Source organism: Streptomyces sp. NPDC047130, from assembly GCF_040643475.1.
Lineage (GTDB): Bacteria > Actinomycetota > Actinomycetes > Streptomycetales > Streptomycetaceae > Streptomyces.
The window spans coordinates 1-113,417 of record NZ_JBEYUK010000012.1 but is presented as its reverse complement, the minus strand read 5'-3'; the positions used below and the strand labels follow the sequence as shown (position 1 = coordinate 113,417).

At 74.3% G+C, this 113,417-nt stretch carries 102 protein-coding genes, 1 tRNA gene and 1 riboswitch (1 of these 104 running past the window's edge); of the genes, 48 read left to right on the top strand and 55 right to left on the bottom strand.

Going from position 1 to position 113,417, the window contains the following annotated elements; all coding sequences use genetic code 11:
- From ABZ836_RS16940 to ABZ836_RS16905, 8 genes are all read right to left on the bottom strand, one after another.
- Positions 1-183, bottom strand: the start of a protein-coding gene (locus tag ABZ836_RS16940; RefSeq protein ID WP_361142850.1) for a winged helix DNA-binding domain-containing protein. 921 nt of this gene lie to the left of the window's left edge; only the first 183 of its 1,104 coding nucleotides appear in the window; the start codon lies at positions 181-183; its stop codon lies beyond the left edge, outside the window.
- A 193-nt stretch (positions 184-376) separates the two neighbouring features.
- A complete protein-coding gene (locus ABZ836_RS16935) occupies positions 377-4,324 on the bottom strand; it encodes an amino acid adenylation domain-containing protein (protein WP_361142847.1) in 3,948 nt (1,315 codons plus the stop codon).
- The gene (locus ABZ836_RS16930) at positions 4,321-5,547 is read right to left on the bottom strand and encodes a cytochrome P450 (protein WP_361142844.1); all 1,227 of its coding nucleotides are present in this window, start codon (positions 5,545-5,547) and stop codon (positions 4,321-4,323) included. Before ABZ836_RS16930 ends, ABZ836_RS16935 begins: the two co-directional genes overlap by 4 nt.
- 1 nt (position 5,548) lies before the next feature.
- Positions 5,549-5,761 (bottom strand): MbtH family protein, encoded by a 213-nt coding sequence (locus tag ABZ836_RS16925; protein WP_361142841.1) that lies wholly within the window; start codon positions 5,759-5,761, stop codon positions 5,549-5,551.
- Between the two features lie 212 nt (positions 5,762-5,973).
- A complete protein-coding gene (locus tag ABZ836_RS16920) occupies positions 5,974-6,723 on the bottom strand; it encodes an alpha/beta fold hydrolase (RefSeq protein WP_361142839.1) in 750 nt (249 codons plus the stop codon).
- A 4-nt stretch (positions 6,724-6,727) separates the two neighbouring features.
- Positions 6,728-8,506 (bottom strand): non-ribosomal peptide synthetase, encoded by a 1,779-nt coding sequence (locus ABZ836_RS16915; RefSeq protein ID WP_361142836.1) that lies wholly within the window; start codon positions 8,504-8,506, stop codon positions 6,728-6,730.
- Entirely contained in the window at positions 8,503-10,077 is a 1,575-nt protein-coding gene (locus tag ABZ836_RS16910; RefSeq protein ID WP_356134536.1) for an aldehyde dehydrogenase family protein, read from the bottom strand. The genes ABZ836_RS16915 and ABZ836_RS16910 overlap by 4 nt, the downstream gene beginning before the upstream one ends.
- 106 nt (positions 10,078-10,183) lie before the next feature.
- Positions 10,184-11,221, bottom strand: a complete 1,038-nt coding sequence (locus ABZ836_RS16905) for a BTAD domain-containing putative transcriptional regulator (RefSeq protein WP_361142832.1) — start codon at positions 11,219-11,221, stop codon at positions 10,184-10,186.
- A 198-nt stretch (positions 11,222-11,419) separates the two neighbouring features.
- Here ABZ836_RS16905 and ABZ836_RS16900 point away from each other — a divergent pair, with 198 nt between their 5' ends.
- From ABZ836_RS16900 to ABZ836_RS16890, 3 genes are all read left to right on the top strand, one after another.
- Positions 11,420-13,018 (top strand): tryptophan halogenase family protein, encoded by a 1,599-nt coding sequence (locus ABZ836_RS16900; protein WP_361142829.1) that lies wholly within the window; start codon positions 11,420-11,422, stop codon positions 13,016-13,018.
- Positions 13,019-13,099: 81 nt separating this feature from the next.
- Positions 13,100-13,741 (top strand): flavin reductase family protein, encoded by a 642-nt coding sequence (locus tag ABZ836_RS16895; protein WP_356134540.1) that lies wholly within the window; start codon positions 13,100-13,102, stop codon positions 13,739-13,741.
- Complete coding sequence (locus ABZ836_RS16890) at positions 13,728-15,014, top strand: cation:proton antiporter (RefSeq protein ID WP_361142826.1); 1,287 nt, start codon at positions 13,728-13,730, stop codon at positions 15,012-15,014. The genes ABZ836_RS16895 and ABZ836_RS16890 overlap by 14 nt, the downstream gene beginning before the upstream one ends.
- Positions 15,015-15,111: 97 nt before the next feature.
- On the opposite strand, the gene ABZ836_RS16885 is transcribed toward ABZ836_RS16890, so the two are convergent.
- From ABZ836_RS16885 to ABZ836_RS16835, 11 genes are all read right to left on the bottom strand, one after another.
- Positions 15,112-15,185, bottom strand: a tRNA-Pro gene (locus tag ABZ836_RS16885).
- A 262-nt stretch (positions 15,186-15,447) separates the two neighbouring features.
- Positions 15,448-15,807, bottom strand: coding sequence for an MmcQ/YjbR family DNA-binding protein (locus ABZ836_RS16880; protein ID WP_356134543.1), 360 nt, complete (start codon positions 15,805-15,807; stop codon positions 15,448-15,450).
- A gap of 40 nt (positions 15,808-15,847) precedes the next feature.
- Entirely contained in the window at positions 15,848-16,759 is a 912-nt protein-coding gene (locus ABZ836_RS16875; RefSeq protein ID WP_356134545.1) for a LysR family transcriptional regulator, read from the bottom strand.
- A 106-nt stretch (positions 16,760-16,865) separates the two neighbouring features.
- On the bottom strand, positions 16,866-18,074 hold the full coding sequence (locus tag ABZ836_RS16870) for a glycine C-acetyltransferase (protein WP_361142822.1): 1,209 nt from the start codon (positions 18,072-18,074) through the stop codon (positions 16,866-16,868).
- Positions 18,075-18,147: 73 nt separating this feature from the next.
- Entirely contained in the window at positions 18,148-19,176 is a 1,029-nt protein-coding gene (gene tdh / locus ABZ836_RS16865; RefSeq protein ID WP_356134548.1) for an L-threonine 3-dehydrogenase, read from the bottom strand.
- Positions 19,177-19,343: 167 nt separating this feature from the next.
- A complete protein-coding gene (locus tag ABZ836_RS16860) occupies positions 19,344-19,721 on the bottom strand; it encodes a DUF742 domain-containing protein (RefSeq protein ID WP_361142819.1) in 378 nt (125 codons plus the stop codon).
- Positions 19,718-20,182, bottom strand: coding sequence for a roadblock/LC7 domain-containing protein (locus ABZ836_RS16855; RefSeq protein ID WP_361142816.1), 465 nt, complete (start codon positions 20,180-20,182; stop codon positions 19,718-19,720). Before ABZ836_RS16855 ends, ABZ836_RS16860 begins: the two co-directional genes overlap by 4 nt.
- Positions 20,183-20,242: 60 nt before the next feature.
- Entirely contained in the window at positions 20,243-22,834 is a 2,592-nt protein-coding gene (locus tag ABZ836_RS16850; protein WP_361142813.1) for an ATP-binding protein, read from the bottom strand.
- Positions 22,835-23,203: 369 nt separating this feature from the next.
- A complete protein-coding gene (locus ABZ836_RS16845) occupies positions 23,204-23,446 on the bottom strand; it encodes an acyl carrier protein (RefSeq protein WP_356134556.1) in 243 nt (80 codons plus the stop codon).
- Positions 23,447-23,508: 62 nt separating this feature from the next.
- Positions 23,509-24,450: an MBL fold metallo-hydrolase gene (locus ABZ836_RS16840; RefSeq protein ID WP_361142810.1), complete on the bottom strand. Its 942-nt coding sequence runs from the start codon at positions 24,448-24,450 to the stop codon at positions 23,509-23,511.
- Between the two features lie 69 nt (positions 24,451-24,519).
- Positions 24,520-25,560 carry a patatin-like phospholipase family protein gene (locus ABZ836_RS16835; RefSeq protein WP_356134560.1) on the bottom strand — a complete coding sequence of 347 codons (1,041 nt, stop codon included), beginning with the start codon at positions 25,558-25,560 and terminating at the stop codon, positions 24,520-24,522.
- A 247-nt stretch (positions 25,561-25,807) separates the two neighbouring features.
- Here ABZ836_RS16835 and ABZ836_RS16830 point away from each other — a divergent pair, with 247 nt between their 5' ends.
- Both ABZ836_RS16830 and ABZ836_RS16825 read left to right on the top strand, forming a co-directional pair.
- Positions 25,808-27,181: an MBL fold metallo-hydrolase gene (locus ABZ836_RS16830; protein WP_361142807.1), complete on the top strand. Its 1,374-nt coding sequence runs from the start codon at positions 25,808-25,810 to the stop codon at positions 27,179-27,181.
- A gap of 160 nt (positions 27,182-27,341) precedes the next feature.
- A complete protein-coding gene (locus ABZ836_RS16825) occupies positions 27,342-28,085 on the top strand; it encodes a sulfite exporter TauE/SafE family protein (RefSeq protein ID WP_361142804.1) in 744 nt (247 codons plus the stop codon).
- A gap of 97 nt (positions 28,086-28,182) precedes the next feature.
- Here ABZ836_RS16825 and ABZ836_RS16820 read toward each other — a convergent pair whose 3' ends face one another.
- Positions 28,183-28,461: a metal-sensitive transcriptional regulator gene (locus tag ABZ836_RS16820; RefSeq protein ID WP_356134566.1), complete on the bottom strand. Its 279-nt coding sequence runs from the start codon at positions 28,459-28,461 to the stop codon at positions 28,183-28,185.
- Positions 28,462-28,532: 71 nt separating this feature from the next.
- Between ABZ836_RS16820 and ABZ836_RS16815 the strand changes: the two genes are divergently transcribed.
- The 7 genes from ABZ836_RS16815 (at position 28,533) to ABZ836_RS16785 (ending at position 33,697) form a co-directional block, all read left to right on the top strand.
- Positions 28,533-29,105 (top strand): rhodanese-like domain-containing protein, encoded by a 573-nt coding sequence (locus tag ABZ836_RS16815; protein ID WP_356134568.1) that lies wholly within the window; start codon positions 28,533-28,535, stop codon positions 29,103-29,105.
- Positions 29,106-29,244: 139 nt separating this feature from the next.
- Entirely contained in the window at positions 29,245-29,970 is a 726-nt protein-coding gene (locus tag ABZ836_RS16810; RefSeq protein WP_361142966.1) for a class E sortase, read from the top strand.
- A 45-nt stretch (positions 29,971-30,015) separates the two neighbouring features.
- On the top strand, positions 30,016-30,558 hold the full coding sequence (locus tag ABZ836_RS16805; RefSeq protein ID WP_361142797.1) for a hypothetical protein: 543 nt from the start codon (positions 30,016-30,018) through the stop codon (positions 30,556-30,558).
- A gap of 6 nt (positions 30,559-30,564) precedes the next feature.
- Positions 30,565-31,302, top strand: a complete 738-nt coding sequence (locus ABZ836_RS16800) for a class I SAM-dependent methyltransferase (RefSeq protein WP_361142794.1) — start codon at positions 30,565-30,567, stop codon at positions 31,300-31,302.
- 61 nt (positions 31,303-31,363) lie between these two features.
- Positions 31,364-31,615, top strand: coding sequence for a hypothetical protein (locus tag ABZ836_RS16795; protein ID WP_356134574.1), 252 nt, complete (start codon positions 31,364-31,366; stop codon positions 31,613-31,615).
- Positions 31,616-31,787: 172 nt separating this feature from the next.
- Complete coding sequence (locus ABZ836_RS16790) at positions 31,788-33,212, top strand: amino acid permease (RefSeq protein WP_361142791.1); 1,425 nt, start codon at positions 31,788-31,790, stop codon at positions 33,210-33,212.
- Between the two features lie 80 nt (positions 33,213-33,292).
- Positions 33,293-33,697 carry a VOC family protein gene (locus ABZ836_RS16785; RefSeq protein ID WP_361142788.1) on the top strand — a complete coding sequence of 135 codons (405 nt, stop codon included), beginning with the start codon at positions 33,293-33,295 and terminating at the stop codon, positions 33,695-33,697.
- Positions 33,698-33,865: 168 nt separating this feature from the next.
- Here the strand turns inward: ABZ836_RS16785 and ABZ836_RS16780 are convergent, their stop codons facing one another.
- Entirely contained in the window at positions 33,866-34,660 is a 795-nt protein-coding gene (locus tag ABZ836_RS16780) for a hypothetical protein (RefSeq protein WP_356134580.1), read from the bottom strand.
- Between the two features lie 311 nt (positions 34,661-34,971).
- Between ABZ836_RS16780 and ABZ836_RS16775 the strand changes: the two genes are divergently transcribed.
- The 5 genes from ABZ836_RS16775 (at position 34,972) to ABZ836_RS16755 (ending at position 40,276) form a co-directional block, all read left to right on the top strand.
- Positions 34,972-35,952, top strand: coding sequence for an arabinan endo-1,5-alpha-L-arabinosidase (locus ABZ836_RS16775; RefSeq protein ID WP_361142785.1), 981 nt, complete (start codon positions 34,972-34,974; stop codon positions 35,950-35,952).
- A 238-nt stretch (positions 35,953-36,190) separates the two neighbouring features.
- Entirely contained in the window at positions 36,191-37,780 is a 1,590-nt protein-coding gene (locus ABZ836_RS16770; protein ID WP_356134584.1) for a pectate lyase, read from the top strand.
- Positions 37,781-38,031: 251 nt separating this feature from the next.
- On the top strand, positions 38,032-38,943 hold the full coding sequence (locus ABZ836_RS16765) for an ADP-ribosylglycohydrolase family protein (protein WP_361142782.1): 912 nt from the start codon (positions 38,032-38,034) through the stop codon (positions 38,941-38,943).
- Positions 38,944-39,112: 169 nt separating this feature from the next.
- The gene (locus ABZ836_RS16760; RefSeq protein ID WP_356134588.1) at positions 39,113-39,679 is read left to right on the top strand and encodes a hypothetical protein; all 567 of its coding nucleotides are present in this window, start codon (positions 39,113-39,115) and stop codon (positions 39,677-39,679) included.
- A 171-nt stretch (positions 39,680-39,850) separates the two neighbouring features.
- Positions 39,851-40,276: a hypothetical protein gene (locus ABZ836_RS16755; protein ID WP_361142779.1), complete on the top strand. Its 426-nt coding sequence runs from the start codon at positions 39,851-39,853 to the stop codon at positions 40,274-40,276.
- Between the two features lie 22 nt (positions 40,277-40,298).
- On the opposite strand, the gene ABZ836_RS16750 is transcribed toward ABZ836_RS16755, so the two are convergent.
- Entirely contained in the window at positions 40,299-41,123 is an 825-nt protein-coding gene (locus tag ABZ836_RS16750; RefSeq protein ID WP_356134592.1) for a helix-turn-helix transcriptional regulator, read from the bottom strand.
- A 219-nt stretch (positions 41,124-41,342) separates the two neighbouring features.
- Between ABZ836_RS16750 and ABZ836_RS16745 the strand changes: the two genes are divergently transcribed.
- Positions 41,343-42,194 (top strand): aminoglycoside phosphotransferase family protein, encoded by an 852-nt coding sequence (locus ABZ836_RS16745; RefSeq protein WP_361142776.1) that lies wholly within the window; start codon positions 41,343-41,345, stop codon positions 42,192-42,194.
- Positions 42,195-42,438: 244 nt separating this feature from the next.
- Here the strand turns inward: ABZ836_RS16745 and ABZ836_RS16740 are convergent, their stop codons facing one another.
- From ABZ836_RS16740 to ABZ836_RS16730, 3 genes are all read right to left on the bottom strand, one after another.
- Positions 42,439-43,590 carry an MBL fold metallo-hydrolase gene (locus tag ABZ836_RS16740; RefSeq protein ID WP_361142963.1) on the bottom strand — a complete coding sequence of 384 codons (1,152 nt, stop codon included), beginning with the start codon at positions 43,588-43,590 and terminating at the stop codon, positions 42,439-42,441.
- A gap of 295 nt (positions 43,591-43,885) precedes the next feature.
- A complete protein-coding gene (locus ABZ836_RS16735) occupies positions 43,886-44,677 on the bottom strand; it encodes an SGNH/GDSL hydrolase family protein (RefSeq protein WP_356134647.1) in 792 nt (263 codons plus the stop codon).
- A 269-nt stretch (positions 44,678-44,946) separates the two neighbouring features.
- On the bottom strand, positions 44,947-45,783 hold the full coding sequence (locus ABZ836_RS16730; protein ID WP_356134596.1) for a LysM peptidoglycan-binding domain-containing M23 family metallopeptidase: 837 nt from the start codon (positions 45,781-45,783) through the stop codon (positions 44,947-44,949).
- A 4-nt stretch (positions 45,784-45,787) separates the two neighbouring features.
- A riboswitch (cyclic di-AMP (ydaO/yuaA leader) is annotated at positions 45,788-45,942 on the bottom strand.
- Positions 45,943-46,396: 454 nt separating this feature from the next.
- Between ABZ836_RS16730 and ABZ836_RS16725 the strand changes: the two genes are divergently transcribed.
- The gene (locus tag ABZ836_RS16725; RefSeq protein WP_361142773.1) at positions 46,397-47,194 is read left to right on the top strand and encodes a tyrosine-protein phosphatase; all 798 of its coding nucleotides are present in this window, start codon (positions 46,397-46,399) and stop codon (positions 47,192-47,194) included.
- Positions 47,195-47,236: 42 nt separating this feature from the next.
- Here the strand turns inward: ABZ836_RS16725 and ABZ836_RS16720 are convergent, their stop codons facing one another.
- The 17 genes from ABZ836_RS16720 to ABZ836_RS16640 form a co-directional block, all read right to left on the bottom strand.
- The gene (locus ABZ836_RS16720; protein WP_356134600.1) at positions 47,237-47,362 is read right to left on the bottom strand and encodes a DUF6126 family protein; all 126 of its coding nucleotides are present in this window, start codon (positions 47,360-47,362) and stop codon (positions 47,237-47,239) included.
- Positions 47,359-48,000 (bottom strand): XRE family transcriptional regulator, encoded by a 642-nt coding sequence (locus ABZ836_RS16715; RefSeq protein ID WP_361142769.1) that lies wholly within the window; start codon positions 47,998-48,000, stop codon positions 47,359-47,361. The genes ABZ836_RS16720 and ABZ836_RS16715 overlap by 4 nt, the downstream gene beginning before the upstream one ends.
- Before the next feature lie 145 nt (positions 48,001-48,145).
- The gene (locus ABZ836_RS16710) at positions 48,146-49,525 is read right to left on the bottom strand and encodes an aspartate aminotransferase family protein (RefSeq protein WP_361142766.1); all 1,380 of its coding nucleotides are present in this window, start codon (positions 49,523-49,525) and stop codon (positions 48,146-48,148) included.
- On the bottom strand, positions 49,522-50,598 hold the full coding sequence (hpnH, locus tag ABZ836_RS16705; RefSeq protein ID WP_356134606.1) for an adenosyl-hopene transferase HpnH: 1,077 nt from the start codon (positions 50,596-50,598) through the stop codon (positions 49,522-49,524). Before hpnH ends, ABZ836_RS16710 begins: the two co-directional genes overlap by 4 nt.
- A 6-nt stretch (positions 50,599-50,604) precedes the next feature.
- Positions 50,605-51,336, bottom strand: a complete 732-nt coding sequence (locus ABZ836_RS16700; RefSeq protein ID WP_361142763.1) for a 1-hydroxy-2-methyl-2-butenyl 4-diphosphate reductase — start codon at positions 51,334-51,336, stop codon at positions 50,605-50,607.
- A complete protein-coding gene (shc, locus tag ABZ836_RS16695) occupies positions 51,336-53,351 on the bottom strand; it encodes a squalene--hopene cyclase (protein ID WP_361142760.1) in 2,016 nt (671 codons plus the stop codon). The genes ABZ836_RS16700 and shc overlap by 1 nt, the downstream gene beginning before the upstream one ends.
- 99 nt (positions 53,352-53,450) lie before the next feature.
- Complete coding sequence (locus tag ABZ836_RS16690) at positions 53,451-54,569, bottom strand: polyprenyl synthetase family protein (protein WP_356134612.1); 1,119 nt, start codon at positions 54,567-54,569, stop codon at positions 53,451-53,453.
- A 20-nt stretch (positions 54,570-54,589) separates the two neighbouring features.
- On the bottom strand, positions 54,590-56,026 hold the full coding sequence (gene hpnE, locus ABZ836_RS16685) for a hydroxysqualene dehydroxylase HpnE (RefSeq protein WP_356134613.1): 1,437 nt from the start codon (positions 56,024-56,026) through the stop codon (positions 54,590-54,592).
- 31 nt (positions 56,027-56,057) lie between these two features.
- Positions 56,058-57,008 carry a presqualene diphosphate synthase HpnD gene (gene hpnD, locus ABZ836_RS16680; RefSeq protein ID WP_356134615.1) on the bottom strand — a complete coding sequence of 317 codons (951 nt, stop codon included), beginning with the start codon at positions 57,006-57,008 and terminating at the stop codon, positions 56,058-56,060.
- On the bottom strand, positions 57,005-57,904 hold the full coding sequence (gene hpnC, locus ABZ836_RS16675; RefSeq protein ID WP_356134616.1) for a squalene synthase HpnC: 900 nt from the start codon (positions 57,902-57,904) through the stop codon (positions 57,005-57,007). The genes hpnD and hpnC overlap by 4 nt, the downstream gene beginning before the upstream one ends.
- Before the next feature lie 367 nt (positions 57,905-58,271).
- A complete protein-coding gene (locus ABZ836_RS16670) occupies positions 58,272-59,051 on the bottom strand; it encodes an ABC transporter ATP-binding protein (protein WP_356134618.1) in 780 nt (259 codons plus the stop codon).
- Complete coding sequence (locus ABZ836_RS16665) at positions 59,044-59,973, bottom strand: ABC transporter permease (protein ID WP_356134620.1); 930 nt, start codon at positions 59,971-59,973, stop codon at positions 59,044-59,046. Before ABZ836_RS16665 ends, ABZ836_RS16670 begins: the two co-directional genes overlap by 8 nt.
- A 156-nt stretch (positions 59,974-60,129) precedes the next feature.
- A complete protein-coding gene (locus tag ABZ836_RS16660) occupies positions 60,130-60,975 on the bottom strand; it encodes a glycosyltransferase (RefSeq protein ID WP_356134649.1) in 846 nt (281 codons plus the stop codon).
- 106 nt (positions 60,976-61,081) lie between these two features.
- Positions 61,082-61,867: a CDP-alcohol phosphatidyltransferase family protein gene (locus tag ABZ836_RS16655; RefSeq protein ID WP_356134622.1), complete on the bottom strand. Its 786-nt coding sequence runs from the start codon at positions 61,865-61,867 to the stop codon at positions 61,082-61,084.
- Positions 61,845-62,906, bottom strand: a complete 1,062-nt coding sequence (locus tag ABZ836_RS16650) for an iron-containing alcohol dehydrogenase family protein (protein WP_356134624.1) — start codon at positions 62,904-62,906, stop codon at positions 61,845-61,847. Before ABZ836_RS16650 ends, ABZ836_RS16655 begins: the two co-directional genes overlap by 23 nt.
- Positions 62,894-63,646 carry a phosphocholine cytidylyltransferase family protein gene (locus ABZ836_RS16645; protein ID WP_361142752.1) on the bottom strand — a complete coding sequence of 251 codons (753 nt, stop codon included), beginning with the start codon at positions 63,644-63,646 and terminating at the stop codon, positions 62,894-62,896. Before ABZ836_RS16645 ends, ABZ836_RS16650 begins: the two co-directional genes overlap by 13 nt.
- Positions 63,643-65,460 carry a DUF5941 domain-containing protein gene (locus ABZ836_RS16640; protein WP_356134628.1) on the bottom strand — a complete coding sequence of 606 codons (1,818 nt, stop codon included), beginning with the start codon at positions 65,458-65,460 and terminating at the stop codon, positions 63,643-63,645. The genes ABZ836_RS16645 and ABZ836_RS16640 overlap by 4 nt, the downstream gene beginning before the upstream one ends.
- A 258-nt stretch (positions 65,461-65,718) precedes the next feature.
- Here ABZ836_RS16640 and ABZ836_RS16635 point away from each other — a divergent pair, with 258 nt between their 5' ends.
- The gene (locus tag ABZ836_RS16635) at positions 65,719-66,663 is read left to right on the top strand and encodes a cation diffusion facilitator family transporter (protein ID WP_361142749.1); all 945 of its coding nucleotides are present in this window, start codon (positions 65,719-65,721) and stop codon (positions 66,661-66,663) included.
- 102 nt (positions 66,664-66,765) lie between these two features.
- A complete protein-coding gene (idi, locus tag ABZ836_RS16630; RefSeq protein ID WP_356134631.1) occupies positions 66,766-67,341 on the top strand; it encodes an isopentenyl-diphosphate Delta-isomerase in 576 nt (191 codons plus the stop codon).
- A gap of 24 nt (positions 67,342-67,365) precedes the next feature.
- Here the strand turns inward: idi and ABZ836_RS16625 are convergent, their stop codons facing one another.
- A complete protein-coding gene (locus ABZ836_RS16625) occupies positions 67,366-67,869 on the bottom strand; it encodes an ATP-binding protein (RefSeq protein ID WP_356134650.1) in 504 nt (167 codons plus the stop codon).
- Positions 67,870-68,058: 189 nt separating this feature from the next.
- The gene (locus ABZ836_RS16620) at positions 68,059-68,775 is read right to left on the bottom strand and encodes a DUF308 domain-containing protein (RefSeq protein ID WP_361142745.1); all 717 of its coding nucleotides are present in this window, start codon (positions 68,773-68,775) and stop codon (positions 68,059-68,061) included.
- A gap of 105 nt (positions 68,776-68,880) precedes the next feature.
- On the opposite strand from ABZ836_RS16620, the gene ABZ836_RS16615 reads away from it, so the two are divergent.
- From ABZ836_RS16615 to ABZ836_RS16605, 3 genes are all read left to right on the top strand, one after another.
- Positions 68,881-69,624 (top strand): enoyl-CoA hydratase/isomerase family protein, encoded by a 744-nt coding sequence (locus tag ABZ836_RS16615; protein WP_356134635.1) that lies wholly within the window; start codon positions 68,881-68,883, stop codon positions 69,622-69,624.
- 221 nt (positions 69,625-69,845) lie between these two features.
- Positions 69,846-69,977 (top strand): LPFR motif small protein, encoded by a 132-nt coding sequence (locus tag ABZ836_RS16610; RefSeq protein WP_356134637.1) that lies wholly within the window; start codon positions 69,846-69,848, stop codon positions 69,975-69,977.
- Positions 69,978-70,119: 142 nt separating this feature from the next.
- Positions 70,120-72,465: a Tex family protein gene (locus tag ABZ836_RS16605; RefSeq protein WP_361142741.1), complete on the top strand. Its 2,346-nt coding sequence runs from the start codon at positions 70,120-70,122 to the stop codon at positions 72,463-72,465.
- A gap of 52 nt (positions 72,466-72,517) precedes the next feature.
- Here ABZ836_RS16605 and ABZ836_RS16600 read toward each other — a convergent pair whose 3' ends face one another.
- The gene (locus ABZ836_RS16600) at positions 72,518-73,558 is read right to left on the bottom strand and encodes an oxidoreductase (RefSeq protein WP_361142738.1); all 1,041 of its coding nucleotides are present in this window, start codon (positions 73,556-73,558) and stop codon (positions 72,518-72,520) included.
- A 66-nt stretch (positions 73,559-73,624) separates the two neighbouring features.
- Between ABZ836_RS16600 and ABZ836_RS16595 the strand changes: the two genes are divergently transcribed.
- Positions 73,625-74,578 (top strand): FAD-dependent oxidoreductase, encoded by a 954-nt coding sequence (locus ABZ836_RS16595; RefSeq protein ID WP_356138780.1) that lies wholly within the window; start codon positions 73,625-73,627, stop codon positions 74,576-74,578.
- A gap of 263 nt (positions 74,579-74,841) precedes the next feature.
- Here ABZ836_RS16595 and ABZ836_RS16590 read toward each other — a convergent pair whose 3' ends face one another.
- Together ABZ836_RS16590 and ABZ836_RS16585 are read right to left on the bottom strand one after the other, a co-directional pair.
- Positions 74,842-76,482, bottom strand: a complete 1,641-nt coding sequence (locus ABZ836_RS16590; protein WP_361142734.1) for an ATP-binding cassette domain-containing protein — start codon at positions 76,480-76,482, stop codon at positions 74,842-74,844.
- A gap of 290 nt (positions 76,483-76,772) precedes the next feature.
- Positions 76,773-77,189: an SsgA family sporulation/cell division regulator gene (locus ABZ836_RS16585; RefSeq protein ID WP_356138776.1), complete on the bottom strand. Its 417-nt coding sequence runs from the start codon at positions 77,187-77,189 to the stop codon at positions 76,773-76,775.
- A gap of 297 nt (positions 77,190-77,486) precedes the next feature.
- On the opposite strand from ABZ836_RS16585, the gene ABZ836_RS16580 reads away from it, so the two are divergent.
- The 5 genes from ABZ836_RS16580 (at position 77,487) to ABZ836_RS16560 (ending at position 83,466) form a co-directional block, all read left to right on the top strand.
- Positions 77,487-77,810 carry a plasmid stabilization protein gene (locus ABZ836_RS16580; protein ID WP_356138774.1) on the top strand — a complete coding sequence of 108 codons (324 nt, stop codon included), beginning with the start codon at positions 77,487-77,489 and terminating at the stop codon, positions 77,808-77,810.
- Positions 77,811-77,873: 63 nt separating this feature from the next.
- Positions 77,874-78,590: an endonuclease V gene (locus ABZ836_RS16575; protein ID WP_361142731.1), complete on the top strand. Its 717-nt coding sequence runs from the start codon at positions 77,874-77,876 to the stop codon at positions 78,588-78,590.
- Between the two features lie 208 nt (positions 78,591-78,798).
- The gene (locus ABZ836_RS16570) at positions 78,799-80,031 is read left to right on the top strand and encodes a CaiB/BaiF CoA-transferase family protein (RefSeq protein WP_361142728.1); all 1,233 of its coding nucleotides are present in this window, start codon (positions 78,799-78,801) and stop codon (positions 80,029-80,031) included.
- Positions 80,028-81,242, top strand: coding sequence for an acetyl-CoA C-acetyltransferase (locus ABZ836_RS16565; protein ID WP_356138769.1), 1,215 nt, complete (start codon positions 80,028-80,030; stop codon positions 81,240-81,242). The genes ABZ836_RS16570 and ABZ836_RS16565 overlap by 4 nt, the downstream gene beginning before the upstream one ends.
- Positions 81,243-81,291: 49 nt before the next feature.
- Positions 81,292-83,466: a 3-hydroxyacyl-CoA dehydrogenase NAD-binding domain-containing protein gene (locus tag ABZ836_RS16560; RefSeq protein ID WP_361142725.1), complete on the top strand. Its 2,175-nt coding sequence runs from the start codon at positions 81,292-81,294 to the stop codon at positions 83,464-83,466.
- 57 nt (positions 83,467-83,523) lie between these two features.
- Here ABZ836_RS16560 and ABZ836_RS16555 read toward each other — a convergent pair whose 3' ends face one another.
- Complete coding sequence (locus ABZ836_RS16555) at positions 83,524-84,234, bottom strand: MerR family transcriptional regulator (protein ID WP_356138765.1); 711 nt, start codon at positions 84,232-84,234, stop codon at positions 83,524-83,526.
- A 241-nt stretch (positions 84,235-84,475) separates the two neighbouring features.
- Here ABZ836_RS16555 and ABZ836_RS16550 point away from each other — a divergent pair, with 241 nt between their 5' ends.
- The 3 genes from ABZ836_RS16550 to ABZ836_RS16540 all read left to right on the top strand — a co-directional run bounded on the left by ABZ836_RS16550 (position 84,476) and on the right by ABZ836_RS16540 (position 88,619).
- A complete protein-coding gene (locus ABZ836_RS16550) occupies positions 84,476-85,912 on the top strand; it encodes an amino acid permease (protein ID WP_361142722.1) in 1,437 nt (478 codons plus the stop codon).
- A gap of 136 nt (positions 85,913-86,048) precedes the next feature.
- A complete protein-coding gene (locus ABZ836_RS16545) occupies positions 86,049-87,785 on the top strand; it encodes a BCCT family transporter (RefSeq protein ID WP_361142719.1) in 1,737 nt (578 codons plus the stop codon).
- A gap of 48 nt (positions 87,786-87,833) precedes the next feature.
- Positions 87,834-88,619: a VOC family protein gene (locus ABZ836_RS16540; RefSeq protein ID WP_361142716.1), complete on the top strand. Its 786-nt coding sequence runs from the start codon at positions 87,834-87,836 to the stop codon at positions 88,617-88,619.
- 7 nt (positions 88,620-88,626) lie between these two features.
- Here ABZ836_RS16540 and ligD read toward each other — a convergent pair whose 3' ends face one another.
- On the bottom strand, positions 88,627-89,637 hold the full coding sequence (gene ligD, locus ABZ836_RS16535) for a non-homologous end-joining DNA ligase (protein ID WP_361142713.1): 1,011 nt from the start codon (positions 89,635-89,637) through the stop codon (positions 88,627-88,629).
- Positions 89,638-89,689: 52 nt separating this feature from the next.
- On the opposite strand from ligD, the gene ABZ836_RS16530 reads away from it, so the two are divergent.
- Positions 89,690-90,757 (top strand): ATP-dependent DNA ligase, encoded by a 1,068-nt coding sequence (locus tag ABZ836_RS16530; protein ID WP_361142710.1) that lies wholly within the window; start codon positions 89,690-89,692, stop codon positions 90,755-90,757.
- Between the two features lie 7 nt (positions 90,758-90,764).
- On the opposite strand, the gene ABZ836_RS16525 is transcribed toward ABZ836_RS16530, so the two are convergent.
- Positions 90,765-91,955: a zinc-dependent alcohol dehydrogenase gene (locus ABZ836_RS16525; protein WP_356138754.1), complete on the bottom strand. Its 1,191-nt coding sequence runs from the start codon at positions 91,953-91,955 to the stop codon at positions 90,765-90,767.
- A gap of 287 nt (positions 91,956-92,242) precedes the next feature.
- On the opposite strand from ABZ836_RS16525, the gene ABZ836_RS16520 reads away from it, so the two are divergent.
- Complete coding sequence (locus tag ABZ836_RS16520; RefSeq protein ID WP_361142707.1) at positions 92,243-93,187, top strand: DUF3048 domain-containing protein; 945 nt, start codon at positions 92,243-92,245, stop codon at positions 93,185-93,187.
- A 213-nt stretch (positions 93,188-93,400) separates the two neighbouring features.
- Here ABZ836_RS16520 and ABZ836_RS16515 read toward each other — a convergent pair whose 3' ends face one another.
- Both ABZ836_RS16515 and ABZ836_RS16510 read right to left on the bottom strand, forming a co-directional pair.
- Entirely contained in the window at positions 93,401-94,702 is a 1,302-nt protein-coding gene (locus ABZ836_RS16515) for an SGNH/GDSL hydrolase family protein (RefSeq protein WP_356138789.1), read from the bottom strand.
- Positions 94,703-95,029: 327 nt separating this feature from the next.
- Positions 95,030-95,479, bottom strand: coding sequence for a MarR family transcriptional regulator (locus ABZ836_RS16510; protein ID WP_356138750.1), 450 nt, complete (start codon positions 95,477-95,479; stop codon positions 95,030-95,032).
- A 319-nt stretch (positions 95,480-95,798) separates the two neighbouring features.
- Here ABZ836_RS16510 and pcaH point away from each other — a divergent pair, with 319 nt between their 5' ends.
- The 4 genes from pcaH to pcaD are packed head-to-tail and all read left to right on the top strand — an operon-like array spanning position 95,799 to position 99,659.
- On the top strand, positions 95,799-96,572 hold the full coding sequence (gene pcaH / locus ABZ836_RS16505; RefSeq protein ID WP_356138748.1) for a protocatechuate 3,4-dioxygenase subunit beta: 774 nt from the start codon (positions 95,799-95,801) through the stop codon (positions 96,570-96,572).
- A gap of 5 nt (positions 96,573-96,577) precedes the next feature.
- Positions 96,578-97,192 (top strand): protocatechuate 3,4-dioxygenase subunit alpha, encoded by a 615-nt coding sequence (pcaG, locus tag ABZ836_RS16500; RefSeq protein ID WP_361142703.1) that lies wholly within the window; start codon positions 96,578-96,580, stop codon positions 97,190-97,192.
- A complete protein-coding gene (gene pcaB / locus ABZ836_RS16495) occupies positions 97,189-98,532 on the top strand; it encodes a 3-carboxy-cis,cis-muconate cycloisomerase (RefSeq protein WP_361142700.1) in 1,344 nt (447 codons plus the stop codon). Before pcaG ends, pcaB begins: the two co-directional genes overlap by 4 nt.
- Positions 98,529-99,659: a 3-oxoadipate enol-lactonase gene (gene pcaD / locus ABZ836_RS16490; protein ID WP_361142697.1), complete on the top strand. Its 1,131-nt coding sequence runs from the start codon at positions 98,529-98,531 to the stop codon at positions 99,657-99,659. The genes pcaB and pcaD overlap by 4 nt, the downstream gene beginning before the upstream one ends.
- A 61-nt stretch (positions 99,660-99,720) precedes the next feature.
- Here pcaD and ABZ836_RS16485 read toward each other — a convergent pair whose 3' ends face one another.
- Complete coding sequence (locus ABZ836_RS16485; RefSeq protein WP_361142694.1) at positions 99,721-102,393, bottom strand: AAA family ATPase; 2,673 nt, start codon at positions 102,391-102,393, stop codon at positions 99,721-99,723.
- Positions 102,394-102,610: 217 nt separating this feature from the next.
- On the opposite strand from ABZ836_RS16485, the gene ABZ836_RS16480 reads away from it, so the two are divergent.
- Positions 102,611-103,603: a DUF2510 domain-containing protein gene (locus ABZ836_RS16480; protein ID WP_356138739.1), complete on the top strand. Its 993-nt coding sequence runs from the start codon at positions 102,611-102,613 to the stop codon at positions 103,601-103,603.
- A 200-nt stretch (positions 103,604-103,803) separates the two neighbouring features.
- Here the strand turns inward: ABZ836_RS16480 and ABZ836_RS16475 are convergent, their stop codons facing one another.
- Positions 103,804-104,520, bottom strand: coding sequence for a hypothetical protein (locus ABZ836_RS16475; RefSeq protein ID WP_361142691.1), 717 nt, complete (start codon positions 104,518-104,520; stop codon positions 103,804-103,806).
- A 208-nt stretch (positions 104,521-104,728) separates the two neighbouring features.
- Here ABZ836_RS16475 and ABZ836_RS16470 point away from each other — a divergent pair, with 208 nt between their 5' ends.
- From ABZ836_RS16470 to ABZ836_RS16450, 5 genes are all read left to right on the top strand, one after another.
- The gene (locus ABZ836_RS16470; protein WP_356138787.1) at positions 104,729-105,430 is read left to right on the top strand and encodes a helix-turn-helix transcriptional regulator; all 702 of its coding nucleotides are present in this window, start codon (positions 104,729-104,731) and stop codon (positions 105,428-105,430) included.
- Positions 105,431-105,468: 38 nt separating this feature from the next.
- Entirely contained in the window at positions 105,469-105,993 is a 525-nt protein-coding gene (locus ABZ836_RS16465) for an ImmA/IrrE family metallo-endopeptidase (RefSeq protein ID WP_356138785.1), read from the top strand.
- Positions 105,990-107,144, top strand: a complete 1,155-nt coding sequence (locus ABZ836_RS16460; RefSeq protein WP_361142688.1) for an MAB_1171c family putative transporter — start codon at positions 105,990-105,992, stop codon at positions 107,142-107,144. The genes ABZ836_RS16465 and ABZ836_RS16460 overlap by 4 nt, the downstream gene beginning before the upstream one ends.
- Before the next feature lie 67 nt (positions 107,145-107,211).
- Entirely contained in the window at positions 107,212-107,418 is a 207-nt protein-coding gene (locus ABZ836_RS16455) for a hypothetical protein (protein ID WP_356138734.1), read from the top strand.
- Positions 107,419-107,645: 227 nt separating this feature from the next.
- Complete coding sequence (locus tag ABZ836_RS16450; protein ID WP_356138733.1) at positions 107,646-108,794, top strand: ATP-grasp domain-containing protein; 1,149 nt, start codon at positions 107,646-107,648, stop codon at positions 108,792-108,794.
- Positions 108,795-108,936: 142 nt separating this feature from the next.
- Here ABZ836_RS16450 and ABZ836_RS16445 read toward each other — a convergent pair whose 3' ends face one another.
- On the bottom strand, positions 108,937-110,274 hold the full coding sequence (locus ABZ836_RS16445; protein ID WP_361142685.1) for a 6-phospho-beta-glucosidase: 1,338 nt from the start codon (positions 110,272-110,274) through the stop codon (positions 108,937-108,939).
- Between the two features lie 208 nt (positions 110,275-110,482).
- Here ABZ836_RS16445 and zwf point away from each other — a divergent pair, with 208 nt between their 5' ends.
- From zwf to ABZ836_RS16430, 3 genes are all read left to right on the top strand, one after another.
- Entirely contained in the window at positions 110,483-112,072 is a 1,590-nt protein-coding gene (gene zwf, locus ABZ836_RS16440) for a glucose-6-phosphate dehydrogenase (RefSeq protein ID WP_356138729.1), read from the top strand.
- Positions 112,069-113,013 (top strand): glucose-6-phosphate dehydrogenase assembly protein OpcA, encoded by a 945-nt coding sequence (gene opcA / locus ABZ836_RS16435; RefSeq protein WP_361142682.1) that lies wholly within the window; start codon positions 112,069-112,071, stop codon positions 113,011-113,013. The genes zwf and opcA overlap by 4 nt, the downstream gene beginning before the upstream one ends.
- A gap of 26 nt (positions 113,014-113,039) precedes the next feature.
- On the top strand, positions 113,040-113,417 hold a 378-nt coding region (locus ABZ836_RS16430), incomplete at its 3' end, for an NAD(P)-binding domain-containing protein (RefSeq protein ID WP_356138783.1).

Genomic DNA, 113,417 nt, shown 5'->3' with positions numbered 1-113,417 from the left:
CCGGACGTCCTCGGCGGTCAGGCCGGCCACCCGGACCCGCAGGCCGAGGGCCGCCGCCGTGAGGTCCTGCGCCTGGACGGCGAGCACCCGGTCCAGGGCGGCGGCGACGGTGGTCTCCCGGACCCCGCCGGCGATGGCCTGTGCGCGCGCCCTGAGCAGCCGGTCGGCAGTTCGTCGGTCCATGGGGTGCAGTCTCGCACCGAGTCGGCGCGGACGACCCCGGAACGGCGCACACGACGATCAGGCCCCGGCGCACACGATGATCAGGCCCCGCCGCCCACGATGATCAGGCCCCGCCGCCCACGACGAGCAGGCCCCGCGCCGGGCCCTTGGGGAGCCCGTGGCGCGGAGCCTGACCGGTCGTGCGGCGCGGCCGTCAGCCCCTGCGGCGCAGGACCGCGTAGTAGCCGGGCAGCAGCAGGGCCTCCGCGTCGGAGCGGGGGTCCAGGGCGTGCAGCTGGATCGCCCGGTCGTCGAGGATCTCCCAGTCGTCCGCCGGGAAGGCGGCGGCCAGTTCGGGCCGGGTGAAGCGCTGGGAGTGCCGCACGCCGGCGGCCTCCAGCGGCCCGACCAGGTCCTCGGCGCGGCCGCGCTTCCCGCCGACGAAGCCGAGGTAGCCGAAGGAGTTGCTCGAGTAGTCGGGCTCGTGGACGATCAGCACCCCCTCGGGGCCGAGCAGCCGGCCGGCCACGGTCGCGAGGCGGGCCCGGGCCGCGCCGTCGAGGACGTGGAAGACGCCGCGGACGAAGATGTTGTACGGGCCCTCGCCGAGGGCGGCGGCCTGCTCGGCGTCGGTCATGTCGACGGCGAGGTACTCGACGTTGGGCACCCCCTCCGCGGCGGCCTCGCGCACGGCGTGCTCGATCGCGCTGGCCGACACGTCGACCCCGACGACCCGCGGGTAGTGGGGCGCCATCTCGCGGCTGTAACGCCCGTTGCCGCAGCCGAGGTCGATGACCGGCAGGTCGTCGCGGAAGTGCTGCCGCGCCTGGCCGAGCAGCCACCGGAACTCCTCGCCGCTGTCGGCGTCCCAGATGACGTCGCCGCCGCGTCCGGTGCGCCGGATCCCGGCCCAGTACCGCTCCCAGGCGTCGCCGGTGTCGCGGGCCTCGGCGGGGCCGCCGTCGGTGTCGCCGCTCTCGCCGGGCGGCGGCGAGTACCGCCCCCAGACGTCCTCGCCGCCGAGTTCCTCGAGCAGCGCGACGAACTGCCGGAACATCGCCTCGATCAGTCCGTCCGGGTACACGGCGGGCAGGTAGTCCCAGTTGAAGGTGAGACCGCCGGCCTTCTCGAAGACCTGGAAGTCCAGGGAGACCTGCGGGGTCTGGGAGATGCCGTAGACCGGCACGCCCAGTTCGTTCTCCTCGTACTGCGGCGGGTGGCCGGCGAGGCTGGTCATCACCACGGGCATGGCGGGCGCGAGGGTGCCGCGGAGCTTGGTCAGCTCCCGCAGGACCTGGACGCCGCTGAAGTAGCGGTGCTCGAGGTCGGCCCACAGGCGGCGCTGCACGGCCTGGGCGCGTCCGGCGAAGGTGGTCTCCTCCTGCTCCACGGCGAGCAGCAGCGTCGTGGTGGTGTCGGCGAGCAGGGAGTTGACCTGCGGGTGGAGCGGGAGCCGGTTGAAGAGGGGGAAGTTGATCGTGAAGCGGGCCTGGCCGGAGGCCGTGCCGAGGACCTCGGCGTAGGCGGCCGCGAGCACCCCGGACGCGGTGACCTTGCGGTCGCCGGCGTGCTCCTGGATCCGGTCCCACAGGGCGGCGGGCACCACGTGGCTGAGCCGCTCGAAGCGGACCGGGCGGGCCGGGGCGTCGGCGGGCCGCTCGGGGAGCTGGGGGGCGGGGGGCAGGGTGGCGAGGCGGTCGCGCCAGTACCACTCGGAGCGCCGGTAGAGCTCGCTGTCGCGCAGGGAGTCGGCGACGGCCAGCACGTAGTCGCGGAACGTCAGTTCCAGCGGCGGGAGTTCGGCGCCGGGCTCGGTGTAGTAGGCGACCAGGTCCGGGACCAGGACCTGGAAGTAGCTCCAGGCGTCGGCGACCAGGAAGTCCAGGCACAGGTGGACGCGCGCCCTCCCGCCGCCGAGCAGGCTGATCCGCACGTCGAACAGCGGCCAGGCGTCGGCGTCGAGCACCTGGTGGGACAGGCGTTCGCGCAGCGCGGCGAGTTCGGCCTCACGGGCGGCGGGGTCGAGGCCGCCGAGGTCGGTCACGGGGATGTCGTACGGGGGGATCTCCTCGAACACCTGCTGGGTGCCGTCGGGGAGGACGCGGGTGCGCAGCGCGTCGTGGCGCTCCACGAGCCGGCGCCAGGCGGCCTCGAAGCGGGGGACGTCGAGCCGCTCGCTCTCCCACTCGAAGTAGCCGTGGCAGCCGACGTTGCCGAGGTCCACCAGTCCCCCGCGGCCGATCCACAGGGCCTGCTGGCTCTCGGTCAGCGGGAACGGCTCGAACCGGGCGTCCGGGTCGGGGACGATCGCCGGCAGGCCGCCGAACTCCCCCCGTCCCCCGGTCCGTTCGGTGACGATCAGGGCGCCGAGTTCGGCCACGGTGGGCCGGGCGGACAGGTCGGAGAGGCTGAGCTCCACGCCGTAGCGGCGGCGGATCTCGTCGATCAGCTGGAAGGCCAGCAGCGAGTGGCCGCCCAGTTCGAAGAAGTTGTCGTGGATGCCGACGCCCTCGGTGCGGAAGGCCTCGGCCCACAGGCGCACCAGCGCGTCCTCGGTCTCGTCGCGGGGCGGCTCGTACCCCGTGGCGACGCCCTGCCGCGGCTCGGGCGGCTCGGGCAGGGCCCGCCGGTCGACCTTGCCGTTGGGCAGCCGCGGCAGGGCGGGCAGCACCACCACGGCGCCGGGCACCATGTAGTAGGGCAGGGTGCGGGCCACGGCGGCGCGGACGGCGCCGGGGTCGCAGGGCCCGGTGCCGTCGGGCGAGACGTAGGCCACCAGGCGCTTGTCGTCGGCGCCGCGTTCCTGGGTGACGACGACCGCCTCGGCGACGGAGTCGACCCGGGCGACATGGGTCTCGACCTCGCCCAGCTCCACACGGAAACCGCGGATCTTCACCTGGGCGTCGGAGCGGCCGAGGAGTTCGACGGCGCCGTCCTCGCGGCGGCGGGCCAGGTCCCCGGTGTCGTAGAGCACCGGGTGGGGGTCGCCGGGGACCACCCCGGTGCGGAATTTGGTCGCGGTCAGCTCGGGCAGGCCGTGGTATCCGGCGGCCACTCCGGCGCCGGAGACGTGGAGCCGTCCGACCTCGCCGTCGGCGACCGGGCGGTCCTCCTCGTCCAGCAGGTGCGCCCGCATGTTGGCGATGGGCACCCCGACGGGCACCTGCCGGGTGGCCCGGATCCCGGCCGGCGTGGCCTGGCTGGTGAAGTCGACGCCGGCCCCGAGGTCGAGGCAGGTCAGCACGTTGGTGGTCTCGGTCGTGCCGTACGTCATCACGACGCGGAAGGGCGTGTCGGTGGGCGGCCAGGAGTGCACCCGCTCGGCGGTGGTCACCAGGACGCGCAGCGCGGTGTCCGGCGCCCAGTCGAGCTGCCAGACGGGCTCGGCGAGGGCGGCGACGAGCATGGTGTGGGTGATCCGTTCGGCGGCGAGCCAGTCCCGGATCTGCTCGGGGGTCTGCGCCCGGCCGGTCTCGGGGATGTGGACCGCCGCGCCCAGCGGCAGGTAGGGCAGCCACTCCATGATCTGCACGGCGAACCCGGGCGTGGACATCCAGGAGGCCCGGTCGCCGGGCCGCACCCCGTAGGCGCGGCCGGTCCAGTGGACCAGGTTGGTGAGGGCGCCGTGGCGCTCGAGGACGGCCTTGGGGGTGCCGGTGGAGCCGGAGGTGTAGATGAGGTGGCTGACGGTGTCGGGGCCCACGAGGACGCCGGTCGGCGTCTCCGGCCGGTCCTGGCCCGCGGTGGCGACCTCGACGCGGGCCATGTCCTCGGGTATCCGCGGGGCGATCTCGGCCGGGGTGAGGACGAGCAGCGGGCGGGCGTCGCCGATCATGGCGGTGAGCCGCTCGTCGGGGTTGACCGGGTCGAGCGCCACGATGGCGGCGCCGGTCTTGAGGATCGCGAGGGAGCCGATGACGTGGTCGGCGCTGCGCGGGTAGCACAGCCCCACCCGCTCGCCCGGGGCCGCGCCGCGCGCGATCAGTGCGTGGGCCAGCCGGTTGGTGGCCGCCTCGAGTTCGGCGAAGGTCCACACCCGGGCGCCCTGGACGAGGGCGGGGGCGTCGGGGGTCCTGGCGGCCTGCCGGGCGAGGAGCTCGGCGTACCCCTCGGCGGGGAAGTCGGTGTCGGTCCGGTTGTAGTCGATCAGTGCGGTGGTCACAGCGCGGCCCTTTCTGCGGGTGGGAGAGCTCGGCTGCGCAGCAGCCGGACCGGGAGGCTGGTGATGCCCCAGGTGAAGTTGGACGAGTTGAACAGCGCCGGGCCGGTGAGCTCGAAGCCGTCCAGGGCGCCGAGCATCTCGGTGAGCAGGGCGCCGAGTTCGAAGCGGGCGAGCCGTGCCCCCAGGCACAGGTGGCGGCCGTGCCCGAAGGCGACGTGGCGGTTGGGGCGGCGGTCGACGCGGAAGGCGTGCGGGTCGGTGAAGACGTCCTCGTCGCGGTTGGCGGAGACGTTCCACAGGGTCACCCGGTCGCCCGCGGCGACGGGTGTCCCGGCGATCTCGGTGTCGCGCAGCGCGGTGCGCAGGGCGTGGACGCCGGGGGTGGTCCAGCGCAGGATCTCCTCGACGGCCGGGGCGACGCCCTCGGGGCCGAGGCGGCGCAGCAGTTCCCACTGCTCCGGCAGCCGGGCGAACATGTGGACCGCGCCGGCGGCGGAGTAGCGGGTGGTCTCGTTGGCCCCGGACAGCACGCCGTTGCAGTTGAAGACGATCTCCTCGTCGCTGAGCGGCCGTTCGGTGCCGTCCCCCTCGTCGACGAGGGTGTCGTGGGCGATCTGGCTGACCAGGTCGGTGCCGGGGCGGGCCCGCCGTTCGGCCAGGAGCTCGATGAAGTAGAGGAAGATCTCGGAGTGGGCGTTGCTGCGGACGGCCTCGTCCGGGGAGTCGAAGGCGTCGGTGGTGAGCGCCCCGATCCACGCCCAGTCGGCGCGCGGGATGCCCATCATGGCGCAGACGACCCGGTTGGGGAGCTGCTTGGCGAGGTCGATGAAGTCCAGTTCGCCCGCCTCGGCGGCCTCGGCGACCAGGTCGGCGACGACGTCGACGACCAGGGCCTCGAGCCGGGGCATCTGCTGCGGCCCGAACGCCTGGTACAGGGCCCGCTTGAGCCGGGTGTGGTGGGGCGCGTCGGAGACGATCAGCATCCGCTGGGTGACGGCGGCGACGGCGGCGGGTTCGCTGCCGAGCCGCATGCCGCGCGCGGAGCTGAAGGTGTCGCTGTCGGCGTACACGTTCACGATGTCGCGGTGCTTGCTGAGCACCCAGAAGCCGTCGCCGCCGGGTTCGGGGTGGCGGTACACGGGCGCGTTGGCGCGCAGCCAGGCGAAGGTGTCCCAGAAGTCGTCGCGGCGGAACGGCTCCGGGTCCAGCAGGTCGATGTGCATCTCAGGCTCCTCGGCCCGCGGGCGCGGCCGCGGCGGCCGCCGCCCGGGCACTGCGGGGGCGGATGTCGGTCCAGTGCGCGTCCACGTGGGCGACGCACGCGTCCTCGGTGCCGCTGAACCCGGCCGGCGTCCAGCCGTCGGGCACCTCGCGCTCCGCGGGGTACAGCGCGTACTGCTCCTCGTGGTTGACGAGGACCTGGTAGGTGGTGGGCACGGCTCCTCCGGCTCGGTTCGCTCGGTCGGCTCGGTTCGCTCGGTTCGCTCGGTCGGCTCGGTTCGCTCGGTCGGCTCGGTCGGCTCGGTCGGCTCGGTCGGCTCGGTCGGCTCGGTCGGTGGCGTCGGCCTGGGCATCGGCCTGGGCATCCGCCTGGGCGCCGGCCTGGCCATCGGCCTGGGCTCCGGCGTCGGCGTCGGCGTGGACGTCGGTCAGCCGACGGGGGCGGCTGCGGGGGTGCCGTCCCGCAGCAGCCCGGTGAGGTGGGCCAGCAGCGGCTCCGGGCGGCGCAGCACGGCGTGGTGGCCGCCCTCGACGTGGTGGAGGCGGAAGCCGCGGCTGGTGACCGCGGCCCAGCCGGCCATGTCGTCGGCGGTGACGGTCTCGTCGCCGCGGGCCCGCCAGGCGTGCACGGGCGCCGGGACGGGGTCGCCGGGGGTGTGGGTGTAGCTCAGCGACAGCACGGCGTCCTTGCGGAGCATGGCGACCATCAGGGCGCGGGTGTCCTCGTCCAGGAAGGCCGGGTCGAGTCCGGCGGTGTCGAAGAGCTTGTCGAGTTCGTCGGCGTCGTCGACGATGCCGCGGCCGGCGCCGTCCCAGTGTCCGGGCGCCCGGCAGCCGCTGACCACCAGGGCGTCGGGGGTGACGCGCCGGGCGAGCTCGTAGCCGAGGAGCCCGCCGAAGCTGTGGCCGAAGACGACCAGCCGGCGGCCCGCGCCGACGATCGGCCGCAGTTCCCCGGCGACGGCGTCGACGGCCTCGCCGAGGGTGTCCGGCATCGGCTCGCGCCAGCGGTTCTCACGGCCGGGGAGCTGGACGCCGTGCACCTGGGCGATCCCGGTCAGCGCGGGGATCCAGGAGCGGAACTGGTGGCAGCCCGCGCCGGCCGGCGGGAGGCAGAGCAGCACCGGCAGTTCGGCGTCCCCGGGGCCGGCCGGCCAGGTGGAGATCCAGGCGCCCACGGCGTCAGGCCCCCTCTGCGGTGAGGAGCCGGTCGTCCGCCGCGTCCGCGAGGCGGTCGAGTTCGGCGGCGACGTCGGCGACGGTGGGGCGGGCGAGCAGCGCCCCGAGGGTGATGGCCAGCCCGGTGGACCGCCGCAGTTCGGCGACGACGCGGGCGGCGGCCAGCGAGTGTCCGCCCAGGGTGAAGAAGTCGGCCTCGGGGCCCGGCACCTCGAGCTCCAGCACCTCGGCCCACAGGGCCATCACCGCCCGCTCGCGGCTGGTGGCGGACGCCGTGGTGGCCTGGCCGGCGGGCGCGGTGAGTTCGCGGGCGAGGGCGGCCCGGTCGGCCTTGCCGGTGCCGAGGGTGGGGATGCGGTCGACGACGCGGACGGTGGTGGGCACGGCCGCCTCGGGGAGGAGCTTGGCGCAGTGCTCGGCGACGGTGGCGGCCAGGTCCCCGGCGGGCCCGGTGCCGGGAGCGGCGACCACGGCGAGGCCCAGCGACTGTCCCGAGGCGAGCGGGCAGCAGGCGGCGGCGACCACCTCCGGGAGCTGGGCGGCGATCCGCTCCACCTCGCCGGGTTCGATGCGGTGGCCGCGGATCTTCAGCTGGTCGTCGCGGCGGCCCCGGTACTCGAGTTCGCCTCCGGGCCGCCGCACCACGACGTCCCCGGTGCGGTACATCCGGGTGCCGCCGCCCTGGAAGGGGTCGGGCAGGAAGCGGGCGGCGGTGAGGCCGGGCCGGTTGCGGTAGCCGCGCGCCACGGCGGGGCCGCCCAGGTAGAGCTCGCCCTCCTCGCCGGGGGGCACCGGCCTCAGCTCGTCGTCGAGGACGTACGCCCGCTGGTCGGGCAGCGGCCGTCCGATGGTGCTCACGTCGTCCCCCCGCTCGCTGTCGGCCCAGGTGGCCGCGACGGTGGCCTCGGTCGGCCCGTACACGTTGAGCAGCCGGCGGCCGTGGGCGAAGCGTTCGGCGAGCGCCGCCGGGCAGGGCTCGCCCGCGACCACCACCACCTCGGCCTCGTCCAGCCCGGCGCCGTGCGCCGCCAGCAGGGACGGGGTGAGGGAGGCGGTGCGCAGTCCGGCGGGGAGCGGTTCGCGCCCCTGGGCGGCGGCGCGGCGCAGCCCGTCCAGGGAGAGGTCCACCAGCGCGACTCCCTGGCCGTGGACGAGGTACAGCAGGGTGCACCACAGCCAGCCGTCGAAGGCCGGCGAGACGGCGTTGAGGCCGAGGCCGCCGGGGGTCAGGCCGAGCCCGCCGAGGGCGGCGGTGAAGGAGTCGAGGCCGCGGTAGGTGACCTCGACGCCCTTGGGCGTGCCGGTGGTTCCGGAGGTGTAGACGACGTAGGCGCAGGTGTCCGGTCCGGGGACGGTCACCCGCGGTGTGCCGGGCGCGCCGGTCACGGGGACGGCCGGGTCGAGCGTCGGGACGTCGCCGAGGCCGGGTCCGTGGGCGGGGCCGGGGGCGACCAGGACGCGGGCGTGGGCGTCGCGGAGGACGGTGGCGCGCCGTTCGGCCGGGTGGCCGGGGTCGAGGGGCACGGCCGTGGCGCCGAGGCTCCACACCGCGAGCAGTGCGGGCACGGCGTCCCGGGAGCGGCCCAGGAGCAGCCCGACGGCCGTCTCGGGTCCGGCGCCCGCCCGTGCCAGCGCGGTCGCCAGCTCGGCGGTGCGGGCGGTGAGGGCGGCGTAGGTGAGGGTGCCGTCCTCGGCGTGGACCGCCTCGGCGTCCGGGCGTTCGGCCGTCCAGCGCCGCAGGGCGGCGAACAACGGCGGGAGGGGTGCCTGTTCGGGGGTCATCCGTCGTTCCTCTCCTGGCGCGCGGCGCCGGCCGGCGGGGTGGCCCGCAGGCGGGGGCCGACGACCTGGCCGCCCTGTTCCTGCGGCAGCTGCATCGACTTGGTCTCCAGGAACGCCTCGAGTCCGGCGTTGCCGCACTCGCGGCCGATGCCGGACTGCTTGAAGCCGCCGAAGGGCGCCGCCGGGTTGAAGGAACCGCCGTTGACGTCGACGAGGCCGGTCCGGAACCGTCGCGCGACACGCTCGGCCCGTGCGTCGTCGGCGGACCAGACCGCTCCGTGCAGCCCGTAGCGGGTGCCGTTGACGATGCGCAGGGCCTGCTCCTCGTCGTCGTACGGCATGACGCAGAGCACCGGGCCGAAGATCTCCTCCTGGCCGATGGTGGACAGCGGGTCGACGTCGGCGAAGACGGTGGGCCGCACGTAGTAGCCGGTGGTCAGGCCCTCGGGCCGGCCGGGGCCGCCGTGCGCCAGGCGGGCGCCGCCCTCCGTGGCGCCGCGGCGTACGTACTCGCCGACGCGGGCGTACGCGGCGGCGGACACCAGCGGCCCGAGGTCGGTCGCGGGGTCGCGGGGGTCGCCGGTGACGTAGCCGTCCATGGCCCGCCGGGCGAGCTCCACGGCCTCGTCCTGTCGGTCGCGGGGCACCAGGAGACGGCTCCACTGCAGGCAGGTCTGGCCGGTGTTGAACAGGGCCTGGTCGACGGTGGCGGCGACGGCGGCGGGCAGGTCGGCGTCGTCCAGAACCAGGCTGGCGTTCTTGCCGCCGAGCTCGAGGTGGATCCGCTTGACGCCGTCCGCGCCCAGCGCCGACACCTGGCGTCCGGCGCGGGTGGAGCCGGTCAGGGAGACGACGTCGACGAGCGGGTGGGAGACCAGGGCGGCGCCCAGGGTGTCGCCGGTTCCGACGACCATGTTGACCACGCCGGGCGGCAGGTCGGCCTCGGCGAACACCTCGGCCAGCAACCGGGCGTGCAGCGGGGTGAGTTCGCTGGGCTTGTGGACGACCGCGCAGCCGGCGGCCAGCGCGGGGAGCATCTTCTGCACGGTGAGCAGCAGCGGCGTGTTCCAGGGCGTGACGCAGGCGGCGACGCCGGCGGCCTCGCGGACCACCAGGGAATGGCCCACCCGCTCCTCGAAGGTGTAGGAGGCGGCGGTCTCCACGCAGTGCGCGGCCATGCCGACGGCGAGGCCGACGTGGGTCCGCAGCGCGATCCGGGAGGGGGCGCCCACCTCGGCGGTGATCAGGCCGGCGAAGCGCTCGGCGTTGCGCTCCAGGCCCTCGACCACGCGGCGCAGCAGGGCGGTGCGCTCCCGGACGGGGGTGGCGGCCCAGCCGGGGAAGGCCTCGGCGGCGGCGCGCACGGCGCGGTCGGCGTCGTGGGCGGTGCCGGCCGGGACGGTGGCCAGCGGCGCCTCGGTGGCCGGGTCGGTGACGACCAGCCGGCTGTCGGCGTCGGACGCCGTCCAGCGGCCGCCGATCCACTGGTCGTCGTAGCGGGGCGGCAGGGGGGCCGCGGCGGGTTCGGCCGCCGGCGCGGCGGCGTCCTGCGGCACGGTCAGCACGGTCACGGTGGGTTCCTCACTGGGTGGTTCGGTCACGGGATGCGTGCGGGCGGTGGGGGTGCGGGGCGGACGCGGCCGTTCCTGGGCGGCGAGCGGTGGCCGCACGGGCCCGTCAGGCGGGCCTGGCGCGGACGGCGTCGCCGGCCTGGGGCAGGTCCGGGCGGGCGGCGGACCGGGCGTCGGGGCGGGCCCGGCGGGCGGCGCGGGCACGGAGCCCGGGCACGGACGCGGGGCCGGCGCCCGGCCCCGCCACGGCGCCCGGTCCGAGGCCGGACACGGTGCCGGCGCCCTGGGCCGTGGGAGAGCCGAGGTTCGGCCAGGCCGGGTACCGCGGGCCGGTGGGGACCGCCCGGGGGCGGGGGGCGGGGAGGATGGCGCTCAGCAGCCGCTGGGTCTCGCGGGAGGGCGCCACGGCCAGGTCGTCCCGCAGCCGGCGCGCGCACAGGTCGTACCAGCGGCGGACGCAGGGGTGTTCGCCGCGCCGGCCGTGGGCCGCCATCAGCGCCCGGTAGGTCTCCTCGTGGTGCCGGTCGACGCCGAGGGTGCTGCGGCAGATCTCGATGAGGTCGGGGAAGTCCTCCCGCTCGTCGGCGTCGGCGCGCAGCACGTCCAGGGCCCGCAGGGCCAGCGACCGCAGGTACTCGCGCTGTTCGACGACCCAGTCGGTGCTCTCCCCGCGCAGGAACTCCCCGCCGTACAGGGCGATCGCGGCCCGCAGCCGGTCCCGGGCGGTCGTGCGGTCCCCGGCGCCGGCGGCGCGCAGCCCGGTGTGCACCAGCTCCTGGAAGCGGTCCACGTCGCTCCAGAGGTCGGTGACGTCCAGGGCGTAGCCGAAGTCGCGGTAGTGGAGCCGGATCCCGGACCCGCCGGGGCTGTCGGGGTGGGCGTCGAGGACCCTGCGGAGCCCGTGGGCGGCGACCTTGAGCGAGCTGTCGCCGGCCGGCCTGCCGGACCCCGGCCAGAGGGCTTCGTAGAGGCTGTCGCGGGTCAGGGTCTGCCCGCGGTGGATCACCAGGTACTGGAAGAGGCCGCGGGCCTTGCCGGCCCGCCACCGCCGCACCGGGACGCCGTTCACGGTCAGTTCGAAGTCGCCGAGGAAGCGGACGCGTACCGCCGCCCCCCGTGCGGTTCCGGTCACCGCGGTGGTCATCGCTTCCTCCCGGGATCCGTGACGTGCCGTTGGCCTGCGGCGAGTGTGTTCGGGCCTTCTACAGGCGGCCTATACCGGCCGGATCCCGACTCTGTAGGGCCGTCATAGAGCGGCTTTCCACACTGGGTCGGCGTTCGGCTCCCCGGCCCACCCGGCCGCCTGCCGCGCTTCCCCGACCGACGAAATGAGGGCTGCTCCATGACCAGCACCGATCCCCGACTGAAGAAGGTCGTCATCCTGGGCGGCGGCACGGCCGGCTGGATGACCGCCGCCTACCTCGGCAAGGCGCTCCAGGGCACGGTCGACATCACGGTGCTGGAGGCGCCGGCGATCCCGCGGATCGGCGTCGGCGAGGCGACGGTGCCCAACCTGCAGCGCGCCTTCTTCGACTACCTCGGGATCGCCGAGGACGAGTGGATGCGCGAGTGCAACGCCAGCTTCAAGATGGCGGTGCGGTTCGTGAACTGGCGCACCGAGGGCGAGGGGCAGTCGACGGCCCGCGAGCTGGCGGACGGCCGCCCCGACCACTTCTACCACCCCTTCGGGCTGCTCCCGGACTACGACCGGACGCCGCTGTCGCACTACTGGTTCAAGCGCAAGTACGAGGGCCAGACCACCGAGCCGTTCGACTACGCCTGCTTCCGCGAGCCGCCGGTGATGGACGCCATGAAGGCGCCGCGCTGGCTCGACGGGCGCTCCGCGACGCGGTACGCGTGGCACTTCGACGCCCAGCTGGTCGCCGACTTCCTGCGCCGGTTCTCCACCGACAAGCAGGGCGTCCACCACGTCGAGGACGAGATGACGGAGGTCGTGCAGGACGCGCGCGGCTACGTCACGGCGCTGCGCACCAAGGGCGGCAAGGTGCTGGACGCCGACCTGTTCGTGGACTGCTCCGGCTTCCGGGGCCTGCTGATCAACCAGGCGATGGCCGAGCCGTTCATCGACATGAGCGACCACCTGCTGTGCGACAGCGCGGTCGCCACCGCCGTGCCGCACGACGACGAGGCCGGCGGCGTGGAGCCGTACACCTCGTCGATCGCGATGTCCTCCGGCTGGGCGTGGAAGATCCCGATGCTGGGCCGCTTCGGCACCGGCTACGTCTACTCCAGCCGCTTCGCCGGCCAGGACGAGGCCACGGCCGAGTTCGCGCGGATGTGGGGGCTCGACCCGGAGAAGACGGCCTTCAACCACATCCGGTTCCGGGTCGGCCGCAACCGCCGCGCCTGGGTGAAGAACGTGGTCAGCATCGGCCTCTCCTCGTGCTTCGTGGAGCCCCTGGAGTCGACCGGCATCTACTTCATCACCGCGGCCGTCTACCAGTTGGCCAAGCACTTCCCCGACAAGAGCTTCAACCAGGGTCTGATCGACGCCTTCAACCGCGAGATCGAGTTGATGTTCGACGACACCCGCGACTTCCTGCAGGCGCACTTCTACTACGCGCCCCGCAACGACACCCCGTTCTGGCGGGCCAACAAGGAGCTGCGGCTCGCCGACAACATCAAGCAGAAGATCGCCGCGTACAAGGCGGGTCTGCCGATCAACTCCCCGATCACCGACGAGTCGACGTACTACGGGAACTTCGAGGCCGAGTTCCGCAACTTCTGGACCAACGGCAGCTACTACTGCATCTTCGCCGGCATGGGCCTGGAGCCGGACGCCCCGCTGCCGGCGCTGGGGTACAAGCCGGAGTCCGTGGCGGGCGCGGAGCCGCTGTTCGCGACGGTCAAGCGCCAGCAGCAGAACCTGCTCGAAACGCTGCCGAGCGCCTACGAGTACCTGAAGCAGCTCCACGGCTAGGGCCTGTCCGCCGTCACGGCCCGGTCCCGGCCCTCGGGCCGGGTGCCGGGCCGTGCCCTTCGTCACCCACAGGAGTCAGACATGCCCCACTCCGGTTCGCTCCAGGACGTACCCGGCGGCGACGACCACGACGGGACGCCGGCCGAACACTCCCCCGTCGTCCTCCGGCAGACCGATCTCCGCCCGTTCATGGCCGCCTTCCCCTCCGGGGTGTCGGTGGTCACCACACTCGACGCCGACGCCCTGCCCCGCGGGCTGACCTGCAGTTCGCTGACGAGCGTCGCGCTGGCCCCGCCCACGCTGATGGTGTGCATACGGACCGCCAGTCCCACGCTGGACGCCCTGCTGGAGCAGGGCCAGTTCGCCCTGAACCTGCTCCACGAGGGGGCCCGGGCGACCGCCGACCTGTTCGCCTCGGGGGCGCCGGACCGCTTCGACCGCGTGGAGTGGCGGCTGCCGCTGGGGGCGAGCGGCCCGCACCTGACCGAGGCCGCCCACGCCGTCGCCGACTGCTCGGTCCTCAGGACCGTCGCGTTCGGCGACCACACGGCGGTGTTCGCGCAGGCCGGCCGGGTGGCGGTCCGCCCGGCGGTGAACCCGCTGCTGTACGGGCTGCGGCGGTACGCGGGCTGGTCGGACGCCGCCTCGGCGCCCCAGCCGCCGGCGGCGGTCCTGCCGTTGCGGTCCGTCGCGTCGGAGGGAGCCGCCGGTGTCCGCGGCTGACCCCATGCCCGCGCTGCTCGTCGCGGTGCCGGTGGTGATCCTCGCCTGCCAGGCGGGCGGGGCGCTGCTCAGGCGCCTGGGCCAGCCCCCGGTGGTGGGGGAGATCGCGGTGGGCATCCTGCTGGGTCCCTCGCTGCTGGGCTGGCTGTGGCCGCAGGGGCAGAGCTGGCTCTTCCCCGAGTCGGTGCTGCCGTTCACCTCGGTCCTGGGGCACCTCGGCCTGCTGGTGTTCATGTTCCTGGTGGGTCTGGAGCTGGACCTGGGCGCGCTGCGCAGCAGGTCGCGCACGGCGGTGGCGGTCAGCCAGGCCGGCATGCTGATCCCGTTGGCGCTCGGCGCGCTGCTCGCCGTGCCGCTGCACCGGTCCCTCGCCCCGGACGGGGTGCCGTTCCTCCCGTTCGCCCTGTTCATCGCGGTGGCCATGAGTGTGACGGCCTTCCCGGTGCTGGCCCGCATCCTGGTCGACCGAGGGCTGTACGGGACGCCGCTGGGCGCGCTGGCGATGGCCTGCGCGGCGGTCGACGACGTGGCCGCCTGGTGCCTGCTGGCCCTGGTGGTGGCGCTGACCTCGGCGGGGTCCCCGCTGGACGCGGTGACGGCGGCCGGGCTCACGCTGGCCTTCGGCGCGCTGATCCTGCTGGTGGTGCGTCCGCTGCTGGCGCGGTGGGCGGCGTGGCGGGCCGGCCGGACGAACGAGGCGGTGATCCTGGTCCTGCTGTTCAGCGGGCTGAGCCTGTCCGCCCTGGCGACGGACCTGATCGGGGTGCACACGCTGTTCGGCGCGTTCCTCTTCGGCGTGGCCACCCCGCGCGGCCACCGCCGCATCGAGGCGTCGGCGGCCCGGTTCCGGGCGGTGGCGGTGCCGGTCCTGCTGCCGCTGTTCTTCGTCCACACGGGGCTGCGCACGGAGGTCGGGGCGCTGGCCGCCGACCCGGTGCAGTGGCTGTGGGCGGGAGCGCTGCTCGGGGTCGCCGTCCTCGGCAAGTGGGGCGGGGCGGCCGGCGCGGCCCGCGCCTGCGGCCGCCCCTGGCGCGAGTCCCTGTCGGTCGGCGCGCTGATGAACTGCCGGGGCCTGACGGAGCTGGTGGTGCTGAACATCGGCCTGGAACTGGGCGTCATCGGGCCGGAGCTGTTCACCATGCTGGTCCTGGTGGCCCTGATCACCACGGCGGTCACCGCCCCCGCCGTCAGCCGCCTCCAGCGGCGGCGGGAGCCCGCGAAGACCCCGGCGCCCGAGCCGGAGCTCGCCGGGACGGGCGGGCCGCGCACCTGAGACGGCCCGGGCGGCTCCCCTCCCGCCGCCGCCCGGGCACACGGAAGGGGCCGTTGCGGATCTTCTCCGCAACGGCCCCTTCCCACGACTCATCGAGTCGGGACGACAGGATTTGAACCTGCGACCCCTTGACCCCCAGTCAAGTGCGCTACCAAGCTGCGCCACGTCCCGTTTGCCGTCTGACCTGGGGTTTCCCCCGGCCGAACGTGCATGGCAACCATACCGTACTCCGCGCGGTGGTCGCGCGTGGGTTTCCCGACGCGTCCCGTCCGCACGTCACCGCCGGCGTCGCGGTCCGCACGTCGCGGTCCGCACGTCGGGCGGCACGGTTCCGGGCCCCCCTCCTGCCCGGAACCGTGCTGCACGACAGGAGCATGTCATGCCCCGCCGACAACGGGTCCGCCCTCCCGCCGGGAGGAGCGGCCCCGCCGCGTCATTCCGCGCCGAGCACCCCGATCCGGGGGTGCGCCTCGCGGAGCTTGGTGGGCGCCGCCTGGCGCCAGGAGTCGGCGAGGATGTCGCGGAGCTCCTCCTCGTCGTCCACGGCGGCGAGCCGGACACGGATCCACGCGAAGGCGGCCTCGTGGTCGGCGACCCAGAACTTCTCCGGTTCGGCGAGCACCAGCTCGTCCCGCTCCTCCTTCGGGCAGCGCACCGCGCAGGAGGTCTCCGCCTCCGGCAGGGTGGCGAACATCTTCCCCGCCACCCGGAAGGTGGGCATGCTCCAGGCCGTCTTCTCGACGGTGTCCGGCAGGGACAGGGCGATTCTGCGTACGTCTTCCGCGTCCGGCATGCCCGCAGGTTAACGGCGGCCACCGACAACGGGCGGCGCGTCAGTCGCGCCGGGCCTCGGCGGCCTCGCCCAACGCCGTCAGCACCGGGCTGATCAGCGGGTGCCGCTCCGAACCGCGGCGCACCGCCGCGAAGACCCGGCGGGTGGGCGCCACGCCGTCCACCGGCCGCACCGTCACGCCCGTCAGGTCCATGCCGGTCAGGGCGGACCGGGGCACCAGGGCCACGCCGGCACCGGCGGAGGCGAGGGCGACGACGGCCCGGAAGTCGTCGGAGGAGTGGTCGAAGTCCGGCTGGAACCCGGCGCTCTCGCAGGCCAGCACGACGACGTCGTGGCACGGGTTGCCCGGGTAGGGGCCGATCCACGGGTCCTTGGCGAGCTCGGCCAGCGGCACCCGGTCGGCCTCGGCGAGGCGGTGGACCGTGGGCACCACCGCGTCGAAGGGCTCCGCGTAGAGCGGCACGTGGGTGAGGCGCGGGTCGCCGGCGGCGGGGGCGCCGCGGTACTCGACGGCGACCGCCACGTCCACCTGGCGGTCGAGCACCATCGGCAGGCTGGCGTCTCCCTCGGCGTCGCGCACCCGCACCCGGATACCGGGGCGGGTGCGGGCGAGGGCGGCCAGCGCGGGGGCCACGACCAGGCCGATGCCGGTGGCGAACGCGGCGACGGTGACCGTGCCGGCCTCGCCGGAGCCGTAGGCGGCCAGTTCGGCCTCGGCCCGCTCCAGCTGGGCCAGCACGGCGTTGGTGTGGGCCAGCAGGATCTCCCCGGCCGGGGTGAGCCGCACGCCGCGCGCGCCGCGGTCCACCAGCCGGTGGCCCGTCTCCTGCTCCAGCGCGGTGAGCTGCTGCGACACGGCGGAGGGGGTGAGGTAGAGGGCGGCCGCGGCGGCGGTCACCGTCCGGTGGTCCGCCACCGCCCGCAGGATGTGCAGCCGCCGCGCCTCGATCATGCCCCGATTCTCTCAGGCCGTGGGGCGTGCGCGGTCCGTCCCGGGCGCCCGCCCGACGCGACTCGCACCGCGTGGCGCGTGGCGCGTGGCGCGGGACCCCGCGAGGTCACGCGACCTTCGTGTCGCCCTCGAGTTCCGTCCGCGCGGAGACGAACGCCGCCACCGCCGTCTCGACGTCCTCGGTGGAGTGCGCCGCGGACAGCTGCACCCGGATCCGCGCCGCCCCCTGCGGGACCACCGGGTACGAGAACCCGATCACGTACACCCCGCGCTCCAGCAGCAGCTCCGCCATCCGGCCCGCCACGCTCGCGTCGCCGAACATGACCGGAGCGATCGCGTGCTCCCCCGGCAGGACGTCGAACGCCTCCTCCGTCATGCGCCGGCGGAACAGCGCCGTGTTCTCGGCCAGCCGTGCCCGCAGGTCCCCCGCGGACTCCAGCAGGTCCAGCACCTTCAGCGACGCCGCGGCGATCACCGGCGCCAGCGTGTTGGAGAACAGGTACGGCCGCGACCGCTGCCGCAGCAGCGCCACGATCTCGGCGCGCGCGGCGACGTAACCGCCGGAGGCGCCGCCGAGCGCCTTGCCCAGAGTGCCGGTGATGACGTCCACGCGGTCCATCACGCCGAACAGCTCCGGCGTGCCCCGCCCGCCGGGGCCCACGAAGCCGACGGCGTGCGAGTCGTCGACCATCACCATGGCGTCGTACCGCTCGGCCAGGTCGCAGATCTCGTCGAGCGGCGCCAGGTAGCCGTCCATGGAGAACACGCCGTCGGTGACGATCAGCTTCCGGCGCGCCCCGGAGGCGGCCTTGAGCTGCGCCTCCAGGTCGGCCATGTCGCGGTTGGCGTAGCGGAAGCGCCGCGCCTTGGAGAGGCGGATGCCGTCGATGATCGAGGCGTGGTTGAGGGCGTCGGAGATCACCGCGTCCTCGGCCCCGAGCAGGGTCTCGAAGACGCCGCCGTTGGCGTCGAAGCAGGAGGAGTAGAGGATGGTGTCCTCCTGGCCGAGGAACGCGGAGACGCGGGCCTCGAGCTCCTTGTGCACCTCCTGGGTGCCGCAGATGAAGCGGACCGACGCCATGCCGTAGCCCCAGCGGTCCAGCGCCGCGTGGCCGGCCGCGACGACCTCGGGGTGGTCGGCGAGACCCAGGTAGTTGTTGGCGCAGAAGTTCAGCACCTCGCCGGGGCGGCCGCCGGCGGTGACGTTGACCTTGGCGGACTGCGGGGTGTCGATGACGCGCTCCGGCTTGTGCAGGCCGGCGGCGCGGATCTCGTCGAGGGTGGCGCGGATGTCGTCGCGCACGGAGTCGAACATCGGTGGCTCCAGGGGGTGTCGCGGAGGGCGGACGGTCCGGGCGGAGGGCGGACGGTCCGGTCGGGCTGTCCGGTCAGACGGTCCAGTCGAGGATGACCTTGCCGCCCTTGCCGGCGGCTGCGTCGGCGAAGGCGGCCTCGAAGTCGCGGTGGTCGTAGCGGCCGGTGATCACCGGGGCGAGGTCGAGGCCGTTCTCCAGGAGGACGGACATCGCGTACCAGGTCTCGAACATCTCGCGGCCGTAGATGCCCTTGATCGTCAGCATGGAGGTGACGATCCGGGACCAGTCGACCGGGAACTCCTCCGAGGGCAGGCCCAGCATGGCGATCCGGCCGCCGTGGGTCATGTTGGCGACCATCTCGCGCAGGGCGGCGGCCTGGCCGGACATCTCCAGGCCGATGTCGAAGCCCTCGCGCAGGCCGAGTTCGCGCTGTCCGTCGGCGACGGTCGTCCGCGCCACGTTCAGGGCGAGGTCGGCGCCGATCTTGCGGGCGAGTTCCAGGCGTTCGTCGCTCACGTCGGTGACCACGACGTTGCGCGCGCCGGCGTGCTTGGCGACGGCGGCGGCCATCAGGCCGATCGGGCCCGCGCCGGTGATCAGCACGTCCTCGTTGACCAGGGGGAAGGACAGCGCGGTGTGCACGGCGTTGCCGAACGGGTCGAAGATGGCGGCGACGTCCAGGTCGACCGGCACGCGGTGCACCCAGACGTTGGCGGCGGGGAGGGCCACGTACTCGGCGAAGGCGCCGTCGCGGCCGACGCCGAGGCCGACGGTGGCGCGGCAGAGGTGGCGGCGGCCGGCCAGGCAGTTGCGGCACTTGCCGCACACCAGGTGGCCCTCGCCGCTGACCCGGTCGCCGGGACGGACGTCGACGACGTCGCGGCCCGTCTCGACGACCTCGCCGACGAACTCGTGGCCGACCACCAACGGGGTCCGGATGGCCTGCTGGGCCCAGCCGTCCCAGGCGCGGATGTGCAGGTCGGTGCCGCAGATGCCGGTGCGCAGCACCTTGATCAGCACGTCACCGGGGCCGATCGCGGGCTCCGGGACGTCCATGAGCCGGAGCCCCGGCTCCGCCTTCTCCTTGACCAGCGCCTTCACCGATGCGGCTCCTGTGCGTGCGTCCCGTTCCCGGGCAGCGCGAAGCCGCCCGGGAACGGGGAAGAGGTTGGGTTGCCTCTAGAACATGCCGCACCGGGGGCGTCCGGGTCCATCGAGGTTTTCTTAAGCGCGACCTCAGGATTCCTTCAGACGCCCGCGCCGCCGGGCTACAGCCGTCGCCGCAGCTCGTCACGGACCTGCCGCAGCACCGCCGGATCGGCCGGGGCGCGCAGGCAGGAGGGCTCCTCCACGTGGACCAGGCCGGCCTCGACGAGGTCGGAGACCACCACCTTGGCGACGGCCACGGGAAGCCGGAGCCGGGCGGCGAGTTCGGCGACGGTCACCGTCGTCCTGGCGAGCCGCAGCGCCCGGGCGTGCTCGGGGCCGGGGTGGCCTGCCGCCGGGTGGGCGGTGGTCGTCACATGGGTGAGCAGGTCGAGGTCGGCGGTGGGCCGGGTGCGGCCGTTGCTGACCGTGTAGGGCCGCACCAGCCGGCCGGCCTGCTCGTCGAGCCAGGGGCCGTCGTCGGCCGCCGTGGTGATCAACGCCGGGTCACCGCGGGCTCGGGCGCCGCGGCCTGCGGCACCGGCGGGTGGACGGCGGCGTGCCGGGGGGCGGTCGCGAGGTAGGGGCGGACGCTCTTGACCAGCATCGCCATCTCGTACCCCAGCACGGCCGCGTCGGTGGCGCGGTCGGCCAGCACGGCGAGGCAGGTGCCGGCGCCCGCGGTGGTGACGAACAGGAGCGACGAGGACAGCTCGACCACCACCTGGCGCACGTCTCCGCCGCCGTCGAAGGTGATCCCGGCGCTGCGGCCGAGGGAGTTCAGGCCGGAGGCGAGCGCGGCCATGTGGTCGGCGCCCTCCGCGTCCAGGCCGTGCGCGCACCGGACCAGGCCGTCGCAGGACAGCAGTACGGCGCTGCGGGCGTGCGGCACGCGCTGCACCAGCCCGGTCAGCAGCCAGTCGAGGTCGGCGGCGCGGTCGGTCTGCGTATCGGTCGCCATGGTGGTTCTGCTCCTCGGAGTGGGGTGACGGGTTCTTGGGGGCGGGAGAGGGGTCGCGGCTCAGGGCCGGTCGGAGAAGGAGTCCGGACCGCCGTCCTCGACGGCGGGCTCCCGCGCGTCCTGGGCCTCGGCCAGGCCGACGCCGCGGCGGAACGCGGCCATCAGGAGGGGGTCGTGACCGGTCTCCTCGTCGGGGCCGGGCTCGGGGCGCGGGAGCGGACCGGGGCGGAGCTGCGGTGCCAGGTGGGACTGGGCGCGGCGCCGGGGCAGCCGGGGGCGGGGCGGCTCGGCCGGCGGCTCCTCCACCGCGCCGGTGCCGGGCAGCGCCCCCGCGGGGGTGGGCCGCGCGATCCGCTCCCGCACCGGGAGCGGCACACCGGGCCCGGTACGGGGGGTCTCGGGCCCGGTACGCGGGGCCTCGGGCCCTGTACGCGGGGCCTCGGGCGAGGCGGCCCGGGGCGACGGCACGACCGGCGACTCCTCCGCGCTCTCCCGGCCACCCTGCCGCCACGCCTGCGGCATGACTCCGGAGATGCCCTCCCGCTGTTCCTCCACGGCGGCGTCCGTCGCGGGGGGCCGGTACGGGACGCCCTCCTCCCGCGCCTCGGACGCCGCCCGGCCGGGACCTCCGGTCACGGGCGGGACCGTCCCGTCGACGGCCGGGGAACCCTGGGACGCCGCCGACGGGCCACCCACCTCGGGGACGACCGGTGCCGCGCTGTCGCGACGGCTCCGCGGCGCGGACGGGTCCTCGGCGGCCCCCGGTCGCGGCGCGGGCGGCACCGCCTCGCCCCGGGGGGCCGCGTGCCCTGCGGCGTACGGGGGCTCCGCGGAGTGGGCGGGGTGCACGGCCGTGGCGGGGAACGCCGCGTTGCCGAGGAACGCCGCGGTGACCGGCCCCACCTCAGCGGCGGGGAACGCGGTGGTGTCGGGCTCGGCGGCCGTGACGGGCTCCCCTGCCGTGGCGGAAAACGCCGCGTCGGCCGGGAACGCCGCGGTACTGGGCTCCCCGGCGGCGACGGGCTCCACTGCCGTGGCGGGGGGCGCCGCGTTGGTCGGAGACGCTGCCCCGGCGGGCTCCGGGTCAGCGGCGGGGAACGCGGTGGCGACGGCCTCCCCGGCGGTGGCGGGCTCCACTGCCGTGGCGGGGAACTCCGCGTTGCCCGGGAACGCCGCCCTGGCGGGCTCCCCGGCGGTGGCGGGGAACACCGCGGCGGCAGGCTCCCCGGCCGTGCCGGGCCCCACTGCGGCGGACTCCCCGGCCGTGGCCGCCTCCACGGCGGCGACGGCAGGGAACCCGGCGGTGGCGGGCTCCACGGCGGCGGGCAACCCGGCGGCGGGGAACGCGGCGGACGGCGGGTCGGCGGTGCCTCCCGGGGGCCACTCCCCCACGTCGGCCGGCGTGTCCGACGCGGCCGGCGACGGTTCCGTCGTGGCCGGGCCCAGCAGGGACTGCGGCAGGACGAGCACCGCCTGCACCCCGCCGTAGATGTTGCCGCCCAGCCGCACCCGCACCCCGTGGCGGCGTGCGAGCTGGGAGACGACGTAGAGCCCGATGCGCCCGTCCGCGAGCAGCCCCCCGACGTCGACCGTGCCGGGGTCGGCCAGCAGCGCGTTCATCCGGTCCTGCTCCTCGGACGGCATGCCCAGCCCGCGGTCCTCGACCTCCACCGCCAGCCCCGCGGCGACGGCCTCCGCGCGGATCGCCACCTGGGTGTGCGGCGGCGAGAACACCGTGGCGTTCTCCACGAGTTCGGCGAGCAGGTGGATCACGTCCGCGACCGCGTGCCCGCGGATCGATCCCTCCACGGGCGGCACGACCCGGACCCGCGCGTACTGCTCGACCTCGGCGACGGCGGACCGCAGTACCTCCTCCACCGGAATCGGCTCGCTCCACTGGCGGCGGGAGACCGCGCCGCCCAGGACGGCGAGGTTCTCCGCGTGCCGCCGGACGCGGGTGGCCAGGTGGTCGACGTGGAACAGGCCCTTGAGGAGGTCGGGGTCCTCGATCTCCCGTTCCAGCTCGTCCAGGACGGCGATCTCACGGTGGGCCAGCGACTGCAGCCGCCGCGCGACGTTGAGGAACACCTCGAGCCGGTGCTCGACGCCCGGGCCGCCCGGCCCGTCCGCCGCCACCTCGTTCTCCCCCTCCTGCGGGGCCGTCTCCGGCGCGCTTCGGGCGAGGGCGGCGAGCGCCGTGCGGTGGGCGCGTTCGAGGTCCTCGGCCAGCAGGACGAACCCGTCGGCGGCGGTGCGCCGCACCTCCGCCCCGCCGTCGGCGGCACCGAGGGTGCCTGGCGCCGCGTGCCGCTCCGGCTCCCCGGCCGCCTCGCGGAGTTCGGCCTCCCCGTGGGCGACCCGGCGCCGCAGTTCCGCGACCCGCACCTCGACCGACTGCGCGGCGTGCCGCGCGGCGACGGCCGCCGCCGTGACGGCCATCACCGCCAGCGCGACCGCCCCGGCGAGGACCGCCCACAGGACGGGTCCCGCGGGGACGCCGGCGGTCAGCACCACGTAGAGCACGGCCGCCCCGCCGCCGAGCGCCACCGCCACCGGCGGCAGCACCGCGATCCGCGTCAACTGCGGCCGTAAGGGTGGGAGTTGCTGCGACCGGGGCGGTCTGCGGTCGGCCGGTGCGCGGAGGTGAGACATCGATGTCCTCGTACTGGGCAGTGCGTCAAGGAGGGGGCGCGCGTACGGCGGGCTGGAGCACCCCCGCGCGACGGACACTCACAGTAGTCACGTCGTCGCGGAGACCGCCGGTCAGTCGGGCAACTCCAGGCCCCGACAACCCCGACACCCCCCTCCCGTAGGACAGTTCGCACGCCTGACCTACCCTCGGACGCTCATCGCGCGGCGTTCCACCGCGAGCCGTCCGTCACGGAGCGTGCGTGCCCGCGGGTGCGGATGCGCGGGCACGCGTCCACCCGCCCCGCGCGCGACGGAGGCGGACGCCCAGGGCGTCCGCCTCGTGGCACATGGACCTCGTGGCACATGGACCTCGTGGTGCGCGGATCCGTCTCAGCCCGCCGCCGGACCCGCGTCAGCGGTACCGGAGAGCTCCTTGAGGAACTCGTGGCACTTGGCCGCCCGCTCGGAGTCCTGCGCCATCACCGTGCGGAAGAACTCGGCGATCTCCGTCTTGCCGTCGTTCTCCGCGTCGCGGACGTACTGGCCGTAGTCGTGCCCGGCCTTGAGGGAGTGGTACTGGACGGAGATCAGGTCGAACATGACATCGCTGAAACCGGTCTCACCCGTGGCCATGGTGTCCTCCCGGGGAAGCGTCGAAGTGCGGACGGGTGGCGAGTAACACCCTGGGACGGCGGTCAAACGGACAGGTCGTCGGCCCGGCCGACGACCGGCGGGCCCCCGTCCGGCGGGACGACCGCCCGCTGTCCGTGGCGGCAGTGCACGATCCGGTCGGCGAGGCCCGCCCGCTCCGCCTCCGCCAGGAAGTCGGACAGCGGGGACCTCATCACCGTGTAGTCCTCGTAGTGCACCGGCAGGACGTGCCGGGGATCGACCAGCCGTGCCAGCTCGGCGCCCTGCTTCCCGTCCATGGTGACCAGCAGCCCGCCCGGGAGCGTGGTGCCGCCCAGGTGCAGGACGGCGAGGTCCGGTCCGGGGAACCGGCGGGCGATCTCGGCGAGCTGCGGGTACATCAGCGTGTCCCCCGAGATGTAGAGCCGCAGCCGGGGCGGGCCGGTGACCGGGCCGAACTCGAGCAGGCTCCCCATCACCGGCGGCAGCAGCCCGCGCAGCACCGGGTGTCCGGCGTGGCGGCCGGGCGCGGCCGTGACGCGGACCTGCACGTCACCGCGCCGCACGGTGTGGTCCTCCCAGGTCCGCAGCCCGACGGCGCGGTGGAAGCCGTGCAGCCCCTGGAGCCGCCGGGAGGCGTGCGGGGTGGTGACCACCGGGACGGACCGGCTCAGGTGGCGGCGGGCCCTCCGGTCCCAGTGGTCACCGTGCAGGTGGGACAGGAGGACGGCGTCCAGCTCGGGAAGCTCCGTGACGTCGAGGGCGGGCTCGGTCAGACGGCGGCTGAGCAGGCCGTACCCGAGGTAGGCGCGCTCACCGCGGTGGAGGAAGTTCGGGTCGGTGAGCAGGGTGAGGCCGCGGTAGCGGAGCAGCAGGGTGGCGTTGCCGACGAAGTGGAGGTCGAGCGAGTCGTCGGAGGACGGGCCGGAGGACGGGCCACGGGGTCGGCGCGGCCGGTCGCTCGGGGAGGACGGATGCGGGCTCGGGGAGGACGGGGACGGGCTCATGCGGGACCACCGTGTTCCTGGACGTCCGGGGCGGTGTGCCCGCCCCCGTACTCCGCCCGGGGTACCCCGTCAGTCGTCCGGGAGACACAGGGCCCGCCGGACCGCCGCCCGGCCCGACTCCAGGGCGGCCCTGAGCAGCCTGCCGTCGCGGGTGAGCCGTCCCACGCGCGGCGGGTCGAGGGCGGGACGGACCGACATCACCGCGGCCCCGTCCGGTCCGGCCGGGCCTCGGTCGTACGCGGACAGCAGGGCGTCGTCCTCGCGCAGCCGGTGCGCACGGGCGTGGTAGCTGTCGTGCAGGGCCTTGGGGTAGCGGCGCAGGGCGGTGGCGGCGACCAACCGGGAGCCGTAGGTGGGCCGGACGGCGCTCCCGGCTGCGGGCGCCGGGAGCAGGTCGCGCGGGGCGGGCCGGGAGCGCAGCACCAGGACGTGGGTCGCGCCCTGGGCCAGGGCGGTGCGGTAGGGGATGGACTCCGCGAGCCCGGCGTCGTAGAAGTGGCGCCCGCCCAGTTCCACCGCCGGTCCGGCGAGGAAGGGCAGCGCCGCGCTGGCGCGCAGCGCGAGCCGCAGTTCGGCGGGGCCGGTCAGCAAGGGCCGCAGGTCGGTGGAGAGGCCGGTGTGTGCGTCGGTGGCGAGCGGGTGGTACTCGACGGGGTGGGCGAGGACGGCGTCGAAGTCCATGCGCGCCACCTCGGCGTAGAGGTGCTCGACCAGGGTCCGGACGTCGACCACGGGGCGGCCTCGCCAGATGTTGGAGAGGCGGATCATGGTGTTGGCGTACTCGGGCTCGGCCCAGCCGTACAGCTGCTCGGGCGTGCCGCTGAGCAGCCAGGCGCCGGTGATGGCGCCGGCCGAGGAGCCGTACACCGCGTCGAAGGCGTCGACCAGGCCGGCCTCGTGCAGGGCAAGGGCCATGCCGGCGGAGAAGGTGCCGCGCATCCCGCCGCCCTCGATCACCAGGGCGATCCGCCGCCCGTCGGCCCGGTCGCCGGGACGGCCGCCGCTCGTGACCCGCTCGTCGAGGGCCTCCAGGACCTCGTGCCGGGCGCGGGGGGAGTCGGGGCGCGGCTCCTCGGGCCGGTCGTCGGCGGTGACGGGCTCTCGGCTCATGCCTGCCTCTCTCTGCGGCTGCGGCCGGCGCACGGCGAACGGCCGGCCGGGGGTGGTTCGGCCGCCATTGTCTCAGGGCGGGGCAGACCGACGAAGCGGGCCCCGCCGGGCCCGCCCGGCCACGGTATTCGCAGGTGAGAGGCGCGCCGACGCCGCGCACCAGCCCCCCAGATATACCCCCCCAGGTATGTTACGGTGAAGTGGACGGATACCCCCGGGGGTACTTATGACGACGGAGGAGCGCGACATGTTCTTTGCCGATGTCCTGGAGACGGAAGGTCTGGGCAACCGCGGTTACCTGGCCGGCGGGCGCCGTGCCGCCGTGGTGGTGGACCCTCCGCGCGACATCGACCGGCTGGTCTCGGCGGCCGCGCGGCGCGGCGTCCGGATCGTCGCCGTGGCGGAGACGCACGTGCACAACGACTACGTGACCGGCGGCCTGCAGCTCGCCCGGCTGACCGGCGCGCGGTACCTGGTGCCGGCCGGCGCCGCGGTCGCCTACGACCGGATACCGGTCGCCGACGGCGACGTGGAGGAGATCGACGAGGGCCTGACCCTGCGCGCCGTCGCCACCCCCGGGCACACCCCGCACCACACGGCGTACGTGCTCGAGGAGGACGGCCGCGCGGTCGCCGCCTTCACCGGCGGCTCGCTGCTGATCGGCAGTGTGGGCCGCCCCGACCTGGTGGAACCCCGACTGACCGAACGCCTCGCCCGCGCCCAGCACTCCTCCGCCCACCGGCTCGCGGCCGAGCTGGGCGACGACGTGGCGGTGATGCCCACGCACGGCTTCGGCAGCTTCTGCTCCTCCACGCAGTCCGACGGCGAGCGCAGCACCATCGGCGCCGAGAAGGCGTCCAACCCGGCCCTCCTCCAGGACGTGGACACCTTCGTCGGGGAGTTGCTGGCCGGCCTGGACGACGTGCCCGCCTACTACGCCCACATGGGTCCGCTCAACGCCTCCGGCCCGGACCCCGTCGACCTGACGCCCCCGCGCCCCGCCGACCCCGAGGAGATCGCGCGCCGGCTCGCCGACGGCGAGTGGGTCGTCGACCTGCGCAACCGGGTGGCGTTCTCCGAGGGGCATGTGGCCGGGACCTACAACTTCGAGCTCGAGGGGCAGCTCGCCACCTACCTGGCCTGGACGATCCCCTGGGGCAAGCCGGTCACCCTGCTGGCGGCGAGCGCCGAGGACCTGGCCCGCGCCCAGCGCGAGCTGGCCCGGGTGGGCATCGACCGTCCCGCCGCGGCCGCCGTGGGCTCGCCCGCCGACTGGGTCCGCCCGGGCGAACGGCCGGCGTCGTTCCCCCGCGGGGTCTTCGCCGACCTGGCGGCGGCCCGGAAGCGGGGCGAACCGCTGGTCGTGCTGGACGTCCGCCGGGACGGCGAGCGGTCCGCGGGCTGGATCGAGGGCAGCACGCACATCCCCGTCCACCAGGTCCACCGGCGGCTCGACGAGATCCCCCCGGGTACGGTCTGGGTGCACTGCGCGGGCGGCATGCGCGCGGCGATCGCCGCCTCCGTGCTCGCCGCGTCCGGACGTGAGGTCGTCGCCGTCGACGACGGCTACGCGGCGGCCGCCGAGGCCGGACTCCCGGTCGTCACCCCGGACGAGAGCTGATCGCCGATCCCCGACCCCGCGGGCCCGCCCACGGCTGGTCGTACGAAGGAACGAGAACCATGGCAAGGCAGCACCAGGGCGGCTCGGGCCGCGTCCCCGCGCAGCGCGTTCCGGGGGCTCCCCCGGGACGCGCTGCGCACGGTGAGGGCGGAACCGTCCTGTGACCGCGCTCCTCCTCGCCCTGCTCGGCGGGGCGGCGGTGGGTCTGACGCTCGGCGCGCTCGGCGCCGGCGGCAGCATCGTCGCCGTCCCCGCGCTCATCTACCTGCTGGGCTTCAGCCCGGTGGACGCCACCACCGCCAGCCTGCTGATCGTCGTCGTCACCTCGCTCACCGCCCTGGTGGCGCACACCCGGGCCGGCACCGTCCGGTGGCGTGAGGGTCTGCTGTTCGCCGGCGCGGGGGTGCTGCCCGCCGCGGCGGCCGGGCTGCTGTCCTCGCGGATTCCCGGGACCGTGCTGACGCTCGCCTTCACGGTGATCGCCGCGGCGGCCGGCCTGCGCATGCTGCGGCCGCGCGCGCCGTCCCGGGAGGGAACGGTGTCGGGCGTGAGGGCCGCCGGGGCCGGGGCCGGACTGGGCGCGGTGACCGGGTTCCTGGGTGTCGGCGGCGGCTTCCTCGCCGTCCCGGCCCTGGTGTCCGTCCTGGCCGTCCCGATCAGGGCGGCGGCCGGGACGAGTCTCCTGGTCGTCATCGCCAACGCCGTGGCCGCCCTGGCGGCCCGGGCCGGCACGGGCCTGGACCTGGACTGGTCGCTCGTCCTGCCCTTCACCGCCGCCGCGGTGCTGGGGGCCTGGGACGGCCGCCGGCTCGCCGCCAAGGTCCGGGCGGCGACGCTCCAGCGCCTCTTCGGCGCGCTGCTGCTCGCCGTGGCCCTGGTCATGGCGGTGGGCACGGCGCTGTAGGGCAGCCACGCGTCACGGCGGCCGCACGACCGTGGGACCCGCGGTACCCGCCCCGGAGCGGGACGGGCACGGCGGGCCCCACGGGTGGCGCGCGCGGTCAGGCCAGCGAGAGGAACAGCTTCTCCAGCCGGGCCCGCATCTGCGCGGAGTCCCGGATCTCGGGGTCGTCACTGGTCATGCATTGCTGCAGGCCCGTGGCGATGATCGAGAAACCGGCCCGGTCCAGCGCCTTGGAGACGGCGGAGAGCTGCGTGACGACGTCCTCGCAGTCCCGGCCCTCCTCCAGCATCTTGATCACGCCGGCCAGCTGGCCCTGCGCCCGACGCAGCCGGTTCAGCGCCGACTTGAGCTCCTCGGCGGTCATGTCGAGTTGCACACATCCTCCTCAAAATACCCCCGTGGGTATCTTACCCTGGAACGACTCCACCACCGAAAGGCATTCCTCCCGTGAGCACCTTCACCTCCCTGACCACGGCCGAGGCGGCCGCCCGCGCGGGCGACCTGACCATCATCGACGTGCGCACTCCCGGGGAGTTCGCCGGCGGCCACCTGCCGGGCGCCCACAACATCCCCCTCGACCGGCTGGACGAGGCGACCGACACCCTCCGTGCCGCAGCCGCCCGCGGACCGCTGCTGGTCGTGTGCGCCTCCGGCGCCCGTTCGGCCACCGCCTGCTCGCGGCTGGCCGCGGCAGGCCTGGAGGCCGCCACGCTCGAGGGCGGCACCGGCGCCTGGGCGGCGGCGGGCCACCCGCTGGAGCGTCCGGCCGGGGCCCGGACCGTCTGGCCCATGGACCGGCAGGTCCGTCTGGTCGCCGGTTCCCTGGTCCTCCTCGGCTTCCTGCTGGGGCTGGTCTGGTCGCCCGCGCACTGGCTGTCCGGGGCGATCGGCGCGGGCCTGCTGTTCTCCGGGGTGACCAACACCTGCGGCATGGCCGTCATGCTGGGCAAGCTCCCCCACAACCGCGGCGCGGCGGGCTGCCCCACCTTCGAGGAGACGCGGCGCCGGCTCGACGCGTGACGCCGGCGGGCCAGCGGACCGGTGCCGGGGAACACCACCTCGGCCGCGGTGGTTGTGGTGGGGAGAACGGTGCCGTCCCGGCCGGGGCGGCACGCACACCGCCCAGGGGCGCCCGACGCCCCGTTGCCCCGTGAGCACCATGGCCCGTTCCCGCACCTCCCTCGCCGTCTCCGCCGCCCTGGCCGGTGTCACCGCCGCGGTCCTGACCGCCGGCTGCGCCACCGGGTCCGGCCCGTCCGCGGCGTCGGCGCCCTCCGCCACGACCGCCTCGACCGCGGCGCCCCCGGCGTCCCCCGCCGGGGGCTCGGCCGTTCCGGCGACCGCCGAGCCGTCGCCTCCCCGCCCGGATCCCCGCACCACGGCGGCACGGCTGAGCATCCCCGGCATCGGCCTCGACGACCTGCGGGTCGTGCCCTACGAGGGCACCACCGACGACCGGCCGGGCACCCACATCCAGAACCGGGGGGACGCGGCCAGTCCGCACGGCCCCGACGGCGGGGTCGGTCCGGGCGAGACCGGCAACTACCTGGTCACCGCCCACCGCCTCTCCGCGGGCGCGCCCGCGCGCGACCTGCCCGCGCTCGACGAGGGGGACAAGGTCGTCGTCACCCTGGGCGGGACCGTGTACGAGTACCGGATCACCGGGACCCGTACGACGTCCTTCCGCTCCGAGCGCTCGCTCGCCGAGCAGCGCGCCGAGGTGCCGGGACGTCCGGGCGAGAAGGCCACCCGGGCCATGATCACGGTCTCCACCTGCGCGACGCCCGAGGACGACGCCGCGGGCAACTTCTGGCGGGACGACAGGGGCAACCCGGAGCACCGCATCGACAAGATCGGCGTCCTGGTCTCCTCCCGTCCGGCGTAGCCCGCCGCCCTTCCCGGTGCGGCGTCTGCGAGGTACCGTCCCCCGATGCCCCAGCCGGTCCCTTACCTCTTCCTCGACGTGGACGGTCCTCTGCTGCCCTTCGGCGGACCGCACCCCGGTCCCGCCCCGGCCGGCGCGGGCAACCCCCTGCTGCCGCGCCTCGACCCGGGGCTCGGCCCCCAACTGCTCTCCCTGGGCTGCGCGCTCGTCCGGGCAACCACCTGGCTCGACGAGGCCAACGAGGTCCTGGCCCCGCTCCTGGGCCTGCCCGCACTGCCGGTGGTGCGGTGGCCGGAGGACGACCCGCACGTGCCCCGCGGCGTGCACTGGAAGACGCCCGCACTGGTGGAGTGGGCCGACGGCCACCCGTTCCTCTGGGTCGACGACGAGATCGGCCCCCTCGACCGGCTCTGGGTGGAGGGCGTGCACCCCGCCCCCGCGCTCCTGCACCGCGTGGACCCCCGCAGGGGCCTGACCGGCTCCGACTTCGCCGCGCTCACCGCCTTCACCGACGCGCTCGGCGGCGCCGGCCGGGCGGCGAACGTGAAAAACCCGGTCGACACTGCCGCCGACCGCCCCGCAGACTGACCGACCATGACCAGCAGCGAACCGTGGAGCAGGGAAACCGCCGAACGCTACGACGCGGGCGAGACGGTGATGACCTCACCCGCCGTCCTCGGCCCCACCGTCGACTTCCTGGCACGGCTGGCGGGGGACGGGCGCGCCCTGGAGTTCGCCGTCGGCACCGGCCGCGTGGGCGTGCCGCTGCGCGAGCGGGGCGTGCCGGTGACCGGGATCGAACTGTCCGAGCACATGGCCGCCGTCCTGCGCCGCAAGGTCGACGAGGAGACCCTGCCCGTGGTCCTCGGCGACATGGCGACCACGGTCGTGCCCGGCGGCTTCAGCCTGGTGTACCTCGTCTACAACACGATCTCCAACCTGCTGACCCAGGACGAGCAGGTCGAGTGCTTCCGCAACGCGGCCCGCCACCTCTCCCCCGGCGGCCGGTTCGTCGTCGAGCTCGGGCTGCTGCCCCTGCGCCGGATGCCGCCGGGGCAGACCGCGGTCCCCTTCGACGTCTCGGACCGGCACCTCGGCTTCGACACCGTCGACCCGGTGACCCAGGTCCTGGTCTCGCACCACTTCGTGCGCGAGGAGGACGGCCGCTACCGCCGCGGGAACTCCCGTCACCGTTACGCCTCGCCTGCGGAGCTGGACCTGATGGCGAGGATCGCGGGCCTGGAGCTGGAGCGGCGGGTCGCGGACTGGGACGGCTCCCCCTTGACCGCGGACTCCGAGAAGCACGTCTCCGTCTGGCGCAAACCCGCCTGAGCGCCCGCCGCGCGGGTACCCGCAGCCGCGCACACAGCGGCGACCGGAGGGACGAGGACGCATGGTGATCGACGAGACACTGGTCAAGGAGTTGCTGGACGCGCGCGGGGACGACTCCGCGCTGGTCCTGCTGGAGGGTACGGCCCAGGTCGTCGACGGCCCCGCGCTGGAGGGCGACGCCTTCCGCGGCGCGGCCGTCGTACTGACCCGGGGGGAGCTCGTGGAGCGGCTGGGCGGATCGTCGCCCGCCGAGGAGGACCTGCGCCGGGTGGCGGCGTCCCTGAGCGACTCGATCGGCAAGCTGGGCGCCTGAGCGGGCAACCGGAATCTTCCGGTCCGCAGACCCCTGAGGAGCAAGACTTTTCGCTCCCTCAGGGGTCCAAGCGGACAAAAACGAGCGATTTGGCGGCGCTTTCTCCCGTGCCCAATCATGGGCGTCGCGTCCGGCGATCCCGGGCGCCCGCACGACGAGAGGCGCACACCCCATGCCCCCCATCGGGACCTCCTCCCCCCATGCCCCGGATCAGGGCCCGGCACCGGCTCCCCGCACCACGGTCTCCTCCCCGGAGTCGGAGTCCGCGCCGCGGGGCCAGGACGGCGACCGGCAGGTCCGCCGGTTCGGGCTTCCGGTGGCGACCGCGCTGGTGATGGGCAACATCATCGGCGGCGGCATCTTCCTGCTGCCCGCCTCGGTGGCCCCGTTCGGCACGGTCAGCCTGCTGGCCTTCGCGGTGCTGACCGTCGGCGCCATCGCGCTGGCCCTCACCTTCGGGCGGCTCGCGCGCCGCGACCCCCGTACCGGCGGCCCGTACGTGTACGCCCGTGAGTCCTTCGGCGACTTCGCCGGGTTCCTCGCCGCGTGGTCCTACTGGATCACCACCTGGGTGTCGAACGCCGCCCTGGCGGTGGCGGCGGTCGGATACCTGACCGTCCTCCTCCCGGCCGTGGGCGAGCACCGCTGGACCGCCTGCGCCGCCGCCCTGGTCCTGCAGTGGCTCCCGGCGCTGGCGAACTTCGCCGGCACCCGCTGGGTGGGCACGGTGCAACTGGTCTCGACGGTGCTGAAGTTCGTGCCGCTGCTGCTGGTCGCCGTCGGCGGCCTGTTCTTCTTCGACGCCGACAACCTCGGCCCGTTCAACGCGAGCGGCCAGAGCACGATCGGCGCGGTCTCGGCGGCGGCCGCCATCCTGCTGTTCTCCTACCTCGGCGTGGAGTCCGCCGCGGTCAGCGCGGGCGAGGTCGCCGACGCCCGCCGCAACGTGGGGCGGGCCACGGTGATCGGCACGGCCGGGGCCGCACTGGTCTACCTGCTGGGCACGCTGGCCGTCTTCGGCACGGTGGCCCACGAGGAGCTGGTGGATTCCACCGCGCCCTTCTCCGACGCGGTGAACGCCATGTTCGGCGGCGCCTGGGGCGGCTGGGCGGTCGCGGTGGCGGCGCTGGTGTCGATGACCGGCTGCCTCAACGGCTGGACGCTGCTCAGCGCCCAGACCCCGTACGCGGCGGCCCGCGACGGTCTGTTCCCGGCCCGCTTCGCCCGCCGCCGGCGGGGTGTGCCGACCTTCGGCGTGGGCGTCACGGTGGTCCTGTCGTCCCTGCTGACCGTCTACAACTACGCCTCGAACTCCGCCCGCGTCTTCGAGGTCCTGGTGCTGATCACCACCTTCACCGCCACCGTCCCCTACCTCCTCGCCACGGCGGCGCAGTTGCGCCATCTGATGGCCGGGCGGCACGACCAGGTGAACCGGGCGCGGCTGGTGCGCGACATGACGGTGGCCCTGGTCGCCGCCGCCTTCTCCCTCTGGCTGGTGGCCGGCTCCGGCTACGCGGCGGTGTACCAGGGCGTGCTGTTCCTCTTCGCCGGTGTCCTGGTGTACGCGGTGAGGCCGGGACGCAAGCACCACGGCTGACCGCCAACTCCCGCACGCGAGGGGTGAGTTCGGCAGCGGAACGGCCGGATGGGCGGCGCGCGGCCGGGCACACGTACGGCATGGCCACTGCGAAGACCAGCGTTCTCGTCCTCGACTGCTCCGCCCCCGAGGAACTCGCCGAGTTCTACGCCGCGCTGCTGGGCGCGTCGGTGCGGCGCGGGGCCGACCCCGACTTCGTCGAGGTCGTCGGACAGGACGGCGTCACCATCGCCGTCCGCCGCGACCACGGTTACGCGCCGCCCAGCTGGCCCCGTCCGGACGACTCGCAACAGGCCCACCTGCACATCCTGGTGGCCGAGGCGGACATGGACGAGGCCGAACGGGAGGCGGTGAGCCTCGGCGCGCGCCCCGTCGAGGCCCGCGACAACTCCGGCCCGCGGGACGTGCGCACGTACGCGGACCCGGCCGGGCACTCCTTCACCCTCGCTGCCCGCGAAGGCCGCGAGGGACGCGAAGTCCACTGACGAGGGCCCTGCCGAGGACCGTCGAGGCCGTCGGCGGGTGCAGGGGCAGGGGTGGTGGGGCGCCCGGCGGGATCCGCCCCGCCGGGCCCGCTCGCCGCCCCGCCACCGCCCGGCCGGCGAGCGGGGCGGCGGCGGGCCCACGGCAGGCGGGCGGGGCGGCGAGGGCCGTCAGCAGCCGACGCGGCGTTCGTCCAGGGCGATGTCGTCCATGCGGACGTCGTAGGCGGACGGGCTCGGGTCGCCCTGGTAGAGCTGCCAGCCGATCTTCACGGTGTCGAAGCGCGGGAAGACGAAGTCGGCGTCGGCGCCGCCGTGGTCACGGGTGGAGACGGTCAGTTCGGGCTTGGCCACGCCGTCGAGCCAGACGGAGATCTCGTTGTCGGTGGCGTCCATCCGCCACTCGACGCACTGCCACACCCCCGCGACGGCCGGGGCGGACTCGCGCCAGGCGGTCCAGTCGCCGGTGGGGCCGCCGTCGGACCCGACGCCCCACAGGTTCTTGTCCACGCCCGGCACGTACTGCCCGCCCAGCGGACGGACGTATCCGGGGCCCTCGCCCGTCGCCTCGACCATGGTCCAGTGGGCCCAGTCCGGGGCCGTGGGGAAGGCGTCCACGCGGAGGCGGACACGGCCCCAGAAGCTGTTGCCGGGCGCCTTCACGCCGTCGACCCGCAGGAACGCCTTGCCGTTGCCCTCGGTGCGGATGCGCAGGTGCTTGCCGTGCCGAGTCGCGTCCCGCTCCACGGTGAGCGTGCCGCCGGCGGTCTCGGCGGTCCAGCCGCGGCCCTCCGCGGCGCCGGGGCGCAGGGCGGCGAAGTCCTCGCAGAACATCAGGCCACGGTGGGCGCAGGTCCGGTCGCCCCCGCGGTGGTCCGCCGCCGGGGCCGGGCCCGCGGACGCGGGCACCGCCGCGGTGGTCGCCAGCATCGCGGCGAGGGCGGTGAGTAAGTGGGCTTTCCTCATGTGCGCGTCCTCCACTGTCGGTGTGCCGTCCGGCTCCCGGCCGGACCGGGGGTGATCCGGGCGATCCGCGTGATCCGCGTGATCCGGGGACATCCTGCTGGGTGGGCGCCCGGATGCCCAGGGTGTCTCGGCGGTAACTTCCGTCCCCCACGGCACCGTCGGCCACGCCCGGACCCGCTCGGGGCCCCGCCCGGCCCCACCCGACCCCGCCCGACCCGCGGGCGCACCGGTGTTCTCACCGATGCGCGGGCGGCGGCGGTGCGGGAGCCTCAGGGCGACGACCCCTGCCCCACACCCCCTGGAGTTGACGCATGAGCCGCACGTTCCGCGTCCGCCGGACGTCAGCCCTGTTCGCCCTCCCCGCCGCGCTGGCGCTCGCCCTGCTGCCGGGGACCGCGCACGCCTACCCCGCCCCGGGCCACGTCACCGGGACGGTCACCGTCCACGACCCCTCCATGATCCGGAAGCCGGACGGCCGTTACCTGCTGTACGCCACGGGCGGCGGCCTCACCCACCGGTCCTCCACCGACCGCATCGCCTTCACCGGCGGAGCGGACGCCTTCACGAGCCGGCCCGGCTGGTGGACGCAGTACGGGAACACCGAGGCCTGGGCTCCCGACATCTCGTTCCACTCGGGCCGCTACCTGATGTACTACTCGGTCTCCACCTTCGGCTCCAACCGTTCCGCCATCGGGCTCGCCACCTCCCCGACCGGCCTGCCGGGGTCCTGGTCGGACGCCGGGGTGGTGTACGCGTCGTCCACCTCGAGCGACCACAACGCCATCGACCCGAACCTGTTCGTCGACGACGACGGCACATGGTGGCTGTCCTTCGGCAGCTGGTGGACGGGGCTGAAGGCGATCCGGATCGACCCGGCCACCGGGAAGCGGTTCTCCGGCGACACCACCCGCCACTCGCTGGCCTCCCGGCCGACCGGCAGCAAGGCCGTCGAGGCGCCGTACCTCGTCAAGCGCAACGGGTACTACTACCTCTTCGCCTCCTACGACACCTGCTGCGCCGGCGTCGACTCCACCTACAAGGTGAAGGTGGGGCGCGCCACCGCCGTCACCGGGCCGTACCGCGACAGGAACGGGGTGCCGATGCTGCTCGGCGGCGGCACGACGGTGCTCGAGTCCCACGGCCGGTACATCGGGCCCGGCGGGCAGTCGATCATGCGGGACGTCGACGGGGACCTGATCGTCTACCACTACTACGACGGCCAGGACGGCGGGACCGCGAAGCTGGGCGTCAACCTCCTGGACTGGAGCAGCGGCTGGCCCGTCGCCCGCTGACCACCCGCCGGTCACCCGGTGGGCACCCCCCGATCACCCGCCGGATCACGCACTCGAGCGCCCTCCCGAGTGGTTCATCGGCATGAACGCTGTACAGCACACTGAACGCACGACCCTTGTCAGCCCTGGGACCCCACCCCTATCGTCGCGAACAGAAAGCGCTTTCTCACCCGCTCGATGACATGATCACGACATGCCGTTGGGTACCCGCACACGACGCAGGATGGAGTGACCGAGGATGAAACGCGCAGTGAGCTCAAGGGTCGGCAAGGCCGTGGCGGTGGGGGCGGTCGCGGCGGCGACCGGGCTGGTGCTGTCGATCCCCCTGGAGTCGACGTCCACCGCCACGACGCCCGTCGCCGCGGCGGCCGCCACCGGTGCCACCGGCTTCGCCTCGCAGAACGGCGGAACCACCGGAGGCGCGGGCGGGCAGACCGTCCGGGCCACCACCGGAACCGCGATCCACGCCGCCCTGTGCAACCGGGCCAGCAGCAGCACCCCGATCGTCATCCAGGTCGAGGGCACGATCAACCACGGCAACACCACCAAGGTGTCGGGCGGCAGTTGCAGCACCGCGAGCGGTGTGATCGAGCTGAAGCAGATCAGCAACGTCACCATCGTCGGCGTGGGCAGCGGCGCGGTCTTCGACCAACTGGGCATCCACATCCGCGAGTCCAGCAACATCATCATCCAGAACGTGACCGTCCGGAACGTCAAGAAGTCCGGCTCACCCACCTCCAACGGCGGCGACGCCATCGGCATGGAGAGCGACGTCCGCAACGTCTGGGTCGACCACGTCACCCTGGAGGCCTCGGGCGGCGAGTCGGAGGGCTACGACGGCCTGTTCGACATGAAGGACAACACCCAGTACGTGACGCTCTCCTACAGCACCCTGCGCAACTCCGGGCGCGGCGGCCTCATCGGGTCGAGCGAGAGCGACGTGTCCAACGGGTACGTCACCTTCCACCACAACCTGTACGAGAACATCGACTCCCGGGCGCCTCTGCTGCGCGGCGGTGTGGCCCACATCTACAACAACCACTACGTCCGCCTCAACGAGTCGGGCATCAACTCCCGCGCCGGCGCCCGCGCGAAGGTCGACAACAACTACTTCAAGGACTCCAAGGACGTCCTGGGCACCTTCTACACGGACGCCGCCGGCTACTGGCAGGTCGCCGGCAACATCTTCGACAACGTGACCTGGTCCAGCCGGAGCGGCGACACCAACCCGGCGGGCCCCAACCCGCAGTCGAACACCACGGTCTCCATCCCCTACTCCTACAGCCTCGACGCGGCGAGCTGCGTGCCGTCGGTCGTCAGCCAGACCGCCGGCGCCAACAAGGGTCTGCGCGTCTCGGACGGCAACTGCACGCCGCAGACCCCGCCGCCCAGCCCGACGCCGACCACGCCGGAGCCCACGCCCACCACGCCGGCCCCGACCACCACCCCGACGCAGCCCTCCGGCACCAACCTCAGCCTCGGCGCCGGCGCGGACGGCTCCAGCAAGGCCGACGGCACCAGCTACGGCAACGTCCGGGACGGCAACCTGGCCACCTACTGGTCGCCGGCCGGTGCGACCGGCTCGGTCTCCGTCAAGTGGGGCTCCCCCACGGCGGTGTCCCGCGTGAACATCCGTGAGGCGGCGGGCGCCGTGGGGGCCGTGCGGTCCTGGCGGCTGCTCAACCACGACACCGGCGCCGTCCTCGCCACCGGCACCACGGCGGGCGTCGTCGACTTCCCCCGCACCTCCCTGAGCAAGATCACCCTCGAGATCACCGGCTCGCAGGGGACCCCGCGCATCGCCGAGTTCGAGACCTACGGCCAGTAACACGGCCGGCAACACCCGCCACGCGCACACCGCGCACCCCGCCGGCCCACCCTTCCCCGGGCCGGCCCCGGAGCGGCCGCCGAGGACACCTCGGCGGCCGCGTCCGCGTGTCGCCGTCGCCCCGGCCGCCCGGAACCGGCACCGGCACCGGCGCTGGAACTGGGACTGGGACTGGAACCGGGACCGGGACCGGGACTCGGCGGGGGCGAAACCGCCGTGCGGGTGATCCGCCGCGCTGCGATACTGCGCCGATGATCGACATCCCCGCCGCCGTGCTGGATTCGCTGTCCGGGCTCGCGTTCGGCGACGCCTTCGGCGACCGCTGGTTCGCCGTCCTGCGCCAGGAGGGCCCCACGGCCCTGGAGACACGCACGCTGCCCCCGCAGCCGTTGTGGCGGTGGAGCGACGACACCGCCCAGGCGGTGGTTCTCGTCCGGGAGCTCGTCGAGGGCGGCGGCATCGTCGACCAGGACCGCCTGGCCCTGCGCCTCGCGGACGCCTACGCCGAGGACACGCACCGCGGCTACGGAGCCTCGATGCACGACGTGCTGCGCCGGATCCGGGCGGGCGAGCCCTGGCGGGACGTGGTCGCCGGACAGTTCGGCGGCCAGGGCTCCTGGGGCAACGGCGCCGCCATGCGCGCCGCGCCGCTCGGCGCCTGGCACGCCGCCGACCTCGACGCGACCGCCGAGCAGGCCGCCCGCCAGGCCGCGGTCTCGCACCACCACCCGGAGGCGGTCACCGGAGCGGTGGCCGTCGCCGTCGCCGCGGCGCTGGCGACCCGCAGCCGGGGCGGACCCGCACCGGCCGGGCCTGACTTCCTGCGGGCGGTCGCCGACCGGCTCCCGGACAGCGACGTCCGGTCGGGCGTGCGGATCGCGGCCCGGATGCCGGAGCGCACCTCGGTCCGGCACGCCGCGGAGGTCCTGGGCTCCGGTTACCGCATGTCGGGCCCCGACACCGTCCCGTTCGCCCTGTGGTGCGCGGCGGGACACCTCGACGACCTGGAGGAGGGCCTGTGGGTCACGGTAGCCGGACGCGGCGACATCGACACCACCTGCGCCATCGCGGGCGGCGTCATCGCCGCCCGCACCGGAGTCACGGCCCTCCCTCCCGCATGGCACGCGGCCCGCGAACCACTGCCGCCGCTGGTGCCGTCGTAGCGACGTCCCCGGCCCCGGCCAGGGTTCAGTGCCCCTGTCGTCGCCGCACACACCGAGGTGCGGCATCCGTCCCGCGGGTGAGTCGCCACTCCCCCGCACACAAGCGCTCGGCGCCCGTTGTTCGGCGCGCGTCAGGCACTGCGCCGACAGAGATACATCTGGGGAGAGAATGATTCGGTCTCGGAAAAGCCGGGCGGCTTCTGTTCGCACCGGGCCGCCGCTTCCACTGCTCCTCGCCGCCGCGCTGCTCGGCGCCTGCGCCCCTTTCCCGGGACGGGCGAGCACCGGCACGGCGCTGAGCACGGAGGGGATCCAGTCCAGCGGCGTCGTCGGCAACGACCACGTCAAGGTGGGCGAGACCTGGTGGTTCGCGCTGCCCGTCCCGGAGAACACCAGCCGCGAGCCCGTAGAGATCACGGACGTGTCCGTACTCCACGTGCCGGCCGGCATCGAGATCCTCGAATACGGCGCCTACGACATCAACGACACGGAAGGGCTTCCCCTGCTGGCACTCGAGGGCGACGCACACGGTCCGGATTTCGCGCGGCTGAAGAATCACATCGACGATCCGGTGCCGGTCGCCGCGGGTGCGCAGAGCGACATCTTCTACGTCGCCAAGATGAGGATCGTCGCCCCTCCGAAGGGGAACACACGGCAATGCCGGTTCACCTACCGGCAGGGCGACAGGCAGTTCACGCAGACACTGGACTGTGAGGTCTCCCTGAGGACCACGTAGGGCCGCCCGGTCCGGCCCAGCCGACGGACGTCACGTGACGGCATGCGCGCCGGCCGGCGCCGCGGCGCTCATTACCTCGGCGGTAATCGACGGCCCGCAGGCCCCTCCGCGATCGTGGGGACCGCAAGGCCGCAGGGCCACTGTCGACGACCTCCGAGGGGATCACCCGCCATGACCTCGACCACCGCATCCGCCACCGCCTTCCGCCCGCAGGAGGGCGCCCGCGTCTGGCTGACCCGTTTCCTCGCCCTGGACGCCGCCGTGACCGGCGCCAACGGGCTCGCCTACGTGGCGGCGTCCGGGCCTCTGGGAGAGCTGCTGGGGGTGGGCGGCGGGCTGCTGTTCGGCCTGGGCGTCTTCCTGGTCCTCTTCGCCGCGGCGGTGGCCTACCTGGCCACCCGGCCCACGCCGCCGGTGACCGCCGTGAAGGCGGTGATCGACGCGAACGCCGGGTGGACCGTGCTCAGCGTCCTCGCGCTCACGCTGTGGCTGGACGACCCCACCACGGCCGGCACGGTCTGGATCCTCCTGCAGGCGGTGACCGTCGGCGGCTTCGCGGCGCTGCAGTTCGCCGCCCTGCGCCGGTACCGAGGCTGACCGCCGAGCGGGGACGAGACGGTCAGATGTGGCCGCCGGCGAGTTCCTGGAGCGCCGTCGCCGTCTCCGGGTCGGCGGGGAGCAACGTCTCCACCGCCAGCTCGGAGACGGTCACGTCCATGGGCGTGTTGAACGTGGTGACCGTGGAGATGAACGACAGGACCCGCCCGCCCAGTTCGAGGCGCAGCGGCAGCGCGTAGGCGTAGGCGTCCGGGGCGGGCTGCCGTCCGTCCTGCCCGTCGTCCGGCACCGGGTAGGCGGAGACCTCTTCGAGCAGCCTCCGCAACGAGGGCGTCGGCCGCAGCGCGATCTGGCGCTCCAGCCGGTCCAGCAGGTGCGCCCGCCATTCCCGGAGGTTGAGGATGCGGGGCGCGAGCCCTTCCGGGTGCAGGCTCAGCCGGAGCGCGTTCATGGGCGGCCGCAACAGGTGCTCGGGCGTGCCGCGCAGCAGGAGCTGGATGCCCCGGTTGGCGGCGACCACGTCGTACGAGCCGTCCAGGATGAGCGCCGGGCTGGGTTCGTAGGCCGCCAGCACGCGGTCCAGGCTGTCGCGCAGGGCCGCCATGGCCGGGTCGTGCAGCGGCCTCTCGGTGTAGACCGGGGCGTAACCGGCGGCGATGAGCAGCGAGTTGCGTTCCCGTACCGGAACCTCCAGGTGCTCGGCGAGCCGCAGCACCATCTCCTGGCTCGGCCGGGAACGGCCGGTCTCGATGAAGCTGATGTGCCGCGCCGAGCTCTCCGCCCGCAGGGCGAGCTCGAGTTGGCTGATGCGGCGCCGCTCGCGCCAGCCCCGTAGCAGGGAACCGACCGTGACGTCCTGGGTGACCCGTGGGGCGGCACTCGTCATGCCCCCGACCATAGCGGACGGGCCCTGGCGGGCGAGTCGGCGGGCGAGCCCCGGTGGACGGGCCTCCGGACCACCACCGCCGGGTATCGCCACCGGTCGCCGCGCGGTCGCCGCCGGCCTCCGTATCCGGTTGTACGGCGGAGCCCGCTCGGGCAGGCTGGTGCGAGGGCCCGGCCGCTCACCGGACGGGGGACGGGCCGCGCCGTTAGAGAGGGTGGGATGGAGCCGGCAGATCTCCGCCGCGCTGTCGAGGCCGCGCGGGCGACGGCCCGAACCGTGGGTCTCCGGGCCGACGATGTGGTGGTCGTCCACGACTCCGACCGGGTCGCGCTGCGGCTGCTGCCCTGCGACACCCTCGTCCGGGTCGCGCCGTCGGCGAACGCGGCCGAGGGCGCGTTCGAGGTGGAGGTCGCCCGTCGCCTCGCGGACGCCGAGGCCCCGGTGGCCGGCCTCGACCCTCGGACCGAGCCCCGGCTCCACCGCCGCGACGGCTTCGTCCTGTCGTTCTGGACCTACTACGCACCGGTGGCCGGAGGCATCGCGCCGGCCGCCTACGCGGACGTCCTCGCACGGCACCACGCCGCCCTGCGGAGGGCGGATCTGGACGGCCTGGCCGTGCCGCACGTCACCGACCGGGTCGCCGCCGCCCTGGCGGAGGTGAGCGACCCGGAGCGGTCCCCCGACCTGGCCGACCCCGACCGGGACCTGCTCCTCGGCACACTCGGCCGACTCGGCGCCGGGCTCGGCCCCGGCCGGTCCGCCGACCGGTTGCTGCACGGCGAGCCGCACAGCGGCAACCTCCTCCACACGGCGCGAGGGCCGCTCCTCGTCGACCTCGTCACCTGCTGCCGCGGCCCGGTCGAGTTCGACCTCGGGCACGTGCCGGAGGACGTCGCGGCGCACTACCCGGGGGCCGACCCCGACCTGGTCGCCCGGTGCCGCGCCGTCAACTGGGCGATGTTCTCCGCCTGGCGCTGGCGCCGCCACGACCGGATGCCGGACCGTGAGCACTGGCGGGCGGCAGGCCTCGACCTGGTCCGCACCGCGCTCGCCCGCCGCGGACGGGACTGATCCCACGGCTCCCGGCCGAAGAACGCCGACGACGGAGGCCCCTGTGCCGCCGCTTGCCGCTGCGGCCACGCACGCGGACGGGCTCATGGCCGAGCTGCTTCTGCGTCACGGGGCCGACCCTCTGCTCCCGGAGTCCGGAGGGAGCTCAGCCCTCGACTGGGCACATGGCTGGGACGACGAGGTACCTGCCCGCTCGGCCGTCGCGAGGCTCCTGCGCGAGCACCTCGCTTGACGCCCTGGCCGTTCAGCGTTCCCCGACTGGTTCGACACCAGCCGGAAAGTCGGCCGCGGGTGCCGCCACCCGTCGGCGCCAGGGCCGCGCGATCGGCGCGGAAACCGCGCGCCACCACGGGTCCGTCGGGAGCTCCCCGCCCGGCTCGAACGGCTGGCCCGGGACCGGGAACGCGATCGTCTGGCCGACCTCCTCGGCGACGTCCCTCGCCCACTCCGCGGGTTCCGCCCACGGGTGCAGGGACAGGTTGAAGGTGCCCCAGTGGATCGGCAGCATCACTCCGCCCGGCTTGCCGCCCTGCAGGTCGAGGTGGGCCTGGACTCCCTGGGCGGGGGACATGTGGATGTCCGGCCAGGCGCCCGGCAGCGGCGTACGGTCCGTGTGGTTCTTGGGCCAGTGCTCGGAGTACGCGCCGAGCTGGATCATGGTGACGTCGAAGGGGCCGTGCTCCGCGCCGATGTCCCGGAAGCCCTCGAAGTAGCCGGTGTCGCCGCTGTGGAAGACGCGGTGCCGGTCCCCCGCCACGCACCAGGACGCCCAGAGGGTGTGCTGGGTGTTGCGCAGGCCCCGGCCGCAGAAGTGGCGGGCCGGGGTGGCGGTGAGGGTGATGCCGCCGACCCGGGTGGACTCGTGCCAGTCGAGTTCGCGCAGGCGGGCCGCGGGGACGCCCCAGTGCTCGAGGTGGGCGCCGACGCCGAGCGGGACGGCGAACAGCGTGTCGGTGCCGGCCAGGGCCTTGATGGTGGGCATGTCGAGGTGGTCGTAGTGGTCGTGCGAGATGACCACGACGTCGACCGGCCCCAGCGCGGCGAGCGGCACGGGGGCGGGGTGCAGCCGCCGGGGGCCCGCGAAGGTGACCGGGGAGCAGCGCCGCCCCCAGACGGGGTCGAACAGCACCCGGTGGCCGTCGATCTCGGTCAGCACCGTGGAGTGGCCGAGCCAGGTGACGCGCAGCCCGTCGGCGGGCGGCGTCGCCAGGTCCTCGAGGGTGGTGGGGTGCAGGGGCACGGGCCGTGCCGGGGCGCGCAGGGCGCGGGCCTCGCGGTCGAGGAAGCCCTTGGCGAGCTCACCCCGGGAGGCGGGCGCGGGTGTGGTGCGGACCGGTCCGGCCGGGTTGCGGAAGACGCCGTCCGCGAAGTGGGGCGACGCCTGAATGCGGGCCAGCCGCTCGCCCCGGGGCTCCGCTCCGAAGGACTCCGGGCTCAGGCCGCGCACCAGGGACGCGCCGGCGGCGGAGACGGATCGGGAAAGGGAACCGGTGTCGCTCACGGGTGGCCTCCAGCCGTGCTGCCTGTTCGGGTGTCCACGTTCCTGCTCATGCTCCTACGGACGCCGGGGAGCCGCCCGGCGTTGACCGGGGGCGGGACCGGACGCACGCGCGGCGTGCCGCTCCCGCCCGCCGAGGCCTCCGCCGGGCCTCCGCCGGGCGAAGGCCTCGGCGGGGGCGGGAGCCCACGGCTCAGACGGCGCGGGTCAGCCAGGACTTGAGGTTGTCCAGGGCCAGCGCGCCCTTGGCGACGACGGTGTCGCCGGAGGACTCGCCCCGCAGCCGGCGCCCGATCCACGGCACCAGGTGCTCGCGCGCCCAGTGCACGTCGTCGAGGCGGACCTCCAGGACGCCCCGCTGGGGCAGCGGCGGCCAGGGCTGCTCGGGGTCGGCGGGGACGTCGAGGCCGAGGACCTGGCCGGCGCGGAGGGCGACCCGGGTGTGCCCCTCGGCGGAGAGGTGCAGCCGGTCGCTGTCCCAGGCGCGGCGGTCCTGGACGCTGCGCAGCGACCACAGGTCGAGGACCCGGCAGTCGTAGCGGTCGGCGATGGCCCGGACGTGCCCGTTGTACGTGGCGATCTTGCCTCGGAGGTGCCTGAGCACCGGGACGCCGCGGGTGTCGAAGCCGGTCGCGACCAGGACGGTGCCGGCCGCCGAGGCGAGTTCGGCGACGGCCTTCTCGAAGCGCTCGGCGACCTCGTCGGGGTCGGTGCCGGGGCGCAGGATGTCGTTGCCTCCGGCGCAGATGGACACCAGGTCGGGGGCGAGCCCGCGGACCTGGGGGATCTGGTCGGCCATGACCTGGTCGAGCAGCTTCCCGCGCACGGCGAGGTTGGTGTAGTCGAACTCGCCCTCCGGACGGAGGTCGGCGAGGAGCACCGCGAGGCGGTCGGCCCAGCCGACGAACGTCCCGTCCGGTCCGGGATCACCGACGCCCTCGGTGAAGCTGTCCCCGACGGCCACGTACGACCCGATCGACCCCATCACTGTTCTGCTGTCATTCTTCGAATCGTCTGCCACATCGAGGCATCCTCCACCTTCGGATGTGAGCTACGCGACCGTAGGGAGGGGTTGACGGGCGGTGAGATAGGCCACTCGTCAACTCTTTCCCAACAGCGGAATAAACGTGGGCCGTTGCGACAGGGGCCGGACGCGGACCGTCGGGCGTCCTCGCCGGGACGCGGCGAGGGCCGTGCCCCCCGGTCGGGGGGGCACGGCCCTCGTTCGCGCGCAACCGCGAGGCCCTCGGGGGGTCAGCCCAGGCTGACGCCGTGCGAGCGGAGGTACTCGACCGGGTCCACGTCGGAGCCGTAGTCGGGCGAGGTGCGGATCTCGAAGTGCAGGTGCGGGCCGGTGACGTTGCCGGTGGCGCCGGACAGGCCGATCTGCTGGCCGACGGTCACGGTCTGTCCGGCGGAGACGGACAGCTGCGACAGGTGGGCGTACTGGGAGTACATGCCGTCCTGGTGCTGGATGACGACCTGGTTGCCGTAGGCGCCGCCGTTGCCGGCGGAGACCACGGTTCCGGCGGCGACGGACTTCAGCGGGGTGCCGGTGGGCAGCGCGAAGTCGACGCCGGTGTGGTAGCCGCTGGACCACATGCTGCCCGCGGTGCGGTAGGCGGTGCCGAGGGCGGCGTCCGCGGGGGCGGTGTAGCCGGCGGCGTTCGCGGCGTCGGCGACGGTCGTCTTCGGCGCGGCGGTCCCGGGGGCGGCGGCCTTGGCCTTGGCGGGCTGGGTGGCGGCCTTCTTGCCGAGCTCCAGCTTGGTGCCGGGCTTGATCAGGCGGGGGTTGTCGCCGACCACGTCACGGTTGATCTTGTACAGCTGCTTCCAGCCGCCGGAGACCTTCTTCTTCTCCGCGATCTTCGACAGCGAGTCGCCCTTCTTGACCGTGTAGGTCTCGGCGGCCGTCTTCTTCGCGGCGACCGGCAGGCTCTGGGCGGCCTGCTCCGGGGCGGCGGCGTGGGCGCCGGTGGCGCCGAACAGGGGCAGGCCGAGGGCCACGGCGCCGGTGCCGGCGACGGCGATGGAGCGGGTGAGGCGCTGGACGCCGGTGGGACGGCGGTGCTTGTGACGCTTCGCGGGCATGACGTTGTCCTCTCCGTCGCCTGCGAGGTGAGCTGTCGGGTGCGGGCTGGAGATGCCCGGCCGCGCTGGGCGCGGCTTTACCCCTAGCCCGTTCCGGAGACCGGAACAGGCGCGTACCTGTGGGTCCCCCGCTCCTGCCGTACTCGGGTTACTCGGGTGAGTGTGAGGGATCCGGTCGGCGGCAGGATTCGGCGTCCGCCCGGATCGGATCGTGAACGTATGCGACCGGCACGCAAGCGGACAAGCGCGGGATTTCCACGAACGTGCATTCTTTGTGATCGCTTGAGGGCAAAACGGTCACACAGAGTCGCCACGGGGACCACATCTCCCGCCGCGGGCACGGGAGTTGCACCTCGGACCCCGACGACGCTCGGTCACCGGTATGAGGCTGCTCACGCGCCGGTCCGCCCACACTCCGCCTCCTCGGGGCAAGTTGACCCATAAGCGGACAAGTACTCCTTGGTGCGTTATGTCCGTGATGCGACTTTTGCACCCACCGGTTCGCGCGACGTCCGGGCGACGGCACCCTCCTGGTCCCGCGGAGCCGTGTCGTATCGTCAGGACGCACCCGTCGGTTGCCGCGGCCGACGGGGCCAAGTGGGAGGAGCCACCCGTGACGCAGCAGGTCCCGTCGACCGAGCCCCAGCTCGCCGGAGTGCGGAACTTCCGGGATGTGGGCGGCATGCCCACCACGGACGGCCGCAAGGTGAGGAACGGCGTGCTGTTCCGCAGCGGCCACCTGGCGAGCGCCACCGCCGAGGACGCCGCGTTCCTCGCCTCCCTGAACCTGCACACGGTCTTCGACTTCCGCAACGACGCCGACCGGCGCCTGGAGGGCCCCGACGTCACGCTGCCGGGGGTCCGCGAGGTCCGGCTGCCGCTGTCCGACCCCGCCGACGGCGCCGAGTTCTGGAAGCGGGTCCGCCGCGGCGGCGTCGACGAGCTGCGCCCCCTGCTGGGCGACGGCCGGGCGGAGCAGCGCATGATCGCCTCCTACCGGGCGACCATCCTCACCCGTACCGACGAGCACTCCCGGGTGCTGCGCTCCCTCGCCGAGGACAGCATGCCGGCGCTGATGCACTGCTCGGCCGGCAAGGACCGGGCGGGCCTGTCGATCGCGATCACGCTGCTGGCCGTGGGCGTGGAGCGGGACGCCGTCACGGAGGACTACCTGAAGTCGGGGGCCAAGCACCGGCGCTACAAGCTGCACCGGGGCGGCGAGTCCTCGGACCCGTACACGCCGGAGATCACCGAACTGCTGAGCCCGCTGTTCGACGCCCGGCAGGAGTACCTGGGGGCGGCCTTCGAGACCATCGAGGAGACCTGGGGCGGCGTCGACGCCTACCTCACGGAGGGTCTCGGGGTCACGCCGGAGCTGCGGGCGCGGCTGCGCGAGCGGCTGCTCGACTGACCGCGCGGAGGGGCGGGCCCGGCCGCCCCGCCCCTCCCCCGCTCAGTTGGCGCGGGCGCCCGCCTCGAAGAGCAGCCAGATGAAGCCGGCGAAGAGGTGGCCCGCCACGATGTAGACGAAGAGGCGGATCCACAGGGCGCGGGGGAGCTTGTCCTCGATGTTCTTCACGACGTCCCTCCGGACGGGGTCGGGTGGCCCGCGGTCGCCTCGGGTCCGAGGCACAGCGCGGCCGTGGGGCTCTGCAACAGGGTGTGGACGAACAGGAGCCCGGCGCCGTCGGAGCTCTCGGCGGCCAGGCGGTGCGGGGTCAGCGAGTCGAAGTGGGCGCTGTCACCCGGCCCCAGCAGGTGGGACGTGTCCCCCAGGTGCAGGCGGAGCCGCCCGGTGAGGACGTGCAGCCACTCCTCGCCGGGATGGACGCGGACCACCTGGTCCTGCGGGCCGCCGCGGTGCGGGATGCGGACCCGCAGGGCCTGCATGGCGCGGCCCGGCGCCCCCGCCGGCCAGTAGCTCCACCCGCCGGCACGGGTCTCCAGGGCGTCGGCGCCCCGGACCACCGACTCGCGGTCCGGGGCGGTCTCGCCGAGCAGCTCGGAGACGGTGGTGCCGTACACCCGGGCGAGGCCGAGGAGCACGGGGAGGGAGGGCTGCCGGTGCCCCGTCTCCAGGCGGGAGAGGTGGGCCGGGGAGAGGTCCGCGGCACGGGCCGCGGCCTCGAGGGTCAGACCCGAGCGGTGGCGGAGCGCACGGAGCGTCGGAGCTACGCTGGGAAGGTCTCCCGGGGCACCGGGAGTCGCTGCGGACATACCACCATTCAGCCACGGGTTTACCCGGCAGGCAAATTCCTTGCCCCAGAGGCAAACCGCCGGGTCGGCGCACCGCCCCGGCGGCGCGTCGGTGACGCCCTGCCGCCTCCGGGAGCCCCTCCCCTGCGGGCGGGGCGTCCCGTGGTCACCGGTTGGCGACCGCCTGCCGCATCAGGTGGCGGCCGAAGTCCCACACCAGCCCGCCCTCGTGCGCGTCGTCCATCACGGCCGTGAACGCCGTCACGAACCGCTCGACCTCGCGCTCCCCGATGATCAGCGGCGGGATCAGCTTGATCACCTCGAGGTGGTCGCCGGAGACCTGCGTGAGGATCCGGTGCCGCCGCAGCAGCGGACCGACGACCATCTGCGCGAAGAGCCCCTTCCGCGCGGCCTGCAGCATCGCCCACCGGCCGCGCAGCTTGAGCGACCGGGGCCGGCCGAACTCGATGCCGATCATCAGCCCCCTCCCCCGCACGTCGGCGAGCAGCTCGTACCGCTCGGTGAGCGCCTCCAGCCGGGACCGCAGCATCTCTCCGGTCGCCCTCGCCCCGGCGACGACCTGGTCGTGCTCGATCACCGACAGCACCGCGAGCCCCGCCGCCATCGCCTGGGCGTTGGAACCGAAGCTGGCGGAGTGGACCAGCACCCGGTCCATGGAGGAGTACACCTTCCGGAAGATCCACTCCTTCCCGAGCGTCGCCCCGACCGGCACGTAGCCGCCGGAGAGCGCCTTCGCCACGCACACCAGGTCCGGTTCCACGCCCTCCTCGTGCTGGTGGGCGTAGAAGTCGCCGGTGCGCCCGAGGCCGGTCTGCACCTCGTCGGCGATCAGCAGCGCCTTGTGCCGCCGCAGCAGGTCCTGGGCGGCGGGCAGGTAGCCCGGCGGCGCCTCGTGCACGCCCTTGCCCTGGACGGGCTCGACGATCAGCGCGGCCACGTCGCCCCGGGCCAGCTCCCGCTCCAGCGCCCCGAGGTCGCCCAGCGGCACGGCGGTGTCGGGCAGCAGGGGGCCGAAGCCGTCCCGGAAGCCCGCCTCGCCGTTGACCGACAGGGAGCCGGTGGTCAGGCCGTGGAAGGAGTGGTCGCAGTGCAGGATCCGCGCCCGCCCGGTGGCCCGCCGGGCGAACTTCAGGGCGGTCTCCACCGCCTCGGTGCCGCTGTTGCAGAAGAAGACGCGCTCCAGGTGCGGGCTGTGGGCGAGCAGCCGCTCGGCGAGGAGCCCCGGCAGCGGCGGGCAGTCGAAGCGGGTGAGGTCGGCGAGCCGGGCGTCGAGGACGTCGTGGAGCGCCTTGCGGACGACCGGGTGGTGGCGGCCGAGGCCCATCACCCCGAAGCCGGCCAGCATGTCCAGGTAGTCGTTGCCCTCGGCGTCCCAGAAGTAGGCGCCCTCGGCCCGTTCGTACACCTTGTCGAAGCCGAGGGTGCGGAGCATCCGGGGGAGCTGGTGGTTGAGGTGGCGCTCGTGCAGGGCGTACCGCTCGCCGGACCGTTCGGCGAGCAGGGCGGCGAGGTCGAAACCGGTCACGGCCGCGGTTCCGCGGCGGTGACCGCGGCCGGCTCCGCCGCCTGCGGCCGGTTGGCCCTGTTGGTGGCCACCGTGTCCCGCAGGGCGCGCAGGGACTCCTTGAGGGACCCCATGGTGGCGAGCACGGCGGTGGGCTCGTATCCGCAGTGCGCCATGCAGTTGGCGCAGCGCGGGTCCTTGCCGCGGCCGTACTTCTCCCAGTCGGTGTCCTCGACCAGCTCGCGGTAGGTGGGGACGTAGCCGTCGCTCATCAGGTAGCAGGGGCGCTGCCAGCCGAAGAGGGAGTAGTTGGGGATGGCCCAGGCGGTGCAGTCGAAGTCGGCCCGGCCCTCCAGGAAGTCCAGGAACAGCGGCGAGTGGTTGAGCCTCCAGCGCCGGCGGTTGCCGCCGGAGAACGCCTTGCGGAAGAGCTCGCGGGTCTGCTCGACGCCGAGGAAGTGCTCCTGGTCGGGCGCCTTCTCGTAGGCGTAGGCGGGCGAGATCATCATCTCGTCCACCTGGAGGTCGTCGTTGAGGTAGTCGAGGACCTCGACGACGGTCTGCGGGGTGTCGGTGTTGAAGAAGGTCGAGTTGGTGGTGACCCGGAAGCCGCGCGCCTTGGCCTCGCGGACCGCCGCCACCGCCTCGTCGAAGACGCCCTCCTTGGCGACGGAGGCGTCGTGCCGCTCGCGGAGGCCGTCGATGTGCACGGCGAAGGCGAAGTAGCGGGAGGGCTCGAAGAGGTCCAGCTTCTTGCGCAGCAGCACGGCGTTGGTGCACAGGAAGACGTACTTGCGGCGGGCGACGAGCTGGCGGACGATCTCGTCGATCTGCGGGTGCATCAGCGGCTCGCCGCCGGCGATGGACACCATCGGCGCGCCGGACTCGACGACCGCGCCGACGGCCTGGGCCACCGGCATGCGCTGTTTGAGGATCCCGGCGGGGTGCTGGATCTTGCCGCATCCCTCGCACTTGAGGTTGCAGGCGAAGAGCGGCTCCAGTTCCACGATGAGCGGGAACCTGTCGCGGCGGCGAAGTTTCTGTCGGGCCAGATATGTAGCGACCGTGACGGACTGGCGCAGCGGCATGGCCATCTGGGCTCACCTCCTGGGGGGCGGCAGGGAACGGTGCCATTCGAAGAACGCGGGGAGTACCCGGCGAAGGACATGGAACGCCGTTATTCCACCCTGAAGTGTCCCGATTCGTACAAGTTCGTGCTCCGGAGTGTCCACGACCACCCGGACGGCGGCAACCGGGCGGGCTCCGGCGCGGACGGCGGCGAGCAGCGTGGCGGCGGACTCCATGTCGGCGGCGACGGCTCCCTGGGCCCGCAGCGCGGAGCGTTCCGCGCCGCGGACCACGTGGTCGGTCCCGGTGAGGACGCCGGTGTGGACGGTGTGCCCGGGCAGGATCCGGGTGAGTTCCTTGACCAGCGTCTCCGTCCCGGCGCACGCGACGCGGCCGTGCGGGTCGCGGGTCTCCTCGGCGACGACGAGGTCGCCGGGGCGCATGCCGGGGGTGAGCCCGGCGCAGAAGCCGGTGGCGAGCACGGCCGCCTCGCGCAGCCCGTCCCCGCCGAGGACGCCGGTGACGGAGCGCCGGGCCGCGGCGCCGCCCATGCCGGTGCGCAGGACGGTGACGGGTCCGGCGGGCCCGCCGCCCCGGCCCGTGGCGCGGGCGCCGGCGCGCAGGGCGAACTGCTCGATGCCGAGCGCGCAGGCGACCAGCAGCGGGGCCGGGGCGGCGGGCCCCGGGGCGGCGGGTCCTGGGCCGGACGGCCCCGGGGCGGACGGCCCCGGGGCGGACGGTCCCCGGGCGCCGGTGGTGCTCATCAGCGGGCCTTCGCGGCGAAGGATTCCCCGTGCAGGTACCGGCCGAGGGCGGTGAGCGGGAACACCTGCCGGTAGAGGTGGTAGTTGATGGAGAAGTCCCACGGGAAGCCGGTGCCGGTGAACTGCGGTTCGTCCCAGGTGCCGTCCTCGCGCTGGGTGGCGGCCAGCCAGGCGACGCCCCGTGCGACGGCGTCGGACTCCCGCTCCCCCGCGGCCAGCAGCGCCATCAGCGCCCAGCCGGTCTGCGAGGCGGTGGAGTCGCCGCGGCCCGCCCACCGGCCGGGCTCGGGGTAGGAGCGCAGGTCCTCGCCCCAGCCGCCGTCGGCGTTCTGCACGTCGCGCAGCCAGGCGACGGCCCGGCGGATCGCGGGGTGTCCCGCGGGCAGCCCTGCGGCGATCAGGGCGGGCACCACGGAGCCGGTGCCGTAGACGTAGTTGACGCCCCAGCGGCCGAACCAGCTGCCGTCGGGTTCCTGCTCGCGCAGCAGCCAGTCGACGCCGCGCAGGGTGCGGGGGTCGTCGGCGTACCCCTCGACGGCGAGCATCTCCACCACGTGGGCGGTCACGTCCGCGGACGGCGGGTCGACGACCTCGCCGAAGTCGCAGAACGGGAGCTTGTTGGGCAGCACGGTGGTGTTGTCGACGTCGAAGGCGCCCCAGCCGCCGCCGGCGGACTGCATGCCGAGGTTCCAGCGGACCCCGCGGGCGACGGCGTGCTCCACCCGCTCCGGGTCGTGGTGCCGGACCCGGCGCAGCGCGAGGACCACCTCGGCGGTGTCGTCCATGTCCGGGTAGTTGTCGTTGTGGAACTCGAACGCCCAGCCGCCCGGCGGCAGTTCGGGCCTGCGGACGGACCAGTCACCGGGCCGCACGACCTGCTCCCCGAGCATCCAGTCGGCCGCCCTCACCAACTGCGGGTGGTCGGCGGGCAGTCCGGCGTCGGCGAGGGCGATGACGGCGAGGCAGGTGTCCCAGACGGGCGACTGGCAGGCCTCGACCATCCGGGAACCGTCCGCCCGCCGGACCGCGAACCGGTCCAGGGCCTCGATGCCGGCCCGCATGACGGGGTGGCCGAGGTCGTAGCCGACGAGGTGGAGGGCGATGAGGGAGTAGACGTGCGGGGGCTGGATGCCGCCCCAGCAGCCGTCGTTCTCCTGGCGTTCGACGATCCAGCGGGCGGCGGCGTGCACGGCGGCGCGGCGCAGCGGGCGCGGGGCGACCTTCCGGTAGCGGCGCAGCGCGTCGTCGAGGCGCTGGAAGGCGGCGTCCCAGCCGGCGGCGGGCGCGCGCCGTCCGGGCGGGCGGGGACCGGCGGGGCCGGCGCGCAGTTCGTCCAGCCCGAACGGCGCGGGGCGCACCGGACGCTTGGCGGAGACGACGGTGAGCGGGACGACGGTCTGGCGGGCCCAGCAGCCGAAGTCGTAGATGTTGAGCGGGAACCACTTCGGCAGGAAGATCATTTCTGGGGGCAGTTCCGGCAGGTCCTGCCAGCGCCACCAGCCGAAGAGGGCGAGCCAGATGCGGGTGAAGACCCGGGTGGCGGCGATGCCGCCCCGTTCGCGGATCCAGGCCGCGGCGCGCGCCATGTGGGGGTCGTCCGGCGCGTCCCCGGCGAGGCGGAGGGCGACGTAGGCCTCCACGGTGGTGGAGAGGTCGCCGGGGCCGCCGTGGAAGGTGGCCCAGGTGCCGTCCTCGCGCTGCTGTCCGCGGACGTGCAGGGCGGCGGCCCGGGCGGTGTCCTCGTCGAGGATGCCGAGGAACTGGCGCAGCAGCAGGTCCTCGGCGTCCATGGTGACGTTGGTCTCCAGGTCGCCCTTCCACCAGCCCTCCGCGTCCTGGGTGGCCAGCAGGAACTCGGTGGCGCGCCGGGCGGCGAGGGCGGCGGCCTCCCGTGGGCCGGCCGCGCCGTCCTCGGGGGGACGGGCGGCGGGTCCGGCCGGAACCGTTCCGGTTCCGGCCGGCGGGTCGGCGCGGCTGGGCAGCGCGCCGGTGCTTCCGTCGGTTGTCGCGGTCATGGCTTCCCCTTCCTGCAGTGACGTCTCTGCTGCGGGTCCGCCGTCGGCCGGCTCCTCGGTAAGCCGCCGGCGACTACACGATGCTCGGACCTTCCGGGATCATCTCGTGCGAACCACCACGAAGTCGGCGAGCGCCACGAACTGTTCCCGCACCCGGGTGGGCATGTGCACCTCGTCGAGTGCCTGGAGGGCGACGGCGTGCTGGCGGCGGGCCTCGTCGGAGGTCCAGGCGCGGCCGCCGGCCTCCTCGATGAGGGCGGCGCGGGCGGCGAACTCCTCCTCGGAGAAGTCCTCCGGGCCGCCGTCGCGGACGTCGGCGGTCTTGGCGTCGGCGGCGAGGATGTCCGCGAGCTTCTCGGAGGCGGGACCGCCCGCGGCGAGGGCGGCGACGACCGGGAGGGACTTCTTGCGCTGGCGCAGGTCGCTCCAGGTCTGCTTGCCGGTGGACTCCGGGTCGCCCCAGATGCCGAGCAGGTCGTCGACGGCCTGGAAGGCGAGGCCGAGGTGGTAGCCGTACCGCTCGAGGGCGTCGGCCGTGCGGTCGTCGGCGCCGCCGAGGACCGCGCCGATGGAGCAGGCGCAGGCGAGCAGGGCGCCGGTCTTGTTGCCCTCCATCTCCAGGCACTCGTCCACGGTGACCCGCTCGCGGTGCTCGTAGGAGATGTCCTGGGCCTGGCCGTCGATCAGGGCCCGGCTGGCGGCGGTGAGCCGTCGGGCGGCGCGGCCGGCCTCGACCGTGCCGAGTTCCAGCAGGACCTCGTTGGCGAGGGCGAACAGGGCGTCGCCGACCAGGATGGCCTGGGCGGGGCCGTGCACCTTCCAGACGGTGTCGCGGTGGCGGCGCTGCTCGTCGCCGTCCATCAGGTCGTCGTGGAGCAGGGAGAAGTTGTGGACCAGTTCCACGGCGACCGCGCCGGGGACGCCCACCGCGGGGGCGGCGCCCGCGGCCTCGGCGGACATCACCGCGAGCGCGGGGCGCACGGCCTTGCCGCCGTCGCCGGCGGCCGGGTTGCCCGCGGCGTCGATCCAGCCGAAGTGGTAGGCGGCGACGGTGTCCATGGGCGCCGCGAGGCGCTCCACGGCGGCCCTGAGCACCGGTGTGGCCAGCGTCCGGCCGCGCTCCAGCAGCGCGGTCACGTCCACCGCGTCGGCAGCCTTCTCGGCCGGGGGCACAGTGGGCACAGTCTCTCCTCGTGTGGTGACAGGGATGGGGGGCACGGCGCCGCCGGCGCGGGCGCTCACAGGGCGGCGCCCGGCAGGGTTCCGGCGGGCGCGGGGGCGGGGTCGAATCCGTGGTGGGCGGTGCGGGTCCGGCCGAGGGCGGCCAGGGCGGCGTCGGCGGCGGTGACACCGCTGCGGACGGCGCCCTCCATGGTCGCGGGCCATCCGGTGGCGGTCCACGCGCCGGCCAGGGCGAGCCCGGGCAGCCTGGTCCGCGCGCCGGGCCGCAGCCGCCCCACGCCGGGGGCGGGGGCGAAGGTGGCGGTGCGTTCCCGGGTGACGAAGAAGTCCCGCACCCGGGCGCCGCGGGTGAGGGGCAGCAGTTTCGCGAGCTCCGGCAGGTAGCGGTCGCGCAGTGCGGAGACCGGGGCGTCGATGTCGTCGTGGGCGGCGGACTGGGACAGCGCCAGGTACTGGCCCTCGTCCAGGCCGGAGGCGTCGGTGCGGTCGAACACCCACTGGACGGGGGTGCCCAGTCCGGCCACGAAGGGCGCGTCGAGGACCTTGCGGTCGTAGACGACGTGGACGTTGACAATGGGCGAGTGGCCGATCTCCAGGAGGCGTCCGGCGTCGGCGAGGGCGCCGTCGGGCAGCAGGGCGTGGGTCTCGCGGGGCGGGACGGCCAGGACGACGGCGTCCGCGTCGAGCGTCTCCCCGCCGTCCGCGCCCTCGGTGAGGGCGATCCGCCAGCGGCCGTCCTCGGTGCGGGTCAGCGCGGTGGCCCGGGCGCGGGTGCGGACGCGGACGCCCGCCGTCTCCAGCGCCCGGCGGGCCAGCGTGTCGTGCAGGTCGCCGAGCGGGACGCGGGCCCAGCCGATGTCGGCGGCGCCGGCGTCCGAGAGCAGTCCGGTGCGCAGCACCATGGCGGCCAGCCCCAGCGACGCGTCGTCGGCCCGGGCGTTCAGGGTGGCGACGCCGATGAGGTCCCACAGCGCCGCCACGGCGCGCGGCGACTGCCCGTGGGCGGCCAGCCAGCTGCCGAAGTCCCGTTCGTCCAGGGCCGGGTCCTCGGGGTCGAGGCGGTACAGCGCGGCGGCCGCCCGGCCCACCCGGGCGCGGTCGGCGAGCGTCAGGTGCGGGTAGGCGGTGAGGCTGCGGCCGAGGTGGAACGGGACGGGCAGCCGGTCGCGCCGCAGCCGCCCCAGCCGGCGGCCCTCCGGCCGGGCGACGTCGACGACGGGCACGTCGAGACGTTCCTGCAGCGGCGCCAGTCCGGCGCCGCCGACGCGTTCCAGGAACCAGCGGTAGGCCGTGCAGCAGCGCAGGTACACGTGCTGCCCGTTGTCCACGGTGAGGCCGCCGCGGCGGAAGGAGAAGGCGAGGCCGCCGAGCCGGGGCCTGCCCTCGAGCAGGGTCACCCGTACGCCGGCGTCGGCGAGGGAGAGCGCGGCGGTGACGCCGGCCAGTCCGCCGCCCACGACGACGGCCGCGCCCGCGGTGGTGGTGCGCGTCATCGTGCCGCCTTCCTGTCGGCCGGAGATCGCATCAGGAAGGCCTCCTGGCCGCACGCCGGGTGACGGTGCGGGCGTCCAGACCGGAGAGGCCGCGCACGGCGACGTACGCCTTCTCCCGGCCCGGCAGCGACACCCTGCCGCGGAGCACGGCCTCCGGGTCGCGCTCGATGCGGTCGAGCAGCCGCCGGTAGATCCCGGCCATGGCCGCGACGCAGGCGCCGCTGCGCCGGTCCAGCATGGGCAGCAGCCGGTAGCCCTCGGTGAACAGGGCCCGCGCCCGGCGGACCTCGAAGTGGACCAGCCCGGCGAAGTCGGAACCGGCCGGCGGGAGCGGCCCGGCGAACCCGGCGGAGCAGCCGAACTTCTCCAGGTCCTCCGCGGGCAGGTAGGTGCGGCCGCCCTCGGCGTCCTCGCGGAGGTCGCGGAGGATGTTGGTGAGCTGCAGCGCGAGTCCGAGCGTGTCGGCGTACTCGGGAGCGCGCTCCACGTCGCGGGCCCCGGGGTCGGCGCCGAACACGCCGAGCGAGAGCCGGCCGATCGCCCCGGCGACGCAGCGGCAGTAGCCGGCCAGGTCGTCCCAGGTCGTGTAGGTCGCGCCGTGGACGTCCATCACCACGCCGTCGATGAGTTCGTCCAGCCCTCCCAGCGGTATCGGGAAGACACCCGCCGCGTGCGCCAGGGCGACGGCCACCGGGTCGGTGTCGTACTCGTCGACCTGGCCGTCGCGGATCCGGTCGAGCAGCGCCCGGGTCTCCTTCAGGCGCAGCGCCTTGGTCTCGGGCGGCAGGTCGCCGTCGCCGATGTCGTCGACCCGCCGGGAGAAGGCGTACAGGGCCGACATGGCGCGGCGCTTGGCCTCGGGCAGCAGGCGGATGCCGTAGGCGAAGTTGCGCGCCTGGTGGCCGGTGACGGTCTCGCAGTAGCCGTAGGCGGCGAGCACCGGCGCGGACACGTCTCGCTGGGGGTCCACGGTCGGGATCACCTTTCTCCTCGCAGGATCACGCCCGCCTCGCGCAGCAGGCGTGCCCTGCCGGGCCTGGGCGGGCCGGGCAGCACGTCGAACCCGGCCGCGGCGACGGCGGACAGGGCCGCCCGGCCTCCGGCGGTGAAGCCGGCCAGCAGCAGCCTCAGCCGGCCGCCGACGCTCGCGACCAGCGGGACGCCCTCGTCCAGCAGGGTCCGGGCACGGTCGGCCTCGAAGGCGATCAGGGCGCGGACGGAGGCGTTGGCGGTGGGGGCGGCGAGGGCCGTCTCGTCGACGTGGAACCGCTTCATGTCCTGGGCGGGCAGGTAGATCCGTCCCCGCTCCAGGTCCTCGCGGACGTCCTGGATGTGCTCGACGATCTGCAGCCCCGTGCACACCGCGTCGGACCGGCGGATCCGTTCGGGGGTGGCCGTGCCGGTGACGGCGAGGACCAGGCGGCCGACCGGGTTGGCGGAGAGCTCGCAGTAGGCGAGCAGGTCGTCCCAGGTCTCGTACCGGGTGATCTGCTGGTCCTGCCGGTTGGCGGCGACGAGGCCGAGGAACGGCTCGGGGGTCAGACCGGCCCGCCGGACGGTGGGCTCCAGGGCGGCGACCAGCGGGTGGTGCGCGGTCCGGCCGTCGAAGAGGCGGCCGAGGTCCGCCTCCAGGGCGTCGAGCAGGGTGATCCGGTCACCGGCCTCCGCGGGGCCGACGCCCAGGAGACGGGCGTCCTCGCCGCCGGGGGCGAGGTCGCCGTCGCCGATGTCGTCGACCAGACGGGCGAAGCCGTAGACGGCCATCAGGTCGTCGCGCCAGGCGCGGGGGAGGAAGAACGGCGCCACGGGGAAGTTCTCGTCCGCCGCCTTGCCGAGGGTCTGTTCTCCGGGACGCGGCGTCGCCGCGCGCCTCACCACGCGCGGCCCTGGACGGTGCCGGCGGATCCTGCGGGCCGGGGAGCTGCCGTAGCCATCGCCGTCATGTCTCCCGTTCTACACTGTGGATCTAAATCGCACTATTTCGGACACGCCGCCCACAGGGCAAGGCGCGTCGGTGCGAGGGATACGCCGATTCGTCATCGCTTGCCGTGATTGCGGCGTCACCCCACCCTACGTGGCGCCACCCGGCCGGCACGCAGGGGGGTCACCCTCGGTCACCACGGCCCCCGCGGGCGGGGGCGGAACGCGGAGCGCCGCACCCTCGCGAGGCGGGCGCGGCGCGCCGTGACACCGCGACGCCGCGGTGCCGGTGATGCCCGAGCACCGGGAAGCCGGTGCACCGGGATCACTTGGCGGTGAACTTCTCGTACTCCTTGAGGACCTCGTCGGTGGGTCCGTCCATCCGCAGCTCGCCGCGCTCCAGCCAGAGCACGCGGTCGCAGGTGTCGCGGATGGACTTGTTGTTGTGGCTGACCAGGAAGACCGTGCCGGCCTGCTGGCGCAGTTCGCGGATGCGGGCCTCGGAGCGCTTCTGGAACTTCCGGTCGCCGGTGGCCAGCGCCTCGTCGATCATCAGCACGTCGTGGTCCTTGGCCGCGGCGATGGAGAACCGCAGGCGGGCCGCCATGCCGGAGGAGTAGGTCCGCATGGGCAGGCTGATGAAGTCGCCCTTCTCGTTGATGCCGGAGAAGTCGACGATCTCCTGGTAGCGCTCCCGGATCTGCTCGCGCGACATGCCCATGGCCAGGCCGCCGAGTATCACGTTGCGCTCGCCGGTCAGGTCGTTCATCAGGGCCGCGTTGACGCCCAGCAGCGAGGGCTGGCCGTTGGTGTACACCCTGCCCCGCTCGGCCGGCAGCAGGCCGGCGATGGCGCGCAGCAGGGTGGACTTGCCGGACCCGTTGGAGCCGATCAGGCCGATGGCCTCGCCCTTGTAGGAGACGAAGGAGACGCCGCGCACGGCGTGCACCTCGCGCACCCCCCGCTCCTCGCCCCGGCGCATGATCCGGGAGAGGGCGGCGGTGGCGCTGCCCTTGCCCTTCCGCGCGCCGTTGACCTTGTAGACGATGTGCAGCTCGTCCGCGATCACCGTCGGGACGCGGGCCTCCTCGTTCCGCTCAGCCACGTCCGTACCTCTCCTCGGCCTTCCAGAAGTACACGAAGCCGCCGGCCAGGATCACCACGGCCCACCCCAGCGCCACCGCCCACACGTGCGGCGGCAGGTTCTCGGAGCCGTAGCCGTCGATCAGCGCGAAGCGGATCAGGTCCATGTAGACGGCGGCCGGGTTCCACTGGAGCACGTCGGCGATCCACTGCGGCCTGCCCTCGAGCATCGCCGGGATGGAGAACATCACGCCGGAGGCGTACATCCAGGTCCGGGTGACGAACGGCATCAGCTGCGCCAGGTCGGGGGTGTGCGCCCCGGCCCGCGCCATGATCAGCGCCAGTCCGGTGTTGAACGCGAACTGGAGCACCAGCGCGGGGAGGATCAGCAGCCAGGACAGCGAGGGCCGGCTGCCGAAGATCATCACCACCACGAACAGCACCACCATCGACACCAGCAGCTGCTGGAGCTGCTGGAGGGCGAAGGAGACCGGCAGCGAGGCCCGGGGGAAGTGCAGGGCCCGCACCAGGCCCAGGTTGCCCGAGATGGCGCGGACGCCCGACATCACCGACGTCTGGGTGAAGGTGAAGACGAAGACGCCGGTCACCAGGAACGGGATGTACACGTCCTTGGGCAGGCCGCGTCCCGCGTTCAGGATGAGCCCGAAGATCAGGTAGTAGACCAGCGCGTTGAGCAGCGGCGTCACCACCTGCCAGAGCTGGCCCAGCTTGGCCTGGCTGTACTGGGCGGCCAGCTTGGCCCGGGAGAAGGCGACGATGAAGTGGCGGCGGTTCCACAGCTGACGCACGTACGCCGGGATCGGGGGCCGGGCGCCGCTCACGGTCAGGCCGTACTTGGCGGCGAGCTCCGCCGCCGTCAGACCGTCGTCGGGCGACGGACGCGGACTCACCGCGACCGGGCCGTCATGCGTTGACTCACTCACTGCTCGAACTCTCGCTGTCTCGGGTGGATGCGGCGTGTCGGCGGGCCGACGTGCCGATGCACGGGTGGGGACGTGGACGGGCACGGCGGGCGCCGGGGGCGGGGCGGAGGGTACGGCCCCGGCCCGGTCCCGTCCGGTCCCGCTCCGACGAGCTTCTCAGATGACCGGGGGCCGGCCCAGTCGGGTCAGCCGCCACACGGTACGCCACCGCATCGGCCGGCGGGGGCCGCACGGGCTGGTCCAGCCTTCCTTGAAGCCGCCGAACCACGCCTTGAGCGCGGAGCCCGAACGGGTGCGCAGCAGGGTGAGCGCCATCCACACGCCCAGGTAGACCGGGACGAGCAGGGCGGGCAGGTTGCGGCGGGCCAGCCACACCCGGTTGCGCGCCACCATGCGGTGGTAGACCGCGTGCCGGGAGGGCGCCGTCGTGGGGTGGTACAGGACCATGTCGGCCCGGTAGTCGATCATCCAGCCGGCGTCCATGGCGCGCCAGGCCAGGTCGGTCTCCTCGTGCGCGTAGAAGAACTCGTCGGGGAGCCCGCCCACCTGGGCCAGCACCTCGGTGCGCACCGCGTTGGCGCCCCCGAGGAAGGTGGTGACCCGGGAGGAGCGCATCGGGTCGGAGGCGCGCAGCCGCGGGACGTGGCGGCGCTGGGTGACGCCGGTGTCGGGGTCGGCGATCCGGAAGCTGATGATGCCGAGCTCCGGGTCCGCCTCGAAGGCGCGGCGGCACAGCTCCGCGGTGTCGGTGCGGGCGAGCAGCCCGTCGTCGTCCAGGAAGAGCAGGACGTCGACGTCGGTGCCGCCGGGGCCGAAGGCCTCGATGCCCACGTTGCGACCGCCGGGGATGCCGAGGTTCTCGGGCAGCTCCACCGTCCGCACGCCCTCGGGCACCTCGGGCACGGGCGCGCCGTTGCCGACCACGACCACCTGGACGGGGTCGCCCTCCTGGCGGGCCACCGAGTCGAGCAGCGCGCGCAGCTCGGCGGGGCGGTTGCCCATGGTGATGATGACCGCTCCCACCGTGGTCGGCCGGGGGCCGTCGGCGGGGGCTGCGTCCGGCTGGGTCCCGGTCACGGCGTCCTTCAGGGATTCGTTCATAGGGCGCTCACCGCAGTCTGCTCGAGGCGAGGATGGACACGAGGTGCAGCAGGGTCTGCAGGATCGCGATGCCTGCCAGCACGGCGATGCCGAGGCGGGTCCAGAACAGGCCGCCGCCGGCGATCAGGTCGGCGATCGCGACGACGAGGATGAACAGGCTCGCCTCGACGCCTCCGACCAGCCGGTGGAACTTCAGCGCGGCCGCCGCCCGGCGGGCCAGCGCGAGGCCGGAGGAGCGCGGCGCGGCGGCCTCGTCCTTCACGGCGGCCAGGCCGCTGCGGCTGCGCGCCACGTCGACCAGGTCGGTCTCGGCCTTGATGAGGATGGCGCCCAGCGCGGCCAGCGTGCCGAGGAAGGCCCACAGCCACTCGGGGCTCCCCGCCCCGTCCCACAGGTCGGCGCCGCGCAGGCCGAAGCCGACCAGCAGCGCGGCCTCGGACAGGTAGTGGCCGATCCGGTCCAGGTAGACGCCGGTGACGGAGGTCTGCTTCCGCCAGCGGGCGATCTCCCCGTCGACGCAGTCCAGCAACAGGTACAGCTGGATCAGGAGGGCGCCGACGAGCGCCCCGGCGAGGCCCGGCACCAGGAGTGCCGCGCCCGCCAGGACGCCCGCCACCACCATCAGGTAGGTGAGCTGGTTGGGCGTCACCCGGGTGTTCACCAGGTGGCGGTCGACCCTCAGCGAGATCTCCCGCATGTAGAGGCGGCCCGCCCAGTGCTCACCGCTGCGCCGGTCCTTCACCCCTTCGGGGTGGACGACGGGCCGCAGTTCAGCTACCGATGGCCTTGACATAGTCGGCGTACGCGTCCTTGATCTCGTCGGTCCGGAGGTCGAGGTGCTCGAGGATCGTGTAGCGGCCGGGACGGGTCTCCGGCGCGTACTCCACGACCTTGACGAACTCCTCCGCGGTGAAGCCGATGTCCTCGGCGAGCACCGGCAGCGCGTGCCGGCGCAGCACCTCGGCCATCTGTCCGGCCTCGTCGTGGGCGCCGCGCAGGTGCATGGCGAAGGCCGCGCCCAGACCGCACTGCTCGCCGTGGCTGGCGGCGCGGCGGGGGAAGAGTATGTCGAAGGCGTGGTTGATCTCGTGGCACGCGCCGGAGCAGGGGCGCGAGTCGCCGGAGACCGACATGGCGATGCCGCTGAGCGCCAGCGCCTCGGCGAGCACCTGGAGGAAACCGTTCTCCTCGATGCCGCCGGGGTGCCGGAGGACCGCCTCGCCGGCCTGGCGCGCTATGGCGGCGGCCAGACCGTCGATCTTCTCGCCCTTGACCCGGTTGGCCAGCTCCCAGTCCGCCACGGCGGAGATGTTGGAGATGGCGTCGCCGATGCCGGAGCGCACGAAGCGGCCCGGGGCCTCCCGGATGATGTCGAGGTCGATGACCACGGCGATCGGGTTGGGCACGCCGTACGAGCCGCGGCCCGCGTCGTTGTCCAGCGTCGCGACCGGCGAGCACAGGCCGTCGTGCGCCAGGTTGGTGGGCACGGCGACGAGCGGCAGCCCGACCCGCGCCGCGGCGAACTTGGCGCAGTCGATGATCTTGCCGCCGCCGAGTCCGACGACCGCGTCGAAGCGGTCCGCCTTCATCTCGCCGGCCAGCCGGATCGCGTCGTCCAGGGTGCCGCCGCCGACCTCGTACCAGGTGGCGCCGGGCAGCGACGGGGCGAGCCGCTCCCGCAGCACGGCCCCGGAGCCGCCGCTGACCGCGACGGCCAGGCGGCCGGAGTGCGAGATCCGCTCGTCCGCGAGCACGGCGGCCAGGTCCTCGAGGGCGCCCGGCCGGATGTCGACGACGACGGGGGACGGGATGAGCCTCGTCAGTAGCGGCACGCGATCTCCCGCCCACGGGCCAGGTCCTCGTGGTTGTCGATCTCCACCCACGCGACCTCGCCGATCGGCGCGACGTCGATCTTGAAGCCGCGGTTGACCAGCTCCTGGTAGCCGTGCTCGTAGAACTGCTGCGGGTCGGTCTCCCAGACCGTCTTCAGCGCGTCGGCGAGCTCCGCGGCCGCGTCGCCCTCGATCAGCGTGACGCCGATGTACTCACCGGTGGCCTCCGCCGGGTCCATCAGCTTCGTGATCCTGCGGACACCCTTCTCGGGGTCCACGACGACCTTCATCTCCTCGTCGGCGAGGTTCTTCACCGTGTCGAGGGCCAGGATGATCTTCTTGCCCTCGCCGCGGGCGGCGAGCAGCGTCTTCTCGACGGAGACCGGGTGGACGGTGTCGCCGTTGGCGAGGATCACGCCGTCCTTGAGGGCGTCACGGCCGCACCACAGGGAGTAGGCGTTGTTCCACTCCTCGGCCTTGTCGTTGTCGATGAGGGTGATCTTGAGCCCGTACTTGGCCTCGAGGGCCTCACGGCGCTCGTAGACGGCCTCCTTGCGGTACCCGACGATGATCGCCACCTCGGTGAGGCCGATCCCGGCGAAGTTGCCGAGGGTCAGGTCGAGGACGGTCAGGCTCTCCTCGTTGCCCTCGGGCCCCACGGGCACCAGCGCCTTGGGAAGGGTGTCCGTGTAGGGGCGCAGGCGGCGTCCGGCGCCTGCCGCCAGCACGAGGCCGATCATGCGGGTTCTCCTTCGTCGTGTACAGCGGGTGCGCCGGCCCGGTGGGCGGACACCCAATAGCGGATGCTCTCGACGAGCACCAGGACGGCCACGGCCACGGCGAGCGCCGTGAGTGCGACCGAGAACTGCGCCGCGGTCAGCAGCGCGGCGAGCACGGCGACCACGAGGGTGCGGCCCTCGTGACCCAGCGCCGCCCGCACCAGCCAGTGCGGGGGCGCGCCGGCGTTCCCGCGGATGCGGTACACCGTGTCGTAGTGATGGTAGGCGACCGCCGCCACCAGCCCGAAAGCCGCGGGAAGGGCGTTGTTCACTTCCGCGTCGGCCGCCAGCAGCAGAACGACGCCATACTCGGCGGCGCGGAAGAAGGGGGGAACGAGCCAGTCCAGCGCGCCCTTGAGGGGGCGGGCGACCGCCGCGCCGGAGAGCAGGGCGTAACCCGCCGCGCCGGCGACGGTGATCCAGGAGGCGCCGAAGAGTGCGGCGAGGATCACCACGAGCAGGGCGCCCGCGGCGGCGGCGAACGGGGCGGCTCCGGACGGGACGAGACGCCGGGTGAACCGGGCCGCGGTCTCGGCGAGGGGGCCGGTGTCGGCGAGGTCGGCGAGGGCCCGGGCGGCGCGGTCGGTACGGCGCGCCTTGCGGGTGAGCGAGCGCAGCAGCCGGCCGGCGGTGGTGTAGCAGGCGGCGAAGGCGCAGCCGATCAGCAGGACGACGAAGGTGATCCGCGGGGTGGTCACCGCGGTGAGCACGGCGATCATCGCCCAGCGCTCGCCGATGGGCAGGACGATCATGCGGCGCAGCCACACCGTCCAGCCGAGGTTGTCCAGGCGGTCGGAGAGGGCCGCGGTGGGGCTGGTGTTCGCGGCGGCGTCGTGATTGGCCTCGTTGAACGAGAAGTCGACGACGTGCCGGCAGGTCTGGAGGATCATCGCGCCCAGGGCCAGCGCCCACACGTCGTCCCCGCCGCGGGCGGCGCCCAGCGCCAGGCCCGCGTAGTAGGCGTACTCCTTGGCGCGGTCGAAGGTGGCGTCCAGCCAGGCGCCCAGCGTGGAGTACTGGAGCGTGTAGCGGGCCAGCTGCCCGTCGGCGCAGTCCAGCACGAACGAGGCGATCAGCAGGACGCCGGCCGCGACGAAGCCGCCGCGGGTCCCGGTGGCCGCGCAGGCCGCGGCGATCAGCGCGGTGAGCAGCGAGGCGGTGGTGACCTGGTTGGGGGTCAGACCGCGGCGGGCGCACCAGCGGGCGACGTACTTGGAGAAGGGGCTGATGAAGAAGGTGGTGACGAAGCCGTCGCGGGCCTTCACCGCCGAGCGGAGCCGGACGGCCTCCTCGTCGACGGCCGCGAGGGCCTCGCGGGTCGCCTGACGGTTCTGCGGGTCGCCGGGGACGGCCGCGACCAGGCTGCCCAGTTCGGGCCGGTGCACCTGCTCGCCGTCCGCCTCGAGGGCGGCGGCCAGCCGGTCCGCCAGCGTGCCGCCGTCCGCGGCGGCCGCGCCTCCGGCGTCCACGGCCGCGGAGCTGGCCCGGGCGATCGCGCGGGTGAGCGCGATGCGCGCCTCGGGCTTGACCGAGACGGCGCCGGGGATCGCGGAGGCCGGGAACCGCGGGTCGGTGAGACCGAGGCGCAGGGCGTGCAGGTGGCCCATGAACCGGGCGTCGACGAGGGCGACGCGCCGGTCGCCCGGGACGGAGGCGAGCAGCGCCTCCGTCCCACCCACGTCGGCGGCGTGCCGCACCTCGAAGCCGAGGGCCCCGAGATCGTCCGCCAGGGAGGATCCGGGGACCGGCGGACCGGTGACGATGGCGGTCGGCAACCGAACTCACTCCCTGGGATGCGGCGCGCCTGGGCGCCGGCGACGTTGCGTGGTGGCCTGCCCGGCGAGGGGCCGGTGCGTGTCGGCAGAGGTTATCGGATCGTCGGGCCCCCACGATCACCGCCCGCCTTCCGGCCGGTGACCTGCGCATCGTTTGCGCAGGTCAGAGGATATGACAACGGTGTTCAGCACCACGTTGCCCCTGACCGCGGGACGTAGTTCACTGAGGGCGGCGGCGATCACGGAGGGGCGGTTCCCATGGGGTCGGGACATCAGCACGGGCACCACCACGGCCAGGGCGCGGGCGCCGGGGGCACGGTGACGGCGGCGTACCGCGGCCGGCTGCGGGCGGCGCTGGCGATCACGTCGCTGGTGACCGTCTCGGAGATCACCGGCGGGCTGCTGGCCGGCTCGCTGGCCCTGGTCGCCGACGCCGCGCACATGGCGACCGACGCGCTGGGGCTGGGCATGGCGCTCCTCGCGGTCCGTTTCGCAGGGCGTCCGGCGAGCGGCCACCGCACCTTCGGCTTCGCCCGGGCGGAGATCCTGGCGGCGCTGGCGAACTGCCTGCTGCTGTTCGGGGTGGGCGGTTACGTGGTGATCGAGGCGGTCGGCCGTCTCCTGGAGCCGGCCGAGGTGGAGGGCGGCCTGACGCTGCTCTTCGGCGCCGTGGGACTGGTCGCCAACCTGGTCTCGCTGCTGCTGCTGATGGGCGGCCGGCGGGAGAGCCTGAACGTGCGGGGCGCCTTCCTGGAGGTCGCGGCGGACGCCCTGGGGTCCGTGGCGGTGCTGGTCTCGGCGGCCGTGGTGCTGCTCACCGGCTGGGCGGCGGCGGACCCGGTCGCCTCCCTGGTGATCGCCCTGATGATCGTGCCGCGCGCCTGGCGGCTGCTGCGCGAGACGGTGGAGGTTCTGCTGGAGGCGGCTCCGCGCGACGTCGACCTGGCCGAGGTGCGGGCGCACCTGCTGGCCCTGCCGGGCGTCGACGAGGTGCACGACCTGCACGTGTGGACGATCACCTCCGGGCTGCCGGTCCTCTCGGCGCACGTGGTGGTCGGCGCGGAGGTCCTGGAGGGGCGGGGGCACGAGCGGATGCTGCGCGACCTGCAGTCGTGCCTGGGCTCCCACTTCGACGTGGCCCACTGCACCTTCCAGCTGGAACCGGCCGGGCACGCGGCGCACGAGGCGGGGCTCTGCCATTAGTCGGGCTCCGACAGGGGGCGCCCCGGCGGTCCGGCGCCCCCGGTGTCCCCGCAAGGACGCGCCCCGCCCGCGCCACCCGTTCCGGTACGGCAGACTAGGGGCATGCCGAGCACACCTGTGAACACGACGACGGACACGACCATCCTCCTGGAGCTGGTCGACGAGCAGGGCGTGACCATCGGCACCGAGGAGAAACTCACGGCCCACCAGGCGCCCGGTCTGCTGCACCGCGCGTTCTCCGTCTTCCTCTTCGACTCCCGCGGGCGGCTCCTGCTCCAGCAGCGGGCGCTCGGCAAGTACCACTCCCCCGGTGTGTGGTCCAACACCTGCTGCGGCCACCCCTACCCGGGCGAGGCGCCCTTCGCCGCCGCCGCCCGGCGCACCTTCGAGGAGCTCGGGGTCTCCCCCGCGCTGCTCGCCGAGGCGGGCACGGTGCGGTACAACCACCCGGACCCGGCCTCGGGGCTGGTGGAGCAGGAGTTCAACCACCTCTTCGTCGGCCTGGTGACGGGCACGCCCGGGCCGGACCCGGAGGAGGTCGGCGACATCGTCTTCGTCACGCCGGAGGAGCTGGAGAAGCGGCACGCGGCCGACCCGTTCTCGGCGTGGTTCATGACCGTGCTGGACGCGGCCCGGCCGGCGATCCGCGAGCTGACCGGCCCGTCGGCCGGCTGGTAGGGCGGGCCCGGCGGCCCGGCGGTCTCAGTACGGCCGGGCCGGGCGCAGCGGCAGCGCCACCCAGATGATCTTGCCGCCCGTGGAGGTGTGCTCCACCTCGCAGGCGCCGCCGAACTCGCGTGCCGTCTCGCGGACCAGCAGCAGGCCCCGCCCGCCGGTCTGTCCGGTGTCCGCGATCAGCGCGGTGGGCCGGTAGGGGTGGTTGTCCTCCACCGACACCCGGATCCACTCCGGGCCCACCGCGACCTCCACCGCCAGCACGGGCGACAGCAGGGCGGCGTGGCGGACGGCGTTGGTGACGAGCTCCGAGACGATCAGCAGCAGGCCGTCGACCACGTCCTCGTCGGCCGGCACCCCCTGGCGAAGGAGCAGGTCCCGGACGGCCCGCCGCGCCTGCGGCACCGAGGCGTCCACCGCGGGGGCGGTGAACCGCCACACCCCTTCGTAGGACGCATGCGCGCCGGGGAGCGCGACCGCTCCCCCGGGCCCCTGGGGGCCCGGATCGTCTCCGCGCCCTCGGTCCTCCATCGTCCGGCCCCCGCCCTCGTGCTCGACTGTCACTGTCACCACACGTCCGAGTGTGGGAAACGGCAGGTCACCGCCCGGACACTGACCACAAGACGTCGACAATCGACCATTTTTGATCACCAATGAACGACGATGGCACTTGCCGGACCGTTCCTGCAGGCATGGCGGCGGCTTCGCGAACTCTTCCGCTTAATGGGGCGGAACGTCCCCTCCTCGCCCGCGGTCCTCGTGCTCGGCGGCGTCCCCGGCGGCCGTCCGGTGACCGGTCGCGGCGTTCCGCTCCGTGCCCGGGCGGCCCGCCGAGGAGGCGTCGCCCCCGGGGCCGCGGCCCGCGCTCTGCGCCTCGGTCACCATCCCGACCACGTTGCGGCCGCCGAAGCCGGTGGCGATCAGGCCGAGTCCGTCGAAGAGCAGGGCCAGCGAGAAGAAGGTGCCCAGCGCGTAGCGGCTGTCGCTGGGCCAGGCGTTCAGCACCAGGATGCCCAGCAGCAGGCCGAAGACGCCCTGCACCAGGGTCCAGCCGAACTGCGGTCCGCGCACCACCAGGCTGCCCACCACCCGGAAGACGCCGCCGGTGAGGAAGAGAAGGGCCGCGAAGAGGGTCAGGGAGACGGCGGCCGCCTCCGGCCGCACCAGGATCACCGCGCCGGCCGCGATGTTCAGCGCGGCGACCACCGTGCCCAGCCAGAAGAAGCCGGTGCCGCGCGCCTGCACGGCGTGCATCAGCCCGACCACTCCGCCGACCAGGAGCAGCCAGCCGAACAGCAGCATGCTGGTGAGCGTCGCCAGCCCGGTGTAGAGCAGCCCGACCACGCCGGCGATCACCAGCACGACCCCGAGCGCGGCCAGCCAGCCGAAGCCGCGGCTGAAGCGCGTCCGCTCGTCCTTCGCCCTGAACCTGCTCATCGGGGTCTCCTCGCTCGCCGTGGGGCCGTCGTGACACCCGTCGTGACAGCCGTCCTGACACCCGTCGTGCCGTCGGGTACCCAGGCCGCCGGTACCATCCGCCGCATGCAGCCCCATCTGTCGCACCGCGTCGCCGACGGCGTCGCCACCGTCGTGATCAGCCACCCCGCCCGGCGCAACGCCATGACCAACGCGATGTGGCGGGCCCTGCCGCCCGTGCTGGAGGCACTGGCCGCGGACGACGCGGTACGGGCCCTGGTACTGACCGGTGAGGGCGCCACCTTCTGCGCGGGCGCCGACATCTCCGGGCTGCGCGACTCCTCGGAGGCGACGCGGCGGCTCGCGGTGGAGGCGGAGGAGGCGCTGGCCTCGTTCCCCAAGCCGACGCTGGCGGCGGTCCGCGGCCACTGCGTGGGCGGCGGCACCCAGCTCGCCGCCGCCTGCGACCTGCGCTTCGCGGAGGAGGGCGCCCTCTTCGGCGTGACCCCGGCCAAGCTGGGGATCGTCTACCCGTCCTCCTCGACCCGGCGTCTGGTGTCGCTGGTGGGCCCCTCGGGCGCGAAGTACCTGCTGTTCTCGGGCGAGCTGATCAGCGGCGAGCGGGCGTTGCGGACCGGCCTGGTGGACGAACTGCTGCCGGCCGGCGCGCTCGACGCCCGGGTCGCCGCGTTCACCCGGACCCTGGTCTCCCGCTCGCGGCTGACCCAGGCCGCGGCGAAGGAGTTCGCCGACGGACGCACCGACCGGGACGCCCACTGGGCAGCCGCCGCGCGGGCGAGCCGCGACCTCGACGAGGGCGTCGACGCCTTCCTGGAGCGCCGCAGCCCGGAGTTCACCTGGCCGCGCTGACCGGCCGCCGACCGGTCCCCCCGACCGGCCTCTCGACCGACCTCTCGACCGGCCTCTCGACCGGTCCCCCGACCGGTCCCCCGACCGGCCCCGAGCGCGGTGGTCCGCCGGGTCCCGGAACCGTTCCGGGAGGAATCACGCATGTCCGCGGCGGGGCCGGTTACCTGTAGGGTCCCCGGCGCGGGACCTCCGGCCGGGGCTCCGAGGAAAGGTGACCAACCGTGTTCCGAGCTGTAGCGGACGTCCTGCGCCAGATCGCCGGCGCGATCGCCACCGTGGTGACGCTGCCCTTCCGGGCCGTGGCCCGGCTGTTCGGCGGCGCCTCCTCCACCGCCCGCGGTCGTCGCGCCTGACCGCACCAACCCGTCGATACGCGCGGGGGCCCGGCCCGACGGCCGGGCCCCCGCGCGTTGCGCATGCCCTGACCCCCTGTCGTCGGCGCGACCTGCCAGAATTGCCGCGGAACCTCGAGGCTTCAGAAGGCGGTACGGGAACGTGACGACACCCCTGGCAGCGTCCATCGAAGGCAGGATCGCCGAGGAACTCGGCGTACGGGAACGGCAGGTGCAGGCCGCCGTGGACCTCCTGGACGGCGGGTCGACGGTGCCCTTCGTCGCCCGCTACCGCAAGGAGGCGACCGGCGGGCTCGACGACGCCCAGCTGCGCACCCTCGAGGAGCGGCTGCGGTACCTGCGGGAGCTGGAGGAGCGCCGCACGGCGGTCCTGGAGTCGGTGCGCGAGCAGGGCAAGCTCACCCCCGGGCTGGAGGCCCGGATCCGGGAGGCGGAGACCAAGGCGCGCCTGGAGGACATCTACCTCCCGTTCAAGCCGAAGCGGCGCACCAAGGCGCAGATCGCCCGCGAGGCGGGGCTCGAGCCGCTGGCCGACCGGCTGCTGGCGGACCCGTCGGCGGAGCCCTCGGCCGTCGCGGCGGAGTTCGCCGACGCGGACCGGGGCGTGCCCGACGCCCAGGCCGCCCTGGACGGCGCGCGGGCCATCCTCGCCGAGCGGTTCTCCGAGGACGCCGACCTGATCGGCGAGCTGCGCGAACGGATGTGGACGCGGGGCCGGCTGGTCTCCCGGGTCCGCGAGGGCAAGGAGGAGGCGGGCGCCAAGTTCGCCGACTACTTCGACTTCTCCGAGCCGTTCGCCGAACTGCCGTCGCACCGGGTGCTGGCGCTGCTGCGCGGCGAGAAGGAGGAGGTCCTCGATCTCGCCCTGGAGCCGGAGGAGCCGGTGGAGGGCCCCTCCTCCTACGAGGGGATCGTCGCCCACCGCTTCGGCGTCGCCGACCGCGGCCGCCCGGGAGACAAGTGGCTGAAGGACACCGTCCGCTGGGCCTGGCGGACGCGGATCCTGGTCCACCTCGGCATCGACCTGCGCCTGCGGCTGCGCACCGGCGCGGAGGACGAGGCCGTGCGGGTGTTCGCCGCCAACCTGCGCGACCTGCTGCTGGCCGCCCCGGCCGGCACCCGCGCCACCCTGGGGCTGGACCCCGGCTACCGCACCGGCGTCAAGGTGGCGGTGGTGGACGCGACCGGCAAGGTCGTCGCCACGGACGTGATCCACCCGCACGTGCCCGCCAACCGGTGGGACGAGGCGGTCGCCAAGCTGGCCCGGCTGGCGAAGCAGCACGCCGTCGAGCTGATCGCGATCGGCAACGGCACGGCGTCGCGGGAGACGGACAAGCTGGCCGGCGAGCTGATCTCCCGCCACCCCGAGCTGAACCTCACCAAGGTGATGGTCTCCGAGGCGGGCGCCTCCGTGTACTCGGCCTCCGCCTTCGCCTCCCAGGAACTGCCGGAGCTGGACGTGTCGCTGCGCGGCGCGGTCTCGATCGCCCGCAGGCTGCAGGACCCGCTGGCCGAACTGGTGAAGATCGACCCCCGCTCGATCGGCGTCGGCCAGTACCAGCACGACCTGTCCGAGGTGAAGCTGTCCCGCTCGCTGGACGCCGTGGTCGAGGACTGCGTGAACGGCGTGGGCGTGGACGTGAACACCGCCTCGACCCCGCTGCTGGCGAAGGTCTCCGGCATCTCCTCCTCGCTGGCGGAGAACATCGTCCGCCACCGTGACGAGAACGGGCCGTTCCGCTCGCGCGCCGCGCTGAAGAAGGTGGCCCGGCTGGGTCCCAAGGCGTACGAGCAGTGCGCGGGCTTCCTGCGGATCCGCGGCGGCGACGACCCGCTGGACGCCTCCAGCGTGCACCCCGAGGCGTACCCGGTGGTGCGCCGGATGGTGAAGGACAGCGGGCAGGAGGTGGCCTCGCTGATCGGGAACACCTCGGTCCTGCGCTCGCTGCGTCCCGAGCAGTTCGTGGACGACACGTTCGGGCTGCCGACCGTGACCGACATCCTCAAGGAGCTGGAGAAGCCGGGGCGCGACCCGCGGCCGGCGTTCCGGACCGCCGGCTTCAGGGAGGGCGTCGAGAAGATCTCCGACCTGGAGCCGGGGATGATCCTGGAGGGCGTGGTCACCAACGTGGCCGCCTTCGGCGCCTTCGTGGACGTCGGCGTGCACCAGGACGGCCTGGTGCACGTCTCGGCGATGTCGCGCACCTTCGTCAAGGACCCGCGGGACGTGGTGAAGCCGGGCGACATCGTCAAGGTGAAGGTGCTGGACGTCGACATCCCGCGCAAGCGGATCTCGCTGACCCTGCGGCTGGAGGACGAGAAGACGGCCGAGCGTCCCGCCCGGGGCGAGCGGCAGCAGCGCGGCGGGCGCCCGCCGCAGCAGCGCCGCCCCAAGGAGGGCCGGGGCGGCGGCGGTGACGGCCGCCGGTCCCAGCCGCCCGCCGACGGGGCCATGGCCGACGCGCTGCGCCGGGCCGGCCTGCTCTGACCCGCCGCGCGCTGACGCCGGGCCTCCCACGGCCGACCGGGGGTGCCCGGCGTCACCGCGGTACGGCGGCCACCCGCACCTCTCCGGAGGTGCGGGCGACCAGGAAGGCGTCGCCCTTCACGGCCTTGCCGTCCAGCGGGAGGCGGTGGCTGCCGGAGGGCAGCACTCCGTCGAACGCGATGTGCTCGTGGGTCCGGTGGAGCCGGTCCAGCCGGTACACGGTGAGGCCCACGCGGCAGTCGGAGCTGACCTCGACCACCGCCTCCCGCCCGGTGGCCCGCAGTCCGGCGATCCGGCGCCCGCCCTCCGGGCGCCGGTCCAGCGCCTCCTCGGTCTGCGCGACCAGCAGCGGTATCACCGGGGCCAGGCCGCTGACGTACGCCACCTCGGCCCCCGCCGCGCGGAACGCGGCGCGGACCTCCTCGCGCCGGTCCTCGGCCACCGCCCGGCCGAACGCCACGACCGCGTAGGCGCGCAGTTCCTCGGGCGGCACCTCGGACGGGTCGTCGGTGATGTCGGCGCCTATGCCGATGGAACGCAGCGCGGCGGCCAGCTTGTTGAGCACGGCAGCCCGCGCGCCGATCAGCAGCACCCGGCGGCCCTCCGCCCGCGTGCCGTCGGCGCGGTCCAGCAGGTCGGTCAGCGCCCTGCGGTACTCGGCGCCGCCGAAGCGGAACGGACCGAGGCCGTGGTAGCCGTTGAGCCGCAGATCGGGCCGGTCGCCGGTCTGCCAGGCGAAGTCCCGCCAGACGTAGTCGTCCTCGCCCGCCCGCTCGATCACCGCGGTGACCGCCCCGCAGGCCAGGTCCGCGCACTCGGGGCAGCCGTAGATCAGGTAGCGGCCGCCGGGCAGCGGGGCCGGCGCCTCGAGCAGCAGCGCCCGCACCTGCTCGGCGAAGATCGCGGGCGGGACGTCGGACGCGAGGGGTGAGACCGCGTCCAGGTCGGCGAGCCGGAACAGCAGGGGCTGCCCGTCGACCACGAAGTCGGTGAAGTCCCGGTGGGTGACCTGTGCCCCGCCCGCGAGGACCGCGCCCGCGCGGGTCGCCGGGGCCAGGGCGAAGGACGCGTAGGTCCCGTGCTCGGCAGCCATGGTGCGAGTATTCCCACAGGGCGGGCGCTCTGTTCCCGGTCCCGGGCATTCCGTTACGGTCCGCGCATGGAACGGTCTCGACCCTGTGAAGTGATCGTCGTCGGCGGCGGTGTCATCGGCCTGACCACGGCCGTGGTGCTGGCCGAGCGCGGACGCCGGGTGCGGATGTGGGCGCGCGAACCGGCCGAGCGGACCACCTCGGAGGTGGCGGGAGGGCTGTGGTGGCCCTACCGGATCGAGCCGGAGGAGCGGGTCGGCGAGTGGTCGCTCGCCTCGTACGAGGTGTACGCCGCGCTGGCCGCCCGGGCCGGGGAGACCGGCGTGCGGATGGTGCCGGGGGTGCACGGCGGGGCCTCCCTCGACGGACTCGGCCCGTGGGCGGCCCGGGTGCCGGGGATGCGCACGGCGACGCCCGAGGAGTGCCCCGGCGGCGGTCTGTGGGCACGGGTGCCGCTGATCGACATGCGGGTCCACCTGCCCTGGCTGCGGGAACGTTTCCTCGCCGCGGGGGGCGTGGTCGAGCAGCGGGAGGTCACCTCGCTGGACGAGGCGGTCGCCGAGGCTCCGGTGGTGGTCAACGCGACCGGGCTCGGCGCGCGGGAACTGGTGCCGGACGCGTCGGTGCACCCGGTACGGGGGCAACTGGTCGTGGTGGAGAACCCGGGGGTGGACACCTGGCTGACCTCGGTCGCCGACGACAGCGCCGGGTCCACGTACTTCCTGCCGCAGCCCGGTCGGCTGCTGCTGGGCGGGACGGCGGAGGTGGGCGCGTGGTCCACCGAGCCGGATCCGGCGGTGGCCGAGGCGATCGTGGCCCGGTGCGCGGCGGTGCGGCCGGAGATAGCGGGGGCCCGGGTGCTGGAGCACCGGGTGGGGCTGCGGCCCGCGCGGCCCGCGGTACGGCTGGAGCGGGAGGAACGGCCCGGCGGTCGGGCACTGGTGCACAACTACGGCCACGGGGGCGCGGGCGTCACCGTGGCCTGGGGCTGCGCCCGGGAGGCGGCGGCCCTGGCGGGCTGAGCACCCCGCGCCCGCCCACCGCGGCACGGGCCCGCGCCCGTCCCGTCCATCCCGTCGCGGCACCGGCGGCACGCGCCCCCGGGCCGTCGTGGGACGGGCGGGGGCGGGTGCCCGGCCGTCGCGGGGCGGGCGGCACGCGACCGCCACCGTTACGCGCGCCCGGCCGTCGCGGGGGCGGGCGGCACGCGACCGCGATCGTTACCGCGGGGCGGCGACCGGGGACGAACCGAGCCGTGGTCGCCGCCCCGCGGCGGGCCTTCCGGTCAGAGCCGGTCGAGTTCCTCGCGGGTGATCTCGGTGAGGTCCCCGTCGGCCAGCAGCCAGCGGGTGATGCCGATGGAGTCCAGGAACGGCAGGTCGTGACTGGCCACCAGCAGCGCTCCCTGGTGGGCCTCCAGGGCGCGGGTCAGCTGCCGCACGCTCGCCATGTCCAGGTTGTTGGTGGGCTCGTCGAGCATCAGCAGCTGCGGCGCGGGCTCGGCCAGCAGCAGCGCGGCCAGCGCCGCCCGGAACCGCTCGCCGCCGGAGAGCGTCCCGGCCGGCTGGTCCGCCCGGGCCCCGCGGAACAGGAACCGCGCCAGGCGGGCGCGGACCTGGTTGGCGGTGGCGCCCGGCGCGAAGCGCGACACGTTCTCGGCGACCGACAGCCGGTCGTCGAGGATGTCCAGCCGCTGCGGCAGGAAGCGCGCCGGGACGTGCACGCGGCCCTCGCCCTCCACCGCGGCCAGTTCCCCGGCCAGGGTGCGCAGCAGCGTGGTCTTGCCGGAACCGTTGCGGCCCACCAGGGCGACCCGCTCCGGCCCGCGCACCTCGAACACGCCCTCCAGCCGCGCCCCGTGGACCGGCCGGAGCTTCTCCAGGGTCAGCACGGTCCGGCCGGGCGGCACCGCGGTGGCGGGCAGGTCGACGCGGATCTCGTCGTCCTCGCGCAGCGCGAGCTCCGCCTCGTCCAGCCGCTCCCGCGCCTCGGCGAGGCGTTCCTGGTGGATCGCCCGGTGCTTGCCCGCCGACTGTTCGGCGGCGTTCTTCCGCAGGCCCATCACGATCTTGGGCTCGCGCTTCTGCTCGGACATCTTCTGGCCGTACTTCTTGCGCTTGGCCAGCTTCACCTGGGCGTCGGCCAGTTCCCGCTTCTGGCGGCGCACGTCCGCCTCGGCCGAGCGCACCGTGCGCTCCGCCGCCTCCTGCTCCGCGGCCAGGGCGGCCTGGTAGTCGGAGAGGTTGCCGCCGTACCAGGCGACCTCCCCGGAGCGGAGGTCGGCGATGCGGTCGGCGAGCTCCAGGAGTTCGCGGTCGTGGCTGACCATGATCAGGATCCGGGAACCGCCGCTCCAGCGGGCCACCGTGTCGTACAGCCGGCGGCGCGCGAAGACGTCCAGGTTGTTGGTGGGTTCGTCCAGCAGCAGGACGTCGGGGCGGCGCAGCAGCAGCGCGGTGAGCCGCAGCAGCACCGACTCGCCGCCGGAGAGTTCGCCGACGGTGCGGTCGAGGCCGAGGTGGCCCAGGCCGAGTTCGCCGAGGGTGGCCAGCGCGCGCTCCTCGACGTCCCAATCGTCGCCGACCGTCTCGAAGTGCTCCTCCGCGGCGTCCCCGGACTCGATGGCGTGCAGGGCGGCGCGCCGGGCGTCGATGCCCAGTGCCTGGTCGACGCGGAGGGAGGTGTCGAGGGTGACGTTCTGCGGGAGGTGACCGATCTCGCCGGTCACCCGGACGAAACCGCCGGTGGGGGTGAGCTCCCCGGCGATCAGCTTGAGCAGGGTGGACTTGCCGGCGCCGTTGACGCCCACGAGCCCGGTGCGGCCCGCGGGGAAGGAGACGTCGAGGTCCTCCAGGACGGGCGTGCCGTCCGGCCAGGAGAACGACAGGGACGCGGCGGTGACGGAAGGGGCGGTGGTGGTGGACACGAGGCCTCGCGGTGGTGGGATGCGGTCGGGTGATCGCGTGTCGAGACACCGTGCCGAGGCCGGGAAGTGGAGAGGATCGGCCCTGCGGCGGCGGAGGACGGCTCAGACGTCCGAGGTCGCACACGCGACGCGGCAGCCCCGGGAGGGGGTGCGACGCGGTGTCTCATGACCTCAGACGAGCAACGTCCTTCTCCGATCGACGGCAACAGAACCACCGCCAGGTTACCCGCCGGCTCCCGCGGAGGCGAGTGGATTGCCCGGCGGCCCCGCCCCGCGGGCCCGCCGCCCCCTCAGAGGACGTCCCGCATCAGCTGGGCCAGGTCCTGGTCCAGGTCGAGGTGCAGGTGCTCGCAGCCGAACGGCACCAGGGCGGCGGTGGCGGCGAGGAACCGGCGCACCTCGTCGGTCGCGACGTGCACCACGGCCGCCCCCTCCGGGGAGTGGAACTCCAGTGCCGTGCGGCCGTCCTCGTAGGGCAGCACCCGCACGTCCCCCACGCCGTGCGGGAGGCGCAGCCCCTCGGTCAGCAGCTCCCGGGCGAACGTCCAGCACACCTCGACCCCCTCGAGGGTGGCCGGGCCCGGGAAGGTCATCCGCACCGCGAAGGGATCGGCGGTGTCGTAGTGCAAGGTCGACGGGATCACCGTCATCCGCGGTGCCGCGGCGACGAGACGGGCCTGAACCGGGTGCTCGATGACGGTGGACAAACGTCTGCTCCCCCTAGTAGTCGGCTGGCCGAACGCCGGGCCGGTCGGACCCGCGTACTGGAACAGAGGCCGGACCGCGCGGATCCGTACACCCCCGCAGCGTGACCTGCGTCACCCGACCGAATCCCCCCGGCACCATTCCCCCACGGCATCTCCAGGACTCGTCCCCCGCATCCGCCGTCCCATGCGCGGACGGCCGCGCCGTTCGGCCGCCGCCGCCTGGCGGCCTCCCATGACCGTACGGAACATGGGTAACCGTGCAGCTCCGGCATTCCCGACATGGAGGAGTGGCAGACCATGCCCCGTGGTTCCAGCCCGAAGAGGGAACGGCAGTACGAGCACATCAAGGACAGCGAGAAGTCGCGCGGCGCGTCGACCGGCCGGGCGAAGGAGATCGCGGCGCGCACCGTGAACAAGGAGCGCGCCCGTTCCGGCGAGTCGAGGACCGCGAGCCGCACCTCCACACAGGACAGGTCCTCGGGCAGCCGCGGCGGGCAGCGCTCCGGCGGCGGCTCCCAGGGGCCGACGTACGACCAGCTCTACCAGGAGGCCAGGAAGAAGAACATCCACGGCCGGTCGGACATGAACAAGCGGCAGTTGCAGGAAGCCCTCGGCAAGTGACCGCGGCGGTCCCGGCGGGGCCGTGAGCCCTCCGGTCCGCCGGGGGCCGTAGTCTCTTCCGCCGTGAACGACATCCAGACCGTCACGGCGGCGACCGCGCGCGTGCCCGAGGACTGGCCCACCACCGAGGCGGCCGCCCTGGCCGTCCAGGACGAGCTGCGGGAGCGGCTGGTCCTCGACGAGCCGGGCCCTGCTCCGGGCACCGGGCCGGTCACCGGCGTGGACGTCGCCTACGACGACGCCCGCGGTGTGGTGGCCGCCGCCGCCGTCACGCTGGACGCGGCCACCCTCGCGGTGACCGGCCGGGCCGTCGCCGTCGGCCCGGTGGCCTTCCCGTACGTTCCCGGGCTCCTGGCCTTCCGCGAGGTGCCCGCGGTGCTGGCCGCCCTCCGGGCCCTGCCCGGGCCGCCCGGGCTGGTGGTGTGCGACGGCTACGGCCTCGCCCATCCCCGCCGCTTCGGCCTCGCCTGCCACGTGGGGGTGCTCACCGGGCTGGCCACCGTCGGCGTCGCCAAGAATCCGTTCGTGTTCGCCGCGAGCCCGCCCGGCCCCGCCCGCGGCGACCACACGCCGCTACTGCTCGGTGAGGAGGAGGTCGGCCGCGCGCTGCGCACCCGGGAGACCGTGAAACCGGTCTTCGTCTCGGCGGGCCACCGGGTCTCCCTGGAGAACGCGTGCGGGCACGCCTTGGCGCTGACCCCGCGGTACCGCCTGCCCGAGACCACCCGGCACGCCGACGCCCTCTGCCGCGCGGCACTGAAGGAGGCGCTGGCCGGCTGAGGATCCGGCCGGCCTCCAGGCGGTCTCCGGTCGGCCTCCGGCCGCGACGGTGGGCCTACGGGGCGACCGCGACGCGCCCCCAACCGACTGAGCGCTTGCTTGCCCAGCTCTTGTGCGCGCCCCCGCGCCTTCGTAGCATCACCGGTGTGACATCAGTGGTGTCACATGCGGGCACGCCCAGGCCGTGCCGCGGACGATGGGGGCTGCGATGACGGTGGCGAAGGCGCCGCGGGACCCGGGAGACGGCCCCGGGACGGACGAGCGGCGAGGTCCGTTGGACGGTGTGCGCGTGCTGGAGCTCGCGGGCATCGGCCCCGGCCCGTTCGCCGCCATGCTGCTGGGCGACCTGGGCGCCGACGTGGTCCGGGTCGACCGGCCCGGCGGGATCGCCGTCGCCCCCGACCCGCGGTACGACGTCACCAACCGCAACAAGCGGTCGGTGGTGCTGGACCTGAAGTCGCCCGAGGGCGTGGAGCGCGTCCTCGGTCTGGCCGGGCGCGCCGACATCCTGATCGAGGGCTACCGCCCCGGTGTGGCCGAGCGCCTCGGTGTCGGCCCCGAGGCGTGCCGCGCCCGCAATCCGCGCCTGGTCTACGGCCGGATGACCGGCTGGGGCCAGGACGGCCCGCTGGCCGACCGGGCCGGGCACGACATCGCCTACCTGGCGCCCACCGGCGTCCTCGGCATGATCGGCGAGGCCGGCCGGCCCCCGGTCGTCCCGGTGAACCTGCTGGGCGACTTCGCGGGCGGCTCGCTCTACCTGGTGACCGGCGTCCTGGCCGCCCTGCACCACGCCCGCGCCACCGGCGTGGGGCAGGTGGTCGACGCGGCGATCGTCGACGGCGCGGCCCATCTGTCGACGCTGATCCACGGCATGCTGGCGGCCGGCCAGTGGCAGGACCGGCGGGGCGCCAACCTGCTCGACGGCGGCTGCCCCTACTACGGCGTGTACGCCTGCGCCGACGGCCGCCACATCGCGGTCGGGTCCCTGGAGCCGCGGTTCTACGCCGAGTTCCTGGACCTGCTGGGCCTGCCCGAGTACCTGGACGCCCATCTCGACCTGGCCCGCTGGCCCGCCCTGCGGGAGGCCGTCGCCGCGCGCTTCGCCACCCGTGGCCGCGACGAGTGGGCCGCCGTCTTCGAGGCCTCCGACGCCTGCGTGGCGCCGGTGCTCTCGCTGCGCGAGGCCCCGCACCACCCGCACCTCGCCGCCCGCTCGACCTTCGTCGAGCACTCCGGCATCGTCCAGCCGGCGCCCGCCCCGCGCTTCTCCGCCACCCCCACGAGCGTGCGGACCGGACCCGCGCGGTCCGGCGCGGGAGCCGAGGAGGTGGCGCGGGACTGGAACCTGCCCGCCCTCCTGGGGGAGACCCCCGGCCTCGACGGCGCCCCCGCACCCGACGACGACCACTCCGCATCCCTGCGAAAGGCTGACCAGTGAGCACCGAAGCGTACGTGTACGACGCGATCCGCACCCCCCGCGGGCGCGGCAAGGCCAACGGGGCCCTGCACGGCACCAAGCCGATCGACCTCGTCGTGGGGCTGATCCGCGAGATCCGCGGCCGCTTCCCCGGCCTGGACCCGGCGGCGATCGACGACGTCGTCCTCGGCGTGGTCAGCCCGATCGGCGACCAGGGCTCCGACATCGCCCGGATCGCCGCGATCGCGGCCGGACTGCCGGACACGGTGGCCGGCGTCCAGGAGAACCGCTTCTGCGCGTCGGGACTCGAGGCGGTCAACATGGCCGCCATGAAGGTCCGTTCGGGCTGGGAGGACATGGTCCTGGCGGGCGGCGTGGAGTCGATGTCCCGCATCCCGCTGGGCTCGGACGGCGGCGCGTGGGCGATGGACCCGATGACCAGCCTGGAGACGGACTTCGTCCCGCAGGGCATCAGCGCCGACCTGATCGCCACCCTCGAGGGCTTCTCCCGCCGGGACGTCGACGAGTACGCGGCGCTCTCCCAGGAGCGGGCCGCCACCGCCTGGAAGGAGGGCCGCTTCAAGCGCTCCGTGGTCCCGGTGAAGGACCGCAACGGCTTCACCGTCCTGGACCACGACGAGCACATGCGCCCCGGCACCACCGCCGACTCCCTCGCCAGGCTCAACCCGTCCTTCGCGGGCATCGGCGACATGGGCGGCTTCGACGCCGTGGCCCTGCAGAAGTACCACTGGGTCGAGAGGATCGATCACGTCCACCACGCGGGCAACTCCTCCGGCATCGTCGACGGCGCCGCCCTGGTCGCCATCGGCAACAAGGAGACCGGCGAGCGCTACGGCCTGACCCCGCGCGCCCGGATCGTCTCCGCGGCGGTCTCCGGTTCCGAGCCCACCATCATGCTCACCGGCCCCGCCCCCGCCTCCCGCAAGGCGCTCGCCAAGGCGGGACTGACCGTCGACGACATCGACCTGGTCGAGATCAACGAGGCCTTCGCCTCCGTGGTGCTGCGCTACGTCAAGGACATGGGGCTCTCCCTGGACAAGGTCAACGTCAACGGCGGGGCCATCGCCATGGGCCACCCGCTGGGCGCCACCGGCGCGATGATCCTCGGCACGCTGATCGACGAACTGGAGCGCCAGGACAAGCGCTACGGCCTGGCCACCCTGTGCGTCGGCGGCGGCATGGGCATCGCCACCGTCGTCGAGCGACTCTGATCCTCCCCAGCGGCCCCACGACACCCGAGACCTCAACGGAGACCCCGTCATGACCGAGAGCACCGCCATCCGCTGGGAGCAGGACGAGACCGGCGTCGTCACGCTGGTCCTGGACGCCCCCGGCCGGTCCGCCAACACGATGAACCAGGCGTTCCGCGTCGCCCTGCGCGCCGTCGCCGACCGCCTGGAGGCCGAGAAGGACTCCGTGCGCGGCGTCGTCGTCACCTCCGCCAAGAAGACCTTCTTCGCCGGCGGCGACCTGCGTGAACTGATCAAGGTGACGCCCGAGACCGCCCACGACCTCTACGAGGGCGGCCTGGAGATGAAGCGCGACCTGCGCCGCATCGAGACCCTCGGCAAGCCGGTCGTCGCGGCGATCAACGGCGCGGCGCTGGGCGGCGGCTACGAGATCGCCCTGAGCTGCCACCACCGGGTCGCGCTCGACGCCCCGGGCTCGAAGATCGGCCTGCCCGAGGTGACGCTGGGCCTGCTGCCGGGCGGCGGCGGCGTGGTCCGCACCGTGCGCAAGCTGGGCATCACCGACGCCCTGCTGAAGGTGCTGCTGCAGGGCACCCAGTACAGCCCGCGCCGGGCGCTGGAGAACGGCCTGGTGGACGAGGTGGTGGACACGCCCGAGGAGATGATCGCCCGGGCCCGCGCCTTCATCGACGCGCACCCCGAGTCCGCGCAGCCCTGGGACGCCCCGGGCTACCGCATCCCCGGCGGCACGCCGTCGAACCCGAAGTTCGCCGCGAGCCTCCCGGCGTTCGCGGCCAACCTGCGCAAGCAGACGGCCGGCGCCCCCTATCCCGCCCCGCGCGCCATCCTGGCCGCCGCGGTCGAGGGGTCCCAGGTGGACTTCGAGACCGCGCAGATCGTCGAGTCCCGGTACTTCGCCGAGCTGGCGGCCGGGCAGACCGCCAAGAACATGACCCAGGCGTTCTTCTTCGACCTGCAGGCCGTCAACTCCGGCGCCAACCGTCCGCAGGGCGTCGCGCCGCGCACGGTCACCAAGGTGGCCGTGCTCGGCGCGGGCATGATGGGCGCGGGCATCGCCTACTCCTGCGCCAGGGCGGGCATCGAGGTCGTCCTCAAGGACGTCTCCGCCGAGGCCGCCGCCAAGGGCAAGGCCTACTCGGAGAAGCTCTGCGCGAAGGCCGTCTCCCGCGGCCGGACCACCCAGGAGAAGGCCGACGCCCTGCTCGCCCTGATCACCCCGACCGCGGACGTCCAGGACCTGGCGGGCTGCGACGCGGTGATCGAGGCCGTCTTCGAGGACACCGCCCTCAAGCACAAGGTGTTCCAGGAGGTCCAGGACGTCGTCGCCCCGGACGCGCTGCTGTGCTCCAACACCTCCACCCTGCCGATCACGGAGCTCGCCGAGGGCGTCGAGCGCCAGGCCGACTTCATCGGCCTGCACTTCTTCTCGCCGGTCGACAAGATGCCGCTGGTGGAGATCATCAAGGGGGCGCGCACCGGCGACGAGGCGCTGGCCCGCGCCTTCGACCTGGTGCGCCAGATCCGCAAGACCCCGATCGTGGTCAACGACTCGCGCGGCTTCTTCACCTCCCGCGTCATCGGCCACTTCATCAACGAGGGCGTGGCCATGGTCGGCGAGGGCGTCGACCCCGCCTCCGTGGAGCAGGCCGCGGCGCAGGCCGGCTACCCGGCCAAGGTGCTGAACCTGATGGACGAGCTCACGCTGACCCTGCCGCGCAAGATCCGCAAGGAGACCAAGGAGGCCGTCGAGGCGGCCGGCGGCACCTGGACGGCGCACCCGTCCGAGGCCGTGGTGGACCGGATGGTCGACGAGTTCGGCCGTACCGGCCGCAGCGGCGGCGCCGGCTTCTACGACTACGTGGACGGCAGGCGGGCCGGGCTGTGGCCGGGGCTGCGCGAACACTTCACCAGGCCGGGACACACCATCGCGTTCGAGGACATGCAGGAGCGGATGCTGTTCTCGGAGGCGCTGGACACCGTCCGGCTGCTGGAGGAGGGCGTGCTCACCTCGGTGGCCGACGCCAACATCGGCTCCATCATGGGCATCGGCTTCCCGGCGTGGACCGGCGGCGTGCTCCAGTACGTCAACGGCTACCCGGGCGGGCCGGCCGGCTTCGTGGCCCGGGCCCGTGAGCTGGCGGAGCGGTACGGCGACCGGTTCCTGCCGCCGGCGCTGCTGGTGGAGAAGGCCGAGAAGGGCGAGGTCTTCACCGACGCCCGCTGATCCGCCGCCGGCGCGACTCCCGTCGTCCGGCACGACTCCCGGCGGCCGGTCCCGTTCTCAGGGCCGGCCGCCGAGCCAGCTCTGCAGCTCCTGACGGAGCGACCGCTGGAAGGCGGTCAGCAGCGCCTGCACCACCAGGGGCTGCATGTGGGCGGAGAGCGAGCGCACGGCGTCCGTCTCCCGTTCCGCCGACGCCTCGCGGAGAAGTCCGGAGAGCGCCTGCGCGGCCGCCCGGGAGTGCTCCATCAGCACCTCCCGGGCGGCCAGCAGCGTCTCCTGGGCGAACGGCATGTCCAGCAGTTCGACGCCCAGGCGCAGCAGCCCGGTGTCCACCCGGTGGGTGCCGTCGCCGTCGGGTTCCACGCCTTCCAGGACGCCGAGCTGCGCGAGCCTCTCCAGGTCCGCCGCGTCCAGGGCGCGTCCGGCCAGGCGTTCCAGTTCCGCGCGGTCCAGGCGCTCGCTGGTCTCCGGTGTCCAGGAGGCCACCACCGCGCGCTGCAGGGCGAGGTCGTGCGCGGTCACGTCGGCGGGCAGTCCGCGCAGGTGGCGTTCGACACCGGCCAGGGTCATGCCCTGCCGCTGGAGCTCCTCGATCAGGGCGAGCCGCGCCAGGTGCCCGGGGCCGTACCGGCCGACCCTGCGGGGCCCTATCTCCGGCGGCGGGAGCAGCCCGCGGGTGCTGTAGAAGCGGACGGTGCGGACCGTCACGCCCGCGCGCGCGGCCAGTTCGTCGACCGTGAGCGTCGGCCCCTCCGTGTCGGTCGTCATGCGCAACAGTATTGCTGTCTCACCGGGTGTGCGAAAGACGTGGTGTGAGGTCCGCCACTGCGCATCGCCATGCGGAATGAGAGATTCACCTGCGGTCCGCGTCCCCGCCGGGCGCCACAAGCGCAGGTGGGGCGGGCCGCAGCACCTTTCCCAACACCCCGTGCCAACAGCGAAGCGGGGCGCACAGAGTGGAACACGCGTGAGCAAGGACGTCGCGACCGCGACGGCTGAGGAAGCCGTCGTGAGCACCGACCCGACCGCCGAACCCCCCGCGGACGCGGGGGACGCCGGTTACAGCAAGGACCTCAAGGCCCGCCACATCAACATGATCGCCATTGGCGGGGCGATCGGCACCGGCCTGTTCCTCGGCGCCGGCGGCCGCCTCAACAGCGCCGGTCCCGCGCTCGCCCTGGCCTATCTGGTCTGCGGCGTCTTCGCCTTCTTCGTGGTCCGGGCGCTCGGCGAGCTGGTCGTCTACCGGCCGTCCTCGGGCTCCTTCGTGTCCTACGCCCGCGAGTTCCTCGGGGAGAAGGGCGCCTACGTCGCCGGCTGGATGTACTTCGTCAACTGGTCCACGACCGGTATCGCCGACATCACCGCGGTGGCGCTCTACACCCACTACTGGAGCATGTTCTCCGACGTCCCCCAGTGGGTGCTGGCCCTCGCGGCGCTCGCCGTGGTGCTGCTGGTGAACCTGATCTCGGTGAAGTACTTCGGCGAGATAGAGTTCTGGTTCGCGATCATCAAGGTCGCCACCCTGGTGCTCTTCATGCTGGTGGGCGTCTTCCTCCTGGTCACCCAGCAGGACGTGGGCGGCACCACCCCGGGCCTGTCCGTGATCACCGACAACGGCGGTTTCCTGCCGCACGGCGTGCTCCCGGTGGTCCTGGTGATGCAGGGCGTGGTCTTCGCCTACGCCTCCCTGGAGCTGGTGGGCACCGCGGCCGGCGAGACCGCAGAGCCGCGCAAGGTCGTCCCGCGCGCGGTGAACTCGATCATGTGGCGGGTCGGCCTGTTCTACGTCGGCTCGGTCGTGCTGCTGGCCCTGCTGCTGCCGGGTTCGGTCTACTCCGGCGACGAGAGCCCCTTCGTCACCGTGCTCTCCCGGATCGGTGTGCCGGCGGCCGGCGACGTGATGAACCTGGTGGTGCTGACCGCCGCGATGTCCTCGCTGAACTCGGGCCTGTACTCCACCGGCCGCATCCTGCGCTCCATGGCGGCCGCCGGTTCCGCCCCGAGGTTCACCGGCGTGATGAACCGGAACCAGGTGCCCTACGGCGGCATCATGCTGACCGGCGCGGTCTGCGTCCTGGGCGTGGGCCTGAACTACCTGATGCCGGGCCAGGCCTTCGAGATCGTGCTCAACGTCGCCTCGCTCGGCATCATCAGCACCTGGGTGATCATCATGATCTGTCACCTGGTGTTCGTCCGGCGCGCCAAGGCCGGGCTGCTGACGCGGCCCGCCTTCCGGCTGTGGGGCAGCCCGGTGACGGAGATCGTCACCATCGCCTTCCTGGTCTCCGTGCTGGCGCTGATGTGGGGCGACCCGGAGGTGGGGCGCAAGACGCTGCTGCTCATCCCGGTGATCGCCGCGGCGCTGGTGGTCGGCTGGTTCGGTGTGCGCCGCCGGGTCACCCGTGCGGAGGACTCCGGGCTCTCCGCCCCGACCGGGCGCTGACCGTGTGCCGTGCGGCCGGGCGGGTGGCCCGGCCGCACGGGCGGGGAGACGGAGGGATTACGCGGGTGAGAAATGCGGGATATGTGGTAGCTGCGTAGCGGAACCAATCAAGATCCGCTCGGCGAAAGGTGCCGCAGTGTCGCAAGACGCCCCCAACCCGTCACAACATCACCCCAAGGGGTCCCTGCCGGGCACGGAGGCCGGCCTGTCCGGACCTCAGCGCCGGGGGACCGACTGGGTGGTCTTCGGGGTGACCGCGGCGCTGACCCTCTCCTTCGTCCTGTGGGGAGCCTTCGCCACCGACTCCCTGGAGAGCGTGTCGGGCAACCTGCTCGGCGAGCTGATCCACACCTGCGGCTGGGCGTTCGTCCTGGCCGCCTCCGGTTTCGTGATCTTCGCGCTCTGGCTGGCGATCAGCCGCTACGGCCGGATCCACCTCGGATCGGAGCACGAGAAGCCCGAGTTCCGCACGGTGTCCTGGGTCGCGATGATGTTCAGCGCGGGCATGGGCATCGGCCTGATGTTCTGGGGCGTGAGCGAGCCGCTGGCCCACTACGTCGACGCGCCGCCCGGCACCCGCCCCGGCAGTTCCGGCGAGCGGATGTCCAACGCCATGGCGACCACGCTCTTCCACTGGACGCTGCACCCCTGGGCGATCTACGCGGTGGTGGGTCTGGGCATCGCCTACAGCACCTTCCGCAAGAAGCGCCGTCAGACCATCAGCTCCGTCTTCACCCCGCTGATCGGCCGCCGGCACGCCGAGGGCGCGGTCGGCCGGGTCATCGACATCCTGGCCATCGTGGCCACCGTGTTCGGCTCCGCGGCCTCGCTCGGCCTCGGCACCCTGCAGATCGGTTCGGGTCTGGAGGAGGTGGACTGGCTGGGCACGGCCGGCACCGGTCTGCTGGTCGCCATCATCGCCGTGCTGACCCTGGCGTTCGTCGCCTCGGCGGTCTCCGGGGTGGAGCGGGGCATCCAGTGGCTGTCCAACACCAACATGGTGCTGGCGCTGCTGCTGGCGGTGTTCGTGTTCGTGGCGGGGCCGACGATCGTCATCCTCGACCTCCTGCCCACCTCCTTCTTCGCCTACATCGGCGAGCTGCCGCAGCTGGCCGGGCGCACCGAGATCAGCGGCGGCCCGACCGTGGACGCGTGGCTGTCGAGCTGGACGGTCTTCTACTGGGCATGGTGGATCTCCTGGACGCCCTTCGTCGGCATGTTCATCGCCCGGATCAGCCGCGGGCGCACCATCCGCCAGTTCATCGGCGGCGTGATCCTGGTGCCCAGCACGGTCAGCCTGCTCTGGTTCGCGATCTTCGGCGGCACGGCCATGCGGCTCCAGCAGCGGGGCGCGCTGGACGACGCGACGACGGTCGAGGGCCGGCTCTTCGCGGTCCTGCGGGAGTACCCGATGGCCACGGTCACCTCGCTGCTGGTGATGATCCTGGTCTCCATCTTCTTCGTGTCCGGCGCGGACGCGGCCTCCATCGTCATGGGCACGCTCTCCCAGCGCGGCGCGCTGGAGCCGCAGAAGACGGTGGTGATCTTCTGGGGCGTGGTCACCGGCGCGGTGGCCGCGATCATGCTGATGGTCGGCAGCGGCAAGGGGGACGCGCTCACCGGCCTGCAGAACCTGACGATCCTCGCCGCGGCGCCGTTCGTCCTGGTGATGATCGGGATCTGCGTGGCCCTGATGCGGGACCTGCGCCGCGACCCGCTGATGCTGCGGGAGGAGGCGGCCAACGAGGCGCTGGAGGACGCGGTCGTGCAGGGCTACCGGAAGTTCGACGGGGACTTCGAGCTCCAGGTCCGTCCCTCGCAGGGCACCGGCCCCTCCTCCGGTTCCACCGTCGCCGACGACTCGCCCCTGTGACCCGGGCGCCCGCGGGCTGCCCTCCCGACGACCGCACGTGAGGCAACGATGCTGACCACCGACTTCGTCCCCGGCTCACCGAACTGGGTCGACCTGGGCACGCCCGACATCAACGGGGCGATGACCTTCTACGGCGGCCTGTTCGGCTGGCAGTTCCGCTCGGCCGGTCCGGAGGCGGGGGGCTACGGCTTCTTCACCTCCGGCGGACGGACCGTGGCCGGCGGCATGGAGCTCCCCGCCGGCACGGCACCGCCGTCGTGGACGGTCTACTTCCGTTCCGACGACCCGGACGCCACCGCGCGGGCGGTCCGCGGGGCCCAGGGCTCGGTGGTGCTGGAGCCGGACGACGTGATGGACAAGGGCCGGATGGCGGTCTTCACCGACCCGATGGGCGCGTGGTTCGGCGTCTGGAGCCCCGGATCACTGGAAGGGCTGGACGTCACCGGCGAGAACGGCGCGCTGTGCTGGGTGGAGCTGCACACCACGGACGTGGCCGGGGCGGCGGGCTTCTACCACTCGGCCCTGGGCTGGGAGACCTCGGCGGTGTCCTTCCCGGGCGGCTCGTACACCTGCGTCACCCCGGCGGGGACCGGCGAGGACGGGATGTTCGGCGGCTTCGTCGGAGCGGCGGGCGACAAGGTGGAGGGCGGGGCCCACTGGCTCCCGTACTTCGCCGTGGCCGACGTCGACGCCGTCACCGGCCGGGCCCTCGACCGGAGCGGCGAGGTCCGGGTGGATCCGGTCGACATCCCGGGCGTCGGCCGCATGGCCCACCTCCTCGACCCGCACGGCGCCCGCTTCGCGGTCCTGCGCCCGGAAACCGCGCAGCGCTGACGCGCCGTCACGGCTTCCTGGCGCGGCTCGGCTGCACCCGCTTCGGTTCGCCCGGCATCTTCGGGTACTCCGGCGGGTACGGCAGGTCGCCGAGCCCGTGCTCCGCCTCGTCCCGGCGGGCGAGGTCGAGCAGCGGCTCGAGGGAGAAGGCGTGCTCCTCCATGTCCGCGTGGACGTCGCCGACCTCGGCGAACCGGGCGGCCATGGTGCGGATGTCGAAGTCCTCGGGGCGGGCCTCCCCCACCTCCTCCCAGCGCAGCGGCGCCGAGACGGGGGCGTGCGGACGGGGCCGGACGGAGTACGCGGAGGCGATGGTCCGGTCCCGTGCCGTCTGGTTGTAGTCGACGAAGATCTTCTCGCCCCGTTCCTCCTTCCACCACTTGGTGGTGACCCGCTCCGGCATCCGCCGCTCCAGCTCCCGGCCGGCCGCGATCGCCGCGCGCCGCACCTCGGTGAAGGTCCACCGCGGCTCGACGGGCACGAAGACGTGGACGCCGCGGCCGCCGGAGGTCTTGGGCCAGCCGCGCACCCCGTGCTCCTCGAGGACCGCGCGCAGCTCGTGGGCCGCGGCGACCGCGTCCTCGTACCCGGTGCCGGGCTGCGGGTCGAGGTCGAGGCGCAGTTCGTCCGGCCGGTCGACGTCGGCCCGCCGCACCGGCCACGGATGGAAGGTGACGGTGTTGAACTGCACGGCCCAGACCACGGCGGCGATCTCGGTCGGGCACATCTCGTCGGCGCTGCGGCCGCTGGGGAAGGTGATGTGGGCGGTGGGGATCCAGTCGGGGTGGTTCTTCGGGACGCGCTTCTGGAAGAACCACTCCCCCTCGACGCCGTCCGGGAAGCGCTGCAGGGCGGTGGGCCGCTCGCGCAGGGCGCGCACGACTCCCGGACCGACGGCGAGGTAGTACTCGGCCAGGTCCCGCTTGGTGTAGCCCTTCCCCGGGAAGAGCACCTTGTCCGGGTGGGACAGGCGCACCTTCCGTCCTCCGGCGTCCAGTTCCACGGCGTCGTCACCCATGTGTGCCACGGTAGGCGTGCCCCGGGCGGCGCGCACACCCAGAATCGACCCCATGGACCTGCCGGTGATGCCGCCCGTGAAGCCGATGCTCGCCAAGTCGGTGGCGAAGATCCCCGAGGGGATGCACTACGAGGCCAAGTGGGACGGCTTCCGGGCCCTCGTGTTCCGCGACGGCGAGGAGCTCGAGCTCGGCAGCCGTACGACCAAACCGCTCACCCGCTACTTCCCCGAGCTGGTGGCCGCCCTCAAGGCGCGGCTGCCGGACCGCTGCGTGGTGGACGGGGAGATCGTGATCGCCCGCGAGGGTCGGCTGGACTTCGACGCGCTGACCGAGCGCATCCATCCGGCGGACTCCCGGGTCCGCATGCTGGCCGAGCGCACCCCCGCCTCGTTCGTCGCCTTCGACCTGCTGGCGCTGGACGACGAGTCGCTGACCGGACGGCCGCTCACGGAGCGCAGGGCACTGCTGGAGCGGATGCTGCACCGCGTGGAGCCGCCGGTGCACCTGGCGCCCGCCACCGAGGACATCGAGGTGGCGCGGCAGTGGTTCGAACGGTTCGAGGGCGCGGGGCTGGACGGGGTGGTGGCCAAGCCGCCGACGCTGCGGTACCGGCCGGACGAGCGCGCCATGTTCAAGGTCAAGCACGAGCGGACCGCGGACGTGGTGGTGGCCGGCTACCGGCTGCACAAGAGCGGTCCGGTGGTCGGCTCGCTGCTCCTGGGGCTCCACGACGACCAGGGGGTGCTCCAGCACGTGGGGGTGTGCGCGGCGTTCACCATGAAGCGGCGGGCCGAGCTGGTGGAGGAGCTGGAGCCGCTGCGCCTGGAGGACGTGACGGGGCACCCGTGGGCGGCGTGGGGCGACGCGGCGGCCCACGGGACGGCCCGGCTGCCGGGGGCGCCGAGCCGCTGGTCGGGGAAGAAGGACCTGTCGTGGGTGCCGCTGCGGCCCGACCTGGTGGCCGAGGTGGCGTACGACCACATGGAGAACGGGGCGCGGTTCCGGCACACCGCGCGTTTCCGCCGCTGGCGTCCGGACCGCACCCCGCAGAGCTGCACCTTCGCCCAGCTCGAGGAGCCGGTGCGCTACGACCTGGCCGAGGTGCTGGGCATGGAGTGAGGGGCCGTCAGGGGTTGATGACCACCTTGACGGCGCCGTCGCGCTTCTTCTGGAACATGTCGTACGCCTCCGGGGCCTCGGAGAGCGGCACGTGGTGGGTGGCGAAGTCGTCGACGCCCAGCGGGTCGCCGTCGGTGAGCAGCGGCAGGATGTCGTCCGTCCAGCGCCGGACGTTGGCCTGGCCCATCCGCAGCTGGATCTGCTTGTCGAACAGGGTGAGCATCGGCATGGGGTCGGCCATGCCGCCGTAGACGCCGGAGAGCGAGATGGTGCCGCCGCGGCGCACCATCTCGATGGCGGTGTACAGCGCCGCCAGCCGGTCGATGCTGAACCGCTCGGCGAGCGGGCCGCTGATCTTGTTGGGCAGCAGCGCGGTGGCGTTCTGGGCCAGCCGGGCGACGGCGCTGCCGTGCGCCTCGGTGCCGACCGCGTCGACGACCGAGTCCGGGCCGCGTCCGCCGGTGGCGTCCCGGACGGCGGCGACCAGTTCCTTCTCGCTGTCGAAGTCGCGCAGGTCGTAGGTCTCGACGCCGCGGTCCCGCGCCCGGCGCAGCCGGTCGCCGACCAGGTCGACGCCGATGACGCGCTCCGCACCCCGGTGCAGGGCGATCCGGCAGGCCATGTCCCCGATCGGGCCGAGGCCGAGGACGGCCAGGGTGCCGCCGGGCGGGACGGAGGCGTACTCGACGGCCTGCCAGGCGGTCGGCAGGACGTCGGAGAGGTAGACGTAGCGGTCGTCCGGCGGCCCCTCGGGCACCTTGATCGGCCCGAAGTGCGCCTGCGGCACGCGCAGGTACTCCGCCTGGCCGCCGGGCACGGCGCCGTAGAGGCGGGTGTAGCCGAACAGCTGGGCCCCCATGCCCTCACCGGTGACCTGGGTGGTCTCGCACTGGGTGTAGAGGCCCTGGCCGCACATCCAGCAGCTGCCGCAGGAGATCTGGAAGGGCACCACGACACGGTCCCCGGGCGACAGGTTGGTCACCCCCGGCCCGACTTCCTCGACGATGCCCATCGGCTCGTGGCCGAGGATGTCGCCGGGGGTCATGAAGGGGGTGAGGACCTCGTAGAGGTGCAGGTCGGAGCCGCACAGTCCGGTGGAGGTGATCCGGACGACGGCGTCGGTGGGTTCCTCGATCGTCGGGTCGGGGACGGTCTCCACCCGGACGTCCCGCTTGCCCTGCCAGGTCACTGCCTTCATCGCGTCCGACTCCCTGCTTCGGCGTGCTCTCGTCCGTGCGACGGGTACCCGGACGGCCTACACGAAACCGGCCGAACCGGCACGGGACGCCCACCGGAGGTGCGGCGGAGGGCGCGCAGGGGTAAAGCCCTGACGAACCGGCTCAGGCATATGGACCGATGATCGGTGGGCGGTGGGGCGCGATGGGGACGAGGGGCAGACGGGGCACGAGGAGCACTGGGGGCACACGGGGTACTCCGGCAGCCGGGCGGGCGACGGGTCGCGGGCGGGCGGCGGGGCGCGGGCGGGTGCCGGCGCCCCAGAGAGCGAGAGCACTGCTCACCTACGCGATCACCGCTCTCGTCGTGGCGACGGGCTGCACCGGCGGCCCCTTCGATCCGGAGGGCGCCGAGACGACCTCGCCCGCCTCGGCACGCCCGCCCGACGAGGTGCTGGCCGTCAAGGTCGACAACGTGCTCCCGGCGCGCCCGCAGACCGGACTGGCCCAGGCCGACGTCGTCTACGCCGAGCGGGTGGAGGCGGGCCTCAGCCGGCTGATGGCGCTCTACGCGACCCGGCTCCCCGAGGCGGTGGGCCCGGTGCGCAGCGCCCGGGAGACCGACCTGCGGCTGCTGCGGCAGTTCAACGAGCCGGTGCTGGCCTACTCCGGGTCGCAGAGCCGGCTGCGGCCCCTGATCGAGTCGGCGCCGCTGCGGGCGGAGTCCCCGGGCAACCGGCCGGAGGCCTGGTACCGCGACGACGCGCGCCCGGCCCCGCACAACCTGTACCTGCGGCCCCGCCGGCTGGTGGACGGGCCGGCGGGGCGGGAGGCGCTGACCGCCGCGGGCTTCCGCGAGGGTCCCGCACCGGCGGGCGGCGAGCCGGAGGAGCGCCGCACGGTCCGGTTCCCCTCCGCGCGCTTCGCCTTCACCTGGTCGGCGGAACGGGGCGGGTGGCTGGTGGAGACCGACGGCCGCCCCACGACGGACGGCGGCGTGCAACTGGCCCCGCCCACGGTGATCGTGCAGTACGTGACGGTGCGGACGTCCGGCTTCCAGGACCGGGGCGGCAACAACACGCCCTTCAGCGAGACGGTCGGCACCGGGACCGCGGACCTGCTGCGGGACGGCAAGGCGTGGAAGGCGCGCTGGCAGCGCGCCACGGAGGCCGACGGCACCCGGTTCACCACGGAGGCCGGCGCGCCGGTGAACACGGGCGACGGGCAGGTGTGGGTGGTACTGGCCGAGCGCTGAGCGCATGACGTGGGCCGGGCCGGGCGAAGCGCGGATGGCGCCGGCCGGCCGGGCGGAGCCGCATCCCGCGAGCGCCCGGGACCAGGGCGCGCCCCGCCGGCGGAGACCGTTCGGGCCGGAGAACCGCCCGGGCCGCCCACGGCCGGGTTCCGGCCGTCGGCGGCCCCGGGTTCCGCGGCCCGGGGCGGCGTCACCGCTCCCGTGGCGGGGGCGTCACCGCAGCAGGCGGGACGGGACCGCGTCCGCGAGCGCCCGGTAGCCGGCCGGGTTGAGGTGGAGGTGGTCGCCGGTGTCGTAGGCGGGCAGCAGCCTGGTGGGCGCCTGGGGGTCGCGGACCGCGCGGTCGAAGTCGACGACGGCGTCGAACACGCCGCTGTGCCGGATCCAGTCGTTGACCCGCTGACGCGCCCGCTCGCGGTGGCCGGCCGGGTCGTCGTACATCTCGTTGCCGCCGAGGGGCGTGAGGGTGGCGCCGTAGACGGCGAGGCCCTGGGCGTGGGACCGCTCGACGATCTGGCGGTACGCGGCGATCAGGTCGTCGGCGGTGGCCTGCTGGGCGGCGGCGGTGGCCTCGGCGGTGCCCAGGTCGTTGACGCCCTCGAACATCAGCACCCAGCGGGCGCCGCTGCGCACCAGGACGTCACGGTCGAGGCGTGCGAGCACGTTGGGGCCGAGGCCGTCGCGCAGCACGCGGTTGCCGCCCGCGCCCTCGTTCAGGACGGCCACCTGGTCGGTGGCGGGCGAGCGGAGCAGCCGCTGGTGGAGCTGGTCGGTCCAGCGGTCGTTGCCGTTGGTGGTCGAGCCCCGGCCGTCGGTCAGCGAGTCGCCGATCACCACCAGGCCGGCGGCGCGCGGGGTGTCCACCAGGGTCTCCACCCCGCTGAGGAAGTACCAGTGGTCGGTGCGGGTGGCGCCCGGCAGGTCCGCGGCGGTGGTGTGGTCGCCCCGCAGCAGGTGCGAGGTGGTGCGGGAGCCGGGGTGCGAGGTCACCGACGAGGAGGACTGGCCGTCGGCGAGGTGGACCGTCACGGTGAGGTTGGTCCCGGCGGGCACCTTCATGTCCACCGGGTCGGAGACCACCTGCGCGCCCATCGGCACCACGGTCGCGGCCCGCCCGGCGAAGGTGACCTGCCGCGCGGTGCCGGGCTCGATCGCCGGAACGCCCGCCGCGCCGCCGGACGGCAGCGCCACGGAGACCCTGGTCAGCGGGAGTTCGGCCCCGCCGAAGGCGTTCGAGAAGCGCAGCCGCAGCTTCTCGCCGGCCACGGTGGTGCGGACGGTCTGCCGCAGGGTGCTGTCCCTCAGGACCGACTCGCCGTCCGTGAAGGGCGCCGGCGGCATGTTGTGCGGCTCGGTGAGCTGGGGCATGGAGACCCAGGTGTCCACCCACCGGTCGCCGCCGGGGCCGACGCCGGGCTCGCGGCCGCGGTCGGCGTCCGCACCCGGCGCGCCGGTCGCGGTGGCCGCCACGGTCACCATGACCACCACCGAGGCGACCGCCGCGGTGCGGAGCAGGGCCCCGGCACGCTCCCGGAGCCGGGACCGCACGGCCGGGCGGCTCCATCTTTCGCGAAACGAGGACGAGGACGGCATGGGGCTCCCTCACGATGCGCGGCTCCGCGCCCCACGCCGTGGTGCCGGACCGGCGGGGGACGCCTGGCTCGAAACTTTCGACGAGCATGCGAAAGTTTCCGCGAGGGAAGCTACGGAGGACGGCCCCGGGCGTCAACACCGCGGACAGAATTGACCGTTGTGACGACCGGGCGGCCGACCCCGGCCCGGCCGGATGCGCCCGTGAAGGAAGGAGTCGAAAGTTTCGGAGGGCCGGAGCCGTTCCGCCGGTCAGCCCTGGACGGGCTGCCGCAGAGTCTCCGCAGCCTCGGAGACCCTGCGGATGAGGTCGACGAAGAGGTCCTGCTCCTCGGCGCTCAGCGGCGCGAGCAGCACCTGGTTCATCCGCGCCGCCCGGACCGCGAGCCGGCGGTGGAGGCGCGCGCCCTCGTCGGTGAGGCGGAGCAGGTAGCGGCGCCCGTCCTGCGGGTCGCGGACCTTGTCGAGGAGGTCGCGGCGGGTGAGCCGGCCGACCACCTCGGCGACCGTGGAGCGGTCCAGCGACACCCGCTCCCCCACCGTGCGCTGGTCGAGGCCGGGCTCGGCCGTCACGGCGCTCAGCACCGCGAACTGCGGGGAGGTGATCTCCTCGGACACCATCGTGTTCCACAGCAGGGTGTGGGCCTGCTGCAGACGCCGGGCGAGGTGCCCGGGATGGGTGGTGACGTCCACCGCGGCCATGCGCTCTCCCGTGGGTGCCGTTTTTCGTTGGTGCACTGAACAATACCCACTCGGCCGCCACCGCGCCGCCTTTCCGCCCGGAACGCCTCCCCCCTTGTTTCCTGGCCGAGAGCCACGTCTTGACTCCCGGGCGGCAGCGGTGAAAGCGTGTACCCGCCCCGCCGAGATCATCAGTGCACTGACTGATTGCTCGTTCCGGCCGGGTCGTGACCGCGGTGGGCGCGGTCCGAAGGGGTGTGCCGGCCTCTTCGGCCCGTCTCCCGCCCGACGAAGGCCTCGCGAGCGAAGGCCGACCGAACGAAGGAGAGTCGCCGCCACCATGGCCCTCACCCAGCACGACATCGACAAGGAGATCGCCGCCGAGCGCGAGGCCTACGAGCAGCGCGTCGCGGACGGCGCTCCGGTGCAGCACCACCCGGACCGCGGATACGCCCCGTACCGCTCCTCGGTGCTGCGGCACCCCAAGCAGCCGCCGGTCAACATCGACGTCACCAAGGACCCGGAGCTGGTGGAGCTCTCCTCCCCCGCCTGGGGCGAGCGGGACATCACGGAGATCGACAACGACCTGACCCGCCAGCACCGCGGCGAGCCGGTCGGCGAGCGCATCACCGTCGAGGGACGGCTGCTGGACCGTGACGGCCGCCCGGTCCGCGGCCAGCTCGTGGAGATCTGGCAGGCCAACTCGGCCGGACGGTACGCCCACCAGCGCGAGCAGCACGACGCCCCGCTGGACCCGAACTTCACCGGCGCCGGCCGCACCATCACCGACGCCGACGGGTTCTACCGGTTCACCACCATCCAGCCGGGCCCCTACCCGTGGCGCAACCACACCAACGCCTGGCGGCCCGCGCACATCCACTTCTCGGTGTTCGGCCGGTCGTTCACCCAGCGCCTGGTCACCCAGATGTACTTCCCGAACGACCCGCTGTTCCCGTACGACCCCATCCTGCACGCGGTGACCGACCAGGCCGCCCGGGAACGCCTGGTCGCCCGGTACGACCACGGCCTCTCGGTGCCGGAGTTCTCCCTCGGCTACCGCTGGGACATCGTGCTCGACGGCCCGAGCGCCACCTGGATGGAAGAAGGACGCTGACCGCCATGACCGACATCGCCACGCAGGACACCGCCGGCGGCGAGGCCGTCCTCCCGACGCCCTCGCAGACCGTCGGCCCCTTCTACGGCTACGCGCTGCCCATCCCGGACGGCGGGAACATCGCCCCCGTCGGCCACCCGGACACGGTCACGGTGCACGGCTACGTCTACGACGGCGAGGGCAACCCGCTGCCGGACGCCCTGGTCGAGCTGTGGGGCCCCGCCCCGGACGGCTCGGTGCCGACCGCGACCGGCTCGATGCGCCGCGACCCGGCCTCCGGCGGGTTCGCCGGCCGCAACGGGCTGGAGTTCACCGGCTGGGGCCGGATCCAGACGGACGCCGACGGCCACTGGGTGGCCCGCACCCTGCGCCCCGGCGCGCGCGGCGGCAACGCCCCCTACATCGCCGTGTGCGTGTTCGCCCGCGGCCTGCTGATGCACCTGTTCACCCGGATCTACCTGCCGGGCGACGACGCGGCGCTCGCCGCCGACCCGGTGCTGCGGCGGGTTCCGGACGACCGGCGCTCCACGCTGATCGCCGAGGAGCAGGCCCCGGCGACGTACCGTTTCGACATCCGCCTGCAGGGCGAGAACGAGACGGTCTTCCTGGAGTACCAGTGACATCGCTGCACCACCCCGCGCCCGACGCCGGTCTGCTCTCCCCCGGGCAGGCCGGCTCCCCCGCGGCCGAGGCCACCGGCGACGCCGCCTTCCTGGCGGCGCTGCTGGAGGCCGAGGCCGCGCTGACCCGCGCCCAGGCCTCCCTCGGGCTGGTGCCCGCGGAGGCCGCCGCCGCGGTCGCCGAGGCGGCGGCGCGCCCCGGCGGGTTCGACCCGGTGGACCTCGCCCGGCGGGCCGCGTCCGGCGGCAACCCGGTGATCCCGCTGGTCGCCGACCTCACGGCGGCCGTCGGTCCGGAGCTGGGGCCGTACGTGCACCGAGGCGCCACCAGCCAGGACATCATGGACACCGCCGCCATGCTGGTGGCCGCCCGCACCGTCGACCTGGTCCTGGCCGACCTGGACCGCACCGAGGGCGCGCTGGCCCGGCTGGCCGCGTCCCACCGCGACACCCCGATGCCGGGGCGGACCCTCTCCCAGCACGCCGTGCCGACCACCTTCGGGCTCAAGGCCGCCGGGTGGCGTTCGCTGGTGCTGGACGCCCGGGACCGGCTGCGCGCCGTCCGTGCCGCGCTCCCCGTCCAACTCGGCGGCGCGGCGGGGACCTTGGCCGCGTTCGCGGCGTACGGGGCGGAGGACCCGCGCGAGTTGGTCGCCGCCTACGCCCGCGAGCTGGACCTCGCGGAGCCGTTGCTGCCCTGGCACACGCTGCGGACGCCGGTGGCCGACCTCGCCGGGGCGCTGGCGCTGACCACCGGCGCCCTCGGGAAGATCGCCGCCGACGTCCTGACGCTGGCCCGCACCGAGATCGCGGAACTCGCCGAGCCGAGCGGCGGGGGTTCCTCCGCGATGCCGCACAAGGCGAACCCGGTGCGGTCCACCCTGATCGCCTCGGCGGCCCGCCGTGCCCCCCAGCTCGCCGCCACCCTGTTCGGCTCCCTGGTCGCCGAGGACGAGCGTCCGGCCGGCGCCTGGCACGCCGAGTGGGAGCCGCTGCGCGACCTGCTGCGCCTGGCCGGCTCGGCCGCCCACCAGGCCGCCGGACTGGCCGGGGGGCTGCGGGTGGACGCCGCCGCGATGCGCGCCCATCTGGGCGTCACCCACGGCCTGATCGTCTCCGAGCGGCTCTCCATCGAGCTGGCTCCCGTGCTGGGCCGGTCCCGGGCCAAGGGACTGCTCACCGAGGCCGCGCGGCGGGCCTACGCGGAGGGACTGCCCCTGCTCGACGTCCTGGCCGCGGAACCCGAGTTGCGGGATCTCGACCTGACGTCGGCGACCGACCCCGCCGACTACACGGGGTCCGCCGCCGCCCTCACCGATCGTGCTCTGGAGCGACGTTGACCGAGAAACCGCTGAACCACCGTGCCGAAGGCCCCGCTTCGGCCGAACCCCTGCTGCTGGGTCCGTCGTTGGGCACCTCCCTGGCCCTGTGGGACGCCGTCGCCCCCGAACTGGCGGCGACCCACCGGGTGATCAGCTGGGACCTGCCCGGGCACGGCGCGTCCCCGGCCGACCGGATCGGTCCCGGCGCCACCGTCGCCGACCTGGCGGGGCTGGTGCTGGAGCTCGCCGACGGCCTGGGCGTGGAGCGGTTCGCCTACGCGGGCGTGTCACTGGGCGGGGCGGTCGGCCTGCACCTGGCGATCCACCACCCCGAGCGGGTCTCCTCGCTGGCCGTGATCTGCTCGTCCGCCCACTTCAACGGCGCCCGGCCGTGGGAGGAGCGGGCGGCGAAGGTCCGCCGGGGCGGGCGGGCCGCGATGGAGGAGCTCGCCGGGTCGGCCGACGCGCGCTGGTTCACGCCCGGTTTCACGGTGGAGCGGCTGGTCGAGGACCACCGGGCCGCCGACCCCGGCGCGTACGCCGCCTGCTGCGACGCGCTGGCCGCGTTCGACGTGCGGAAGCTGCTCGGATCGGTGCGGGTGCCGACGCTGCTGATCGCGGGACGGGACGACCCGGCGACGCCGCCGGCCCATCTGCGGGAGATCGCGGACGCGGTGCCGGGGGCGACGCTCACGGAGATCCCGGGCGCCTCGCACCTCGCCCCGGCGGAGCGGCCCGAGGCCGTGCTGGCGGCGCTGCGGGGGCACCTCACCGGGTTCGCCCGGCGGGGCATCGCGGTCCGGCGCGAGGTGCTGGGCGACGCCCACGTCGACCGGGCGCAGGCCCGGCAGACGCCGTTCACCGCGCGGTTCCAGGACTTCATCTCCCGGTACGCCTGGGGCGAGATCTGGACCGACCCCACCCTCTCGCGGCGGGAGCGGTCGATGGTGACGCTCACGGCGCTGGTGGCGCACGGGCACCTCGACGAGCTGGAGATGCACGTGAGGGCGGCCCGGCGGAACGGGTTGTCGGCCGACGAGATCGGGGCGGTCCTCCTCCAGGCCGGCGTGTACCTCGGCGTCCCCGCCGCCAACTCCGCCTTCGCCGTGGCCCAGCGCGTCCTCGCGGAGGACGACACCGTCTGATCCCGTCCCCGCGGTCGCCCGCCGTCCCGCGGACCGGGCGCGGGGGACCGCGGGGACGGGATCAGGTCGCGGTGGTCAGGCGGTCGAGGGCGGCGCGGGCGCGGCGGGAGAGGGCGTCGGCGCCGCAGGAGTCGGCGAGGGTGAGCCCCCGCCGCAGTTCGGCGACCGAACCGGACAGCTCCCCGTACTCCACCCGCGCCACCGCGTGCTCGTACTGGCACGGCGACTCCTCCAGCAACTTCGCGGCCCGCGCCGCGAGTTCCACCGCCCGGTGCCGCGGCGCGAGCGCCGCCTCGCACCGCAACGCCTCCCCGATCGCCGTCCACGTGCCGAACCGCTCCGCCCCCGCCCGCACCGTCGCCGCCAGTTCCCGCGCCCGCTCCGGGTCCCGGTCGGCCAGCACCCGCGCCAGGTCGGCGGCCCAGGGGGCGACCAGGTGGTTCCGGTGCCCCCGCTCGGCGGCGGTGCGCCCCGCCGCCTCGAGTTCCTCGACGGCCTCGTCCACCCGCCCGGCCGCCAGCAGCAGCCGGCCGCGGATGGACCGCGCGTCGGGCAGCAGGATCGTGGACGGGTACGGCGCCCCGAACCGGTAGCGCTCGGCGACCTCCATGGCCTCGTCGTGGTGGCCGCGCGCGATCAGCGTGTCGATCAGGTTGCAGAGCGCCGTCCAGTGCAGCGGCAGCCGGTGCCCCACCCGGTCGGCGAGCCGCAGCGCCTCGCGCAGGGTGGACTCCGCCTCGCGCAGCCGTCCCCGGCGGCGCAGGGCGAGTCCGAGGTAGCCGTAGGAGAGCGAGACGTGGCCGCCGCTCCAGCCGGCCGTGTCGTACTCGCGGACCGCCTCCGAGAAGAGCGCCTCGGCGCGGTCCAGGCGGTCGGTGTACGCGTAGATGGCGGCGATCATCAGCGGCAGTTCGAAGCCCCAGTCGCTGTCGGTCCAGCTCAGGCCGGGGGCGAGCCGGCCGTTGACGAGGGCGCGGTCGCAGATCGCCACGACCTCGTCGGCGTCGCCGCCGCGCATCAGGACGTCGAAGCCGTGCAGGATCAGCAGGGCGCGCTCGGAGTTGTCGCGGCCGGTGCAGGCGGCGGCGAGTTCGGCCAGGTGCCGGGAGCGGCCGGGGGAGTCGACCTCGGCGGCGTGGATGCCCTGCCAGAGGAACTGGCAGGCCTGGAGCCGCAGTCGGGCGGGGCCCTGGGCGTGCCGCCGGGCCTCCGCCTCGACGGTCCGCACGGCCTCGCCGACCTGGTCGTTGTGGAGCAGCGCCTGGGAGAGCCGGACCACCGCGTCGACGCGCCGGCCGACGTCGAGCCCCGGCAGGGCGAGCGCGTCGCGCAGGTGGGCGATGGTGACGGCGGGCGCGGTGAGCAGGGTGGCGCAGCCGAGCTCGTAGAGGACCCGGGGGTGGACCTCGGGGCTCGGGGGTTCCATGAGGGCGCGTTCCAGGCAGGCGCGGGCGGCCGCGGGCGCTCCGACGGCCAGGTGGGCGCGGGCCGCCTCGCGGAGCTGCTCGACGACCTCCTGGTCGTCGTCGGGGTGGACCTGGAGGAGGTGCCGGGAGGCGGCGGCCGCGCCGCGGCCGGAGTCGGTGACGATGCGGGCGGCGATGCCGTGCATGGCGGTGCGCAGGCTGTCCGGTATCGAGTTGTAGACGGCGGACTCGATGAGCGGGTGGGTGAACTCCAGCTCGCCGTCGCCGGCCTGCTGGTTGAGCGGGTCGGGGGTGGTGAGGATGCGGGCCTCGCAGAGGATGCGGGCGCAGCGCCCGGCGGCGGCCGGGGTGAGGGTGGCCAGCTGGGCGACCAGGTCGACGGTGATGCCGGCGCCGAGGATGGCCGCGGCCCAGGCGAACCGGGTGGCCTCGATGCCGAGTTTGTCGAGGCGGGAGACGAGGCCGCCGCCGCGGGCGGCGCGGTTGAGGTCGCGCAGTTCGTGGGCGGACGCCTCGACGGGCTCCATCTCGCAGTCGCGGACCTTGGCGAGGAGTTCCACGGTCTCGTACGGGTTGCCGCCGGTGACGGCCCACACCTCGCGGCAGAACGGGTCGTCGGCGTGTTCGCCGACCGTGGCGCGGGTGAGCCCGGCGGTGGCCTGCGGGGTGAGCAGCTGGAGGGAGGTGACCGACCCGGCGACGTCGACGATCCGGTCGAGGTAGGCGGCCCGTTCCCCGCCCGCCCCGTCCGGGCGGCTGGCCACGATGACCAGGACGGAGGTGTCCTCCAGGCGCCGGCCGAGCTCGGCCAGCCAGCGGAGGGTCTCCAGGTCGGCCCAGTGGGCGTCGTCGACCAGCAGCACCAGCGGGTACTCGCGGCGGGCCAGCCGGCGCAGGACGGTGACCAGGCCGTCGCAGACCGAGCCGGGGTCGGGCTGCCCGGCGCCGGGTTCGGCGAGGCCGAGGGCGGGACCGGCGATGTCGTGCCAGTCGCCGAGGTACTCGCGGGTCTCCTCGGGGAGGAGTCCGAGCAGCGCGGGCTGCAGGAGCTGGCGCACCACGTTGTACGGGACCGACCGCAGGGTCTCGCCGCCGCGTGCCGACCAGACGGTGCAGCCGCGGAGTTCGGCGATGCGGTGGGCCCGGGCGAGCAACGTCGTCTTGCCGAGGCCGGCGTCGCCCCTCAGAACGAGGAAGCGCCCGGCGGGGGCGTGCCCGGTGCACAGGGCGTCGACGGCCTGCTCGATCGCGGCGACCTCGTCGTCGCGTTCCCAGAGCGAGGCCGGACCGGGCCGTTCCTCCGTCAATTCCGACCCCTCCCCAGGTCACCCGGACGACGTATGCGGTCCGAGCCTAGCCCGCCGCGCGCCGGACGACGATCAGTTCCGCGGGAAGTGTCGCCGGGCGGGGACGCCCGGCGCGGGCGGGAGCGGCGCCGTCCCGCCGGGGCGGGTGCGGGACCGGGTATCGCCTCTTCGCCGACCCTCCGGTTCCTTCTTCACGCCTGCCCCATACCTTTGACGCATGACGCAGGCGATTCCTCCCGGGTGGTACCCGGATCCCGGGCACACGAGTGACGGCCCCCGCGGCGTGCGCTGGTGGGACGGCGGCGCGTGGACGCAGCACACCCTGCCCGCGGGCGTGCCGGTGCCGCCGGGGCCTCCCGCGGCCGGGGCCTCGGCGCAGGCCGTCGCGGCCCTTCCCACACCGGCCGGGCCGGACTTCACGGTTCCGGCGTATCCGGCCTACCAGGGTTACCCGGTCCACGGCGTGCCGCCGGCTCCCCGGCGCCGACGGGGCGCGCTGGTCGCCGGGATCGTCGCCGCGGTCGTGGTGGTGGCCGGCGGGACGGCCGGAGCCGTGCTGGTGATGAACCAGTCGGACGGGGACCGGTCCTCGGCGTCCGCGTCGCAGGAGCCGGGCGGTCCGGGCGACGACGGCGCGCCCGGCGAGGAGGGCGCGCCGGGGAGTTCCGAGGAGATCACCGACGGACCGGTGCCCGACCCGGCGAACGGCATCAGCCTTCCGCTGCCGGACGGCTGGACGGGCTCCTCGCACGACGCGGGCGCGCAGATCGGCTTCGACGAGACCTATCCCTGCCCCGGCGCCCCCGACAAGGACTGCACCCCGGGCGGCGCCTACTCGCTGGGGGCGGAGGGCCTGGGGCTGGACGGCTCCGCGCAGGAGGTGGCGCTCGCCGACATCGCCTCCAACATGGAGGACTCCTACGGCGGCGACACCTACGGCTCCATCACCTCGCACAAGGAGCTGGACGCCGGTCCGGTGACGGTGGCCGGACAGAAGGGCTACCGGGTCCGCTGGTCGGCGGTGACCGAGAAGGGCGCCGACGGGATCGTGGAGTCGGTGGCGTTCCCCTCCCCGGCCGACCCCGGGCGCATGGTGGTGGTCCGGTTCGGCATCGACGCGGGTGAGGACCTGTCGGTGATCGACGAGGTCGTCGACGGCATCGAGGAGTCGGAGCTGGGGGCCGCGCCGGGTACCGGCAAGGAGGTCTGACGGGGCGCGAGGGGCCGGTCCGGTGCGCGGGAGCACGGGACCGGCCCCTTCGCGCGTCGCGGACCGCCGCGCCGCGGCGAGGAGGGCACGGACTTCGGCGGCCCCCGGGCGGGGGCGACAGCCACCGCCGCGCGGCCCGCGGCCACGGTGGAGGAGGAGCGACCCCGCCGTCCGCCGGGGAGCGCGCCGGGCGGGCGGGTTCAGTCCGCGTCGTGCTGGACGTCGGGCTGGACGTCGTGCTGGACGTCGTGCTGGGCCGGGTGCACCAGCGACAGGTGCCCCCGGGTCCGCCCCTGCCGGACCGGCCGGACGGCCCGCGGGTCCGGCTCCGGTTCCGGCGCGGGTTCGGGCAGGACCAGCGTCATCCGCTCGTACCCGAGCTCGGCGAGGGCGGAGGGCGTCTCCACCACCAGGCGGCACTCGAGCACCGCCCCCTGACTCCCCGGGCACACCAACGGCCTTAGCGCGCCGTCGTGTTCGCGGGCGGCGCGCTCCCCCACCAGATGGGTCCAGTGCGGAAGCCCCTGCCGGTAGGCGGCCTCCATCAGGGGGTCCTCGGCGATCTCCCGCCGGACCGCCTGGAGCACCGGGTCGTCCGCGTGCCGCTCGCTGAGGAAGGCGAAGCGGGCGAGGGCGGGCAGGCACCACCGGACCTCGCGGTCGGCCAGCACCAGGCCGGCGTCGGGGTGGAAGAGCACGAAGCGCAGGAAGTTGTCGCCGGGCATGGCGGTGGGATGCGGCCCGACCGGCCGGAACAGCTCGGTGAACGCCGTGTTGGCGAGCACGACGTCCCAGCGGCGGTCGAGCAGTACCGAGGGGAACGCCACGCCCTCGAGGAGGGCGGCGTAGTCCCGCAGGTAGGCCTCGTCGGGGCCCGGCCGCGGCTCCGGGCGCCGGCCTCCAGCCCGAGCTGTCATCGGGAGGTCCCCCTCTCGGCTCCGGCCCCGTCGGCGCCCCGATCCTTGCCGTCGGGAGCAGCGCGTGTCAACCATTGTGGCATTTCAGGGGTGTTGACGGCTGGATCCGGCCACAGTTGTGGCGGAACCTGGAGGGTCGCGTGGTGCCGGGCTAGTCTCACCAGGTCCGGACGGACGGGACGCGGGAGAGATCGCGGTGGCTGGTGACATGGAGGACCGGGGCGCCGGGGACACCGCCCCGCTGCGGGCGGTGACGGCCCGGGTGACCTCGCTGGCCGACCGCCTCGGGATGCCGCGCGGCGAGGTCTTCGACGTGGCGCGGCTGTCCGCGGCGTCGGGGGTCCCCGAGGGCACGGTGAAGGCGCTGCTGAGCGGCCGGGCGGGCGGCGAGCGCGATGTGCAGACCCGTTTCCTGCAGCGGCTGGACCTGCTGCGCCGTACCCGCCTCAGGCCGGACGGCCGCCGCTACACCCAGCGCGAGATAGCCGACGGGGCGGGCATGTCCCGCCAGCAGGCCGGCGCCCTGCTCAACGGCGACCGGCGGCCCACCATGGAGCACTGCGACGCCCTGCAGCGGTTCTTCGGCGTGCACGCGGGCTTCCTGACCGCGGAGGACCCGGAGGCGCTGGCCGACGCGCTGCAGCGCACCGAGCGGGAGCTGCTGCGGCGCCTGGCCGACCACGAGGGCCGGGATCCCGCGCCGCCGCCCGCCGCTCCGGCCGCCGCGGTGTCCGCCCCCGCGGACGACGGGGCGGAGGTGGGCGAGGACGCCCTGGAGCGCCTGCTGCGCGACCACGGTGTGCGCGGCATCGCCTGGCGGGCCGCGCAGCTCCCCACCGACCAGCACCGCGACAAGGTCGCCGAGTGGCTGGACATGCTGCTGGAGAACGTCCGACGGCCGGGGCCGTGACCTTGGGCGTGATCAGGACGCTGCGCACCCGCAGGGAGATGGCCCGCCTGTGCGAGGCGCTGCTGGCCGGGCTGCGCCTTCCGGCCGCCGCCGGACCGGAGGAGACCCACCGGGCGCTCTGCTCGGTGATGAGCGGGCTGCGGGGCCGTCCGGTGCGCTTCCGCACGGCCGTGTTCCCGCCGGGCACGGCCAGCGGCCTGTGGATCGACTTCGCCGACCAGGACGTCGTGGTGGTCGAGGAACGCACCGCGCCGGGCCACCAGTTGGTGATCCTGGGTCACGAGCTGTGGCACATGGCGGCCGGTCACCGGGGCGGCCCGGTGGACGGGGTGCAGGTCGCCGCGCGGACCCGGTTCGACCGGCGCGAGGAGGCGGAGGCGGAGCGTTTCGGCCTCTTGCTGGCGAGCCGTTTCCGCGCGTGGACGCCGGCGGCGCCGCCGGTCCCCGATCCGGCGGTCCCGGCCGTCCACGACCCGTCGTGGCCCGACGGGCTGGTGCGCCGGATCGAGGCGTCCCTGGGCGGGGCCGGCGGCGGGGCGGGGCGCGGGGCGGACGCCCTGTGAACGACCTCAGCTACTACGTGCCCGCCCTGGCGATGACCGTGCCCCTGGTCCTCAAGGGCCGCAGCGCGGCCTCCTGGCGGGATCCGCTGGTGCGTTCGGTGTGCGCGCTGCTGCTGCTCACGGCCCTGGCGTTCGCCTTCGCCGCGCCGCCCACCATCGTCGCCGTCAACCGGCTGACCGGGGTTCCCAACGTCTCGGCCCCGCTGGTGTACGCGCTCCTCACCGCCGTCTGCGCGGCCGGCCTGGTGCTGATCGTCAGTTGGCGCGGCGGCCCTCCGGGGGTGGCGCGCCGGCTCACCGTCCGCTGCACGGCGGGTTTCGGCGCGGTGATCGCCGTGATGGTGGTGCTGTTCGCGCTGGGCGACGCCCCGGTGGAGCGGCTGCGGGACTTCGACACGTACTACGCGACGACGCCGTTCCTGCGCGAGATGGTGCTGCTGTACCTGCTGTCCCTGCTGACGGCGGGGGTGGCGATGAACGTGCTGTGCCTGCGCTGGCGGCGCCGGGTGGGCGGCCGGCCGCTGCGGTCGTCACTGCTGCTGATCGCCCTGGGCTTCGGGTTGTGCGCGCTCTACGCGGTCGCCAAGCTGGTCGCGGTGGGGGCGCGTTGGGCGGGCGGGAACCTCGACGGGCTGAGCACCTGGGGGGCTCCTGCGCTGGCCGCGCTGGGCGGGGTGCTGAGCGCGGCGGGCTTCGCGCTGCCGCTGCTGTGGTCGCTGCCGGCCAGGCTGCTGGGGGACGTGTGGTTGGCGTGGCGTTCCTACCACGCGCTCACCCCGCTGTGGCGGGAGCTGCGGCCGGTGTGCGCCGCCGGTGAGGAGGGCAGGGCCGCCGTGCGGTTGGGGTGGTGGTCCCCGCCGTCGCTGCGGGCGGTGCGGCGGCAGGCCGAGATCCACGACGCCCTGCTGGTGCTGTGCCCGCACTTCGACCCGGTGGTGCGCGAACGGGCCCGCGCCGCGGCGGTGGCGTCGGGGGCGGGGGCGGAACGGGCCGGGGCCCAGGCCGACGCGGTGATGGTGCTGGAGGCGGTCCGGGCCCACGGGGCGGCGAGGGACGCGGACACCGCCGGCCACGGCACGGCCGTGCCGCCCGCCGAGGGCCCGGAGGATCTGGTGCGGCTCTCCCTGGCGCTCCGCGCGTTACGGGCGTGACGCGCTGTCAGTGCCGCGCGGCAGGCTGGTGGGAAGGATCCGACGACCGGCCGAGGAGTTGCCGAGGATGACCACCACCACCGTGCCGACCGACCGTGAACGCAGCGCCGCGCAGGCCTATCTGCGGCTGCTGGGCGCGGTCCGGGCCGCGTTCGCCCAGGCGGGAGGGCCCGCGCCGGTGCCGCCCGCGGTGCTCGAGGAGGCCGACCGGGCGCTGCGCGACGCCGGACTGGCGGGCAACGAGGAGATGTTCCTCCGGCGGGTGGGCCGGTAGCGGCCGCGTGCCACGCGGGTCGGTCCGGGGGCGCCGGCGGGCGCACGACACGCGGTAGGGCATTCCGTAACACACGCGTAGCAGTGACGCGTCCCACGAAGCTCTATGATCGGCCCAACACCACCGCAGTGCCCCTGGGTTCTCTCCCGGCGGTTCGGTGTCCCCGCGTCCACGTCCCGGCCGGCCCGGCGGCTTCGCCGTGCCCGCACACCCGAAAGGCGGCCTGAATGATCTCTCGCGTACGCGTCTGGCTCAACCGCACGTACGCGGAGAACGTCTTCTTCATGGAGCAGTTGCGGAGAAATCCGCAGGACCGGGCGGTGGAGATCCACGCCACCCATGGGGACCCGGACTCGCCGGTGCTGGCCGCCGCCGACACGGCGGCGATGGAGCCGGAGGGCCTCTCCCCCGCGGCCTACGTCGAGTTCGCGCTGGACCAGTGCGCGCGGCGCGGCATCGACGTGTTCGTGCCGCGGCTGCACCAGGAGGCGATCGTCGGGCACCGCGCCGAGTTCGCGGCCCTGGGCACGGCACTGCTGGCGCCGACCCCCGAGGGGGTGGCCGCCTTCCAGGACAAGGCGACCGCGTACGAGCGGGTCGCCGCGCTGGGCGTGCCGGTGCCCCCGTGGTTCCGGGTGCGCACGGCGGACGAACTGGTCGTCGCCGTCGAGAAGCTGGAGGCCGACGGTCACGAGGCCTGCTTCAAGCCGGCCGCCGGCGCGGGCGGGGTCGGGTTCCGGATCGTCACCCGCGAGCCGTTCTCGGCGGACCAGTTGAACGGCTTCCCGAGCCCCCGTGTCCCGCTCGACATGGTGCTGGGGGCGGTGCGGGCCTCCGGTGACGAGGTCAACTGGCTGGTGATGCCGCGGCTCGAGGAGCCGGAGGTCTCGGTGGACTGCCTCACCGGTACGGACGACCGCGTCCGGATGGCGGTGGGCCGCACGAAGAACGGGCGGCGGCGGGGCTTCACCCTGGACGAGCGGTGGATCGCCCCGGCGCGGCTGGTGGCCGGGCGGTTCGGGCTGCACCATCTGGCGAACGTCCAGTTCCGCGTGTTCCGCGGGGAACCGGTCCTCCTGGACGTCAACACCCGTGCGGCCGGCGGGCTCCACCAGCTCTCCCTGTGCGGACTGAACGCCCCCTGGGCGGCGGTCCGGCTGGCGCTGGGCGAGGACCCCGGCGATCTGCGACCGCCGTTCCTGGGCGCGGACTACGCCGTGGTCGCGGGCCCGCAGCGGCTGCGGCCCGCGGGCGCGCCCTGGGACGAGGAGGAACTCCCGGCGGCTCTGCGCACCGTTCCGGCCCAGTCCGCCTCCCCCGAGGCGGGGGCCCCGACGGCGTCCTCCGCCTCGGCGGCGGCGGGCGCGCCCGCCTGACGGGGACGCGCGGAAGAAGTTTTTTCGCGGAGGGTGTATCAGACGGCGTCCGTCCCGCTCTTAACGGTGCGGGGGATGGGGCGGGCGCCGCGCCCGGGGGAGTGCGGCACCCGCCCCACCATGAAGCCGGGGGCCCCGGGTCTCACCTGAGGAAGGCGAGACCCGGGTGGGCTTCGCGGTAGCCGTCCAGGAGTTCGCGCGCGACGGTGACCGAGTCGACCAGCGGATGCAGCGCGAACGCCTTGAGCGCCGCCGCCCGCGAGCCGGTCTCCGCCGCGGTGATGACCTCGCGCTCCACCGCCTTGACCGTGGTCACCAGTCCGGCCGCGTGGCCGGGCAGCGGCGCCGCGGGTTCCGGTTGGGCGCCGTTCGCGTCCACCCGGCAGGGCACCTCGACGACGGCGTCCTCGTCCAGGCCGGGCAGGGCGCCCCGGTTGCGGACGTCGAGGACGAGCGTGGTCCGCTCGTCCCGGGCGATGGCCCGCATCAGGGCCAGCGCCACCTTCTCGTAGCCGCCGGAGAGGTCCTCCTCCTCGCGCTCTCCCGCCCCCGCCGTGTCGCGGTTCTCCGCCATGTAGGTGGCCTCGCGTTCGGCCAGGGTGTTCCTCCACAGCTCCAGCGCCGGCGCCCCCGGGCGGCCCGCCTCCGCGTAGAAGCGGGCCTGCTGGTCGCGCAGGAACACGCCGCGGGTCCGATCCGCCTCCTGGTAGGCGCGGACCGTCTCACGGTTGAAGTAGTAGTAGTGCAGGTACTCGTTGGGGACGGCGCCCAGCGCCCGCAGCCAGTCCGCGCCGAACAGGCGGCCCTCCTCGAACGATCCCAGCAGGTCCGGGTCGTCCAGCAGCCGGGGCAGCAGGTCCTCTCCGTCGACGCGCAGGCCGCGGACCCAGCCGAGGTGGTTGAGCCCCGCGTAGTCGACGAAGGCCCGGTCCGGGTCGACGCCGAGCACCCGGGCGAGCCGGCGGCCGAGGCCCACCGGCGAGTCGCAGATGCCGATCACCCGGTCGCCGAGGGTGCGGGACATCGCCTCGGTCACCAGTCCGGCAGGGTTGGTGAAGTTGATGACCCAGGCGTCGGGGGCGTGGCGCCGGACCTCCCGGGCCAGGGCGACCGCCACGGGCACCGTGCGCAGGCCGTAGGCGACACCGCCCGCCCCCACCGTCTCCTGGCCCAGGACGCCCTCGGCCAGGGCCACGCGCTCGTCGGCCGCCCTGCCGTCCAGGCCGCCGACGCGGATCGCCGAGAACACGAAGTCCGCGCCGGCCAGTGCCTCGGCCAGGTCGGTCGTGGCCACCACCTCCGGGGCGTCGGCGACTGTCCCGGCCTGCTCGGCCAGCACCCGGACCACGGCGGCGAGCCGCCCCGCGTCCACGTCGTGCAGCGCCACCCGGGTGATCCGCCCGGGCCCCCGGTCGGCCAGCAGCGCCCCGTACACGAGCGGCACCCGGAAGCCGCCCCCACCAACGATCGTGAGCCTCATCCCGCCAACCTAACGCGGCCGGCGGACGGGGACGGGCCCGCGGGGCGCGGTGTGGGCCCCGGCGAGGACGGGAACCCCTCTCGGGGTGACCGGGGGCGCCGCCCTGACCTGCGGGGAGACGGGCGGAGCGGCGTCGCCGCATGGCCCGCGGCCCGGCGCGGTACTCGGCCTTCACCCGTCCGCCCTCACCCGTCCGACGAGAAAGTAGATGATCACATTGACCGAAGCGACCGGAACGGTGGGCACCGCGCGCCGCGGGGCCGGCGGTCCCTTCCTGGGCAGGACCAATCCGCTGCGCGATCCCCGGGACCGCAGGCTCCCCCGCATCGCGGGCCCGTCCGGACTCGTCATCTTCGGCGTCACGGGCGACCTCTCCCGCAAGAAGCTGATGCCCGCCGTGTACGACCTGGCGAACCGGGGCCTGCTCCCGCCGGGCTTCTCCCTGGTCGGCTTCGCACGCCGGGAGTGGGAGGACCAGGACTTCGCCCAGGTGGTGCACGACGCCGTCGAGCAGTACGCCCGTACCCCGTTCCGCGAGGAGGTCTGGCAGCAGCTCGCCCAGGGCATGCACTTCGTGCCCGGCGACTTCGACGACGACGGGGCGTTCGAACAGCTCCGTGAGGCCATCGAGCAGCTGGACACCTCGCGCGGCACCAGCGGCAACTACGCCTTCTACCTGTCGGTGCCGCCGCGGTTCTTCCCCCGGGTGGTGCAGCAGCTGGAGAAGCACGGTCTGGCGCGGGCGCCGCGGGGCTCCTGGCGGCGGGCCGTCATCGAGAAGCCGTTCGGTCACGGTCTGGCCAGTGCCCGCGCGCTGAACGCGCTGGTGCACGAGGTGTTCGACCCGGACCAGGTGTTCCGCATCGACCACTACCTGGGCAAGGAGACCGTCCAGAACATCCTGGCGCTGCGCTTCGCCAACCAGATGTACGAACCGGTGTGGAACCGCTCCTACGTCGACCACGTGCAGATCACCATGGCGGAGGACATCGGCATCGGCGGCCGGGCGGGCTACTACGACGGCATCGGCTCGGCGCGGGACGTCATCCAGAACCACCTGCTGCAGCTCCTGGCGCTCACCGCGATGGAGGAGCCCGCCGCCTTCGACGCGGAGTCGCTGCTGACCGAGAAGCTGAAGATCCTCCGGGCGGTGCAGCTGCCGGAGGACCTGGGCGAGCACACCGTGCGGGCCCAGTACACGGGAAGCTGGCAGGGCGGCGAGCGGGTGCTGGGGTATCTGGAGGAGGACGGCATCGACCCGTCGTCCACCACCGACACGTACGCCGCGATCAAGCTGGAGATCGACAACCGCCGCTGGGCGGGCGTGCCGTTCTACCTGCGCACCGGCAAGCGGCTGGGCCGCCGGGTCACCGAGATCGCGGTGGTGTTCCAGCGCGCCCCGTACTCGCCGTTCGACTCCACGGCCACGGAGGAGCTCGGCTCCAACGCGCTGGTGATCCGGGTCCAGCCCGACGAGGGCATGACCGTACGGTTCGGTTCCAAGGTTCCGGGCACCTCCATGGAGATCCGGGACGTCTCGATGGACTTCGCCTACGGCGAGTCCTTCACGGAGTCCAGCCCCGAGGCGTACGAACGGCTCATCCTGGACGTGCTGCTGGGTGACGCCAACCTGTTCCCCCGCACCGAGGAGGTCGAGGAGTCCTGGAGGATCCTTGACCCCATCGAGGAGTACTGGGCCACGCACGGCGTACCCGCGAAGTACCAGGCGGGAAGCTGGGGTCCCCCGGAGGCCGACGAGATGCTCGCACGAGACGGACGGAGCTGGCGCAGGCCATGAAACTGGATCTCACCGACACCACGGCCGGAGACGTCAACAAGGCGCTGCTGCACGCGCGCCGGGCGTCGGGCACTCCGGCCGTCGGCATGGTGCTGACCATGGTGGTCGTGATCGACGAGGAGTACGCCTACGACGCCATGAAGGCGGCGCGGCAGGCCTCGCAGGAGCACCCGTCGCGCACCCTGGTGGTGATCCGGCGGCACCCGCGCGGCCCGCGGGACCGCACCCACCCGCGGCTGGACGCGGAGGTGCGGGTGGCGGCGGACGCGAGCCCGGGCGAGACGGTGGTGCTGCGGCTCTACGGCGAGGTGCGGGAGCACGCCCAGTCGGTGGTGCTGCCGCTGCTGCTGCCGGACGCGCCGGTGGTGGTGTGGTGGCCGGTCGAGGGGCCGGAGAGCCCCGCCGAGGATCCGCTGGGGGCGCTGGCGCAGCGCCGGATCACCGACATGGACGCCGGCGCCGACCCGCTCGCCGCCCTGGAGCTGCGGGCGGCCCACTACGCGCCCGGGGACACCGACCTGGCGTGGACCCGGCTGACGCTCTGGCGCTCGGCGCTGGCCGCGGCCCTGGACCAGGAGCGCGCCCCGGTGCGCGGCGTGGTGGTGGAGGCGGAGCCCGGCAACCCCAGCGCGGAACTGCTGGTGCGCTGGCTGCGGGCCAGGCTCCGGGTCCCGGGGGAGGTCAGGCCCTCGGGGGGTCCGGCGATCACCGCCGTGCGGCTGGAGACCGACCAGGGGGACGTGTCGGTGGTCCGGGAGGAGGGCCCGCTGGCCACGCTGACGCTGCCCGGACAGCCGCCGCGCAACCTCGCGCTGAAGATCCGGCCGACCTCGGAGCTGATCGCCGAGGAGCTGCGCCGGCTGGACGCGGACGACATGTACGAGATCGCCCTGCGCGGCGACGCGGGCGCGGGCGAGCGGGCCGGGACGCGGGCCGTGTGACGGGACGGGAGCGGTGCCGCCGCCCGGTGCGGGCGGCAGCGGCGGACCCGTCGGAGGACCAACAGGAGGAAGTGGACGACATGCAGCTCGGACTCATCGGTCTCGGCAAGATGGGCGGCAACATGCGCGAGCGGATCCGCCGCGCGGGCCACACCGTGATCGGGTACGACCGGGACCCGGACCTCTCCGACGTGGCCAGTCTGGCGGAGCTGGCCGACTCGCTGGACGCGCCCCGGGCGGTGTGGGTGATGGTCCCGGCCGGCCCGGCCACCCAGTCGGTGATCGACGAGCTGTCGGGGCTGCTGGACGCCGGTGACGTGGTGGTGGACGGCGGCAACTCGCGCTGGACGGACGACGAGAAGCACGCCGCGGAGCTGGCCGAGAAGGGCATCGGCTTCGTGGAC

Excerpts from the sequence above, each read along its gene's own strand:
- ABZ836_RS16930 (WP_361142844.1), bottom strand. The coding sequence starts at position 5,547 with ATGCACATCGACCTGCTGGACCCGGAGCCGTTCCGCCGCGACGACTTC.
- ABZ836_RS16915 (WP_361142836.1), bottom strand. The coding sequence starts at position 8,506 with ATGACCCCCGAACAGGCACCCCTCCCGCCGTTGTTCGCCGCCCTGCGG.
- ABZ836_RS16905 (WP_361142832.1), bottom strand. The coding sequence starts at position 11,221 with ATGACCACCGCGGTGACCGGAACCGCACGGGGGGCGGCGGTACGCGTC.
- ABZ836_RS16900 (WP_361142829.1), top strand. The coding sequence starts at position 11,420 with ATGACCAGCACCGATCCCCGACTGAAGAAGGTCGTCATCCTGGGCGGC.
- ABZ836_RS16895 (WP_356134540.1), top strand. The coding sequence starts at position 13,100 with ATGCCCCACTCCGGTTCGCTCCAGGACGTACCCGGCGGCGACGACCAC.
- ABZ836_RS16880 (WP_356134543.1), bottom strand. The coding sequence starts at position 15,807 with ATGCCGGACGCGGAAGACGTACGCAGAATCGCCCTGTCCCTGCCGGAC.
- ABZ836_RS16875 (WP_356134545.1), bottom strand. The coding sequence starts at position 16,759 with ATGATCGAGGCGCGGCGGCTGCACATCCTGCGGGCGGTGGCGGACCAC.
- ABZ836_RS16870 (WP_361142822.1), bottom strand. The coding sequence starts at position 18,074 with ATGTTCGACTCCGTGCGCGACGACATCCGCGCCACCCTCGACGAGATC.
- ABZ836_RS16855 (WP_361142816.1), bottom strand. The coding sequence starts at position 20,182 with ATGGCGACCGATACGCAGACCGACCGCGCCGCCGACCTCGACTGGCTG.
- ABZ836_RS16850 (WP_361142813.1), bottom strand. The coding sequence starts at position 22,834 with ATGTCTCACCTCCGCGCACCGGCCGACCGCAGACCGCCCCGGTCGCAG.
- ABZ836_RS16845 (WP_356134556.1), bottom strand. The coding sequence starts at position 23,446 with ATGGCCACGGGTGAGACCGGTTTCAGCGATGTCATGTTCGACCTGATC.
- ABZ836_RS16840 (WP_361142810.1), bottom strand. The coding sequence starts at position 24,450 with ATGAGCCCGTCCCCGTCCTCCCCGAGCCCGCATCCGTCCTCCCCGAGC.
- ABZ836_RS16835 (WP_356134560.1), bottom strand. The coding sequence starts at position 25,560 with ATGAGCCGAGAGCCCGTCACCGCCGACGACCGGCCCGAGGAGCCGCGC.
- ABZ836_RS16830 (WP_361142807.1), top strand. The coding sequence starts at position 25,808 with ATGTTCTTTGCCGATGTCCTGGAGACGGAAGGTCTGGGCAACCGCGGT.
- ABZ836_RS16810 (WP_361142966.1), top strand. The coding sequence starts at position 29,245 with ATGGCCCGTTCCCGCACCTCCCTCGCCGTCTCCGCCGCCCTGGCCGGT.
- ABZ836_RS16805 (WP_361142797.1), top strand. The coding sequence starts at position 30,016 with ATGCCCCAGCCGGTCCCTTACCTCTTCCTCGACGTGGACGGTCCTCTG.
- ABZ836_RS16800 (WP_361142794.1), top strand. The coding sequence starts at position 30,565 with ATGACCAGCAGCGAACCGTGGAGCAGGGAAACCGCCGAACGCTACGAC.
- ABZ836_RS16795 (WP_356134574.1), top strand. The coding sequence starts at position 31,364 with ATGGTGATCGACGAGACACTGGTCAAGGAGTTGCTGGACGCGCGCGGG.
- ABZ836_RS16790 (WP_361142791.1), top strand. The coding sequence starts at position 31,788 with ATGCCCCCCATCGGGACCTCCTCCCCCCATGCCCCGGATCAGGGCCCG.
- ABZ836_RS16785 (WP_361142788.1), top strand. The coding sequence starts at position 33,293 with ATGGCCACTGCGAAGACCAGCGTTCTCGTCCTCGACTGCTCCGCCCCC.
- ABZ836_RS16780 (WP_356134580.1), bottom strand. The coding sequence starts at position 34,660 with ATGAGGAAAGCCCACTTACTCACCGCCCTCGCCGCGATGCTGGCGACC.
- ABZ836_RS16775 (WP_361142785.1), top strand. The coding sequence starts at position 34,972 with ATGAGCCGCACGTTCCGCGTCCGCCGGACGTCAGCCCTGTTCGCCCTC.
- ABZ836_RS16770 (WP_356134584.1), top strand. The coding sequence starts at position 36,191 with ATGAAACGCGCAGTGAGCTCAAGGGTCGGCAAGGCCGTGGCGGTGGGG.
- ABZ836_RS16765 (WP_361142782.1), top strand. The coding sequence starts at position 38,032 with ATGATCGACATCCCCGCCGCCGTGCTGGATTCGCTGTCCGGGCTCGCG.
- ABZ836_RS16760 (WP_356134588.1), top strand. The coding sequence starts at position 39,113 with ATGATTCGGTCTCGGAAAAGCCGGGCGGCTTCTGTTCGCACCGGGCCG.
- ABZ836_RS16755 (WP_361142779.1), top strand. The coding sequence starts at position 39,851 with ATGACCTCGACCACCGCATCCGCCACCGCCTTCCGCCCGCAGGAGGGC.
- ABZ836_RS16750 (WP_356134592.1), bottom strand. The coding sequence starts at position 41,123 with ATGACGAGTGCCGCCCCACGGGTCACCCAGGACGTCACGGTCGGTTCC.
- ABZ836_RS16745 (WP_361142776.1), top strand. The coding sequence starts at position 41,343 with ATGGAGCCGGCAGATCTCCGCCGCGCTGTCGAGGCCGCGCGGGCGACG.
- ABZ836_RS16735 (WP_356134647.1), bottom strand. The coding sequence starts at position 44,677 with ATGGGGTCGATCGGGTCGTACGTGGCCGTCGGGGACAGCTTCACCGAG.
- ABZ836_RS16730 (WP_356134596.1), bottom strand. The coding sequence starts at position 45,783 with ATGCCCGCGAAGCGTCACAAGCACCGCCGTCCCACCGGCGTCCAGCGC.
- ABZ836_RS16715 (WP_361142769.1), bottom strand. The coding sequence starts at position 48,000 with ATGTCCGCAGCGACTCCCGGTGCCCCGGGAGACCTTCCCAGCGTAGCT.
- hpnH (WP_356134606.1), bottom strand. The coding sequence starts at position 50,598 with ATGGCCATGCCGCTGCGCCAGTCCGTCACGGTCGCTACATATCTGGCC.
- ABZ836_RS16700 (WP_361142763.1), bottom strand. The coding sequence starts at position 51,336 with ATGAGCACCACCGGCGCCCGGGGACCGTCCGCCCCGGGGCCGTCCGCC.
- shc (WP_361142760.1), bottom strand. The coding sequence starts at position 53,351 with ATGACCGCGACAACCGACGGAAGCACCGGCGCGCTGCCCAGCCGCGCC.
- hpnE (WP_356134613.1), bottom strand. The coding sequence starts at position 56,026 with ATGACGCGCACCACCACCGCGGGCGCGGCCGTCGTCGTGGGCGGCGGA.
- ABZ836_RS16660 (WP_356134649.1), bottom strand. The coding sequence starts at position 60,975 with ATGGGCAACCGCCCCGCCGAGCTGCGCGCGCTGCTCGACTCGGTGGCC.
- ABZ836_RS16655 (WP_356134622.1), bottom strand. The coding sequence starts at position 61,867 with ATGTCAAGGCCATCGGTAGCTGAACTGCGGCCCGTCGTCCACCCCGAA.
- ABZ836_RS16645 (WP_361142752.1), bottom strand. The coding sequence starts at position 63,646 with ATGATCGGCCTCGTGCTGGCGGCAGGCGCCGGACGCCGCCTGCGCCCC.
- ABZ836_RS16635 (WP_361142749.1), top strand. The coding sequence starts at position 65,719 with ATGGGGTCGGGACATCAGCACGGGCACCACCACGGCCAGGGCGCGGGC.
- idi (WP_356134631.1), top strand. The coding sequence starts at position 66,766 with ATGCCGAGCACACCTGTGAACACGACGACGGACACGACCATCCTCCTG.
- ABZ836_RS16625 (WP_356134650.1), bottom strand. The coding sequence starts at position 67,869 with ATGGAGGACCGAGGGCGCGGAGACGATCCGGGCCCCCAGGGGCCCGGG.
- ABZ836_RS16620 (WP_361142745.1), bottom strand. The coding sequence starts at position 68,775 with ATGAGCAGGTTCAGGGCGAAGGACGAGCGGACGCGCTTCAGCCGCGGC.
- ABZ836_RS16615 (WP_356134635.1), top strand. The coding sequence starts at position 68,881 with ATGCAGCCCCATCTGTCGCACCGCGTCGCCGACGGCGTCGCCACCGTC.
- ABZ836_RS16600 (WP_361142738.1), bottom strand. The coding sequence starts at position 73,558 with ATGGCTGCCGAGCACGGGACCTACGCGTCCTTCGCCCTGGCCCCGGCG.
- ABZ836_RS16595 (WP_356138780.1), top strand. The coding sequence starts at position 73,625 with ATGGAACGGTCTCGACCCTGTGAAGTGATCGTCGTCGGCGGCGGTGTC.
- ABZ836_RS16580 (WP_356138774.1), top strand. The coding sequence starts at position 77,487 with ATGCCCCGTGGTTCCAGCCCGAAGAGGGAACGGCAGTACGAGCACATC.
- ABZ836_RS16570 (WP_361142728.1), top strand. The coding sequence starts at position 78,799 with ATGACGGTGGCGAAGGCGCCGCGGGACCCGGGAGACGGCCCCGGGACG.
- ABZ836_RS16560 (WP_361142725.1), top strand. The coding sequence starts at position 81,292 with ATGACCGAGAGCACCGCCATCCGCTGGGAGCAGGACGAGACCGGCGTC.
- ABZ836_RS16555 (WP_356138765.1), bottom strand. The coding sequence starts at position 84,234 with ATGACGACCGACACGGAGGGGCCGACGCTCACGGTCGACGAACTGGCC.
- ABZ836_RS16540 (WP_361142716.1), top strand. The coding sequence starts at position 87,834 with ATGCTGACCACCGACTTCGTCCCCGGCTCACCGAACTGGGTCGACCTG.
- ligD (WP_361142713.1), bottom strand. The coding sequence starts at position 89,637 with ATGGGTGACGACGCCGTGGAACTGGACGCCGGAGGACGGAAGGTGCGC.
- ABZ836_RS16530 (WP_361142710.1), top strand. The coding sequence starts at position 89,690 with ATGGACCTGCCGGTGATGCCGCCCGTGAAGCCGATGCTCGCCAAGTCG.
- ABZ836_RS16525 (WP_356138754.1), bottom strand. The coding sequence starts at position 91,955 with ATGAAGGCAGTGACCTGGCAGGGCAAGCGGGACGTCCGGGTGGAGACC.
- ABZ836_RS16510 (WP_356138750.1), bottom strand. The coding sequence starts at position 95,479 with ATGGCCGCGGTGGACGTCACCACCCATCCCGGGCACCTCGCCCGGCGT.
- pcaH (WP_356138748.1), top strand. The coding sequence starts at position 95,799 with ATGGCCCTCACCCAGCACGACATCGACAAGGAGATCGCCGCCGAGCGC.
- pcaG (WP_361142703.1), top strand. The coding sequence starts at position 96,578 with ATGACCGACATCGCCACGCAGGACACCGCCGGCGGCGAGGCCGTCCTC.
- ABZ836_RS16480 (WP_356138739.1), top strand. The coding sequence starts at position 102,611 with ATGACGCAGGCGATTCCTCCCGGGTGGTACCCGGATCCCGGGCACACG.
- ABZ836_RS16475 (WP_361142691.1), bottom strand. The coding sequence starts at position 104,520 with ATGACAGCTCGGGCTGGAGGCCGGCGCCCGGAGCCGCGGCCGGGCCCC.
- ABZ836_RS16470 (WP_356138787.1), top strand. The coding sequence starts at position 104,729 with ATGGAGGACCGGGGCGCCGGGGACACCGCCCCGCTGCGGGCGGTGACG.
- ABZ836_RS16465 (WP_356138785.1), top strand. The coding sequence starts at position 105,469 with ATGGCCCGCCTGTGCGAGGCGCTGCTGGCCGGGCTGCGCCTTCCGGCC.
- ABZ836_RS16455 (WP_356138734.1), top strand. The coding sequence starts at position 107,212 with ATGACCACCACCACCGTGCCGACCGACCGTGAACGCAGCGCCGCGCAG.
- ABZ836_RS16450 (WP_356138733.1), top strand. The coding sequence starts at position 107,646 with ATGATCTCTCGCGTACGCGTCTGGCTCAACCGCACGTACGCGGAGAAC.
- ABZ836_RS16445 (WP_361142685.1), bottom strand. The coding sequence starts at position 110,274 with ATGAGGCTCACGATCGTTGGTGGGGGCGGCTTCCGGGTGCCGCTCGTG.
- zwf (WP_356138729.1), top strand. The coding sequence starts at position 110,483 with ATGATCACATTGACCGAAGCGACCGGAACGGTGGGCACCGCGCGCCGC.
- opcA (WP_361142682.1), top strand. The coding sequence starts at position 112,069 with ATGAAACTGGATCTCACCGACACCACGGCCGGAGACGTCAACAAGGCG.